The 115343-nt window shown below is 35.0% G+C and carries 85 protein-coding genes and 3 tRNA genes (1 of these 88 running past the window's edge); 54 read left to right on the top strand and 34 right to left on the bottom strand.

The window, feature by feature from the left end:
* Positions 1–67 precede the first annotated feature (67 nt).
* Positions 68–1939 carry an alpha-amylase family glycosyl hydrolase gene (locus tag ACSVH9_RS08235; protein ID WP_438063305.1) on the bottom strand — a complete coding sequence of 624 codons (1872 nt, stop codon included), beginning with the start codon at positions 1937–1939 and terminating at the stop codon, positions 68–70.
* A 283-nt stretch (positions 1940–2222) separates the two neighbouring features.
* Between ACSVH9_RS08235 and ACSVH9_RS08240 the strand changes: the two genes are divergently transcribed.
* The 8 genes from ACSVH9_RS08240 to hemN all read left to right on the top strand — a co-directional run bounded on the left by ACSVH9_RS08240 (position 2223) and on the right by hemN (position 12970).
* On the top strand, positions 2223–3866 hold the full coding sequence (locus ACSVH9_RS08240) for an OstA-like protein (RefSeq protein ID WP_438063306.1): 1644 nt from the start codon (positions 2223–2225) through the stop codon (positions 3864–3866).
* A 79-nt stretch (positions 3867–3945) separates the two neighbouring features.
* The gene (locus ACSVH9_RS08245) at positions 3946–5139 is read left to right on the top strand and encodes an aspartate aminotransferase family protein (RefSeq protein ID WP_438063307.1); all 1194 of its coding nucleotides are present in this window, start codon (positions 3946–3948) and stop codon (positions 5137–5139) included.
* A gap of 138 nt (positions 5140–5277) precedes the next feature.
* Positions 5278–6672: a tetratricopeptide repeat protein gene (locus ACSVH9_RS08250; RefSeq protein ID WP_438063308.1), complete on the top strand. Its 1395-nt coding sequence runs from the start codon at positions 5278–5280 to the stop codon at positions 6670–6672.
* Positions 6673–6674: 2 nt separating this feature from the next.
* Positions 6675–7424, top strand: coding sequence for a shikimate dehydrogenase family protein (locus tag ACSVH9_RS08255; protein ID WP_438063309.1), 750 nt, complete (start codon positions 6675–6677; stop codon positions 7422–7424).
* A 147-nt stretch (positions 7425–7571) separates the two neighbouring features.
* The gene (locus ACSVH9_RS08260) at positions 7572–8330 is read left to right on the top strand and encodes a lipid A phosphoethanolamine transferase (protein ID WP_438063310.1); all 759 of its coding nucleotides are present in this window, start codon (positions 7572–7574) and stop codon (positions 8328–8330) included.
* Between the two features lie 140 nt (positions 8331–8470).
* Positions 8471–10429 (top strand): DUF349 domain-containing protein, encoded by a 1959-nt coding sequence (locus tag ACSVH9_RS08265; protein ID WP_438063311.1) that lies wholly within the window; start codon positions 8471–8473, stop codon positions 10427–10429.
* Positions 10430–10994: 565 nt separating this feature from the next.
* On the top strand, positions 10995–11468 hold the full coding sequence (locus ACSVH9_RS08270) for a hypothetical protein (RefSeq protein ID WP_438063312.1): 474 nt from the start codon (positions 10995–10997) through the stop codon (positions 11466–11468).
* 137 nt (positions 11469–11605) lie between these two features.
* On the top strand, positions 11606–12970 hold the full coding sequence (hemN, locus tag ACSVH9_RS08275; protein WP_438063313.1) for an oxygen-independent coproporphyrinogen III oxidase: 1365 nt from the start codon (positions 11606–11608) through the stop codon (positions 12968–12970).
* Positions 12971–12980: 10 nt separating this feature from the next.
* On the opposite strand, the gene ACSVH9_RS08280 is transcribed toward hemN, so the two are convergent.
* From ACSVH9_RS08280 to ACSVH9_RS08315, 8 genes are all read right to left on the bottom strand, one after another.
* The gene (locus tag ACSVH9_RS08280) at positions 12981–13682 is read right to left on the bottom strand and encodes a sulfite exporter TauE/SafE family protein (RefSeq protein ID WP_438063314.1); all 702 of its coding nucleotides are present in this window, start codon (positions 13680–13682) and stop codon (positions 12981–12983) included.
* 27 nt (positions 13683–13709) lie between these two features.
* On the bottom strand, positions 13710–14165 hold the full coding sequence (locus tag ACSVH9_RS08285; protein WP_438063315.1) for a FixH family protein: 456 nt from the start codon (positions 14163–14165) through the stop codon (positions 13710–13712).
* A gap of 31 nt (positions 14166–14196) precedes the next feature.
* A complete protein-coding gene (gene ccoG, locus ACSVH9_RS08290; protein WP_438063316.1) occupies positions 14197–15615 on the bottom strand; it encodes a cytochrome c oxidase accessory protein CcoG in 1419 nt (472 codons plus the stop codon).
* 85 nt (positions 15616–15700) lie between these two features.
* Complete coding sequence (locus ACSVH9_RS08295; protein WP_438063317.1) at positions 15701–16645, bottom strand: cbb3-type cytochrome c oxidase N-terminal domain-containing protein; 945 nt, start codon at positions 16643–16645, stop codon at positions 15701–15703.
* 17 nt (positions 16646–16662) lie between these two features.
* The gene (locus ACSVH9_RS08300; protein ID WP_159686312.1) at positions 16663–16842 is read right to left on the bottom strand and encodes a CcoQ/FixQ family Cbb3-type cytochrome c oxidase assembly chaperone; all 180 of its coding nucleotides are present in this window, start codon (positions 16840–16842) and stop codon (positions 16663–16665) included.
* A gap of 8 nt (positions 16843–16850) precedes the next feature.
* Positions 16851–19034: a cytochrome-c oxidase, cbb3-type subunit I gene (ccoN, locus tag ACSVH9_RS08305; protein ID WP_438063318.1), complete on the bottom strand. Its 2184-nt coding sequence runs from the start codon at positions 19032–19034 to the stop codon at positions 16851–16853.
* A gap of 7 nt (positions 19035–19041) precedes the next feature.
* A complete protein-coding gene (gene ccoS, locus ACSVH9_RS08310; RefSeq protein WP_064715144.1) occupies positions 19042–19224 on the bottom strand; it encodes a cbb3-type cytochrome oxidase assembly protein CcoS in 183 nt (60 codons plus the stop codon).
* A 107-nt stretch (positions 19225–19331) separates the two neighbouring features.
* Positions 19332–21722, bottom strand: a complete 2391-nt coding sequence (locus tag ACSVH9_RS08315) for a heavy metal translocating P-type ATPase (protein WP_438063319.1) — start codon at positions 21720–21722, stop codon at positions 19332–19334.
* A gap of 109 nt (positions 21723–21831) precedes the next feature.
* Here ACSVH9_RS08315 and ACSVH9_RS08320 point away from each other — a divergent pair, with 109 nt between their 5' ends.
* Positions 21832–22512: a Crp/Fnr family transcriptional regulator gene (locus tag ACSVH9_RS08320; RefSeq protein ID WP_438063320.1), complete on the top strand. Its 681-nt coding sequence runs from the start codon at positions 21832–21834 to the stop codon at positions 22510–22512.
* Between the two features lie 5 nt (positions 22513–22517).
* Here ACSVH9_RS08320 and ACSVH9_RS08325 read toward each other — a convergent pair whose 3' ends face one another.
* The 4 genes from ACSVH9_RS08325 to def all read right to left on the bottom strand — a co-directional run bounded on the left by ACSVH9_RS08325 (position 22518) and on the right by def (position 25990).
* The gene (locus ACSVH9_RS08325) at positions 22518–23960 is read right to left on the bottom strand and encodes an APC family permease (RefSeq protein WP_438063321.1); all 1443 of its coding nucleotides are present in this window, start codon (positions 23958–23960) and stop codon (positions 22518–22520) included.
* A 38-nt stretch (positions 23961–23998) separates the two neighbouring features.
* Complete coding sequence (mazG, locus tag ACSVH9_RS08330) at positions 23999–24772, bottom strand: nucleoside triphosphate pyrophosphohydrolase (protein ID WP_438063322.1); 774 nt, start codon at positions 24770–24772, stop codon at positions 23999–24001.
* A gap of 78 nt (positions 24773–24850) precedes the next feature.
* Positions 24851–25324, bottom strand: coding sequence for a DUF5606 family protein (locus tag ACSVH9_RS08335; protein ID WP_438063323.1), 474 nt, complete (start codon positions 25322–25324; stop codon positions 24851–24853).
* A gap of 78 nt (positions 25325–25402) precedes the next feature.
* Positions 25403–25990, bottom strand: a complete 588-nt coding sequence (gene def, locus ACSVH9_RS08340; RefSeq protein WP_438063324.1) for a peptide deformylase — start codon at positions 25988–25990, stop codon at positions 25403–25405.
* Between the two features lie 194 nt (positions 25991–26184).
* Between def and ACSVH9_RS08345 the strand changes: the two genes are divergently transcribed.
* Entirely contained in the window at positions 26185–28398 is a 2214-nt protein-coding gene (locus tag ACSVH9_RS08345) for an FUSC family membrane protein (RefSeq protein ID WP_438063325.1), read from the top strand.
* 55 nt (positions 28399–28453) lie between these two features.
* On the opposite strand, the gene ACSVH9_RS08350 is transcribed toward ACSVH9_RS08345, so the two are convergent.
* The 3 genes from ACSVH9_RS08350 to ACSVH9_RS08360 all read right to left on the bottom strand — a co-directional run bounded on the left by ACSVH9_RS08350 (position 28454) and on the right by ACSVH9_RS08360 (position 31207).
* On the bottom strand, positions 28454–29944 hold the full coding sequence (locus tag ACSVH9_RS08350) for a malate:quinone oxidoreductase (protein ID WP_438063326.1): 1491 nt from the start codon (positions 29942–29944) through the stop codon (positions 28454–28456).
* Between the two features lie 130 nt (positions 29945–30074).
* Positions 30075–30485: a Holliday junction resolvase RuvX gene (gene ruvX, locus ACSVH9_RS08355; protein WP_438063327.1), complete on the bottom strand. Its 411-nt coding sequence runs from the start codon at positions 30483–30485 to the stop codon at positions 30075–30077.
* Positions 30486–30592: 107 nt separating this feature from the next.
* The gene (locus ACSVH9_RS08360; RefSeq protein WP_438063328.1) at positions 30593–31207 is read right to left on the bottom strand and encodes a PAS domain-containing protein; all 615 of its coding nucleotides are present in this window, start codon (positions 31205–31207) and stop codon (positions 30593–30595) included.
* Between the two features lie 267 nt (positions 31208–31474).
* Between ACSVH9_RS08360 and ACSVH9_RS08365 the strand changes: the two genes are divergently transcribed.
* The 4 genes from ACSVH9_RS08365 (at position 31475) to ACSVH9_RS08380 (ending at position 36394) form a co-directional block, all read left to right on the top strand.
* Complete coding sequence (locus ACSVH9_RS08365) at positions 31475–32290, top strand: 2,3,4,5-tetrahydropyridine-2,6-dicarboxylate N-succinyltransferase (RefSeq protein ID WP_159686265.1); 816 nt, start codon at positions 31475–31477, stop codon at positions 32288–32290.
* A 143-nt stretch (positions 32291–32433) separates the two neighbouring features.
* Positions 32434–34302 (top strand): LTA synthase family protein, encoded by a 1869-nt coding sequence (locus ACSVH9_RS08370; protein WP_438063329.1) that lies wholly within the window; start codon positions 32434–32436, stop codon positions 34300–34302.
* Positions 34303–34539: 237 nt separating this feature from the next.
* Positions 34540–35616, top strand: coding sequence for a glycosyltransferase family 9 protein (locus tag ACSVH9_RS08375; protein WP_438063330.1), 1077 nt, complete (start codon positions 34540–34542; stop codon positions 35614–35616).
* The gene (locus ACSVH9_RS08380; protein WP_438063331.1) at positions 35606–36394 is read left to right on the top strand and encodes a glycosyltransferase family 2 protein; all 789 of its coding nucleotides are present in this window, start codon (positions 35606–35608) and stop codon (positions 36392–36394) included. Before ACSVH9_RS08375 ends, ACSVH9_RS08380 begins: the two co-directional genes overlap by 11 nt.
* Here ACSVH9_RS08380 and ACSVH9_RS08385 read toward each other — a convergent pair.
* A complete protein-coding gene (locus ACSVH9_RS08385; RefSeq protein ID WP_438063332.1) occupies positions 36391–37155 on the bottom strand; it encodes a lipopolysaccharide kinase InaA family protein in 765 nt (254 codons plus the stop codon). The genes ACSVH9_RS08380 and ACSVH9_RS08385 overlap by 4 nt on opposite strands.
* A gap of 244 nt (positions 37156–37399) precedes the next feature.
* Between ACSVH9_RS08385 and ACSVH9_RS08390 the strand changes: the two genes are divergently transcribed.
* The 3 genes from ACSVH9_RS08390 (at position 37400) to ACSVH9_RS08400 (ending at position 43165) form a co-directional block, all read left to right on the top strand.
* Positions 37400–38299: a polysaccharide pyruvyl transferase family protein gene (locus tag ACSVH9_RS08390; protein ID WP_438063333.1), complete on the top strand. Its 900-nt coding sequence runs from the start codon at positions 37400–37402 to the stop codon at positions 38297–38299.
* Between the two features lie 492 nt (positions 38300–38791).
* On the top strand, positions 38792–41785 hold the full coding sequence (locus tag ACSVH9_RS08395; protein WP_438063334.1) for a SusC/RagA family TonB-linked outer membrane protein: 2994 nt from the start codon (positions 38792–38794) through the stop codon (positions 41783–41785).
* 12 nt (positions 41786–41797) lie between these two features.
* A complete protein-coding gene (locus ACSVH9_RS08400) occupies positions 41798–43165 on the top strand; it encodes a RagB/SusD family nutrient uptake outer membrane protein (protein WP_438063335.1) in 1368 nt (455 codons plus the stop codon).
* 425 nt (positions 43166–43590) lie between these two features.
* Here ACSVH9_RS08400 and ACSVH9_RS08405 read toward each other — a convergent pair whose 3' ends face one another.
* Positions 43591–44547, bottom strand: a complete 957-nt coding sequence (locus ACSVH9_RS08405) for an arginase (protein ID WP_438063336.1) — start codon at positions 44545–44547, stop codon at positions 43591–43593.
* 8 nt (positions 44548–44555) lie between these two features.
* The gene (gene rocD / locus ACSVH9_RS08410; RefSeq protein WP_438063337.1) at positions 44556–45839 is read right to left on the bottom strand and encodes an ornithine--oxo-acid transaminase; all 1284 of its coding nucleotides are present in this window, start codon (positions 45837–45839) and stop codon (positions 44556–44558) included.
* A gap of 244 nt (positions 45840–46083) precedes the next feature.
* Between rocD and ACSVH9_RS08415 the strand changes: the two genes are divergently transcribed.
* The 10 genes from ACSVH9_RS08415 to ACSVH9_RS08460 all read left to right on the top strand — a co-directional run bounded on the left by ACSVH9_RS08415 (position 46084) and on the right by ACSVH9_RS08460 (position 55607).
* Positions 46084–46536: an Lrp/AsnC family transcriptional regulator gene (locus ACSVH9_RS08415; protein ID WP_159686241.1), complete on the top strand. Its 453-nt coding sequence runs from the start codon at positions 46084–46086 to the stop codon at positions 46534–46536.
* 11 nt (positions 46537–46547) lie between these two features.
* Positions 46548–47642 (top strand): cyanophycinase, encoded by a 1095-nt coding sequence (locus ACSVH9_RS08420; RefSeq protein WP_438063338.1) that lies wholly within the window; start codon positions 46548–46550, stop codon positions 47640–47642.
* Positions 47643–47695: 53 nt separating this feature from the next.
* A complete protein-coding gene (locus ACSVH9_RS08425) occupies positions 47696–48550 on the top strand; it encodes a cyanophycinase (RefSeq protein WP_438063339.1) in 855 nt (284 codons plus the stop codon).
* A 1-nt stretch (position 48551) separates the two neighbouring features.
* The gene (locus tag ACSVH9_RS08430) at positions 48552–50753 is read left to right on the top strand and encodes a penicillin acylase family protein (protein ID WP_438063340.1); all 2202 of its coding nucleotides are present in this window, start codon (positions 48552–48554) and stop codon (positions 50751–50753) included.
* A 91-nt stretch (positions 50754–50844) separates the two neighbouring features.
* Entirely contained in the window at positions 50845–51618 is a 774-nt protein-coding gene (locus ACSVH9_RS08435; protein WP_438063341.1) for a dienelactone hydrolase family protein, read from the top strand.
* Between the two features lie 83 nt (positions 51619–51701).
* Positions 51702–52715 (top strand): M28 family metallopeptidase, encoded by a 1014-nt coding sequence (locus tag ACSVH9_RS08440; RefSeq protein ID WP_438063342.1) that lies wholly within the window; start codon positions 51702–51704, stop codon positions 52713–52715.
* Between the two features lie 254 nt (positions 52716–52969).
* A complete protein-coding gene (locus tag ACSVH9_RS08445; protein ID WP_438063343.1) occupies positions 52970–53971 on the top strand; it encodes an AlbA family DNA-binding domain-containing protein in 1002 nt (333 codons plus the stop codon).
* 206 nt (positions 53972–54177) lie between these two features.
* The gene (locus tag ACSVH9_RS08450) at positions 54178–54747 is read left to right on the top strand and encodes a Crp/Fnr family transcriptional regulator (protein ID WP_159686223.1); all 570 of its coding nucleotides are present in this window, start codon (positions 54178–54180) and stop codon (positions 54745–54747) included.
* A 78-nt stretch (positions 54748–54825) separates the two neighbouring features.
* Positions 54826–55179, top strand: a complete 354-nt coding sequence (locus ACSVH9_RS08455) for a YciI family protein (protein WP_438063344.1) — start codon at positions 54826–54828, stop codon at positions 55177–55179.
* A gap of 11 nt (positions 55180–55190) precedes the next feature.
* Positions 55191–55607 (top strand): hypothetical protein, encoded by a 417-nt coding sequence (locus ACSVH9_RS08460; protein WP_438063345.1) that lies wholly within the window; start codon positions 55191–55193, stop codon positions 55605–55607.
* Positions 55608–56010: 403 nt separating this feature from the next.
* Here ACSVH9_RS08460 and ACSVH9_RS08465 read toward each other — a convergent pair.
* The 5 genes from ACSVH9_RS08465 to ACSVH9_RS08485 form a co-directional block, all read right to left on the bottom strand.
* Positions 56011–56084, bottom strand: a tRNA-His gene (locus tag ACSVH9_RS08465).
* A gap of 76 nt (positions 56085–56160) precedes the next feature.
* Complete coding sequence (bshB1, locus tag ACSVH9_RS08470) at positions 56161–56877, bottom strand: bacillithiol biosynthesis deacetylase BshB1 (RefSeq protein WP_438063346.1); 717 nt, start codon at positions 56875–56877, stop codon at positions 56161–56163.
* 319 nt (positions 56878–57196) lie between these two features.
* A complete protein-coding gene (locus ACSVH9_RS08475) occupies positions 57197–58255 on the bottom strand; it encodes an isochorismate synthase (RefSeq protein ID WP_438063347.1) in 1059 nt (352 codons plus the stop codon).
* 31 nt (positions 58256–58286) lie between these two features.
* Positions 58287–60344 (bottom strand): M48 family metalloprotease, encoded by a 2058-nt coding sequence (locus ACSVH9_RS08480; protein WP_438063348.1) that lies wholly within the window; start codon positions 60342–60344, stop codon positions 58287–58289.
* Between the two features lie 29 nt (positions 60345–60373).
* A complete protein-coding gene (locus tag ACSVH9_RS08485) occupies positions 60374–60802 on the bottom strand; it encodes a PaaI family thioesterase (protein WP_438063349.1) in 429 nt (142 codons plus the stop codon).
* Between the two features lie 169 nt (positions 60803–60971).
* Here ACSVH9_RS08485 and ACSVH9_RS08490 point away from each other — a divergent pair, with 169 nt between their 5' ends.
* The 11 genes from ACSVH9_RS08490 to ACSVH9_RS08540 all read left to right on the top strand — a co-directional run bounded on the left by ACSVH9_RS08490 (position 60972) and on the right by ACSVH9_RS08540 (position 79895).
* A complete protein-coding gene (locus ACSVH9_RS08490; RefSeq protein WP_438063350.1) occupies positions 60972–62504 on the top strand; it encodes a hypothetical protein in 1533 nt (510 codons plus the stop codon).
* A gap of 292 nt (positions 62505–62796) precedes the next feature.
* Positions 62797–64638, top strand: coding sequence for an endonuclease (locus tag ACSVH9_RS08495; RefSeq protein WP_438063351.1), 1842 nt, complete (start codon positions 62797–62799; stop codon positions 64636–64638).
* A gap of 181 nt (positions 64639–64819) precedes the next feature.
* Positions 64820–66589 carry an endonuclease gene (locus ACSVH9_RS08500; RefSeq protein WP_438063352.1) on the top strand — a complete coding sequence of 590 codons (1770 nt, stop codon included), beginning with the start codon at positions 64820–64822 and terminating at the stop codon, positions 66587–66589.
* Positions 66590–66690: 101 nt separating this feature from the next.
* Positions 66691–70353 (top strand): phosphoribosylformylglycinamidine synthase, encoded by a 3663-nt coding sequence (gene purL, locus ACSVH9_RS08505; RefSeq protein ID WP_438063353.1) that lies wholly within the window; start codon positions 66691–66693, stop codon positions 70351–70353.
* A 281-nt stretch (positions 70354–70634) separates the two neighbouring features.
* Entirely contained in the window at positions 70635–71078 is a 444-nt protein-coding gene (locus ACSVH9_RS08510; protein WP_438063354.1) for a hypothetical protein, read from the top strand.
* Positions 71079–71286: 208 nt separating this feature from the next.
* Positions 71287–73068 carry an AMP-dependent synthetase/ligase gene (locus ACSVH9_RS08515; protein WP_438063355.1) on the top strand — a complete coding sequence of 594 codons (1782 nt, stop codon included), beginning with the start codon at positions 71287–71289 and terminating at the stop codon, positions 73066–73068.
* 295 nt (positions 73069–73363) lie between these two features.
* The gene (locus tag ACSVH9_RS08520) at positions 73364–73855 is read left to right on the top strand and encodes a MarR family winged helix-turn-helix transcriptional regulator (protein WP_438063356.1); all 492 of its coding nucleotides are present in this window, start codon (positions 73364–73366) and stop codon (positions 73853–73855) included.
* A 64-nt stretch (positions 73856–73919) separates the two neighbouring features.
* On the top strand, positions 73920–76310 hold the full coding sequence (locus ACSVH9_RS08525; protein WP_438063357.1) for a 3-hydroxyacyl-CoA dehydrogenase NAD-binding domain-containing protein: 2391 nt from the start codon (positions 73920–73922) through the stop codon (positions 76308–76310).
* Positions 76311–76355: 45 nt separating this feature from the next.
* Positions 76356–76718, top strand: a complete 363-nt coding sequence (locus tag ACSVH9_RS08530; protein WP_438063358.1) for a four helix bundle protein — start codon at positions 76356–76358, stop codon at positions 76716–76718.
* A 50-nt stretch (positions 76719–76768) separates the two neighbouring features.
* Positions 76769–77950 (top strand): thiolase family protein, encoded by a 1182-nt coding sequence (locus ACSVH9_RS08535; RefSeq protein ID WP_438063359.1) that lies wholly within the window; start codon positions 76769–76771, stop codon positions 77948–77950.
* Positions 77951–78104: 154 nt separating this feature from the next.
* Complete coding sequence (locus ACSVH9_RS08540) at positions 78105–79895, top strand: acyl-CoA dehydrogenase family protein (RefSeq protein ID WP_438063360.1); 1791 nt, start codon at positions 78105–78107, stop codon at positions 79893–79895.
* A gap of 143 nt (positions 79896–80038) precedes the next feature.
* Here the strand turns inward: ACSVH9_RS08540 and ACSVH9_RS08545 are convergent, their stop codons facing one another.
* A complete protein-coding gene (locus ACSVH9_RS08545) occupies positions 80039–81250 on the bottom strand; it encodes a TCR/Tet family MFS transporter (protein ID WP_438063361.1) in 1212 nt (403 codons plus the stop codon).
* Positions 81251–81285: 35 nt separating this feature from the next.
* Positions 81286–82350: a hypothetical protein gene (locus ACSVH9_RS08550; RefSeq protein ID WP_438063362.1), complete on the bottom strand. Its 1065-nt coding sequence runs from the start codon at positions 82348–82350 to the stop codon at positions 81286–81288.
* Between the two features lie 95 nt (positions 82351–82445).
* Here ACSVH9_RS08550 and ACSVH9_RS08555 point away from each other — a divergent pair, with 95 nt between their 5' ends.
* The 4 genes from ACSVH9_RS08555 (at position 82446) to ACSVH9_RS08570 (ending at position 91975) form a co-directional block, all read left to right on the top strand.
* Entirely contained in the window at positions 82446–83339 is an 894-nt protein-coding gene (locus ACSVH9_RS08555) for an ABC transporter ATP-binding protein (protein ID WP_438063363.1), read from the top strand.
* 36 nt (positions 83340–83375) lie between these two features.
* Complete coding sequence (locus tag ACSVH9_RS08560) at positions 83376–84212, top strand: ABC transporter permease (protein WP_438063364.1); 837 nt, start codon at positions 83376–83378, stop codon at positions 84210–84212.
* A gap of 15 nt (positions 84213–84227) precedes the next feature.
* Positions 84228–86552, top strand: coding sequence for a choice-of-anchor L domain-containing protein (locus tag ACSVH9_RS08565; RefSeq protein WP_438063365.1), 2325 nt, complete (start codon positions 84228–84230; stop codon positions 86550–86552).
* Between the two features lie 353 nt (positions 86553–86905).
* The gene (locus ACSVH9_RS08570; protein WP_438063366.1) at positions 86906–91975 is read left to right on the top strand and encodes a T9SS type B sorting domain-containing protein; all 5070 of its coding nucleotides are present in this window, start codon (positions 86906–86908) and stop codon (positions 91973–91975) included.
* A 1-nt stretch (position 91976) separates the two neighbouring features.
* On the opposite strand, the gene ACSVH9_RS08575 is transcribed toward ACSVH9_RS08570, so the two are convergent.
* A complete protein-coding gene (locus tag ACSVH9_RS08575; RefSeq protein WP_438063367.1) occupies positions 91977–92822 on the bottom strand; it encodes an AraC family transcriptional regulator in 846 nt (281 codons plus the stop codon).
* Positions 92823–92997: 175 nt separating this feature from the next.
* Here ACSVH9_RS08575 and ACSVH9_RS08580 point away from each other — a divergent pair, with 175 nt between their 5' ends.
* The 4 genes from ACSVH9_RS08580 to ACSVH9_RS08595 all read left to right on the top strand — a co-directional run bounded on the left by ACSVH9_RS08580 (position 92998) and on the right by ACSVH9_RS08595 (position 98189).
* Complete coding sequence (locus ACSVH9_RS08580) at positions 92998–94905, top strand: beta-L-arabinofuranosidase domain-containing protein (protein WP_438063368.1); 1908 nt, start codon at positions 92998–93000, stop codon at positions 94903–94905.
* Positions 94906–95004: 99 nt separating this feature from the next.
* A complete protein-coding gene (locus ACSVH9_RS08585) occupies positions 95005–96840 on the top strand; it encodes a glycoside hydrolase family 13 protein (protein WP_438063369.1) in 1836 nt (611 codons plus the stop codon).
* A gap of 7 nt (positions 96841–96847) precedes the next feature.
* Positions 96848–97765, top strand: coding sequence for an alpha/beta hydrolase (locus ACSVH9_RS08590; protein WP_438063370.1), 918 nt, complete (start codon positions 96848–96850; stop codon positions 97763–97765).
* A gap of 7 nt (positions 97766–97772) precedes the next feature.
* The gene (locus ACSVH9_RS08595; RefSeq protein WP_438063371.1) at positions 97773–98189 is read left to right on the top strand and encodes a DUF2141 domain-containing protein; all 417 of its coding nucleotides are present in this window, start codon (positions 97773–97775) and stop codon (positions 98187–98189) included.
* A gap of 184 nt (positions 98190–98373) precedes the next feature.
* On the opposite strand, the gene typA is transcribed toward ACSVH9_RS08595, so the two are convergent.
* A complete protein-coding gene (gene typA, locus ACSVH9_RS08600) occupies positions 98374–100170 on the bottom strand; it encodes a translational GTPase TypA (RefSeq protein ID WP_298299310.1) in 1797 nt (598 codons plus the stop codon).
* 171 nt (positions 100171–100341) lie between these two features.
* On the opposite strand from typA, the gene ACSVH9_RS08605 reads away from it, so the two are divergent.
* Both ACSVH9_RS08605 and ACSVH9_RS08610 read left to right on the top strand, forming a co-directional pair.
* On the top strand, positions 100342–102042 hold the full coding sequence (locus ACSVH9_RS08605; protein ID WP_438063372.1) for a PAS domain-containing protein: 1701 nt from the start codon (positions 100342–100344) through the stop codon (positions 102040–102042).
* Positions 102043–102052: 10 nt separating this feature from the next.
* Complete coding sequence (locus tag ACSVH9_RS08610) at positions 102053–102454, top strand: response regulator (RefSeq protein ID WP_315141768.1); 402 nt, start codon at positions 102053–102055, stop codon at positions 102452–102454.
* A gap of 64 nt (positions 102455–102518) precedes the next feature.
* Here ACSVH9_RS08610 and rpsT read toward each other — a convergent pair whose 3' ends face one another.
* The 4 genes from rpsT to proS all read right to left on the bottom strand — a co-directional run bounded on the left by rpsT (position 102519) and on the right by proS (position 104658).
* Positions 102519–102770: a 30S ribosomal protein S20 gene (rpsT, locus tag ACSVH9_RS08615; protein ID WP_159686122.1), complete on the bottom strand. Its 252-nt coding sequence runs from the start codon at positions 102768–102770 to the stop codon at positions 102519–102521.
* 140 nt (positions 102771–102910) lie between these two features.
* A tRNA-Glu gene (locus ACSVH9_RS08620) sits at positions 102911–102982 on the bottom strand.
* 47 nt (positions 102983–103029) lie between these two features.
* Positions 103030–103101 (bottom strand) — tRNA-Glu (locus ACSVH9_RS08625).
* A 78-nt stretch (positions 103102–103179) separates the two neighbouring features.
* A complete protein-coding gene (proS, locus tag ACSVH9_RS08630) occupies positions 103180–104658 on the bottom strand; it encodes a proline--tRNA ligase (RefSeq protein ID WP_438063373.1) in 1479 nt (492 codons plus the stop codon).
* Positions 104659–104760: 102 nt separating this feature from the next.
* On the opposite strand from proS, the gene ACSVH9_RS08635 reads away from it, so the two are divergent.
* The 5 genes from ACSVH9_RS08635 (at position 104761) to ACSVH9_RS08655 (ending at position 110336) form a co-directional block, all read left to right on the top strand.
* A complete protein-coding gene (locus ACSVH9_RS08635) occupies positions 104761–105750 on the top strand; it encodes a hypothetical protein (protein WP_438063374.1) in 990 nt (329 codons plus the stop codon).
* A 44-nt stretch (positions 105751–105794) separates the two neighbouring features.
* Positions 105795–107297, top strand: a complete 1503-nt coding sequence (locus ACSVH9_RS08640; RefSeq protein ID WP_438063375.1) for an OmpP1/FadL family transporter — start codon at positions 105795–105797, stop codon at positions 107295–107297.
* 321 nt (positions 107298–107618) lie between these two features.
* Positions 107619–108929: a 30S ribosomal protein S12 methylthiotransferase RimO gene (gene rimO, locus ACSVH9_RS08645; protein WP_438063376.1), complete on the top strand. Its 1311-nt coding sequence runs from the start codon at positions 107619–107621 to the stop codon at positions 108927–108929.
* Between the two features lie 31 nt (positions 108930–108960).
* A complete protein-coding gene (locus ACSVH9_RS08650; RefSeq protein ID WP_438063377.1) occupies positions 108961–109413 on the top strand; it encodes a hypothetical protein in 453 nt (150 codons plus the stop codon).
* Between the two features lie 20 nt (positions 109414–109433).
* Positions 109434–110336: an N-acetylmuramoyl-L-alanine amidase gene (locus ACSVH9_RS08655; protein WP_438063378.1), complete on the top strand. Its 903-nt coding sequence runs from the start codon at positions 109434–109436 to the stop codon at positions 110334–110336.
* Positions 110337–110392: 56 nt separating this feature from the next.
* Here the strand turns inward: ACSVH9_RS08655 and ACSVH9_RS08660 are convergent, their stop codons facing one another.
* Entirely contained in the window at positions 110393–111034 is a 642-nt protein-coding gene (locus ACSVH9_RS08660; RefSeq protein ID WP_438063379.1) for a hypothetical protein, read from the bottom strand.
* A gap of 102 nt (positions 111035–111136) precedes the next feature.
* The gene (locus tag ACSVH9_RS08665; RefSeq protein ID WP_438063380.1) at positions 111137–113665 is read right to left on the bottom strand and encodes a mechanosensitive ion channel family protein; all 2529 of its coding nucleotides are present in this window, start codon (positions 113663–113665) and stop codon (positions 111137–111139) included.
* A 276-nt stretch (positions 113666–113941) separates the two neighbouring features.
* Here ACSVH9_RS08665 and ACSVH9_RS08670 point away from each other — a divergent pair, with 276 nt between their 5' ends.
* Positions 113942–115343 carry the 5' portion of a protein adenylyltransferase SelO gene (locus ACSVH9_RS08670; protein WP_438063381.1) on the top strand. Its footprint extends 164 nt past the window's final position, so 1402 of the gene's 1566 nt are visible here — the first part of the coding sequence; the start codon lies at positions 113942–113944; its stop codon lies off the right edge, out of view.

A 115343-nucleotide genomic window follows, 5' to 3' on the forward strand; every position in this document is an offset into this window, starting at 1 on the left:
CCAAATTAAATTCCATAAAAAATGCTCCAATTACGGAGCATTTTTTTTATGAAACAAAACTAACTTTTTATTGCAATTTTAATATGAAAGATTCTGATGGAGCAATGGCTATTGAAGCCCTACCCTCTCCATTGGTGACTTTTAGTTCTGTTTTGTATCTACCATACAATTGATCTATAAGAGTATACGTCCCATCTTTGATATTCCATTTTTCAAGTAAATCTGCTGGAACTCTCATTTCATAATTACTGGCTATAGTCGAAGAAAAGTTGACAACTACAATCAATTGCTCCTCTTTTGACCAACGTGCAAAAGTGTATAAATCTTTATCATATCCTTGCACGATATTTCTGTTAGCGCCTTGAATTTCTTGATACCCTCCCATCAAAGCTGAACTTTTTAATGAAAAATTCAAAAGACGTTTATAAAAATCACGTAATTCTTTTTCACTTGAAGACAATTGACCTCCATCAAATTTACCATTATTCATCCAACGTTGATGATGGGGCACTCCGATATAATCAAAAATAGATGTTCTAGAATGCGTTCCGAAACCAGCGTCTTCTTTACCTGGCTCTCCTACTTCTTGACCAAAATAAATCATTGTAGGTGAAGAACTCAAAGTAGTAGAAACAACCATTAAAGGTTTTCCTCTTTCGCCACTACCGGCAAATTCAGGACTAGCAAGACGTTGTTCATCGTGATTATCCAAGAAATGAAGCATATGATGTTCTATATCCATCATATTATATTGAATTCCCGAAATTTCATCAGGCCATGATCTACCTTGAATTACGTCTTTTAATTTATCGTAAGTTTCAACTTTATCATACAAATAATCCATTTTACCCAAATGAATATAATTTCTGTATTCTCTTGGATTGTATACTTCTGCCATTAAAAAAGAATCTGGATTAGCCATTTTTATTGCTGAATTCATATAGCTCCAAAATTCGTAAGGCACCATCTCAGCCATATCGTAACGAAAGCCATCAACACCTTTTGCAGTCCAATACAAAGCAATATCTTTAAATTTTACCCAAGAATTTGGCACATTTTTATCTGACCAAAAAGCAAAATGCTCTTTATAATCCTTCTTGTCAAAACCAGCTGGAAGTTCAGGGAAATCTTTTCCTCCATCAGGACGAATACCATAATTTACTTTTACCGTTTCATACCAATCATTCTTATCGGGTTTTGCCATTCTTGAGCCGTTACCAGTCCATTTAGCTGGAAATTCATCAAACTTTCCATCTGCTAAAGTATGATTTTCTCCATTGAGTGGTTTCGGAGCATCTGGAACTTCAAAACGTGTATTAGGAATGTAATAAAAATTATTATCTCTTTTGTACTCAACGCTAACATCATCATCGGCACCAAAATCTTTAACCCCTTTTGGATTGCTTTTTCCTTCATATTTACGAGCGATATGATTCGGAACAATATCAATAATTACCTTCATCCCTGCTTTGTGAGTTCTTGCTATCAATGCTTCAAACTCGGCTAATCTATTGGCTGGATTGACTGCTAAATCAGGGTTTACATTATAATAATCCTTAACTGCATATGGTGACCCCGCTCTACCTTTCACTACATCTGGATCATCATTTGATATTCCAAAAGCAGTATAATCGCGAACCAAAGCATGATGTGGCACTCCTGTATACCAAATATGAGTCACCCCTAAATCTTTAATTTCATTCAAGGCTTTATCTGTAAAATCATTGAATTTACCTACTCCATTTTCTTCAATTGTACCCCAAGGTTTATTGGTCGTGTTGGTGTTTCCAAATAAACGAGTAAATACCTGATACACTACCTTTTTGTGTTCCGTTGTAGTTGCTTTTTTTTCTGAATTCATTTTTACATCTTTTGTTTTGCATCCTGTTGCTAGCAATAGAGCAGTTGCAAAGAAAATTAAGGCTATTTTTTTAATCATGATAGATAAATTTTACTATTTCTTCATAATTATGAAAAACGAAGAAATAACTATTCGAATTTATAAATTTACAAAAAAAGACCTGAAAATATGCCATTTTAATACATCCTTATGAAATACCTCACATGAATTCACACTACTACAACGTGAGAGTAAACAAAATTGTTAGTAATTTGAAGTAGACAAGAATTCTATTTTTAACAATAATTTTAACAGACACAAATAAATCATAATAAACCTATACTCCATTGGTTTTTTATAAATTTGACAAAAATTTTTCCCATTGAAGAAACTAGTATATATTATCCGTTTTTGTTTGATAATAAGCATTACTCCTCACTTATTGGCACAGGCTCCCAAGAAAATTGTTGTTGAACATTCAGATTTTTTTACTGTTAACCAAATTGAAGCACCAGATGCTGCATTGCTAACAGGAAACGTTCGTATGATTCATGATGGTGTAGTGATGACTTGTAACAAAGCCTACTATTTTGAAAAAGAAAATTACATCAAAGCCTTCGGAAATGTGCAGTTGGTCCAGGGAGACACACTATTCTTAAATAGTAAATATGCGGAATACAGTGGCAACGTAAAAAAAGCGTTCGCAACTGGAAATGCGGTTATGAGCTCACCAGATGCAACTTTGGCTACCGATACCATTAATTTTGATCGCAACACTCAAGAAGTATTTTATAATACTAACGGAACCATTGTCAACAAAGAAAATACACTCAAAAGTAAATCTGGAAGGTATTACGTAACACAAAAGAAGTTTCAATTTTTGACGGCAGTTACAATTACCAACCCAACTTATGTTATCAAATCCAATCATTTGGATTATTATAGTAACTCTGGACATTCCTATTTATTGGGTCCATCGACTATTACCAGCAAAGCCAACTATATTTACACTGAAAAAGGATTTTATGACACCAAGAAAAATTTAGCGCACTTTTTGAATAAATCCTATATCAAATATGACGACCGACTAATTAGAGGAGACAGTTTGTATTATGACCGAAATAAAGAATTTGCATCTGCAACGCGAAATGTAAAAATAACTGATTCTATCAATCGAGGTATCGTAAAAGGGCATTATGCAGAAGTTTACAAAAAGCAAGATTCTATGTTTGTGACCAAACGTGCCGTAGCGGTTAACTTTGTAGAAAATGACTCTGTCTATATTCACGGAAAAAAATTAATGGTCACAGGAAAAGAAGGCAATAGAATCATTAGAGCTTTCAACAATGTTCGTTTTTACAAAACGGATATGAGCGGCAAATGCGATTCTATCCATTCTAGCACCAAAACAGCATTGACAAAACTCATTGGTAATCCGATTTTATGGAATGCAGAAAATCAAATTACAGGCGACATAATGCATTTAATTGGAGATTCAAAAACAGAAAAATTAGATTCCTTAAAAGTCCTCAATAACACTTTTATCGTCTCGAAAGACACCTTGGGTACCGGTTTTAATCAAGTAAAGGGCCAGGATTTGTTTGGTAAATTCAAAGATGGAAAACTCCACGATGTCGATATTATAAAAAACACAGAAGTCATTTACTATATGCGGAATGACGACAAAGAACTCATAGGAATCAACAAAAATAAGAGTAGTAAAATCAATATTATTTTTGATAAAAATGCCATTGAAACCATCACTTTCTTTAAAGAAGTAGATGGTGATATTTTCCCAGAAAAAGATCTTCCGGAAAATGGCAGAAAACTAAAAGGGCTCATCTGGCGAGGAGACGAAAGAATAAAATCCAAAGATGACATTTTTCCTCCCGAAGAAAACATCGATAATGAAAAAATCATTAAGCAAACCAAGATAGCAAATGATCGAGCGGGTGTTCCTATAAAACCCCGGAAAGAAACATTGAATTACGACAAAAAGAAAACTGCAGCAAAAACAAAAAAATAGCTACAGTCAATTTGAAGTATTCAAACACAAGAATAATGAAGAGAATCTAACATCTTTATTTAACAACTTAGCATTCAAAATGAATACAGATTTCATCAAATACCAAGCACAGACCTCACCTTACCCATTAGGAATGGAAGTTTCGCATGCTATTGGTTCCTACATTTACGATACAAATAATAAGAAATATTTAGATTTTGTAGCTGGTGTATCCGCTTGTACTTTGGGACATCAAAACAAGCGCGTGAATGATGCTATCAAAAATCAATTAGATAAATATTCGCATGTTATGGTTTATGGCGAGTATTCTCAAAGTCCTTCTGTTGCTTTTTGCAAACTATTAGCGGAACAATTACCTGAACCATTAAAGAAAACTTATTTAGTCAATTCTGGTACAGAAGCTATTGAAGGTGCCTTAAAATTAGCAAGAAGAACCACCGGCAGAAGCCAATTAATCTCATGCCACAATGCCTATCACGGAAACACCATGGGTTCCATGAGTGTTATGGGCTTTGAGGAAAGAAAGCAAGTATTTCGTCCTTTAATTCCAGATGTGGATTTTATAACCTTTAATAACGAAGCCGATTTAGAAAAAATAACGACTAAAACCGCAGGTATCATCCTTGAAACCATTCAAGGTGGTGCTGGTTTTATTCAACCAGAAAATGATTTTCTACAAAAAGTAAGACAACGTTGCACAGAAGTAGGAGCTATGATGATTGTCGATGAAATTCAACCAGGATTTGGAAGAACAGGTAAATTATTTGGCTTTCAAAACTACGATGTAGTCCCAGACATAGTGGTTATGGGAAAAGGAATGGGCGGCGGAATGCCTGTTGGCGCATTTACAGCAGCGCCAGAAATGATGGATTTATTGAGCCATGATCCAAAATTAGGACACATTACGACCTTTGGAGGGCATCCTGTCATTGCGGCAGCTAGTTTGGCCACCTTGCAGGAAATTACCGAGACAAATCTTATGACAGCTGCTTTAGAGAAAGAAAAACTGTTTAGAAGTCTTTTGGTACATCCTTTGATAAAAGAAATTAGAGGTAAAGGATTGATGCTTGCGGCCATGACGGAACATGCAGAAATCACCAACGAAGTTATTTTAAAGTGTCAAGACAGAGGGTTAATTCTATTCTGGTTGCTTTTTGAAGGCTGCGCTATACGAATAACACCTCCGCTAACTATTTCAGAAGAGGAAATTAGAGAAGGTTGCGCCATCATTCTTGAGGTAATGAATGAAGTAGCATTTAGCAAAAACATATAGCTTCAAGTGGACACCGAAACAGGTCTACAAAATAAAAAAGGCTTGTTAATTAAATTGTTCACAACAATTTCAAAAAAACCTCACACTAACACTAAGGTTACCTAATTTTAAATTAGGCAAACTCAAAATAATTTAAGTATGCAATTAAGCAACGAAGAAGAAGACTACAGCTTGTCTTTATCCAAATTTGAGTCGATGTTGAAGACCAACAAAGTGTTCTTTTTTGACTCCGAGGAATTTGAAGAAATCATTCTTCATTACCTTGATATGGGAAAAGCCAATTTGGCAAAGAAAGCCTTAAAACTAGCATTGGATCAACATCCAAAATCTACCGGACTCAAACTAGTTCAAGTAGAAATGTTGGTATACGATGACAAATTAGACCTTGCCGAAAAAATGCTCAACGAATTGTATGCAATTGAGCCCACTAACGAAGAAATATATATCCAAAAAGCCAATATTTGGTCCAAAAGAGACCAGCATGACAAAGCAGTTGAACAACTCAAAATTGCCTTAAAATACACAGATGATTATGCTGATGTTTACAATTTAATCGGTATGGAATATTTGTTTATGGACAATTTAGAATTAGCCAAACAAAGCTTCATACAATGTTTAGAAGAAGACATTGAAGATCAATCTGCATTGTACAATGTAGTGTATTGCTTTGAGTTTTTAGACCAAAATCAAGAAGCGATAGCGTACCTCATTAAGTATATCGACAGAAATCCCTACAGCGAAATTGCATGGCATCAATTGGGCCGCTTGCATTATAGTGTTAAAGAATACGAAAATGCCATTCGCGCTTTTGATTATGCCACACTCATAGACGAAGAATTCTTGGGTGCTTTTATGGAAAAAGCAAAAGCTTTAGAGCGCCTAAAAAAATATGAAGAAGCGATTGTAAGCTATACTCGCACTATAGATTTAGACGATGCAACTTCATATGCTTTGCTCCGCATTGGAAAATGCCACGAAAAATTAGGCAATAAAGCATTGGCTCTTAAATTCTTTAACCAAACAGTGCATGAAGACCCCCTTTTAGATAAAGGTTGGATAGCCATTACTGATTTTTATATGCGTCAAAAAAACTTCCAAAAAGCGCTGTTTTTTGTGAATAAAGCTTTGGCAATTGATAATCAAAATCGTTTGTACTGGAAACGCTACGCTACTATCAATAAACAAATGAACTTCTATGAAGAAGCAGAATTTGGATACCGCAAAGCCGTTGAATATGGTGACTATCAATTAGACACTTGGTTGTTTTGGGTGGATATTTTACAATTTTTAGGAGAGTTTGAAACCGCAATTCAAACGTTGCTTCAAGCTGCAGAGTTTTTCCCTGATGAAAATGAAATCGAATATCGTTTAGCTGGATTGTACTTGATGATACAAGAGGAAACCAAGGGAAAATTGCATCTAGACAATGCTTTACGCCTTAATTTTGACAACTACATATTAATAGAAGACTTGTTCCCCGTAGTTTGGAACCGAAAAATGGTTCAAAACTATATTGCAAAACATAAAAAATAACAATGATTGATTCTCTGAAGATGCGTTTTGGATTACTCGGACGCAATATTAGCTATTCGTTCTCTAAAGGCCATTTCACAGATAAGTTCAAAGACCCTGTTTTTGAAGGCTATACTTATGAAAATTTTGATATTGAGGATATCAATTATTTTACCGAGTTAATCAAAAACAATCCCGATTTAAGAGGGCTAAATGTTACTATTCCGTACAAAGAAGCAATACTTCCGTTTTTGGATAAGCTTTCAAAAAAAGCAACTGCAATTGGCGCTGTAAACACTATTAAATTTACCAAAAAAGGAAAATTAAAAGGCTACAACACTGATTATTACGGATTCAAAAAATCATTAGAACCTTTATTGCAACCCCACCATACAAAAGCGCTGATTTTGGGCACGGGTGGTGCTGCCAAAGGCGTTGCTTTTGCTCTTGAGGAATTAGGAATTTTATACACTTTTGTTTCTAGAGAAAATAAAGAGAAAACCATTCGCTACGATTTACTCAATGAAACAGTGTTTGAAAACCACACGATTATCATCAACACCACACCATTAGGAACCAGTCCGAATACCGCTAATTTTCCAGACATTCCTTATGAGTTCTTTACAGAAAAACACATTGCTTATGATTTGATTTATAATCCTGCAGAAACTGTTTTTCTAAAGAAAGCTAAAAAACGTGGAGCACAAACTAAAAATGGATTAGAAATGCTCATTCTACAAGCCGAAAAAGCTTGGCGCATTTGGAATAAATAGCATCTTTTATTCTTCATAACAAAACATCAAATGACTCATTTGGTGTTTTTTTTTATTTTCAAAAGCTACTAAATCAAGAAATCAAAACACAAACACCTAACAATCAATTCATTTTACTAAATTAGCTTAACATAAATTCATCTTTTTATGAGAAAGCTGTTGCTACTTTTATGTATTATCCTATCCCCTTGGGGAATTATAAATGCTCAAGACAAGAAAACGATTCGAAGTGAACAAAACCCTTTTTCTGAAGCGAGGTTTACTTATTTCAAAGAAACCATCGTCTTGTTTAATGAGTATTTAGATACCAAAAATGGATCATTTAATACTACCAACTTTAGAATTTTAAAACCCATAGGCAACCGCGCTTGGACTATTCGTTTTGATGCTCCTTTAATCTCTACGAATTCAAACACCATCAATAAGTCAGGACTTGGCGACCTTAGTTTAGCTACTTCATTTATACCCTATTTAACAAAAAAATCAGGTATAGCAACACGATTAAAAATTGCTTCAAATTCTGCCAACAACCCTAACTTTGGTTCTGGAAAATGGGTAATCTCACCAGCGATTTTTTATGGAACATACATTGATACCAACAAAAAACTGTTGCTGATTTCAGATTTAGAATATCAATTTAGCGTTGCCGGTTCAAAAAATAGAGCAGATATCCGAACGACAGTTATCGAGAGTACTTTAATTTATTCTTTTGCCAAAAACTGGATTAGTTCAAACATTGCTTTTCGTTACAACGAGACTAGACAAGGGTTTCAGAACAGTACATTTGTAGAATTCGGCAGAAAATTAACACCAGATTCTTTATTCTATATCCATCCAAGTCTAGCCTTTGGAGACCAAAAAACATACAATTACGGTATAGAACTTGGCGTTGTTATTTTATACTAAAGGAAAATACATTAAATTTATAACAAAAAGAAGTTCTTTTTTTAAAGGATAATCGCTATAAACTAAGGAAAAATTTTGCAATTAGCCAATCCTTTAGTACCTTTCGCATTCTTAAAAATTAACCTTAAACATTTTATAAAATGTTAGAAGAAAAGCATGATAACCTGCCCGATGCAGATGGAAACCAATTATCAGAATCTATTGATAATCAAAACACTATTGAAAGTCAAATTGATAGTGATTCACTTCCTGCGTCAAGTTCAGAAGATTCTACTTCTGAAAATCAAACTATTTTGGATGCCATTGCTACTACCAATGCTGAAGAGAGTGAAGATGAAACCCTAAAAGAACGTCACGACATTCCTATGCTTGATTATGAAGCATTGGATATGGAAACACTAGTAAATGAACTAAAACAATTAGTCACTACTGAAAAGGTAATGTCTATCAAAGAACATGTTGAGGAGATAAAAAAAGCGTTCTTGGCTAAATATTACCATCTTTTAGAAGAGAAAAAAGAAGAATTTCAAGCAGAAAACACCGATCCCAACGAGACTTTTGAATACCATTTTCCCTTAAAAAGCAAGTTTGATCAATATTACACGCTATATAAAGAAAATAAAAATACCCATTTTAAGAGTCTTCAAACGAGTTTAAAAAGCAATCTAGAAACGAGATTAGCCATAGTTGAAGAATTGAGGAATTTAATTGATCCTCAAGCTAATATCAAAGATACGCTGAAACATTTTAACGACTTAAGAGAGCGTTGGAAAAATGCAGGACCAATTCCTAAAGACAAATACAACCACGTTTGGAACAACTATCATTTTCACGTAGAAAATTTTTATGATTATTTACATTTAGATCGTGAAGCTAGAGACATTGATTTCAAACACAATTTGGATTTAAAACTAAAGATAATTGCTCGAGTTGAAGAATTAGTTCTTGAAGAAGATGTAAACAAAGCCTTCCGCGAATTGCAAGATTTACACAAAATCTGGAAAGAAGATATTGGACCTGTTTCTAAAGAACATCGCGATGAAATCTGGAATAAGTTTAGTGAATTAACTAAACAAATGCACGACAAGCGCGAAAAGTTGTTTGAAAAACAAAGAGGATCAGAGCTTGAAAACTTAGCAGCTAAAAAAGAAATCATTGCCAAAATCGAACAATTAGCTACTGAAAAAGTTAATGCTCACGCTCAATGGTTGACGCAAATAGAAAAAGTAGAAGCTTTAAGAAATGCTTTTTTTAGCGCTGGAAAAGTACCATCTGATGTTAATGAAGCCACTTGGGCTGCTTTTAAAACAGCGGTTAGAAATTTTAATAGCTTCAAAAATTCGTTCTACAAAGACATCAAAAAAGACCAAACCGAGAATTTAAACAAAAAAATAGCTTTGGTAGCTAAAGCCAAAGAATTGCAAGAGAGTGAAGATTTTGCTACCACTACTCCAATAATGAAACAAATTCAAGAGGAATGGAAACAAATTGGTCATGTGCCTAGAAAATATTCTGATAAGATTTGGAATGAATTCAAAGAAGCTTGCAACCATTACTTTGCTAAACTAAAAGAGCAACGTAATGAGGAAAACTCCGAAGAAATGGCCGCTTTTGAAAACAAAAAAGCGTATCTAGAGACTATAAAAGAATTCCAGCTAGTTGGCGATCACAAAACCGATTTAGAAGCTATAAAAAAACATATCGAAACGTGGAAAAACTTTGGTAAGGTTCCTTTCCCAAGAAGACATATTGAAGGAAAATTTAATAAAATCTTAGATGCCTTATTCGACAAGTTGAGCCTTAGCAAAAAGGAGACCGATATGATGCGTTTTTCTAACCGTATGGAAAACTTATCCGAAAGTAATGATGTACGTAAACTAGATAACGAGAAGATATTCTTAATGCGTAAAATTGAAGAAGTTCAAAATGAAATCTTTCAATTAGAAAACAATATTCAATTTTTCACTAATACCAAAAATGCTAAGAAAGAAAATTCAATAGTACTTGAGGTGAGAAAAAATATTGCTATTCACAAGGAAAGTCTTGAAGTGTGGAAAGAAAAACTACAACAGCTTCGAAATCTTAATTTAGAACAATAACTACTTAAATCCTCAATCTTACAATTGAGGATTTTTTTTATCCATTATACTAAAGATTAACATTCATTTAAGTACATTAATTATCGATACCTATCAGAGAGTTGTAATTTTGCAAAATGACTTTTTTGCGTAAAATAGTACTTTTATCCGGAATTTTGTTTTTGTTTTGTCTTGCACAAAACGAAGACAAAAGGCAAAGTATTTCAATTTTAGAAACACAAAAAGACGCCAACTTACGCCAACAATTTGTCAACTCCTCGTTTTTTATTCAACCGACAACGGTTCATTTTACAGCAATAAGCAACCGCTTTCACTCTCCTAGCTTTGCCTTATTCACTGCACTTTTTTTTACTCTAAAACTTGCTACAAATGAAGAAGTTGTAGCTAAAGCATTTTCTTCAAAAAGCATTAACAGAGTACCAACAGTATCTTTTTTACTCTTTCCCGTCCATTATTTTTGGTGATTATATTGAAATAATTGCATTCAGATACGCTTGTGTCTAAATTACTGATTTTCAAAAATGAATCTCAGCATTTCACTATATCTCATCTAAAACAAAAAAATATGGATACCGCAGTAACAATCATTGGTTTTTTTATAACCCTTCTAATAGCAATTCCCCTGTACTTCGTTATAAGAGGAAACAGTATCAACAAAAAGAAAATTAAAGCAATACAAGCACTTTACAACCCTGAGAACACATTCGATTTTGAAGAAACCGAAAAACAAAACAAGAAAGTTTTTTCGATTGACAAAAAGAACAAAGCCTTTCTTTTTATTGATTTCAATCCAAAAGAAACACTCTCTAAATTCATCGATTTAAACCAAATCGTAGGCTGTCATATGCTCTACACCACTGATTCAGATAGTAATAAAACAGTAAAGATTGAATTTGAGTTGCTTTACAAACATATCAACCATAAAGAAGTTTTTACCGTTTATGATGCAACATTCGATCCTATGAATCAAATCTGCCTTTTCGAGGATGAAAAACTAGCCAAAAATTGGCGACAAAAGATTAATTCTTTATTAGTTTAAACAACATAATGCATACATAATTAACAACTGAGGAAAGATTTTTTTTATTCTTTTCTCAGTTTTTTAGTGTTTATGATAAATATCATTTCCTTAGGGAGCAATAACAGATATTTTTGTAGTCTAAATTTAAGTTAATTATGAAAAAAAATCTAATTCAAAAATACAACGTACCAGGACCTAGATATACTAGTTACCCAACGGTACCGTATTGGAATGAGTTGCTTTTTTCTAAAGACTTATGGGTAGAAACGCTAAAGCGCTCATTCAATGAAAGCAATTCAACTGAGGGTATTAGTTTATACATTCATTTGCCTTTTTGCGAAAGTCTTTGCACCTTTTGCGGATGCAACAAAAGAATCACAAAGAATCATAATGTTGAGCATCCCTACATCGAAGCTTTGCTAAAAGAATGGGACTTATATTGTGAGCTACTTGAAAAAAAACCTGTTATCAAAGAGATTCACTTAGGAGGAGGAACTCCTACTTTCTTTTCTTCGGAACATTTAGAGAAATTAATCCACGGAATTCTAAGTAAGGCCAAAAAAGCGCCTAAATATGAATTTAGCTTTGAGGGACATCCAAACAACACTACTAAATCACAACTTCAATCGCTTTATGGTTTAGGTTTTCGTAGAGTTAGTTTTGGCGTTCAAGATTATTCAGAAACAGTTCAAAACGCAATACATAGAATACAGCCTTTTCATAATGTAGCCAAAGTAACTTTTTGGGCAAAAGAAATTGGCTACACCTCAATAGGCCACGATATAATTTTTGGTCTACCGTTTCAAAAACTCGAAGATGTTGTTGACACCATCGAAAAAACAAAATCCTTACATCCCGATCGATTGGCATTTTATAGTTATGCCCACGTTCCTTGGATCAAAGGAAATGGTCAAAGAGGCTTTAAAGATTCTGATATTCCGAAGGATGAAGAAAAACGTCAACTCTATGAAGTTGGTAAAAATTTATTAAGTAAAAATGGTTACCACGAGATTGGAATGGATCATTTTGCTCTAGAAGAAGACAGTCTTTTTGAATCATTCAAAAACAAAACACTACATCGTAATTTTATGGGCTACAGCTCCTCTAAAACGCAACTAATGGTTGGTTTGGGTGTATCTTCAATAAGTGACAGTTGGTATAGTTTTGCTCAAAATGTAAAAACCATCGAAGAATACTACGAATGCATACAAAAAGAGGAATTACCAGTGTACCGTGGCCATATTTTAACCTCAGAAGATTTAATCATTAGACAACATATTCTTAATTTAATGTGTCAATTTCAAACTTCTTGGAAAAATGAAGACACTTATTTTGAAGAGCTCCCTGAAGTTATTGCACAGTTAGAGGAAATGCAAAAAGATGGATTAATCACCATCAAGAATCAAAAAATTACCGTTTTGGAAGCTGGAAAACCTTTTGTTCGTAACATTTGTATGGCCTTCGACTTACTACTAAAAAGAAAAGCACCTGAAACGGCGCTTTTTTCTATGACTGTATAAGAGTATTTTTTTAATGGCAATTTGGATTCTGTTGCACAAATAAACTTGTTGTATTGGGCGAAATATATGGAATCCCTAAGCCCAACCCTCTTAGAATAAACAATACGCCAATAAATACGGCAACATAAGGTATTATTTTTTGAATTTTATTTCGAGCCTTCAGCGTCAAGAAAGAGTTGATGTATACTACTATGCTCATCAAAGGAATCGTTCCTAATCCAAACAAAATCATATAAAGAACTCCCATTTCAGCACTTTGCATAGCAATAGCTCCAAACAAAGCTACATACACCATTCCGCAGGGTAGAAAACCATTAAACAAACCAATTGTAAATAATGATTTATACGTTTTTTGCTTGAATTGACTTCCTAGTTTTTGCTTCAAACTAGAAATTAATCGATAAATGGGTTTCGAAAAGTTGTACTTTGCAAAAATGTTTTCTGGGATTAAAACCACTACAATCATTACAATACCGATAACAATAGAAAGTTTTTGCTGAATTCCAGCCATAAAAAAACCTTTGCCTAGTAATCCAAAAAGTAGTCCCATACTTCCGTAAGCTGTGAGTCTTCCAATATGATACGTTAAAATCTGAGTTACCTTTTTAGCCTGATTCGTGCGATCTACCGGCAAAAGCATTGCTATAGGTCCGCACATCCCAACGCAGTGAAAGCTACTTATCAATCCGAATAAAAAAGCGGTATATAACATTTGGAGATAACTTTAAATGCTTATTACTTACTTGATGTAAATCGTTTCTTTGGTCAAATAGGCTTTGCCTTCATACTGCCATTCCATATTGATTTCCCAACTTCCTCCAACAAGGTTCGTTTTTGGAATATGCAAAACTGGTTCTGTCAAAGCTAATTTCACTTGAAAATCCAATTTCTTATTAGATGGACGGTACAAAGCTACATTACCAGTAATTTTTTTTGGATCAAAGTTCGCTGGAAAAGTAATCGTAACTTCATTTTCCAATTGAGAAACCAAAGGCTTATTAGGCAAATCTTGCGCATTTTGAATTCTTTGCATTTCTTCTTGATAATGAATATCGTGTTTATAATATTCCTCAACCACTAAGTCATTATCGTATTTAGAATCTGATTGTACTTTTACAACAAAGTAGAGGATAAACGTCATAAACAAAGCAAAAGCTACTACAATGTATGTCCCCCAATTTAACTTTAATTTCATCTTTTTATAATTTATTTATTTAAAAATAATACTAATCAAAACTACGTGGTCCTAAAAAATTGGTCGCTGTAGTTTGTATCAATTCATCGCCTTCGTACACTTCTATTTCAACTTTGGTTTTATCGCTTTCTAGCAAGTATTTATTGATTTCGATAAAAAGAGTTCCGCTACTCATACCTTGTCTTGGCACCACTAGATTTTGCTTTCCTACCACATTCAATGTTCCTTTAATGTCTTTTAATTTAAAATGAACATCTTTAATTTCATTGTTGGACTTATTGATGATCTTGAAGGTGTACACATTACTTATGTTATTTCCTTTGTGTTGAAACAATTGTCCTGGTAAACGCAAAATAGACGTTTCTATTTCGGCACGCAAAAATAATAATCCAGAAAGAATACCTACTAAAATAAAAAGTACCGCACTATAGCCTTTCATTCGAGTAGTGAACTTGAATTTCTCGTTTTTCTCAATTTCATCTTCTGAAGCATAACGAATCAATCCTTTTGGCAAGCCAACACTTTCCATAATCGTATCACACTCGTCAATACAAGCTGTACAATTGATGCATTCTAATTGCGTTCCGTTTCTGATATCAATTCCTGTAGGACACACATGAACACATTGTTTACAATCAATGCAATCTCCTTTTCCCGTTGTCGCTCTGTCTTCTTGTTTATTAAATTTTGCTCTTCCTTTTTCTTTTTCACCACGAACAAAATCATAAGCAACATTGATAGATTTATTATCAAGCAAAACACCTTGTAAACGACCATACGGGCAAGCAATAATACAAACTTGTTCTCTAAACCAAGCGAAGACAAAATAAAATACTCCTGTAAAAATCAAAAGTGAAATTAAAGTACTCAAATGTCCTTTAGGCCCATCTTTAATCATGTGAAGCAATACATCACTACCTATCAAATAAGCTAAAAACACGTTGGCAATAAAGAAAGAAATCAAAAGAAAGATAAACCATTTTGTTGCTTTCTTTCTTATTTTATTGGCATTCCATTCTTGCTTATCCAATCGGATTTGAGCTCCGCGATCACCTTCAATCCAATACTCTATTCTTCTAAAGACCATTTCTAAGAAGATGGTTTGTGGACAAATCCATCCACAAAAAATACGTCCAAAAATCACAGTAAATAGTATCACAAATACTACTCCCACGATCATAAATAATACAAAAAGGTAAAAGTCTTGAGGCCAAAATGGAAAACTAAAAATATTAAAACGACGCTCTAAAACATTGAACATCATGAATTGATTGCCATTAATTTTAATAAATGGATTGGCAACAAGAATGATCAACAAAAAATAACTTAACCATTTGCGATAGTCGTAAAATTTCCCAGAAGGTTTTTTGGGATAAATGTACTTTCTATTGCCTTCTTCATCGATAGTTGCAATACTATCACGAAAAGATTCATCAGGTAAAACTGCCATAGCTTTTGTTTTTATAAGACTTTTTAAAACGACTGTGTCAAAGCAAAACACTTTGACACAGAATATGAGTTATATATGAATTGCTTTATTTCACTTGAGTGCTATCTTTTGCTACAGCAACTGGAGCAGCAGCGGCATCTGCTTTTGGAGCGGCATCATCAACCCAAATTTCACCATCTGGTGCTTTTGGATCTTTAGGATTGCTACCTCTTAAAGATAATACATAACTAGCTACTTTTTGCATTTCTTTTGGTTTTAATGTTCCTTTCCAAGAAATCATCCCTTTTCCGTCACGACCACCATTCATAATGGTATGAAAAACGTTTTTTATACCTCCACCTAGAATCCAATGATCATCGGTTAAGTTTGGACCAATTTGACCACCACCATCAGCACGGTGACAAGCAGCACAATTAGTTGTAAATATTTCTTTACCAATGGCTAATTCAGCTGGATCTGTCAACAAAGTAACTGTTTTCTCATCCATCAAATCAGGAGCCGTTTTCATATACTCGGCCACTTCAATTTTAGCTTGGGCAATTTCATTTTTCAATTCAGTTTCTTGATCTGGAGCGCCTAATATTTCATAACGAATTAAATACACAGCGGCAAAAACAATACAGGTATAGAATAAATACACCCACCACGGTGGCAAGCTATTATCTAACTCACGAATTCCATCATAATCGTGATCCAAAAGCAACTCCCCTTCTTTTTCAATTGGAGCTGATTTGGTTAATTTTTTCATTAGATTTTTATACCAATCACTTTCTCCTAAACTTACAGAAGAAGCCTCTTCTAATTTGGCTTTTTGCTCATCTGTCAATAAGCTATACGTAATAGCATCAATAGCGCTTACCGTTATCTCAATGGCAATCAATAAGAAAAGAAAGACAAATAAGAATACAGAAACCATTGGGAATTTAATAAATGCAGGACGATCCCCTGAGTCGATAAAATACTCCATCGCACCAAACACGGCGAAGAAAATAAGGGGAACCCTAACGTATACTGGAATTAATTTTTTCATTTTTTTACGCTTTAAAATTATACAGAAGGATTGTCTTCAAGAGGAATATTACTCATTTCTTGAATGGTTTCTTTTTTATACGAAAACACCCAAAAAGCTAATCCTACAAAGAAGAAAAAGAAAATCAATAATGAAAGTACTGGATAGATTTCAATCCCTGCAATCGTCTCCATATTGTGTTTAATTTGTTCAAACATAGCCTTTCTTATTTATTGTCCTTCACTTTGATATCAGTACCTAAACGTTGCATATAAGCAATCAAAGCAACAATCTCTCTTTCGTTCATAGGAACAAATTTTTCTCCTCTTGCTTCTGCTTTCTTTTTACTCTCTTCGTAACTTTTTACGAAGTCAGGGTCATTTTTCAAACTCTCTTCAATTTTGATAGCTTGTGCTCTCAGGTCTTTTTGTCCGTTGGCAATTTGTGCCTCAGTATAAGGTACACCAAGAGTAGCCATTGCTTTCATTTTCTTTTCGGTCATAGAAACATCCATTGGCTTGTTATCAAACAACCATTTGTAACTTGGCATAATAGAACCTGCTGAAATACTTTGTGGGCTCCAGAAATGGTTAAAGTGCCAGTTATCATTGTATTTTTGACCTACACGTTGCAAATCTGGACCAGTTCGTTTTGACCCCCAAAGGAATGGATGGTCGTATACAAATTCCCCTGCTTTAGCCTGAGGACCGTAACGCTCTACCTCACTTCTGAATGGTCGAACGGATTGAGAGTGACAGCTAACACAACCTTCACGGATGTACAAATCACGTCCTTCTAATTCTAGAGGAGTATATGGTTTAACACTAGCAATAGTTGGAATATTAGATTTAACCATAATTGTCGGAACAATTTGAATAATACCTCCAATTAAAATAGCTACAGTAGCTAAAATTGCCATTTGTATCGGTCTTCTTTCTAACCAAGTATGGTATTTTTCACCTCTAAAACGTTTAGAGCTGATATCTTGAAGTGCAGGAGCTTCAGCCAATTCATCTTCAATTGCATCGCTGTTGCGAACTGTTTGCACGATGTTATAAACTAGCACCAACATTCCAGTTAAATACAAAGTTCCACCAACAGCTCTCATCCAATACATTGGCATAATTTGAGTCACTGTTTCTAAGAAGTTTCCATAGGTTAATGTTCCATCAGGATTGAACTGTTTCCACATTGATGCTTGTAAGAAACCTGCAACATACATTGGTAAAGCATAAAGTATAATCCCTAAAGTACCAATCCAGAAGTGGAAATTCGCCAATTTAGTAGAATATAAAGTTCCTTTTGACATTCTTGGGATTAACCAATAAATAATACCAAAGGCCATAAATCCGTTCCAAGCTAATGCTCCTACGTGAACGTGTGCAATAATCCAATCCGTATAGTGTGCAATAGCGTTAACATTTTTAAGAGACAACATTGGTCCTTCAAAAGTTGCCATACCATAACCCGTCATTGCCACTACGAAGAATTTCAAAACAGGCTCCACTCTAACTTTGTCCCAAACGCCTCTCAAAGTCAACAATCCATTAATCATACCTCCCCAAGATGGCGCAATCAACATCACTGAGAAAACTACTCCTAAGTTTTGTGCCCAAGTAGGCAATGCAGAATACAATAAGTGGTGTGGTCCAGCCCAAATGTATAAGAAAATCAGAGACCAAAAGTGAATGATTGATAAACGATAAGAATAAACAGGACGATTGGCTACTTTAGGCACAAAATAGTACATTAATCCTAAGAACGGTGTTGTTAAGAAAAATGCCACTGCGTTGTGACCATACCACCATTGTACTAAAGCATCTTGAACCCCAGCATAAACTGAGTAACTTTTCATTGCCGAAATCGGCAATTCCAAACTATTGAAAATATGTAAAACAGCTACAGTAATAAAAGTAGCTATGTAAAACCAAATCGCTACATACAAGTGACGCTCTCTTCTTTTGAGCATCGTTCCAATCATATTGATACCAAAAACAACCCAAATCAACGCAATAGCAATATCAATTGGCCATTCTAGCTCAGCATACTCTTTGGATGAAGTATATCCTAATGGTAATGAGACTGCTGCGGCAACAATGATTAACTGCCAGCCCCAAAAGTTAAGATTACTCAAGAAATCGCTAAACATTCTTGCTTTTAGTAATCGCTGCAAAGAGTAGTAAACCCCAGCAAACATTGCGTTTCCTACAAAGGCAAAAATAACAGCGTTAGTATGTAAAGGTCTCAATCTACCAAAACTTAACCAAGAAATCCCCTCGGTTACGTTTGGAAAAAGAAACATAAAAGCCAAAATAAGGCCCACAAGCATTCCCACAACACCAAATACGATGGTTGCGTAAATGAACTTCTTTACAATTTTGTTGTCGTAATAAAATTGTTGCATTTCCATAATTAAATTAGTTTTCTTTTGTTATTGTTGATTTTTGATTTTTTTTGGCTAACTCATCATCAAAGAGCATTCGCACAGAAGGGGTGTAATCGTCATCGTATTGTCCGGTTCTTACTGCAATAACAAAAGCAACAAAAAAGCCTATAGCGACAAAAATACTGATGGAGATTAAAAGATAAATGACACTCATACTATAAGTTTTATATGGACAAAAATACTTTTAAGAAAAATTTCAAAATATGACTTTTATCATATTTAATCTTGTTTTGTTAAAATTATGCAAAAAAAATAATATTTCTAACTAAAACTGTTAGTTTTTTTTCGCGCGTAGTAGTTGCTCATAATCGTCACAAAACTCACTATCGTAATGGTACTCAGAGGCATAATGATTGCTGCAACCAATGGCAAGAGGTTTCCAGTGATGGCAAACGAAAGCCCTACGACATTATACAATAAGGATAATGCAAAGCTCATTTTTATAGTTTTTATGGCATCTTTTGACAAGTTCAAAAAGTAGTTTAACTTGAAAAATTCTGATGCATCGAGAATCGCATCACAGGCTGGTGAAAACACATTTACATTCTCTGAAATTGAAATTCCAACATTACTTTGCGCCAAAGCTCCAGCATCGTTTAATCCATCACCCACCATCATCACATTTTTACCTTGCTCTTGCAATTGTTTGATAAAAGCCAATTTTTCATCTGGTTTTTGATTAAAAACCAATTCCACACCATTTGGAAGTAATTTTTCTAAAGTAGGTCTTTCTCCTTCGTTATCTCCCGATAAAATTTTTATTTCATACTTTTTATTCAATAGCTGAAATAAATCTTCTAAGCCTGTTCGATATTCATTATTAAAAATATAATGACCGCAGTACACCTCATCAATTTTGATATGAACCGCAGTTTGTTGCAAGCCTTCCTCTTTAATTTTACCTACAAAAGAAGCGGAACCTATTTGAATTTGCTTATCTAATACTGTGGCTTGCATTCCTTTACCTGGAATTTCATCAAAAATGGTTACTTTTTCTCTTTTGGTTTCAGGTAAAAAGTCGTACAACATTCTACTCAAAGGATGATTTGAAGCTCGTAAAACACTTTTAACGATGGCATATTCGTCCTCAGTAAATGGTCTCCCTTGATAGGATATATTCGATTTTTTATTGGTTGTTATAGTACCTGTTTTATCAAAAACTATAGTATCAACTTTTGCTAACTGTTCTATCACCAAAGCATTTTTGAGATAAAATTTTTGTTTTCCCATAATACGCAACACATTCCCCATAGTGAATGGAGCCGTCAAGGCCAATGCGCACGGACAAGCTACAATCAAAACTGCGGTGAAAACATTGAAAGCCGTATTGGCATCAAAAAATATCCAATATCCCCATCCTGCAAATGCAATCAATAACAAAATTGGGGTAAAATAACGGGAAATCGCATCGGTAATCGTTTTGTGTTTTTGCTCGACTTTCTTCTGAAAAACATCGTTACTCCACAACTGTGTCAAATAACTTTGAGAAACAGAATGCAATACTTCCATTTCGATTACTTTTCCAATTTGTTTTCCTCCTGCGAAGATTTTATCTCCCGATTGCTTCACAATTGGAATCGCTTCACCCGTAACAAAACTATAATCAATCTCTGATTTTTCGCTAATTAAAATACCATCAACAGGTATCAACTCTTGATTTCGAATCAATAAACGGTCTCCTTTTTGAATATCAAAAACAGGAATACTTTCTTCAGAAGCATCAGGATTAATTCGGGTAATAGCGATAGGAAAATAGGATTTAAAATCTCTCTCAAAACTCAAAAAACTATAGGTTTTTATTTGAAACATTTTTCCCAAAAGCATGAAAAAAATCAGTCCACATAAACTATCAAAAAATCCAGAACCGTAATCCATGATAATATCAAAGGTACTTCTGACAAACATCACCACTATTCCAAGCGCGATTGGAATATCAATGTTCAGCATTTTGGAACGAATGCTTTTATAAGCCGAGACATAATAACCACTAGCTGAGTAGAAGAAACTAGGTAAAGACAGCGCAAAAATCAGCCAACGAAAAAAACCACGATATTGATTCAACCAATATTCTTCCACTTCAAAATATTCAGGAAAAGAGAGCAACATAATATTTCCAAAACAAAAGAAAGCTACCCCTAATTTGTAGGTCAAACTTCTATCTATTTTTTCTTTCCCAGTCTCGTAGTTCTCAAGACTTATGTAGGGTTCATACCCGATAGAGCTCAAAAGATAAACGATATCTTTTACCGTTACTAAAGTTGGATTATAATTGATTCTAACTTTTTTCTCAGGAAAGTTAACCTGCGAAGTATTGATTCCAGGTTGCAATTTTTGCAGATTTTCTAAAATCCAAATACAAGAACTGCAATGAATATGAGGAATGCTTAAGGAAATAATTTCTGTGTTTTCTTCCTGAAAATCAAGAAGCTTGGCAACAATAGTTGGGTTATCTAAAAAGTCGTATTTCCCTGCAATGTCAAGAGGCGTTGCTCCGGGCGATTGTTCAAAGTCATAATAGCAAGAAAGGTCATTCGCACTAAATATTTCATAAACCGTTTTACAACCGTTACAGCAAAAAATCTTAGTATCAAAATGGATTTCATCAGCCTTCTCAATGTCTAAGCCGCAGTGAAAACAATTTTCTTTTTCCATAATTTATTTTTCCTATTAAAGTGCCGCAAAGGTTGCCAATTGATTCGCTTAAAAATATGATTTTTGTCATAAATTTGTTTATTTTTGCTCAAAATTATTCCAGACATTAATGAGCAAATGTGAGCAATGTATTGTACGTGAATTTAGTTCTTTAAAAGCACTAAACAAAGAAGAACTCTTAAAAGTTGCTAGTTGTAAAACTTCATACACCATTAAAAAAGGTGAGCCTCTCTTTGAAGAAGGCGAAGTGATTAACGGTGTGTATTGTGTTAAAGATGGTTTTTGCAAACTATCCAAACTCAGTACCAACGGAAAAGATCAAATTGTAAAATTGGTAAAAGCTGGTGAACTTCTTGGCCAGCGCTCAATGGTTAGTGACGAACCTGCAAATCTTTCAGCTATAGCGCTTGAAGATATGGAAGTGTGTTTTATTCCAAAATCTGAAATTTTGAATTTTTTCAATAAAAACAATCAGTTTTCATTAAGCATGATGAAATCTATTTGTGGCGATTTAAAAGAATCCGATTTACATGTTGTATCAATGGCACAAAAGACCGTGAAAAATAGATTAGCAGAGACCTTAATCTATTTACAAGAAACTTTTGGCAAAAACACCGACAACACACTCAAAGTACAACTTTCTAGAGAAGAATTAGCGGGAATGATTGGTACTGCTACTGAGAGCTGTATTCGTATTCTATCCGAATTCAATAAAACTGGCTTAATTGAATTAGTAGGCAAAAAAATTGCTATCAAAGACTTAAACAAATTGAAAAAAGTAGCGGAATAAACTCCTTACTCTTTCTTAAAAACGGCATAGTAAATAGGAATTCCCAAAGCAACAATTGCTAGTCCAATTCCTGTATTCACTGTTTCATACACTAAGAGTGTCAAACAAATACCTGTAGCAACTAGAATGTAAAGTGCAGGAACAATAGGATAACCCAATGCTTTGTATGGTCGCAAAGCATTGGGTTCTTTTTTTCTTAAAATAAAGACACCCAATATCGTTAAGATATAAAACAACAGGGAAGCAAAAGTGGCATAGGTCAATAAATCACCAAACTTTCCAGATACACAAAGTACAGATGCCCAAATACATTGTACCCAAAGCGCCTTCGCTGGTACTTGATGTTTGTTGAGTTCGGTAGCTTTTCTAAAAAACAATCCTTGATTAGCCATCGCGTAAAATAACCGACCACCAGATAAAATTAATCCACTATTACAACCAAAAGTAGAAATCATTATTAAAGCGGTCATCACGAAAACACCCGTATTTCCCATAATCATACTTGCAGCTGCAGCACCTACTCTATCATTGGAGGCGAACATAATTCCGTTTGCAACTACATCATTACTGTTTGGAGTTCCGTGCATTGGCAATAATGATAAATAAGCTAAATTGGCCAAAACATAAACCACGGTAACAATCAAAGTTCCTAAAAACAAACTTCTTGGAATATTTTTCTTGGGGTCTTTTATTTCACCTGCGATAAACGTGACGTTATTCCATGCATCACTGGAAAACAATGAATTTATCATCGTAGCAGTAGCTGCCCCTAAAATTGCTGTACCAACTAATTTTGTCACTGTAACAGAACCATCAGGATGTACAACTGTCTTACTAGCTTCCCACATATTGGTAAAATTAGCAGACAAAATATCTTTTTGTAACCCAACATAGATTCCTAAAATTATGAGCGCAAAAAGCGCCAATAATTTAGTAGCCGTTAATATCAATTGAATCCATTTTCCGTTCTCGATTCCTTTTGTATTGATATAGGTCAAAATAAAAATACTAAAAACGGCAAGTAGTTGCTTATTCGAAAAAACAAAACTTCCAGATTGAAATAAAACCGTATCCAAAACAGGAAAAAAAACAGCACTATAATTAGCAAATGTTACAGCAATAGCAGCAATTACGCCCGTTTGTATCACCGAAAAAACAGTCCAACCGTACAGAAAAGAAACCAAGCGACCATAAGCTCTTTGAATGTAAACAAACTGACCTCCGGCATTAGGCATCATTCCAGCTAACTCTCCGTAACTCAAAGCAGCAGCTACAGTAATTAAACCAGTAACAACCCAAATCAATAACAACCATGCAGCAGAACCAATATCTCTAGCCATCGCTGATGTAACAATAAATATCCCTGAACCAATCATAGAACCAGCTACTAAACTTGTTGCATCGAGTAAGCCTAATGATCGTTTTAATTCGGTTTTGTTTTCTGACATGTAAAGTAGAATTTTATAAAATGAGTGGTTGTTTTTCTTTAAAGCTTCTTGGCTTCATTCCAAAAAACATCCATTTCTGCCAAAGTCATATCCATAAGTGGTTTCCCTAGTTCTTCAGCTTTGCTTTCTAGGTATTGAAATCGCTTGATAAACTTTTTATTGGTTCGTTCCAAAGCGTCTTCTGGATTGATGTTTAAAAAACGGGCATAATTAATCATCGAAAATAAAACATCTCCAAACTCCGATTCCATTTTGTCTTGATTGCCCGCCGCTACTTCTTCTTGTAGCTCTTGCAATTCCTCTTGCACTTTGTCCCAAACTTGATGCGGTTCTTCCCAATCAAATCCTACTCCTTTAACTTTATCTTGAATTCGGCTAGCTTTCACCAAGGCTGGTAAACTTCTAGGAACGCCTTCTAAAACAGATTTTTTTCCTTCTTTTAGCTTGAGTTTTTCCCAGTTTTGCTTTACCTCTTCTTCATTCTCCACTACAGTATCTCCATAAATATGAGGATGACGGTGAATGAGTTTTTCACAAATTTCATTACAGACATCGGCAATATCAAAATCTTGTGTTTCGCTTCCGATTTTGGCATAAAAAACCAAATGAAGTAGCAAATCACCAAGCTCTTTTTTAACTTCATTTAAGTCATTATCTAAAATAGCATCCCCTAACTCATAGGTTTCTTCAATGGTTAAGTGACGTAATGATTGCAAGGTTTGTTTCTTGTCCCAAGGGCATTTTTCTCGCAATTCATCCATTATGGTTAACAATCGATCGAAGGCTGCTAACTGGTCGGCTCTAGAATTCATGATTTTGGTTTTTGGTAAAAATAAAAAAATCCTGTCAAGAAAACGACTTAACAGGATTTTATATTGATGTAATTACTACTACTCTTTTTTAGCTTTCGCTTTTTTTGGTTTTGCTTCAACAGCTACTTCTTCTGTAACTGATTCTTCATTTCCAACAGCTGCTGGTGCATCGTCAGTAACCAAACCTCTTTCTTGTAACATATTGTACCAGTTCAAGATTTTTTTTATATCTGATGCATATACTCTTTCTTCATCATATTCAGGAAGCACTTCTCTAAAATAAGCACTCAAAGTAGCATTATCTTCTTTATGAGAAATGGCTTTACCGTTGTTTTCTTTTTTAGCAATATTCGACATTACTTCAGCCAAAGGTTTCTCAGCATCATAGGTATAAACAGAGATTTCAGTCAACAAACTCACGTTACTTTTTAAACTTACAGTTACTTTTTTTCCATCTAATAAAGATTCTGCAACAAAACCTGTTCTTGTTTGTACTTTTAATGCAAATAAACCTGGTTTACCTGAAATCGCTAAAATTTTTTCTAAATTCATTGTATCTATTTTTATTGTTGGTTGTTAATAGTTTGGCTTGCATTATTTTGAAAATAAGCAGTAAAACTACACCCTAATTTATCTTCCTTTTTTGGCAAAAAATTTCATTCGGTACTCCTGAAATGTTTTTCCTTCCATGATATTTTTCAACTTCTTTTGAATCAATCTTTTTTTCAAAGATGATATTTTATCTGTGAACAAAATCCCTTCAATATGATCGTATTCGTGTTGAATAACTCTTGCTATCAAACCATCAAAAACTTCGGTTTTCATCACAAAATCCTCTTCACAGTATTCTATCGTCACAATCGGTTTTCTGTAAACGTCTTCACGCACATCTGGAATACTTAAACAACCTTCATTGAAAGCCCATTCTTCACCTTCTTCTTTGATGATTTTGGCATTAATAAATGTTCTTTTGAAACCTTTTAACTGATTTTGAGCCGCAGTTTCTAAATCGTCATCATCACTGAACGGTGTCGTATCAACTACAAACAAACGCAAAGGTAAACCTACTTGCTCTGCAGCCAAACCAACTCCAGAAGCATTGTACATGGTTTCATACATGTTTGCAATTACTTCTTTTAAGTTAGGATAATCTGGAGTAACTTCTTCTCCAACTTTTCTTAAAACAGGATCACCGTACCCTATAATTGGTAAAATCATTATTAATGTAATTAAGTTTATGCCACAAAAGGGATTCTTTCCTTTTTTATTGGTTGGCAAAAATAGTAAAATTTCAACAATGCCGAATTCGTAATGGAGAATAAGTTTCGTTTTTCCTTAATTAACCAAATTCGAAGCACAATTGTACACCTTAAGAAGCATACAATTCTTACCTTTGAAATGAAATTACCACTATGTTTGAAGAAATACGAAAATTTACCGATAGCACGCATTTCACCAATGCTTTGAAAGTCACTATAGCTACAGTAACTCCAGTATTGGTTTTTGCTTATTTGGGACATTTTGAAATGGGTTTCACTATTGCTTTAGGTGCTTTTTTCACCTATCCAAGTGATATACCAAGTAGCTTGAAGCATAAAATTAATGGGCTTATCGTAGCTGCTATTTTGGTTGCTTTTGCCAATTTATTGGTCAATCTGGCGTATCCTTACGGAATTATTTTTTATCCATTATTTGGCCTGCTCATTTTCCTGTTTTCGATGATTTCGGTGTATGGACAAAGAGCAACAGCGGTTTCATTTTCGTGCCTATTAGCTATTTGCTTATCATTTGCTCATTTGCATTCGGGTTGGGAAATGCTGCAATATTCTGGATTAATGTTTGCTGGAGGATTGTTTTATCTCTTGATTTCGTTGGTTTTTTATTACCTAAATCCGTATCGTTTTGTTGAATTGCAATTGGCTTCTTGTATTGACTTGACTGCAAAATATTTAAAACTTAGAGCCGATTTATGGAAAATTGATGCCGATAAAAAAACGATAATCGAAAAACAACTGGCTTTACAAGTCGAAATCAACACCAATCACGAGAACATTCGAAAAGTATTAATAGGCAACCAATCATTGTCTTCGGATTCGGCTCAAAATCGAAAACTCTTGATAGTATTTGTCAATCTAGTCGAAATATTAGAATTGGCATTGGCAACCGCTTTTGACCACAAAACACTACACGAAAAATTTGACGCCCATCCTCAAATCATCAAAAGCTACTCTACAATTGCTACCAATTTAAAAAAGACCTTGAAGCAATTGAGTAAAAATATTGAGAGCAGAACAACCTATCGCTCCAAGCATTCTTTAGTGGAAGATTTGAAAAAATTTGAAGCTACTATTTTAGCATACGAAAAAACATTAGGCAGTGACGATGCAAAAGAAGGCGTAATTATGTTGACTACTATGTTGCACTATGCCGAAAGTCAGGTTGAAAAAATAAAGATTATTGAGCGCGCGTTTAATCTAAAAATAAAAGAGGAAGATGTGAAAGTACATCGAAAAGAGTTAGAAAAGTTCCTTACGCCTCAATATTATCCTTTGTCTACCTTCATCAATAATTTGAGTTTCTCCTCTACTCTTTTTAGACATTCCCTTCGATTATCGATTACACTTTTGTTTGGCTTTTTGATTGGCACCTTTTTACCTTTTCAAAATGTATTTTGGATTTTACTCACCATCATTGTAATCATGCGTCCTGGATACGGACTAACCAAAGAGCGTTCGTTTCAGCGAACTTTTGGAACTTTCCTTGGAGGCTTTATTGCTTTTGGTTGTATCTATTTCATTGACAATAATGTCGTTTTGAGTTTGATGGCTATTTTATGTGTGCTTTTGGGTATGTCTTTTACCAACATTAGTTATAAAATCAGCGCTACTTTTGTAACGATGTATGTAGTTTTCTTGTACAGTATACTTACACCCAACATTGCCAATGTGATTGAATTTCGAATTATTGACACCATAGTTGGAGCTGTTTTGGCCTATACTTTCAATCATTTTGTTTGGCCTTCTTGGGAATTTATAAATACTCCTAATCATATAGAAAAAGTAATCCTCGCCAATAGAAAATACCTGAATGAAATTGCACTTTTCTACAACAAAAAAGGTAGTGTTACAACGGTTTATAAGGTCGCTAGAAAAAATGCCTTTATTGAGATTGGAAACCTTATGGCATCGTTTCAACGTATGAGTCAAGAACCAAAGTCAAAACAAAAAAAGATTGCTCAAGTATACAAATTGACTGTTTTGAATCATACCTTACTTTCTTCCATTGCATCTATGGGAACATACATTCAATCACACAAAACAACGGCTGCTTCTAACGCCTTCAATCGTGTGATGGCAACTGTCTTACAAAACTTAGACGATGCATTACTGGTTTTAAATCCCTCCTATTCCTCTGAAACCAATCCGATTTCAACTTCTGAAAAAGCAAAAGGATTTACGGAACTTATGGCTATCCGATTAAAAGAAATCACTGAGAAGAACCCTTCAGACACCGCTAATAAAGTTCAAATGCAAGAAGCGCAACTTATTATTGAACAATTGGTTTGGTTGATTAATCTTTCTGAAAATATTTTAAAAAACACTAAAATATTAGTAGAAAAGGAATAAAAAAAAGCCTCAAATTTCTGATTGAAAAAGAGGCTTTCTAAACACTATTGTTATTTTACAATTTCAAAACTTCAGCGGTGTTTTCTCTAACTTCCGCCAACAATGTTGGGTTTTCATTTAAAGCTTGTCCGTAAGATGGAATCATTTTTCTGATTTTCTCTTGCCATTCCGCAGATTGCATTTCTTGCTCGAAACATTTTCCAATCAACTCTAGCATTATACTTACAGCAGTAGATGCACCAGGAGACGCTCCAAGTAAAACTGCCAAGCTTCCGTCTTGAGTATTGATTACTTCTGTTCCAAATTCTAAAACACCGCCTTCTAACTCATCTCTTTTGATTACTTGTACACGTTGTCCGGCTTTCTCTAAATGCCAATCTTCAGATGAAGCATTTGGGAAATATTCTCTTAAAGCCTCAATACGTTCTTCTTGAGTAAGACGTACTTGTTCTATTAAATATTTCGTTAATGGCCAATTCTTCAATCCAGCTGAAATCATTGGATAAATATTATCTAACTGAATAGATTTAGGCAAATCAGTATAAGAACCATTCTTTAAAAATCGAGTAGAAAATCCAGCAAAAGGGCCAAACAACAAGGCTTTTTGTCCATCAATCATTCGAGTATCTAAGTGAGGAACCGACATAGGAGGCGCACCTACACTAGCTTTACCATAAACTTTAGCAGCATGCTGTGCGATAACTTCTGGGTTGGTACACTTTAACCATTGTCCGCTTACTGGGAAACCACCATATCCTTTTCCTTCTTCTATTTTTGCTTTTTCTAACAAAGGCAAAGAACCACCACCAGCACCAATAAATACGAACTTAGTATAGGCTTTTCTTTTTTGTCCAGTGGCTAAATCTGTGATTTTGATTCTCCAACGTTTGTCTTCTGTTTGTTTTAGTTTTCTAACTTCGTGGTCAAAGTAGATAGTCACACCTTCCAATTGAGTGAGGTAATGCAACATTTTTTTTGTCAACTCACCAAAGTTTACATCGGTACCAATATCCATTTTGGTAGCTGCTACCTTTTCAGATGCTTCTCTACCATTCATAACCAATGGCATCCATTTTTTTAATGCTTCAAAATCTGTAGCATACTCCATATCCTTAAATAATGGACTTTTTTGAAGTAATTCGAATCTATTTTTCAAGAACTCGACATTTTTTTCTCCCCAAACAAAGCTCAAGTGAGGTACTTTGCTAATGAATTCTTCTGGAGTAGTTATTTTATTTTGTTGGATAAGATACGCCCAGAATTGTTTAGAAACCTCATACGATTCGGCAATAGCAATGGCTTTTTTATCTGAAATAGTGCCCGCTTGGTCTTCAGGAGTATAATTCAGCTCACAAAAAGCAGAGTGTCCTGTACCAGCATTATTCCATGCATCAGTGCTCTCAAGAGCTGCTGCATCTAATCGTTCAAAAATTTCAATTTGTAAATCGGGTTGTAACTCTTTAAGTATCAAACCTAGAGTGGCACTCATAATTCCTGCACCAATTAAAACCACATCACTATTGGTACGTATTGTTGTATCTGGCATAATCATTATTTTTTTAAAGGTGCAAAAGTAGTCTTTAAAAAATCAAAATAAAACCAAATTTGTAAAGAGTTAATTTACAAAACCAACAATAAAAATAAAGTATGTTATAAGTTGTACTAAAGCAAGGTAATTACTTTCTATTCAAATAATCTTGCAGCATAATTGTAGCTGAAATTTCATCGATAAGCGCTTTATTTTGGCGCTGTTTTTTGTTTAATCCACTATCAATCATCGTTTGAAAAGCCATTTTAGAAGTAAATCTTTCATCGACACGAATGACTTTCATTTCAGGAAAATGATTGGTAAAATGCGTCACAAATCCTTTGATGATAGAGGCGCTTTGAGAAGGCTCTCCGTTCATTTGTTTGGGTTCTCCAATCAATACCGCTTCGACTTTTTCTTTGGAAAAATACTCTTTCAAGAAATCAATTGCAGTAGCTGATGGGATAGTTGTTAAGCCTGAGGCTATAATTTGCAACTCATCAGTAACTGCTATTCCAGTTCGTTTTTGTCCGTAATCTATGGCGAGAATTCTTGGCATTTGTAACTTTTTTATTGGAGCAAAGATACACAAAGAAATCTATTGAGTAAAAAACACAAACCGCTACAAAGTAGTGGAGCGGTTTGTGTGTAATACAATTTCAAAAACTAAAGAATACCAAAAAAACGTTTAAAGAACCCTCTTTCCTCTTCTACCGCAATTGGAGAATCAGGTTGTTGTGAACGCTCGTACTCCGTAAATAAGTCATTAATATACTCAACGTAGGAACGGTTTTTTTCTTCTAAAAAACCAATCAAATACTTTTCACTGTATTCTACTCCGCTTGCTTTCTCAATTTGTAGCAACTTTTTATACAAAGGTTCAATATGATTAGAGATGATTTCTTGAGGAACGGCTCTTCTTCTTCCAAAATAATTGGTGATTTCTCCATTTTCATTTTTGGTTGATTCAAAATCAGTAACTACCCAATAGTACCTTCCTGATTTTGCTAAATTTTTCACAACTGCATGAAAGTTCACACCTTGTTTTAAATTTTCCCAAAGCACCTTAAAAAGTACTTTTGGCATGTCTGGATGTCTGATAATACTATGAGGTTGTCCCATAAGTTCGTAATCTTCGTATCCGCAAACATCAACAAAAACCTCATTTGCATATTCGATGATTCCTCGATGGTCTGTTTTACTCATAATAACCCTCGACTTGTCCCAAACTACCTCTTTGTCAATGATAGTCGGCTGTTTAAATAACTGATTTGATTCCATTTTTCTGGTTTAAGGTTGGTTTTACTTTTGTATTGCTTATCGTACAATAAGATAATGGGCAAAAATATATATTACACATTTTTTAAAATATGATTTTTATCATTTGCCTTTCGATATCGATATCGGAAATGGAATTTTCTTTTGTTTTACGCTTATAGATTCGTTTTACTAATTATTTTTCACAAAAAGATTAAAAATGTTACTATTAATTGAACAAAGTTAGATTTACAAAAAATCGAATTATCTTTGTAAAAAAATATTTTTAACATGAACGAATTACAAACTATTATAGAGCAAGCTTGGGAAAACAGAGCTTTATTACAAGAAACCACTACAACCGATGCAATAAGAGAAGTAATTGAATTACTTGATGCAGGTAAACTTCGCGTTGCAGAACCTGTTGGTGATGGATGGCAAGTAAATGAATGGGTTAAAAAAGCAGTGGTAATGTACTTCCCTATTCAAAAAATGGAAACTTGGGAATCTGGAATTTTTGAGTATCATGACAAAATGTTATTAAAAAGAGGATATGCCGAAAAAGGAATTCGTGTGGTTCCCAATGCTGTAGCACGTTATGGAGCTTATATCTCAAGTGGTGTGATTTTAATGCCTAGTTATGTGAATATTGGTGCATACGTAGACGAAGGAACTATGGTAGATACTTGGGCTACTGTTGGAAGTTGTGCGCAAATTGGTAAAAACGTACATTTAAGTGGTGGTGTTGGTATTGGTGGTGTTTTAGAACCTTTACAAGCGGCTCCAGTAATTATTGAAGACGGTGCTTTCATTGGTTCTCGTTGTATTGTTGTTGAAGGTGTTCACGTAGGAAAAGAAGCGGTGCTTGGAGCTAACGTTTGCTTGACTGCCTCAACAAAAATTATTGATGTAACTGGTGATGAACCTGTCGAAATGAAAGGCTTTGTTCCTGCACGTTCTGTAGTAATTCCTGGAAGTTATACTAAAAAATTCGCTGCAGGTGAATTCCAAGTTCCTTGTGCTTTAATTATTGGAACTCGTAAACCTTCAACAGACTTAAAAACCTCACTAAACAATGCACTTCGCGAATATGATGTTGCGGTTTAAGCTTTTATTTTAAGTAAATATAGAAATCCAATTTATACTAAATTAGCTATAAATTGGATTTTTTTTAACAAACAAAAATTTACAATGTAAATTAATTGTTAAGTAAAAAAATTTTTCTAATATTTGTCGAATAAATTATTCGCATGTCAGATTACTTCAAAAGTGTAGCGCTTTTTTTTAAGCGCTTTTTCATTGTTCTTTGCATTTATCAAATTTGCAGATTTTTATTTTATTTCTTTAATAAAAATTCTTTTGAAAACGTTTCATCAAATGCTTTTTTAGCAGGAATTCGTTTTGACTTATCAGCAATTGCTTATATCAATTTGATACTAGCAATTTTCCATTTTATTCCAGGCGCGTTTAAGTTCAACTCTAAATTTCAAAAAACACTAAAGGTTTGTTTCTACACGATAAATTTAGTTTTCATCTTAACCAATTTTGTTGATTTTGAATACTATAAATTTACAGGAAGAAGAAGTACTTTTGGAATGATTACAGCTAGTGGAATGGAAAATGAAATTGGTGGCTTAATCATTTCTTTTGTAACAGAATTTTGGTACTTACCCATTATTGCTTTGATTTTAGGAATACTATTTTGGAAAGTAATCCCTAATTTAAAATATGAAAAACAGCAAAATGGCAACTGGAAACAAATCACAATACAATCTGCTTTTTTCTTGATTTTAATGGGATTTACTTTCTTACTAGGTCGAGGTGGTTTTCAGAAAAAACCATTACGAATTGTAGATGGAATAAGTTATGGTGCTTTAAATCAATCTGCAATTGTACTAAATACTCCTTTTTGCATCCTCAAAACCATTTCAAAAAAGGAAACCATAGAATCCTCTAATTATTATTCCGATAAAGAAAAATTAAATAGCGTTTTCAATCCTGTTACAACAATAGCTTCTAACAAAAAAACAATAAAAAAAAATGTAGTCATCATTATTTTAGAAAGTTTTGGAAGAGAAAATATTCAACACGGACAAACCCCTTTCTTTGACCAACTAATAACAAAGTCACTATTCTTTGAAAACGGATTTGCTAATGGTAAACTTTCCATAGACGCTGTACCTTCAACCCTTTCGAGTATTCCAAGTTTAATGAATAATTCACTAATTACATCAAGTTATTCAATCAACGAAGTCTATGGTTTGCCTAAAATTTTAAAAGAAAACGGTTATCAAACTGCTTTTTTTCATGGTGCATTTAATGGAAGTCAAAATTTTGACCAATATTGTAAAGTTGCTGGTTTTGATAAGTATTTCGGTAAAGACGAATATGTTGGTCCAAATGCTTTTGATGGAAGGTGGGGGATTTTTGATGAAGAATTTATGCAGTTTTTTTCAACTAAAATAAACGAGTTCAAACAACCTTTCTTTAGTACAATCTTCACAATTTCATCACATAACCCTTATATTATTCCAAAAAAATACACAGGAAAATTCCCAAAAGGAACTACTAAAATTCAAGAAAGTATTGCCTATACAGACTATGCTCTAAAACACTTTTTTGAAACTGCTTCAAAACAAAGTTGGTACAATAACACATTATTTGTAATCACGGCAGATCATACTTCCTCAGAGCCTACTGAAAGTAAATTTAAAACCAATATTGGTAAATTTAGAATTCCTATTCTCTTTTTTGACCCTTCAAATCCTTCTATTGTAGGAAAAAATGAAAAAAACATACAGCAGATTGATATTATGCCATCTATTATTGATTATTTAAATATCAAAAGCAAAATGATTACATACGGTAAATCCTATAAATCAAAAAAAGATTTTGTTGTTTATTATTTAGACAATACTTACCATTACATTTCAGGGGATTACTATTTAGCTTTTGACGGTAAAGAAACATTAGCGCTTTATAACTTTAAAAAAGATGAACTGCTTAAGACTAACTTAATGAATTCTGAAAAAGAAAAAAGACAGAAAATGGAAGCTTTCATAAAGGCATACATACAATCATTTAAAGAAAGAATGATCAAAAACAAATTAACAATTTAATGGTTCTCGCCTTTTTTTAAAAAGACAATCAAACTTCATAACACATTAGAAGAAAAAGCATAAAAGATACTCTAGATTAAAAAAAAATCAATTGATTCTTTTTGTCATTAATTTAAGCTGACCAGAAAAAATTAAAACCAATTAAATTTTGTCTTGAAAGTTAGCCATGAAAAACAAATTAGCAAAATTTGTTTTTTTTGCTTCAATTTGTATCTGTAAAAAAGATGCCAAAATAAAATGAAAATACTTGTTATACAACAAAAAATGATTGGTGATGTACTTATCAGTTCTATCATTTGTAATAATCTAAGAAAAGCCTACCCGAAAGCGCAAATTGATTATTTGGTTTACGAAGCTACAACTCCAGTATTGGAAGGAAATACAAATATTGACAATATCATTTTATTTCAAGAAAAACATCGTAAAAGTAAGAGCGCTTTACTACAATTAGCACTTACCATCAGAGCCACAAAATACGATGTATTGATTGATGCTTATTCGAAACTAGAAAGCTGGTTGCTCGTAGCACTTAGCGGTGCCAAAAGAAAAATTTCTTATAAGAAACCGGGACGCACTTTTTTATACACAGACAATGTTCCATTTGAAGCTTATCCAGAGACCAATCTTGGTCTAGCTATCGAAAGACGCCTTTCGTTAATTAAACCTCTTGGATTATCAATATCCATTGATCCTTTACCTAAATTATTCGTTACAGAGGAAGAAACCAGTAAAGCCAAGACACTTTTAGAAGAGCATCAAGTAAAAAGCGACAAAAAAAAGATCATGATTAGTCTTTTGGGTAGCGAGAATCTAAAAACCTATCCGCTTCATTATATGGCAAAGGTAGTTGACAGCATAGCAAGCAAAAGCGATATAGCGATTCTTTTTAACTATTTCCCGAAACAACTAGAAGCTGCCAAAACTGTTTATGATGCTTGCCAAAAAGAAACCCAACAAAAGATTTATTTTGAGGTATTGGGAGGAGATTTGCGTTCTTATATAGCACTTATGAACGAATGCGATGTGATTATAGGCAACGATGGAGGCGCCATCAATATGGCAAAAGCCTTAAACAAACCTTCTTTTATCATCTTTTCTCCATGGATAGAAAAGAAAATTTGGGCTACTTTTGAAGACGGTATTCAGCATTGTTCAGTCCATCTACAAGATTTTAAACCCGAATTATTTGTTTCAAAATCCGAAAAAGAACTTAAGAAAGAGGCGCTTGCATTGTATCAAGAGTTCAAACCTGAATTTTTCTTAGAGCAGTTAAATCAATTTCTAGATCAAAATGTAACTAATTTTGGAAAATAGTAGTAGCAATTCTGCAAAATTAGAAAAGGGATTAAGTGCCTTAATAATCACTTTCAATGAAGAAAGCAATATAAAAAGCGCCATCGAAAACTTGGCTTTTGCTGATGAAATCATTATTATAGATTCTTACAGCACAGATGCTACGGTAAGCATCGCTTCAAGTTTTGAAAATGTAAAAATCATACAAAACAATTTCATCAACTATGCGGACCAACGCAATTTTGCAATTAGTTTGGCTTCCTTCTCTTGGATTCTTTTTATTGATGCCGATGAAAGAATTAATCCTGCTCTAGAAGAAGAAATCAAAACTATCATTCAAAAAGAAAACTCAATTGTGGCCTATGAATTCAATCGAACTTTCTTGTTCAATAAGGAACCATTACATTTTAGTGGATGGCAAACCGATAAAATTTATCGCCTTTTCCGAAAAGAAAACTGCTTTTACGACATTAATAAAATAGTTCACGAAAAACTCATTGTCAATGGAAAATCAGCCGTGGTGAAGCACAAACTCATGCATTATTCGTATACTGATTTTTCGCCTTACAAACGCAAAATGATACAATATGGAAAAATGAAAGCCATTGAAGAATTGAACAAAGGAACGGTTCCAAATATTTTTCATTTTTATATTCGACCCGTATATCAATTTCTCTATCAATACATCATTCGATTAGGAATTTTTGATGGTAAAAAGGGTATCATAATCTGTTTCTTAAATGCCTACAGTGTCTACATTCGCTTTCAAGAATTAAAAAAACTACGTTCGAACAACTAAGCCTTCCAAAATTTTAGTCGTTTCTTTAATCGTTTCTTTTTGGTAAATTTTTGTTGAAAATCTTGCGTAAAAAACCACATTTTTTCAAAGACAATTTCTTTAGATTGAGGATAAAACTTTGCATATTCTTCACTCATAATAGCAATCATTTCCTTTTTTGGCGTCAATCTACTTAGGTTTTTCATTCTCATATCAAAATCCATAGTTGTATGGAAATTCATTCTATTTAAATCTACCAAATAAAAAGCATATTTCTGGTCTCCAACTTTTTTAATCAAAGTATTCCCTGGCGAATGGTCTAAAAACTCAATTCCTTTCTCATGTAAATCAAAACAGAATTGTGTAAACTGTCGTAAGATGATTTCATTTTCAGGATATTCCGGAATTTCAACTAATTCTCGAAAGGTTAATTCGGTTACCAAATGTTCACTTACGTAAAAACTACTCGTCAAACCAAGCCAATTATAATTTTCTAAATAAGCAATAGGCTGCGGAGTACCAATCCCTTTTTCTAGCAAAGTGGTTGCATATTCAAAAGAACGTCTTGCTTTTGATTTCCTAAAATAACGATAAGCGATTTTATTGATTAGATTCGGAATTTTAAATGATTTAATATTAATAGTTTTATCATCCCATTCAAACAACTTGATTTTATTTCGTTGTCCATTTCCAAAAAGAATTCCTGATGATTGAAAAGTTAAGATACACTCTTGAATTTTCGCATCAAAAGCACTAAACAATGGACTTACAACATACTTCATAGACTAAATAAATTAAAATGAGGATTTTAGAATGAAGTTACCACTAAAAGCATTAGTCTCTTTCATTTAAAACTTTAGTGCAAAGGTAAGTTTTGCTGAGCGTTTTACAAATTGTTTCGATTTTAAAGTAAATAGAATCCTTTACATTACATATACGGTCTTATATAAAATTTGGTTATAAAAACACAAAGCATGTATCTTTACGCACTGAAATTTCCGAACTAATACAACTAAATCCATCCTAATGGCGATATCTTCTATCTTTTCATCATTACAAAAAACAATCTCTTCTAAAATTGTTCTTAACACTATTGCTCGTAATTCACAAGAGAACAATGGAATTGTAAACATCCACAGGATTGATGAAAAAAATATAGGAGATTATTATTGTGCTCCTCATCACTATTTTGATCAATTAAAAGAATCATTAGATATCTTTGATTACAAAAGTTTAAATCCAGCTATAAAACAAAACTATATCGATTCAATTTCCCAAAATTCCTTAGTTATAGGTGGTGGAGGATTACTTAATCGAGGAAGCTTTGATAAACAAATGCATTTATTTGAAAAATTAAGTCAAAAAAATAAAAAAATGGTTTTGTGGGGCTTAGGACATAACGAAAAAAATCCTAAAGCTTTTGGCAAAGTAACTAAATACAATATTGATACACAAAAATTTGGTTTAGTAGGTGTACGCGATTATGATATGAAAGAAGAGTGGGTTCCTTGTGCGAGTTGTTTACATCCTATATTAGACACTAAATCAGAAGTAATTAATGAGATTGGATTAATCTTTCACAAAAAAACGCTCAATAACCCCAAAGTTTTAGGAAAATTCAAGAATTACCCTTCTACTTCAAATACTACAAGTTTAGAGGATATTATTTCATTTATAGCCAAAACAGACACAGTAGTAACCGATAGTTATCATGCTATGTATTGGAGTATGTTAATGAATAAAAAAGTAGTCGTTTTCCCTAATTCTTCTAAATTTTTCACTTTTAAATACCAACCTGTTTTTTCATCAATTGACACCTTCAAATTGGATTGCAAAAAAGCACAAAATTATTCTGGTATTTTGGAAGAGTGTAGAGATATCAATTTAAAATTCTCCGAAAAAGCATTTGATTACCTAGGGTACTAAAGACAAATGTTATAACGAATTCTACTTCTTTTATAAAAGTCTGTCATAACTATTGTTCTTTTATAATGCTTAAAGTTATTCAAGCCTATCCATTTAATTCCTGTTGTAAATTCAACAGTATTTTATAACTTTCTTTATGAATACAACAAAAAAAATCTTCACTTTTTTTTAGATGCAAAAAAATAGTTAATAAAAATAGCAAAACCGTTCACTAAGTCAAATATTCACTCGAAAAGACCTTTTAAAAGATAAATTTTACTTAACAAAAGGCAAAAATCAGTCAAATATTATTTTTAACAAGCTAAATCTCATTACTTGAAAATGAAAATTTATCAAAAAACACATATAAATTACATAAATTAAACATATTTTTAAGTTTAAAAGTCAATTATTCACAAAAAGAATATCGATAAAGACATTTATGTAAAATTAATTTTTTTCATTAACATTATATTATGATATTTGGCTCAACTAATCTTAAATAATTTTAACATGAGAATCAATTTTAAGCATTTCTTAAGTTTGCTTTTTGCATTGTTTGTGCAAATAGCAATAGCTCAAGAAATAACAGTATCTGGAGTTGTTACAGATCAAGCTGGAATACCAATTCCAGGAGCTAACGTACTTGTTAAGGGTACAAAATCAAGCACACAAACAGATTTTTCTGGAAATTTTGCAATTAAAGCTTCCTCAAATGATGTTTTAGTAGTAAGTTTTGTAGGTATGTCAACAGTTGAAGTAAAAGCCTCAGGAAGAGTTGCTGTTAAACTGAAAGATGCTTCAAATTTACTAGAGAATGTTGTAGTAGTAGGTTACGGTACTCAATCAAAAAAGAAGTCTACTGATGCAATCGCAAGAGTAACTGCAAAAGACATTCAACAAATTCCTGTTTCAAACGTTCAGAATGCTTTGGTTGGTAAATTAGCTGGGGTTCAAATTACACAAACTAACGGTAAAGTCGAAGGTGGGGTAAGTGTACGTGTAAGAGGTTCAGCAAGTATTAGTGCTGGTAAGGAACCACTTTATGTATTAGACGGAATTCCTTTGATTACAACTAATGAATCAAATAATGGTGCTCCAACAAATCCATTGTTGACATTAAGTACAAACGAAATCGAATCGATTGACGTGTTAAAAGACGCTTCATCAGCTGCAATTTATGGAGCTAGAGGAGCAAACGGAGTTGTAATTATAACAACAAAAAAAGGTAAAGAAGGTAAAGGAACTTTTTCTATCAATTTATCTCAAGGAGTAAGTGAGGCTACACATAAAAGAAAATGGTTGAACGCTGCTCAATATGTAGAGTTATTTACTGAAGCTTCTATAAACGGTACTGGTGATGCAGCTGAAGCTGAATCTTATTTTGATGCTTATGCTGCGGGTACTGACTGGAGAAATTTAGAAGTAGATACTGATTGGCAAGATTTAGCATTTAGAAACGGATTTTCAACAGATGCAGATTTTTCTGTTTCTGGTGGTGATGCCAAAACAAAATATTTTTTCTCTGGAGCTTATAACAATACTTCAGGAATTATAGTTAATAACGATTTAGAAAGAGTTACAGCTAGAACGAATATTTCACATAAACTAACTGATCGTTTTACAGCAGGTATGAACTTGAGTTTCTCAAGATCTCAAATCAATAGAGTTCAAGATGACAATTCATTTACTACACCTTTACAAATGGTTGCTCAATCACCTTTGGCTCCTGCACGTTTAGCTGATGGTTCTCCAAACCAAAACACAGAATATATAAATTATTTTCAAGCAGCAGACAACTCTTTCTACAAAACTATAGTTAGAAGAGTTATTGGTAAGGTATATGGAGAATTTAAAATTCTTTCATTTTTAAAAGCTAATAGCGATTTTTCATATGATTTGATGTCACAAACTGAAGATGCATGGTATGGAAAAAACTATCCTGGAATAGGTACTGATGGTGAGGTTTTTGCTAGTTCAGTAAATAACGAAACTTATATCACAAGTAACTACTTAACTTTTGATAAAACATTTGCAGAAAAGCATGACGTAAATATCGTAGCAGGTATGGAATTTAATAAATTCAATAGAAGATACCAAGATGTTACAAGTATCTACTTCCCTAATGATACTTTTACAACTATTGATGGTGGTGCTGAAGTTAATGCAGGTTCAGGAAATGAAACAGATTACACTTTTGTTTCTCAATTTGGAAGATTAAGCTACTCTTTTGCAAACAAATACTTAGTAAAAGCAAGTATCCGTCGTGATGGCTCTTCAAGATTTGGAGTAAACAACAGATTCGGTATCTTTCCAGCTGTATCTGCAGGATGGGTAGTATCAGAAGAAAACTTCTTAAAAGACAATTCTATTTTATCTTACTTAAAACTTAAAGGTAGCTGGGGTAAACTTGGAAATGCAGAATTAGGAAACTTTGCCTCTAGACAATTCTATGGACCTAACTCATACAATCTTAAATCAGGATTAACTTTTAATCAAGCTGGAAACCCAGACTTGACTTGGGAGAAATCATCTCAAATTGACTTTGGAGCTGAAGTAGGATTCTTAAACAGAATCAATCTTGAAGCGGATTACTACAAAAAAACAACCGATGGCTTATTGTTTAGTGTACCTCTTTCTTTAAGTTCTGGTGCAACCTCAATTAACCAAAACATTGGAGAAATCGAAAGTAAAGGGATTGAATTTGTATTGAATACTAAAAACATTGATACAGAAAATTTCAAATGGAGTACAAATTTTAATGTAACAACTAACAAAACAAAAGTCCTTTCATTACCTAATGGTAACAAAGATATAGTTGGTGCATTTACAATTAACCGTGTTGGAGATAATGTTTCTTCTTTCTATTTAAAAGAATATGCTGGAGTAGACCCTGCAAATGGTGATGCTTTGTATTATGATGGAACTCTAACAGTAAATACAGATGGAACTGTAGAAAGAAATACTACAAATGATTATGCTGCTGCACCAAGAGTAATTGCTGGGAATCCTTTCCCTACTTTGATGGCAGGTTTAACTAATACTATCAATTACAAAGGTTTAGATTTTTCTTTCACATTCCAAGGAGAATGGGGAGCAAGCATCTACAATTCAGCAGGTATATTCCAATCTGTATCAGGAGATTATCTTGATAACCAAACAGTTGATCAATTAAACCGTTGGAGAAACCCAGGGGACATTACTAATGTACCACAAGCTAGACTTTATGGAAGCAATGGAACTGGTCATTCTACTAGATTCTTAGACAAAGCAGACTTTGTTCGTCTTAGAAACTTAACCATTGGTTTTACACTACCTAGTAGTGTTGTAAAAGATTTAGGAATGAGTAGTGTTCGTTTTTATGGCACTGGAGTAAATTTACTTACTTTTACTAACTATTCTGGCTATGATCCAGAAGCAAGAAGAGATGATTCAGGTATTGGTGAAGAATTTTATTCTGCTCCTCCAGCTAGAACAATTGCATTAGGTGTAAATATTAATTTCTAATTATAATAAAAAATGAAAGTCAATAAACTAATTATATATTCATTACTTGCAGCTATTTTTGTTAGTTGTGAGAGCGAATTAGAAGTAGATCCTAGACAAAGAGAGGATGCTACAGTAACTTTAAGCACAGAAAGCGGAATAACCAATATACTTACAGGTACCTATGCTATTGCCGCTACTGGTGATCTTTATGGAGGTACAGTTCAAGTTTCTGGTGACTTACTTGCTCAAACAGGAGTTACAGGTACTACAGATTTAAGATGGAGAGGTACTTTTGTTCCTTTTAGACAGATGTACACTAAAACAATGCTTGTAGATAATGGTTTTGCTCAAAACATTTGGGCAAGAGGTTATGAGATAATCAACGCTTCAAATATTGTAATCGAAAACATCGATAAAGTTGCAGATCCTGCTAAACAAACAAGAATGATAGCTGAGGCTAATTTCTTAAAATCTTTAGCTTATTTCGATTTAGTTCGCTTTTTTGCAAAACCATACGAAGCTGGCAAAACAAATAGTCAATTAGGAGTTATAATCAGAGACAAAGCAATCTATGATTATACTAAAGATTATTCTAAAGAAAGAAGCACTGTTGAAGAAGTTTATGCACTAGTTATAGCAGGTTTAAACAAAGCCTATACCGATCTTCCTGCAGACAACAGTTTTTACGCAAATAAATACGCAGCAAAAGCGCTTTTAGCTAGAGTATATTTACAAATGCAAAACTACCCAGCAGCAAGAGATGCAGCTAATGATGTAATTACTAACAGTAGCGCAAAATTGATGGCAACTTATAAAGAAGCATTTAACCACGATGTTAATCAAGCTGAAGATATTTTTGCAATTCAAATTACAAATCAAACTGGAACAAATAACATGATTACTTTTTATGCTTCAGGTATAAATGGTGGACGTGGTGGTGATATTGAATTAAGAACTACTTATTTAAACAAATTTGACGATGTTAATGACGAAAGAAGAAACTTCAATTACATTAACTCAGTAAATGGTCGTAGACTTTCTTCAAAATACACCAATCAGTTTGGTGATGTTCCACTAATTCGTTTAGCAGAAATGTATTTGATTCGTGCTGAAGCAAATTTACAAGCCGGAACAACTGTTGGAGACACTCCTCTTAATGATATTAATAGATTAAGAACTAGAGCAAAAGCAACATTGTTTACCACTGTTACCCTAGCAAATATTCTTCGTGAAAGAGAGCTAGAATTAGGCATGGAAGGTTTCAGAATTCATGATATCAAAAGAACTAAAGGCTCTATAAGTTCTTCTTATGCATGGGATTCAGATTTACTAGTTTTCCCTATACCTCTTAGAGAGACAAACGTAAACACTCTAATCACTCAAAATCCTGGATACTAATAATTTCTTGATTTAGTTAAATGAAACCACTCCAAATTTGGAGTGGTTTTTTTATTGCTTAAATTTAATGCCAACTTAGTGAGATTATAAAAACTCTAAGAATCATTCATTCCTTCCATCTAAAAAAATTAAGTTACACATCGCTGGTTACATTCAAATTTGGAACAGAGAAAACAATATATAATGGTTCCGATTTACAAAAATGAATTGCGATAAATTTCCAATTAACTTTGAGTTTAAATATAATCTATAGTTCTTTACAGCTTTTTTACCAACTATTTTAAACTATACTATCTTAAATACTTTACTTCTTTTATTCAATATTTTTACCATTTAAGATTTGAGTTTAAACCAAAAAAAAAGACTTAAAATCAAAACGATTTTAAGCCTTTTCAACTAAATCAACATATATAAAAAAAACCTACTTACTCAATGGGTAAAACTAATGTGGAAGTAACAGCCTCCAACACCTGAAATGCCGTCTCTGCCATTTTATTCCCTTTGGTATCCAATAAAGGATTCACCTCAACTACTTCAATACAAACTACTTTTTTGGTTTTAATAATTTGATCTATTATTGCAATTACTTCATATTGATCAAATCCTTTGGCTACTGGTGTTCCGGTTCCATACGAAATCAAGTCACAATCCATAGAATCAACATCAAAGGATATATATAAAACTTCACAATGAGACAGCTTTACCAAAGCTTCTGCCACACAAGTTTCTAAACCTCTATAACGTACTTCGTCTACTTTATAATTGCGAATAGACAGTCGTTCCATTTGTTGATCTTCTGCTTCTTCGGTATCGCGAACTCCAAAATACACCAAATTTTCTGGCTGAATTTTAGGTCCTTTGTACCCTATCCTCTTCATTTCTTCCCAATACTTTTGAGTATCAGGGTCGACAGCATTTGTTTTGGATTCTAAATTATCATTTGCCAATGCTGCCGCCAAAGGCATTCCGTGAATATTCCCAGAAGGTGACGTATAAGGCGAATGCAAATCGGCGTGGGCATCAATCCAAATCACCCCAACATTTTGCTCTGGAAATGCAGATTTTATCCCACTAATGGTACCTAAAGCCGAAGAGTGGTCTCCTGAAAGCACAATAGGAAAATAATCCTTTAAGTTTTTCTGAATCGAGTTGTTCAAACGAATACACTGCTCCACTACGTGTTCAATACGCTTGGCTACTGTACTTCTATCTTTATCATAAATTGACTCGTTGTGCGTTTTAATATCTTCAAAAGGAAACTGGTTAAAATAATCACTTCCTTGATTGATGGCTGCAATTTCAATAGCGTCTACCCCTAAATCAGAGCCACGAGTACCCGCTCCGATATCGGATCTATTTTTAATTAATTTAATAGGCTTCATACAACTTCCTAGATAAAGTCATTTAACGCTTTTTCAATAATCGCTAAACACTCTTGAATTTGCTCTTCGGTAATAACCAAAGGTGGTGCAAAACGAATTTTGTTCCCGTGAGTTGGTTTGGCCAACAAACCATAATCTCTAAATCGTAAACAAATATCCCAAGCCAAATCAGAATCTTCATCGCTGTTGATGACAATAGCATTCAACAAACCTTTTCCTCTCACCAAAGCAATCAAAGGATTTTTGGCAGCTATATCATTTAAACCTTGTCTAAGTATGTTTCCTAAACGATCTGCGTTAGCAGCCAAATTCTCATCTTTTATCACTTCCAAAGCAGCAATAGCCACGGCAGCAGCCACTGGATTTCCACCAAAAGTAGACCCGTGTTGCCCTGGTTTAATCACATTCATAATCTCATTATTGGCCAAAACTGCCGATACTGGATACACTCCGCCAGAAATGGCTTTTCCTAGAATAAGAATATCTGGTTTTATCTCAGGTGTTTTTTCACACCCTTTTTCACAAGAACAATTTCCGCAAGTAGCCAATAAACGACCTGTACGAGCGATTCCTGTTTGTACTTCATCGGCAATGAAAAGAGCATTATGCGCTTCACAAAGTGCTTTAGCTTTAGCCAAATACCCTTCAGAAGGCACATATACTCCTGCTTCACCTTGGATAGGCTCCACTAAAAAACCAGCAATATTAGGTGAAGATTGCAACGCTTTTTCTAATGCATCGATATCATCATAAGGTATTCTGATAAAACCTTCGGTGAATGGACCAAAACTTTTACGCGCTCCTTCATCATTAGAAAAAGAGATAATAGTAGTAGTTCTTCCGTGGAAATTATTTTCGCAAACAATCACTTGTGCTTGATTTTCAGGAATACCTTTCACTTCATACGCCCATTTACGACATAATTTTAAAGCCGTCTCTACTGCTTCAGCTCCTGTGTTCATTGGTAAAACTTTGTCAAAGCCGAAATAATCCGTAATATATTCTTCGAATACGCCTAATTTATCATTGTGAAAAGCACGAGAAGTTAAGGTCAACTTTTGAGCTTGCTCTACCATTGCTCCAACAATTTTTGGATGACAATGTCCTTGATTCACGGCTGAATAAGCAGAAAGAAAATCAAAGTATTTTTTCCCATCAACATCCCAGACATAAACTCCTTCCCCTCGCTCTAAAACTACCGGTAACGGATGATAATTATGTGCGCCGTATTGGTCTTCTTTTGCAATCAAAACTTCAGATTTTGAAGAGAGAATTTGTTCTGTATGTATCATTTTATAGGTCTTTAATTAATATTTATGAGACAAAAGTAATATAATTAATTTAAATATTTCTAAAAAAAGTAAATTTTGACTCATTTTTTTCTTTAAAAAAATATTTTTTTGTTTTTTTTGCACTTATTAAAGTCATTTTGTTATTTTTGAAATCGAATTAACGCTTTCATTTTGAAATGAAATAAAAATAATTACTTTTATAAATGAAATAAAAAGTGATTTTAACTTAAAAATACATTTAAAAATGGAAGTATTAGACGAATTTGACATCAATATTATTAAGGAATTAGAGAAAGATGGTAGAATGGCTTTTTCTGCTATTGCCACTAGTCTCAAAATTTCGAATACGATGGTGCATCAACGAATCAACCGATTAATTGACCAAGGAGTAATTACTGGAATCAAACCCGTAATTAACGAGAAAAAAATTGGTTATGACTGGGGTGCTTTTACCGGTATTACCTTAAATAAAGATGCCGATTCAAAAAGAGTTATTGACGAATTGAAAGAAATTCCAGAGATAACCGAATGTTATTTTATTACTGGCTCCTTCACCTTATATATAAAGTTGATTGCAAAAGATCACGAACATATGAGAAAATTGCTGTATGAAAAAATAGATAACATTCCAGGTATAGCCAAAACCGATTCTATAATCGAGTTAGGTTGTGCCTTTAAGCGCAATGTAACCTTATAAACCACTCAATAATGTTCCCTGATTTTCTAACCAAACCAACCAAAAATGGCGTTTTACTAGCTTCTTCTTTTCTTTTATCATTCAGTTTACTGGCTTGTAGTAGTGATTCTAACGAATCCGAAAAACCAACTCCAACCCCTACTACCTACACTCCTATCCCCTCTTCAATAGGAATCGTGGGAGACCCGAAAGATGTTACAGTAACGACTAGTGCTGGGACAGTTTTAATGGGAGGTTCTACTGATGTAGACAGTGCAATGAAATGGATGATTAACAAAAGTATCGGAGGAGATGTAGTAATCATTAGAGCATCAGGGGCAACAGGTTACAATCAATACTTATACGATTTAGTAAAAGTAAATGGCATCCGCCAAGTAAATTCTGTTGAAACCTTACTTATAAATAGTGTAGAACTTGCCAACAATCCAAAAGTAGCGGAACGCATCAAAGAAGCTGAAATGCTATTCATTGCTGGCGGAGACCAAGCCAATTATATTCGATTTTGGAGAAATACTCCTGTAGAAGAAGCACTGAATTACCTAATTAATGTAAAAAAAGTACCCGTTGGCGGAACTAGTGCAGGTTGCGCTATTCTTGGTGAAGCTGTATTTACCGCCGAAAACAACACCATAACTTCCGAGGAAGCGCTTTTAAATCCTTTCAATTCAAAAATTACTTTAGCAAAAAGTGATTTTATCAACAATCCTTTTCTTAAAAATACAATTACCGACACCCATTATAACAACCCTGATAGAAAAGGTAGACAAATCACTTTTCTAGCACGTTTAGCTACTGAATTTAACTGGCAACAACCCAAAGGAATTGGGGTGCAAGAAGAAACAGCCGTTTGTATTGACGAAAACGGTAAAGCGGTAGTTTATGGAACTGGTTTTGCTTATTTTTTGAAAGCCAGTAGCGAAAAACCTGAAAAATGTGTAGCAGGAAGCAAGCTCAATTGGATAAATAACAAGAAAGCCATTCAAGCCTACCTAATTGGAGGAAAAGAAACTGGAAATGGTTCTTTTGATTTGACCAATTGGACCACTGTTTCTGGTGGAATTTATCAAAACATGTACGTTACTGACGGTATTCTTTCTATAGAATAGCCCTACCACTCTATTCCTTCTTGAATATTTTTTTACTATTAATACCATTTATTATGCAATTGCCAAAAGTAAGACTAAACCAACTTTTTATTACCCTACTTTTACTATCAACCACTATAGTTGAAGCTCAAAAAAACAAAGGAAAATTATTCATCATCGGCGGCGGAAAACGCTCTGATGTATTGATGAATCAGATGCTAAAAGTAGCTGATTTAAAAACCAAAGATTTTATTGTAGTGCTTCCAATGTCGAGTGAAGAACCTGATAGTGCCTATATTTATTTCAAAAAACAGTTAAGCAAATTAACCCCACATCCTATCGTGATGCTCAATTTTGACAAAACCAGTAGTCAAAATAAAGTTCTTACCGATTCGCTTCAAAAAGCCAAACTCATTTTCATAAGCGGTGGCGACCAAACCCGTTTTATGGGAGTCGTTCGAGGAACTCCAATATTTGATGCCATTCACAAAGCGCATCAAAACGGCAGTACGATTGCAGGAACTAGCGCTGGTGCAGCTGTGATGTGCGAAAATATGATTACTGGCAACCAAAAATTAGAAACCAAATACACCGAGACCTTTGACAACATCCGTTATGATAATCTTGAAATCAACTCAGGTTTAGGCTTAGTAAAAAACGTTATTATTGACCAACATTTTCTAAAAAGAAGTCGTTATAATCGTTTACTGACAGGCTTAGTTGATTTTCCAAATCACATTGGTATTGGAATTGACGAAAGTACTGCCATTGTCGTGAGAGACAAAAACATAGAAGTGGTAGGTGAAAGCGAAGTCATCGTGGTTAAAAATCCTAAAGAAATCAAGAAAGCGCCAAAGAATCATCTCGTGAGCATCAAATCTTTAGAAATGAGCGTTTTGATTGAAGGTCAAAAATTTAATATTCAATAAAATGAAAACACAACACTATTGGGCGATTGTTTGGTTGCTACTATTGAGTCCAATGACTTCGATTTGGGCACAACAATTAACGGCTTCAGAAGTAAAACGAATGGAGCAACAGGCCAAACAAGTCACCATCATCAGAGACAATTGGGGCATTGCCCACGTGTACGGAAAAACCGATGCTGATGCTGTTTTTGGTATGCTGTATGCGCAATGTGAGGACGACTTTAAGCGTGTCGAGATGAACTATATTGATAAGTTAGGTCGCTTGGCAGAAATAAAAGGAGAAGGCGTTTTGTACAACGATTTGGAAACCCGCTTGCTTATTGACGCAGAAGAAGCCAAAGCCGATTACAAAAAAGCGGCACCTTGGCTCAAAAAATTAATGAATAGTTATGCCGATGCCATCAACTATTACTTGTACAAGCATCCTGAAGTGAAACCATTATTACTAACTCGTTTTGAACCTTGGTTTCCTTTACTTTGGACCGATGGCAGTATTGGCGCAATCAGCACCGCCGATTTAAGCACGGGCGAACTGAAAGCTTTTTACTCTGGCAACAACGACAAAGTAGCTTACATTGAAAGAGATGTAAATGTGCAAACAGGCTCTAATGGATTTGCTATTGCTCCTTCAAAATCGGTGACGGGTAATGCGCTTTTGTACATCAATCCACACACTACTTTTTATTTCAGACCCGAAATCCAAATCAGTAGCCAAGAGGGATTGAACGCTTACGGAGCGGTGACTTGGGGACAGTTTTTTATTTACCAAGGTTTTAATGAAAACTGTGGCTGGATGCATACTTCTTCAAATGTAGACGTGGCCGATATGTATGCAGAAAAAATAGTCGACCAAAAAGGAAAATTATTTTATGAATACGATGGTAAATTATTGCCAGTAAAAGAAAAAAATATCATTCTTAAGTATTTGGATAAAGGACAAATGGCTTCCAAAACCATCAAGACCTATTTTACGATTCACGGTCCGATTATGGGTAAGCGAGACGGAAAATGGATTAGTTTAAAATCCAAAAACCGCAATATGGAAAGTTTGGTGCAAAGTTGGGTGAGAACCAAATCCAAAGATTTCAACGACTACCAAAAAGCGATGGATTTAAAAGCCAATACGTCTAACAATACGGTCTATGCCGACAACAAAGGAAACATTGCTTATTGGCACGGGAACTTTATTCCGATGCGCGACAAAAGTCTCAATTGGGCAAAAGTAGTCGATGGCACCACCTCCAAAACCCAATGGAAAGGTTTGCATCCAGTGTCTGAAACCGTGCATTTGTACAACCCAAGTAACGGGTGGCTCCAAAATTGCAACTCTACACCCTATTCTGTAGCTGGCAATAATAGCCCGAAAGAATCCAACTATTTGCCATATATGGCTCCTGACGGGGAAAACTTTAGAGGAATCAATGCCGTTCGTATTTTTAGCCAAGACAAAAAATACACCTTAGACAATTTGATTGCGGATGGCTACGACACCAAATTGTCAGCTTTTGAAGTGTTACTTCCTGCTTTGATTGCCAATTTTCAAAAAGACGCTCAAGCTCAAGAACCCAAATTCAAAGATTTGGAAGCTCCTATTCAAGTGTTGAAAAATTGGAATTATTACTCCAATATAAATTCTGTGGCGACTACCTTGGCCAATGAATGGGCGTTCAAACTGAATCCAATTTTACAAAAAGTCTACATCGACGAAGGCGAAAAAGACCAAGTAGAAAATATGACCGAGTTTGCCAAAACTGCTGGCATTAATGATATGCTACCACAATTGCGAGAAGTTATACAAGAACTACAAACTAAATTTGGAAAATGGGAAATTCCGTGGGGCGACATTAACCGTTTTCAACGTCCATCGGGAGACATAGACTTAACTTATGACGACAACCAAGAAAGTTTAGCAATGGGCACCGCTTCTGTATTGTGGGGAAGTTTACCTGCTTTCAAAAGTTCGTACCAAAACAACAGCAAAAAACGATATGGTTACAACGGCAACAGCTTTATTTGTGCGGTTGAATTTGGCTCAAAGATAAAAGCAAAATCTTTATTGGCAGGAGGAAATTCGGGCGACCCTAACTCGAAACACTTTTTTGACCAAGCCAAAATGTATCAAAACGCCCAATTCAAAGACGTTTTCTTTTACAAAGAAGACGTTCAAAAAAATGCTGAAAAAACCTATCATCCTGGTGAGTAATCCCAATCGATACTTCAAATGCCCTCGTAAATTTTTCACGAGGGTATTTTTTTTTGAGTAATATTACTGATATTTGTTAAAAACTAACCCTATGAGAAATATTACAGCCCTATTCTTGACGCTACTATTTTGTAGTCTATCAAGTAATGCTCAACTAAAAGCCATTTCCTATCAAGATGGCAATCAAAAACTAAACGGCTTTGCTATTCAACCCAAGAAAAAAAGCAGCCAAAAACCAGGAATTCTAATCCTTCCCGCGTGGAAAGGCATCGATGACCATTCCAAACAAACCGCTATCGAATTGTCAAATCTAGGGTATCACGCCTTTATTGCCGATATTTATGGAGAAGGAAATTATCCAAAAGACAATGCCGAAGCTGGAAAAAATGCGGGTTATTACAAAAAAAACACCGACTTGTACCAGAAAAGAATTAGCCTAGCCTTGGCGCAACTCATTCAATCTGGCGCCAATCCCGATAATATTGCAGTGATAGGTTTTTGCTTTGGTGGAACAGGCGCTTTGGAAGTTGCACGAGGCAATATGAACATCAAAGGAGTGGTATCCTTTCACGGCGGCTTAGGTAAAGATGCGACCCGCGCCACTACTCCAATCCAAGCTAAAGTTTTGGCTTGTCACGGTGCAGATGATCCTTTTGTTCCCAAAGAAGAAATTGCAGCCTTTCAACAAGAAATGCGCGATGCCAAAGCCGATTGGGAAATGATTTATTATGCCAATGCCGTGCACTCCTTTACCGATCCAAACGCAGGAAACGATAACTCCAGAGGAGCCGCTTACAATGAAAAAGCAGCAAAACGTTCCTTCGAACACATGCAACTTTTCTTAAACGAAATTTTAAAAAAATAAAACTTTTTACCGCAAATTCGCAAATTGAAACTATACCAACGAAAAAATAATTTGCGAATCTGCGTTAAATAAAATCCATAAAAATGATCCAAAAAGCACTAGTATGTGCTGTACTTGTTAGCCTTTCCTGTACAGCGCAAAACAAAACCAAAGCAGCACCCATTGAAAAATACCTGGCCACCATTACCCAAACCGACCTAAAAAAACACCTCACAATCGTTGCTTCCGACGAAATGGAAGGACGTGACACAGGAACCGAAGGCCAAAAAAAAGCCGGTCGCTATCTCATCGAACAATACAAGAAAAATGGTATTTCGTTTCCTGATGGTGCTACCGACTATTACCAAAAAGTACCCGCCGCCTTTATGAACACTCGTTACGGATCAAAACTCAATGACTCCGAAAACATTTGGGCCTTCATCAAAGGAACTGAAAAACCGGACGAAATCTTGGTCATTTCTGCCCATTACGACCATGTTGGCGTTAAAAATGGCGACGTTTACAACGGTGCCGACGACGATGGCTCAGGAACTGTGGCGCTTTTAGAAATCGCGCAAGCCTTTCAAATGGCAAAAAAACAAGGTCACGGTCCAAAACGTTCCATCTTAATTTTGCATGTTACAGGCGAAGAACACGGCTTACACGGCTCTCGTTTTTATGCCAAAAACCCATTATTTCCGTTAAAAAACACCATCGCCGACATCAATATTGACATGATTGGGCGTCGCGATTTTGACCATCCCAAAACCAACAATTACGTTTATGTCATTGGCGCCGATAGATTGTCGAGTCAACTGCACGACATCACTGTGGCAGCCAACGAAAAATACACCAAATTGGACTTGGATTTCAAATACAACGACAAGAAGGACCCCAATCATTTTTATGAGCGTTCCGACCATTATAACTTCGCTAAAAATGGCATCCCGTCGGTATTTTTGTTCAATGGCGTACACGAAGACTACCATAAAAAAACCGATGAAGTCAGCAAAATCGAGTTTGATGCCCTAGCCAAAAGAACCCAATTGGCCTTTGCTATGGCTTGGGAATTGGCCAACAGACCCGAACGCATCGTGGTAGACAAACCTTTACAATAGTTGCCTTCTAAGGAGCAGGAAAAACAGGCTCTTTTGCCAACATAGGTCCCGCCATCCGCTGTATCTTTGCTTTTTTAAAGAAAAAAAGCAAAGGATGCCGCTGCTGTCGGGGCTAAAAGGAAACATTTTTGATGATTTAAAAACAAAAAAATAAAGCGAAACGAACTTTCTTTTACCAAGCAATTAGGTTGCAATTAGAGAAAGTTTGTTTTGTCTATATAATAGTTGGCTATAATTTTAAAAAAAACAAGATTATGCAAAAAGTTATCGAAATAATTGAATATGAAAACGAAAGTCACAAAGTAGATTTCAAAAAAACAGAGTATATTTTAGGGAAAGATGCTAAAAAGAATGAAATTCTTAAAGACTTTTCTGCATTTACAAATCACTTATCTGATGAAGAAAAGTACATAATCATTGGTATAAAAGAAAATCAGGATAAAACAAAAGATGTTTTTGGAATTGAAAATCCAACTGATGAAGCTACATATCGTCAGTTTATCAATGAAAATATTGAACCTCAAGTAAATTTTGAATACAATAATTTTACCTACAAGGATAAAACTATTTCCTTTTTTAAGCTATTTGACAACAAAAACCGACCATACTTGTTTAAAAAAGAATGTAAAAATCCAATTAATACCAAAACCGAATTTAAGTATGGAGACGGATTTATTAGAGTTGGAACTTCAACCAACAAAATTGGAAGAAAAGAATTAGATGACATAATCGAGAGTAAAAAGAAATATAAAAATCGACAAGAAGACATCGATATTATTACACACATTGGAAAACCTTCTAGTAAAGAAATGGATAAATGGAATGTAAATTATCTTGATTTAAAATTGATTAATAAATCAAACAAATCAATTGATTTAGATATTGAAATATTTATTAAAAAATCAGAAGAATACACAATTTTATTAGAAGAAGATTTTTTACAGGAAATAAATAAAACTGAAAATAGCCAAGAACAAAAAAGCAATTTTTCACCAATAAACTATTCAGATAATTTTGTTTTTGGCAACCTTCATATTAACGCAGAAGAAAATAAAACTGAATTTATTTTTCAACGTAATCAATTAAAAAATAAGTTTGCTATATCTCTAAAACAAAATTCAGTTTGCGAAAATGTTTTCGATAAATCCATTATTGTCTTAGAAAAAAAATCTAATATAATAGAAGCTAAAGTTATAATTAGAAGTGATGATTTTACAAATGGAGCTTTAATCAAAAACATAACATTTAAAACGTAAAAAACATCATAAAACTAGCACCCACTCCACAAAGACTACCTAATTCGTCGCCCAAGCTGCGAATATCCCCGACTTTGCATAATTGTAGTTTAGTTTTTTTATCCAGACTAGAAAAAATAATTTAAAAAAAAAACGAAGTCCTTAGACTTAGAAGAGCACAGCCAATGCAACTAACTACCTTTCAAACATAAAAAGAAAAATAAGAAATGATAGAAGTTTTACGCAACCATATAACTAGCAGGCTTGGAAATGACATTGCCAATTTAGACAAGGTTCTTTCTTCTTTCAAACACATTAAAACGAAAAGAAACGAGCAACTTTTACAACAAGGCGAACCTTGTCAATACGTTTACTTTATTGCCAAAGGATGTTTGCAGATTTATGTTTACGACAAAGACTTCAACGAAACCACTAGGGACATTGTAATTGAAGACAATTGGTGTTCTGAACTTTTAAGTTTTGGAAGCGGCAAGCCAGCAACAGAAAATATTAGAACAGTTGAACCCTGTGAACTTTTTGCAATTGACAGACAATCTTTTCAAACAATGATGGAGACCGTTCCGCAGTTTGACAAAGTTTACAAACAAATCCTTGAAGCATCTTATGCGAACTCCGTTTATCGCATTAACACTTTTGTTGCTTTGACAGCATTGGAAAGGATAAAGTGGTTAATGGAATACCGCCCTTTGCTAATGACAAGACTTTCAAGCAAACTAATTGCTTCCTATTTAGGCATCAACAAAGACGTTTTTAGCCGACTTAAAACCAAATTATAAAACATCGACTTTTGTCATCATTCAAGGAAGTTTAATTGCTGAAATTTGAATCATTATTAACAATTAAACTTTCAAAAAATGACAGAGTATTTATTATTGTTTCGAAACGCAAGTGCCGACAATGGGTACTTAACAACTTCACAAGATATGGCTGAAGATATGCCCAAATGGCAATCTTGGATTGGCAGTATCGCAATGCAAGGAAAATTGGTTCATACAGCACCAGTCCATTATGACGCCTCAATCGTAACTAACAATCGCGTTGAAGTTGGTCCTCACAAAGAATCTGATAGTGTTTTAGTTTCAGGTTTTTTAATCTGTAAATCTGATAATTTAGAAGAAGTGCAAGAATGGAGCAAGACTTGCCCAATTTTTAAATATCCAAACAGTTCGGTAGAAATAAGACCACTTATACCTTTTCCAACAAATTAAACCTCATTACAATGGACAAGATTTTAAATTTAGGAAAATACATTTTTCCGCTCTCTTTTTTACTTTACGTGGGCTTGCACCTTGGCAAACCTGATGTTGGGGCTTCATTTGTGCCTGACTACATTCCATTTCCACTTTTTTGGAACTACTTCACTTTGGTGTGCATTCTACTATTTATCATAAGTGCTGTTATTGGTAAATACGACAAATTAGCTTATTCTCTAATGGCTTTGTATGTTATTTTAATGGCTATTTTGGTTCACTTACCTCGAGCAATGGGAAATGAATTAGGAACTGAAAATATGACTGCTGATTTAGCAAGGGAAAAAGAATTAGAAATGGTAAACTTTTTCAGAAATATAATGATAACAGGGGCGTTATTAGCTTTTGCTAAATTTGTTGCAAAAGACAAAAGAGTAATTGGATAATTAAAACGATATTTTGATTACCCACTTCACAAAGACTAACTAATTCGTTGAACCAGTTGTTAGAATATCTCGGACTCCCCGCGATTGTAGTTTAGATTTGTAATTCTTTAGGGTCAAAAGTCTCCCTACTATTTATTTGAAATTTTTCAATAGGAATGGGCTTTAGCCCATTCATTAAAATGTGTTTCTTATTCGGCTAAAGCCAATTTGGAGCAAATGCTAATTTAATTCCTCCAGATAAATCTGGAGGCAATTAAAAATGAAAAAACACTGTCCCAAGCTAAATTCCTTTCAGAAAGATTTTCTACTATAAAAAACACTTCACTCAAAAACATAGAAAAAGTATAGCCTTCACTACAAACCACAAAAAAAGCCTTGAATTTCTTCAAGGCTTTTTATTCTGGGTGGCTGACCGGGTTCGAACCGGCGACCCGCGGCACCACAAACCGCTACTCTAACCAGCTGAGCTACAACCACCATTTTGCTTAGCGGTTGCAAATATAGAACAATTGTTTGCTTCTGCAAAGATTTTTTCAAAAAAAATACTAGAATTTTACTTCAAATCACTTAAGCTATTGACAGCCAAATACCTTTCGGCAGTAAAACCTTCGGCGTGTTCGAGTCCTGTTAAACGTCCTAAATCACGGGAACGATAATTCAAGCTTTCCAAGAAGTTTTTACTCGAAATCGGTGATTCGGGTTCTTTGGAATTGGGGTCGTAAAACTGAGAACTATAGGCCAAAATAGCGGCTGTTTTTTGTTCTACATAACCTGTAATATCGACTACAAAATCTGGGACAATGTTTTTCCATTGCATATAATGGTATACTACTTTGGGACGCCACGCTTTTTGTTCTTCGCTATCTAAACTGGTCGCAATCCGAATCAATCCCGATAAAAAACAAGCATCTGAAACCAATTGGCTTCCTTTTGGATGGTCGATATGGCGGTCATCAACGGCGTTACACAACACGATTTCGGGTTGGTATTTGCGAATCATTTTTATGATTTCGAGTTGGTGTGCTTCGTCATTTACAAAAAAGCCATCTCGAAACGCTAGATTCTCTCGCACCGAAACGCCTAAAATAGCAGCGGCAGCGGCAGCTTCTTTGTCTCTAATCTCGGCTGAACCACGTGTACCCAACTCCCCTCTTGTCAAATCTACGATTCCAACTTTTTTCCCTAAAGCAACTTCTTTTAAAATTGTACCTGCGCAGCCCAACTCTACGTCGTCTGGATGCGCGCCAAAGGCTAATATATCTAGTTTCATATATGTAAAATTTATTTGTCAGTGGTCATATATGTTATCGCCTTATATTTATCTGTATTTACTTCAGCAAACTTATTACTAATGGCGATTTCATAAATTATTATTTAAACAGCTAAGACTGTTGTTGACTTTGTATGATTAAAATTTTCTCTTTTACCCAAATAACGACTCACAAAGCAGAATCCAAAAAATCACTTTGTTGCTCTCTAGCCCCGATGGTAGTGGCATCCTTTGTCTTTTTCCTTTAAAAAGGCAAAGATATAACGGACAGCGGGACTATTGTTGGCCAAGAAGCCTTTTGTTGCTGCTCCTCATCAAGCTACTTTTCCATTTTGCCTAAGACCCTTTTCATTGTCATCGATTTGTTGACAGTTTCCTGCCACTCGCTTTCGGGCACACTGTCTTTGGTAATCCCGCAACCCATATACAAGTGCACTTCTTGGTCCTCAACTTGCATACAACGCAAATTTACAAACAAATCGGAACTTGAATCGCTATTTAATTCGCCTAAAAAACCGGTGTAAAAACTGCGATTATAGGACTCGTTTTGTAGAATAAAATCTTTAGCAACTGCTGTTGGAAACCCACAAACTGCGGGAGTTGGATGCAATAAATGGATGATTTGCTGCAAGGTGTTTTCTTTTTTCCAACTGCCTTTGATATCGGTTCGGATATGGCAAATGGCGCCGGCTTGAATGGTATAAGGTTCCGAAATCTGCAAGTCATCGGTGTACGGTTGCAACTGCGAAACAATATAATCGGTTACCAATTGCTGCTCTTCTTTTTCTTTGGTAGGCCAAATCACGGTTTCGATATCTGATGCTTTTTGGGTTCCTGCCAAAGCAATCGTTTGGAAAGTACTACCGAAAGCCTTGAGTAATTGCTCGGGTGTAGCGCCTAACCAAAGACCAATCTCGGGGTGAAAAAAGCAATAAACAAAAGCCGTGGGATAGGTTTGAAGCAAACGCTCAAAAACGATATTTATGTCAAAATCTTGAATTTTCACTACTTCTTCTCGAGAAAGGACGACTTTTTGAAAAGCACCATTTTGAATAGCGGCAACTCCTGAAGCAACCAATTGTTCATACTGTCTCTGCTCCTTCTCCGTTGGATGACTAATTTCGGGTAATGGAATGGCTATGTCTTTCTTATCAAAAGAAAAGGAAAGGATTTCGGAGGCTGCTTTGGGGATGATGTAGTTTTTGTCACCATCAAAAGACGCAAAAACAAAACCTTCCTCTGTACAATCGTTTACTTCATACAATGTATCATCGGATTGAAAAAGACCTTTGAGTTGCGAAGTATTGGGTTTACGATAGACCACAAAAGGCAAACGCAATTGGTGGTGTTCGTTTATTTTGGAATATAGGATGTGCATAATAATTGCGCTGTTTTTTGCTATTTATATCTTATGCTACTAATGTAGATTTGAAATCTAAAAACTCTTTTTTGGCTTTAAAAAATGATTTAGACAAAACATCGTTATAATCGTGTATTGCTTTGAACAAAATTTCTAACTTACTATCGTGATATTCTTGACCAATGAAGTAAACCAAATCCTCTGCAGCATATTTTGAAAAATTATCTTGCATTTCTGGACTTAAAGCATCAGCATAATTATCATTTGCCAATACATCTTGAATCTGAATTTTGAATTCTTTTTCGATGACTTTTAATGCGGCTAAATTCTTCTCTATAACTTCAAATGGTGTTGTCTCATATAAAAACGCCGTATTATTAATCATCTTTACGTAAGTATCAAACTTGTTATCAAAATCTTTATCAATATTGGTAAAACTTGTATATAATTTTCTAAACTCCTCTTTCTTGCCTCTACTCTTTGCCACATCAAGAAAAAAGCTAAAAATCTTTTGATCATTTATGACAATCTCTTCTTTTATTTTGGTAAGCTCTTGTTCCAATTTATTTACTATTTCTCCACTTTCAGAGGCCAAAAATTGCTCTCCATCATAATCAAACCTTTTTACCACGATTTCCTTTTTCTCGATTTGCAAAAGCGTATTCTTATCATTTTCGAGTGCAAAAGCAGTATACACTAAATCTACTTTTTTATCATCAAACAAATCCTGATAACGAATATCAGAAGCTAAATCATTTATTTCCTCATCATTATCTTCAAAAGACACCGGCTGTTTGTTATCATAATAACCATTAAAAACCTCCGCAAAAGAATTAGAATGATAGTTTTTAGTAAAATCTTCTACAAAAGACTCCTTATCTTTTTTTACAACTGTGGTCTCATAATTCACCATTCCGAATAATTTGTCGGTAAACTTGGCTTCTAACTGATAAGAATCTGAGAATAAATTTCTTGCTGGTAGTATAGGTTTTCCCTCTTTAACAATATTGAGATGGTTTAATTGAGCTACTCTATCCTCTGTACTTGGATGTGTAGACAATTGATTGTTAAGTTTTAATTTACTTTTATTATATCTACTCAAATGATCAATATTTACCAATGGCAAATTGTTATCTATAGGTAGTTTGCTTTTTTGTGCTAAAAAATTCATTACAAATTGCTGCTGAGGATACAAATTATCAGTTACAATAGCATCAGGAACTTTTGTAGTATAATAGTCTAAAACTGCATTGTAAGAATGACTAGCCAAATCCAATCGCAACAAGGAAGTTATTAAGGGAGATGAACCTGTAACATTTGCAGCCACTTCATCTGCATGAAACTCCATCTCTCTTGACATTTTCAAATAATTGGTATTAACCACTTCATATACTTGCTTCAAAACCCACTGAATTCCCTCAACAATTTTTACGGCTAGAGAAACAAAAAAAGTAAAATAGGCGTTTACCCCTCCCCAACTTTTAATAAGTGTATTATACGAATCGTTTTCATAAAGCATATTGAAAATGATTTGGTTCACATTATACACATAACTTCCAACCTTCATGCTTCTCTGAGAAAAATGACCAAACTCGTGGGCTAAAATTGCTTTAAACTCAATATCTGAAACACTATTTACAAGTCCCATTCCTATTTGAAGATTCTTCTTTACAGGCAAAAACATACTCCAAAAACTAGAATCATAAAATACACAGGCATTCACCTCTGATGACAAATAAACTTTTTTAGGAAATTGAGTATCTACTTCTTGAACAATCTCATGAATTAGTTTAAAAAGCTTTGGCTCTTCGTTTTCTGTAATTTCAACCAAATGGGAACGATCAACTTCTTTCTTTGAGAATAAAAATTTAAACAGAAAAATCAAGATTAAAATTCCCATACTAAGTAAACCAGCACCAATCATAAATGTAATTAAGGCTGGCTTAACAATTATAATTTGAAACCCTGCATATGCAGCCAAAATAGTGATAGAAATACCTAAAACAATTAATAGAACATAAACAATTAGAAAAAAAACAATTGATAAAATGGCTTGAGTAGTCATTTTTTGAAAAGCTGATGAAACAGCAATAACTTTCTGGGACATAAAAAATTATAATAATTTAGTGGTAAAACTTACTTTTTCTCTTTCGACAAAACCATATTTGTCAATTTACATAAGGAAATCAAATTTCCGGCTTCGTCGGTAATTCTTATTTCCCATAAATGTACGGTTTTACCTTTATGAATAATTTTGGCGGTGCCGAAAACTACACCTTCGCGTATGCTTTTTAGATGATTGGCCGAGATTTCAATGCCACGAACTTCTTGTTCCTTAGGATTGATAAAAAAGTGAGAAGCCGCACTCCCAACACTCTCTGCCAAAGCCACTGAAGCTCCGCCGTGCAACAATCCCATAGGCTGATGTACTCTGGAATTGACTGGCATTTTGGCTACCAAAAAACCTTCGCCAGCATCAATGTATTCTATATTTAAGGTCTCCATCAACGTATTCTTCGAAAAGTCATTGCAAAATTGGAGCATTTTTTCTTTGTCTATTTCCATTGTCATTATATTTCCCGTAAAAATAAGCGAACTAATTGGTCAGTACAAACCTATCTCTGTTTTTTAATATAATTGACTAGATTTAAACGCAACAGCCATCACCATCAAATTTGTGGGATTTGCGATGGCATATTCTAATTAATCGCTATTTTTACCAAAAAAATAAGAAATGCGCTCCATTGCTACTGTTTTTATTCTTGGAATTATACTGCTGCTGGGTTCTTGCCGAGCTGATTTTGAAACTGTGGCTAGCACGGGCGATTTGAAATTTTCTAAGGATACGGTGTATTTGGACACGGTTTTTACCAATACTGGTTCGAGTACGTACCAACTAAAAGTCTATAATAAAAGTAAAAACGACATCAACATTCCGATTATTCAATTCGAGAAAGGACTCAATTCGAAATACCGAATGACCGTAGATGGACAGCAAGGAACTGCGGGTAAGATTTTCAAAGACATTACGTTGTTGGCCAAAGACAGCTTGTATATTTTCATCGAAACCACAGCAAGTATCGCTGATGCTAACCCTACTGATTTTTTGTATACCGATAAAATTCAATTTGATAGTGGCGCCAATTTACAAACGGTTGAATTGGTTACGCTAATTCAAAATGCTATTTTTCTTTATCCACAGCGATTCGCGGATGGCACAACCGAAACACTGCCAATTGGCAATGAAAAAATAGAAGGTTTTTATTTGGACGAAAATGATGCAATCAACGGTAATGAGTTGCATTTTACCAAAACAAAGCCCTATGTTATTTATGGTTATGCCGCAGTTCCTTCGGGAAAAACAGCTGTTTTTGATGCAGGTGCTCGAGTGCATTTTCACGCCAATTCTGGATTGATTGTTGCCAATCAAGGAAGCCTTCAAATCAACGGAACTACCTCAACCACGAATGCTTTAGAAAATGAAGTCATTTTTGAAGGCAATCGCTTAGAGCCCGGATTTTCGAATGTAGCAGGACAATGGGGAGCGTTATGGCTAACCAACGGAAGCACCAATAACCGCATCAACCATTTGACTATAAAAAATTCAACCATCGGACTTTTGATTCAAAATAACGATGGAACTACAGTACAACTAAAAAATACTCAAATCTATAATTCAAGTAACTACGGCATTCTGGCTCAAACGGGAAAAATCGTAGGCGAAAATGTTGTAATAAATAATGCAGGTGTAGCGAGTTTGGCTTGTTTGTATGGCGGAGAATATCATTTTACGCATTCTACTTTCAATAACAATTGGAACAGTTCTTCACAAGTTGCAGTTTTGGTCAGCAACTTTATTACTGGCGCCGTTCCTGAATCTAAAGATTTGACGCAAGCTACTTTTAATAACTGTATCATTTACGGCTCTTACTCTAATGAAATGCTGTTGAATAAAAAAGCTACTTCAGTTTTCAATTATCAATTCAATCATTGTTTGCTTAAATTCAACAATAGCAGTAATTCATTTACAAATGACCCTTTGTACCAATTTGAGACGGATGCCACTCACTACAGTGGGATAATTTTAAACAAAGACCCTAAATTTTTCAAAGTAAATCAGAACCAACTCAACATTGACAATACTTCGGCGGCTTTTGCCAAAGGGAATACTAGTTATTTAATTCCATTGGACATTTTAGGAACAAGCAGAACCCTGCCACCTGATTTGGGTGCTTATCAAAATAAAGCGTTTCCGAAAACCAATTAATTCTACCATTTTTTAAGGTATCTCGTCATCAGCATGTAGTTATGCAGATGATGCAACTACTTATGCTTTTACGTCAGCACTTTTTTTGAGGATATATTGATAGCTATCCAATTACTCAAAAATTAACTTTATATCATACTTCATTAAAAAATAAGAAAAACCATATTTATATTACTATTTCTTAACATAATGTATAACAAAAAAAGCTATTTTTGTTATTAAACCTAGATTATAATATTGAAAACCAAACACATAAAACCCTAATCTATTAACTTAACTAAAACTTTCACTTATGAAAAAACTCTACGTTTTACTTCTTATTCTTTCGTCTTCGATTGGATTTGGACAAATTCCATCTGGTTATTACAACACTGCGACTGGTACTGGCTATACGCTAAAAACGCAACTGTACAACATCATCAAAGGCCACACCGACAATGGTTACGCTGGACTGTACACCACTTATCAAACCTCTGACATCGATTCTTTTTATGAAAATGATGGAACTATTTTAGATATGTATTCCGAAAAACCTTCTGGTACAGACCCTTACAATTACAGTTCGGGATCGACGCAAAGATGTGGTACTTACTCAGTTGAAGGCGATTGCTACAATAGAGAACATATTATCCCACAATCTACCTTTAACTCTGCTGCACCAATGGTTTCTGATGCACATTTCATTACTCCTACTGACGGAAAAGTAAACGGACAACGTTCCAATTACCCACACGGTAATGTAGCAACTGCAACTTGGACTTCTTTGAACGGAGGGAAATTGGGTTCGAGTGGTGTATCTGGGTATAGCGGAACTGTTTTTGAGCCAATAAATGATTTCAAAGGTGATATTGCAAGAATGTATTTCTACTTTGCCACTCGATACGAAAATACCGTAGCGGGCTATTCCTTTGCAATGTTTGATGGTTCTAGCAACAAAGTTTTTACTACCGCCTTTTTAAATCAACTATTAGCTTGGCACAATCAAGACCCAGTAAGCGCGAGAGAAATAGCCCGAAACAACGCTATTTATGCTAGACAAAATAACCGTAACCCCTATATAGACCATCCTGAATATGTACAAGCTATTTGGGGATCCGCTCCTTCTTCTGATACGCAAGCACCAACTATTCCAACCAATTTAACAGCCTCTGCTATTACAGCTACTTCTGTTTCATTAAATTGGACTGCTTCAACAGACAATGTGGGAGTAACTGGGTATGCTATTTATATGAACAACACTCTCAAAACTACTGTTACTGGCACAACTGCCTCTATAACAGGATTGACTGCTTCTACCGCTTACTCTTTTTATGTAGTTGCAAAAGACGCTGCAGGAAATAGTTCAACAAAAAGTACTACCATTACAGCAACAACTAGTAGCGGCGGAACAGTAGCAACCGATTTACTTTTTTCTGAATATATAGAAGGTTCATCGAACAACAAAGCATTAGAAATTGCCAATAACACTGGAGCGGCAGTAAACTTATCGAGCTATACCATCAAAAAACAAACCAATGGTGCCGGAGCTTGGAGCACGGGACTAACTTTGTCAGGAACATTAACAAGTGGTAGTAAATTTACCATAGTGAATAGTTCTATCACATCCACTTGCTATCCTAAAACATCTGCCAATATTTCAACAGCCGCAACCGAATTGACCTTTAACGGAAATGATGCTGTAGGTTTGTTCAAAAATGGAGTATTGATAGATATCATTGGGACTTTTAATGGAGGAACGGCTAATTTCGCTGCCGATGTAACCTTGAGAAGAAAAGCAACTGTAACATCACCCAGCACAACCTTTAATCTTTCAAGCCAATGGGATTCATTCACAACAGACACTTGCAACAACCTTGGTAGCAAAACAAGCACTAAAGTGAACAAAGAAGAAGTAACTGATATCGATGCAATTTCAATTTACCCCAATCCTTCTCACGGTGATTTTACGATTAATTACAACAATTCTAACAAAAATTATTCTGTTCAGCTTATCTCATTGTTGGGACAAATCATTTTTGAAAAAGAAAACATTACGCAACCTTCGGTGACCCTAAACACTATTCCAAAAGGATTTTATTTGGTCAAAATAGAAGACGCTACACAAACTATCTACAAAAAGATAATTATCAACTAATTACAACCAGTTCCAATATGAAAAACGACACAATTGTGTCGTTTTTTTTTGCTGTCTGAATTGTTTGTACCTATGAATAATATGTAAAACATATCTCATTAACTTAAATATTTCTTAACCTAGGTTCCATTTGTAAAGAATAGCTTTACAAACTTTTAAACATTTTATCCCATTTCACATTATGAAACAAATCTACTCCCTACTTTTTTTAGTCCTCTTTTCAGCGAGTTTTGCCCAAGCTCCAGCTGGATATTATTCCACCGCAACAGGTACAGGCTACACGCTAAAAACCCAATTGTACAACATTATTAAAGACCATACTGTTATTGATTATGCAGGGTTATATGTCACCTATCAAACTTCTGACATTGACAATTTTTTCGAAAAGGATGGTTCCGTTTTAGATATGTATTCGGAGAATCCTGCAGGAACAGACCCTTATAACTACAGCATTGCAGCCACTCAAAGATGTGGTAATTATACTAACGAAGGTGATTGTTATAACAGAGAACACATTATTCCGCAATCCGTTTTTAATGAACTTTCACCAATGGTTTCTGATGCACATTTTATTACGCCAACCGATGGAAAAGTAAACGGAATCCGTTCTAACTATCCGCATTCAGTTGTAGTAACGCCTTCGCAAACTACCTTAAATGGAAGCAAACTGGGAACAAGCACAACAGCCGGTTACAGCGGATTGGTTTTTGAACCCATCGATGAATTCAAAGGAGATATTGCTAGAATGTATTTCTACTTTGCTACTCGATATGAAAATACCGTAGCAGGTTACAACTATGCGATGTTCAACAATACCAGCAATCAAGTTTTTACCACTGCTTTTTTAAATCAATTATTAGCTTGGCATAATCAAGACCCCGTAAGCGCAAGGGAAATTGCAAGAAACAACGCCATTTATGCCAGACAAAACAATAGAAATCCATTTATTGATAACCCAAACTATGTAACCGAAATTTGGAAAGCAGGCACTGTTGATACTGAAGCTCCAACTGCCCCAACCAATCTAGTAGTAACGGAAACTACGACCAATTCTGCAACTTTAACTTGGACTGCTTCAACAGATAATGTGGGAGTTACAGGCTATGATGTATATGTAAATGGTACTTTAAAAACTTCAGTAACTGGGGCAACCACAACCATCACTGGCCTAGCAGCGGAAACAACCTATACCTTTTATTTAATTGCTAGAGATGCTGATAGAAATGCTTCTGTGGCGAGTGCTTCGGTAACTGGAACTACGAAAGCGCCTGCCGCTGGAACAACCACTTGTGCTTCTGAAAATTTCGAAAATATGCCTGCTAATGCTACTTCTTATGCTGTAAGAACTTGGACAAATGGCGGAATCACTTGGACGGCAACCGATGCAAGAACCGACCAACCATTAAACAATAGAGCAATAATCATTAGAAACGGTTCCCTCACTTCCTCTACAGTAGCCAATGGAATCAAAGATTTGACAGTTACAACCAAACTAATTTACACAGGGACTGCTGGAACATTTAAACTCAATGTAAATGGTACCGAAGTAGGTACGATACCTTACAGCGCTACTGCTACAACTACAACAATTCCAAATATTAATATAACCGGAGATGTCGTAATCAGCATAACTGGAAACAGTACTACTTCAAACAGAGTACTATTTGATGACCTCTCTTGGAGTTGCAACACAATACTTGCAGTGGATGAATTAGAAAAAGAAAGTTTTGCGATTTATCCTAATCCTTCTAATGGAACGGTAAAAATCAATTTTGAAAATGCTAACGACAAACGCGACGTTATCATATTTTCAGTTTCGGGACAAAAAGTTTTTGAAAAAGAATACAACAACACAGCTGCTGCAACTGTAAATAATCTTCAAAAAGGGATTTATTTGGTCAAAGTCACAAAAGAAGGAAAATCAACAACCAAAAAGCTAATTGTAAATTAGATAACGATAAAATAATTTTATTTGAAGCGGCAGCAATTGCCGCTTTTTTTTTAGGCCTTAATTAACTAAATTTGCACCGCAATACAACAAACCCTACAACAATGATTCATTTCTTTGAAAACCAAAGTAACACTGTTTTTGCCGTACACACGCAGAACGAAATTTCGGCTCAAGACATCTCAAAACTCAACTGGCTATTTGCTGATGCCACTAAAATAGAAAAATCCGTCTTGTCAGATTTTTTTGTTGGACCACGCGCCACTATGATTACGCCTTGGAGTACCAACGCGGTTGAAATTACTCAAAATATGGGTATTTCTGGCATCATCAGAATAGAGGAATTTCAACGTGTTACCGAAGATTTTTCGGATTTTGACCCTATGCTTTCGCAAAAGTTTAGCGAACTCAATCAAGATATTTTTACCATCAATATCCAACCAGAACCTATATTGGAAATCGATGATATTGAAGGATACAACCAATCCGAAGGTTTGGCTTTGAGTCCAGAAGAAGTGGAGTACCTTTCTGATTTAGCAACCAAATTAGGTCGAAAATTAACCGACTCTGAGATTTTTGCGTTCTCGCAAGCAAATTCAGAGCACTGTCGTCACAAAATTTTCAACGGAACTTTTGTAATTGATGGTGAAGAAAAACCGACTTCTCTTTTCAAATTAATTAAGAAAACCTCAGAAACGAATCCAAACGATATTGTTTCTGCCTATAAAGATAATGTGGCTTTTGTAAAAGGACCAAAAGTGACACAATTTGCACCAAAAAGTGCCGATAAACCAGATTTTTACGAAGAAAAAGAATTTGACGCCGTACTTTCCTTAAAAGCTGAAACGCACAACTTCCCTACTACTGTGGAGCCTTTCAACGGAGCTGCTACAGGTTCAGGTGGAGAAATTCGTGACCGTTTGGCAGGAGGACAAGGTTCGTTGCCATTAGCAGGAACAGCGGTTTATATGACTGCGTATTCTCGATTAAACAATGAACATTCTTGGGAAAAAGGAATGGCAGAAAGACCTTGGTTGTACCAAACGCCAATGGATATTTTAATCAAAGCTTCGAATGGAGCTTCTGATTTTGGAAACAAATTTGGACAACCGTTGATTACGGGTTCTGTTTTGACTTTCGAACACCAAGAAAACAACCGTAAAATTGGCTACGACAAAGTCATTATGCAAGCGGGTGGAATTGGTTACGGAAAATTAGACCAAGCGATAAAAAAGAAACCTACAGCTGGCGATAAAATCGTTATTTTAGGTGGAGAAAACTATAGAATTGGAATGGGTGGTGCAGCGGTTTCTTCAGCTGACACAGGTGCTTTTGGCTCTGGAATTGAGTTGAACGCCGTACAACGTTCTAATCCAGAAATGCAAAAACGTGCCGCGAATGCCATTCGTGGACTGGTAGAAAGCGACCATAACCCTATCGTGTCAATTCACGACCACGGAGCAGGTGGACACCTCAACTGTCTTTCGGAATTAGTAGAAGAGACTGGTGGATTGATTGATTTGGATAAATTACCAGTAGGCGACCCAACGCTTTCTGCTAAGGAAATCATTGGTAACGAATCGCAAGAGCGTATGGGATTAGTGATTGGCGAAAAAGACATTGACACCTTACAGCGTATTGCCGATAGAGAACGTTCTCCAATGTACCAAGTTGGTGACGTAACGAACGACCATCGTTTTACTTTTGAATCCAAAACTACAGGAGTAAAACCTATGGATTATGCTTTGGAAGATTTCTTTGGAAGTTCTCCAAAAACGATAATGACAGACAAAAAAGTAGCTGTAAATTATACAGAACTAAATTATACTACTGAAAATATCCCGAACTATCTTAATCAAGTACTGCAATTAGAAGCGGTTGCTTGTAAAGACTGGTTAACGAATAAAGTAGACCGTTGTGTGGGAGGTCGCGTGGCCAAACAACAATGTGCTGGTCCATTGCAATTACCACTGAACAATGTGGGAGTTATGGCTTTGGATTTTAAAGGCAAAGAAGGAATTGCGACCACTGTAGGTCACTCGCCAGTAGCTTCGTTGATTGACCCTGTAGCAGGAACAAGAACTGCTATTGCAGAAGCACTTTCTAATATCGTTTGGGCTCCTTTAAAAGACGGTTTACAATCGGTTTCTTTATCGGCCAACTGGATGTGGGCTTGTAAAAACGAAGGTGAAGATGCTCGTTTGTACGAAGCAGTGCAAGCGTGTTCTGATTTCGCCATCGAATTAGGAATCAATATCCCAACGGGTAAAGATTCACTTTCAATGAAACAAAAATATCCTAACGACGAAGTTATTGCTCCAGGAACAGTGATTATTTCGGCAGCAGGAAATTGTACCAATATTACCAAAGTTGTTGAACCTGTTTTACAACGCAATGGTGGCAACATTTACTATTTGAACTTATCTCAAGATAGTTTCAAATTGGGAGGTTCTTCGTTTGCTCAAATTTTGAACAAAGTAGGAACCGATGTGCCAAGCATTACTAACGCAGCTTATTTTAAAACAGCTTTCAACACCTTACAAGACGCCATCAAAAACCGCCAAATCAAAGCGGGTCACGACGTGGGTAGCGGTGGTTTGATTACTACTTTATTAGAACTTTCGTTTGCCGAAGTAGACTTAGGTGCTACGTATGACTTGAGCGTTCTTGGTGAAGCGGATACAGTAAAAACATTATTTAATGAAAATATTGCAGTGGTTTTCCAAGCCGATGCAGCCATTGAAGCTCTTTTTGCCGCTCAAAAGGTTGAGATTTTCAAAATTGGAACGGTTACCGAAGGAGATTTAGTTACTATTCAAAATAATGCAGATACGTTTACTTTTAACGTAAATGAAACAAGAGATACTTGGTTTAAAACATCGTATTTGTTAGACGCCAAACAATCTCGCAACGGAATGGCTGAAGCGCGTTATGCCAATTACAAAAACCAACCGTTAGACTATCAATTCCCAGCGCATTTTACAGGTAAAGCAGCTGTCATTTCGAGCGCAGTCGAGAGACCAAAAGCGGCAATTATCCGTGAAAAAGGAAGTAATTCCGAGCGTGAAATGGCAAACGCTATGTTCTTGGCTGGTTTTGATGTGAAAGATGTACATATGACCGATTTGATTTCGGGACGTGAGACATTGGAAGACATTCAGTTTATTGGTGCCGTGGGTGGTTTCTCTAACTCGGACGTTTTAGGCTCTGCCAAAGGTTGGGCGGGAGCTTTCTTGTACAACGAAAAAGCCAATACTGCATTGAAAAATTTCTTCAAACGTGAGGACACTTTATCTGTGGGGATTTGCAACGGTTGTCAGTTGTGGATGGAATTAGAATTAATCAATCCAGAACATAAAGTACACGGAAAAATGCACCACAATACTTCGAACAAACACGAAAGTATTTTTACCTCGGTAAAAGTGCAAAAAAACAACTCGGTGATGCTTTCTAGCTTAGAAGGTGCTACACTTGGGGTTTGGGTGTCACACGGTGAAGGAAAATTCCATTTACCAGAACAAGAAGCAAATTATAATATCGTAGCAAAATATGGTTACGAAGGCTATCCTTCTAACCCAAATGGTTCGGATTACAACACAGCTATGTTATGTGATGCTACCGGTCGTCACTTGGTGATGATGCCACATATTGAGCGTTCTATTTTCCCTTGGAACTGGGCACATTACCCAGACAACGGGCAAAAAGATGAAGTTTCGCCTTGGTTAGAAGCTTTTGTGAACGCAAGAAAATGGATTGAAAAACAATAAAACATTTTTTACTTTCTGTAAAAAGCTCATTCTAACTAGGAATGAGCTTTTTTTATCAAAAGTTGAAATGATAATGACAACAAAAAAGAAACCATAATTCCTCATAGCCCCGATGGCAGTGGCATCCTTTGCCGACGGGGTTCAGCGGGAAAGATATAACGAACAGCGGGACCCGTGACAACAAGAACCCCTTTTGTTGCTGCTCCTAATACATAAAAAAAATACTTTAACCCGAGCACGCCCTCGCTCATAATCTACCCTAAAACTAAACTAACCTACTTATGAAAAAAAAATCTTTATGGCTTATGGCGCTTTTGATGAGTGCTAGTGCCACTTTTGCTCAAATTAAAACGACAAAAATCAAGAATCAAAACACTGAACATTTCATTACTACCATTATCAATTATCCTATTGCGGGACTTTATGCGGTGCAAAAACAAGTTGAACCTATAACCGTTCTCAATGCCGACGGGACGGGAATGATGCAAAACGAGGATTTGGTAAAAGAACCGATTGTTTGGGGAATTGAATGTTCTGAATCTGGAATTCCGATTTTTAAAGAAGGATTTGACAGTGCAGCCTATTCGTTTTGGTACAAAAAAGCGAAGGCTACGGAGGGAGAAGAATGGACTTACCAGTCCTTTACGATTCATTTTAATAAAATGAAGATGTTTATTGCGGGTGAGCGCTTTAAGGAGTTTACAGAAGAAGAGTTAAAAAGGTAAAAAGTCAACTACTTGAAGGTCTTTTGTTTGAGGATTTGTTTTCAGCATAAAGAGCCTGAGTAATCGTTTTTAACACAAATTTTTCAATTTCAAGAAATCGATTTCGCTGAATACCAACTAATTAGTATTCAGAATAATAATTAGTTTTTAAAAACCTAAAAATGTTAGCATTTTTTATTTAATTTGCGAAAATTTCAATTCATTTATAATGGTAAATATCACACGCCTATTTGATTTTCCTTACTATCAATTAGAGAAATTCAACTCAATTCCCGATGCTTTAGTAACTAAGCAAAATGGAGTTTGGAACAAAACTTCAACCGAAGAGTACATTGCAAAAGCAAACACCATTTCTAGGGCTTTGATTAGAATGGGCATTCAAAAAAACGACAAAATTGCCATTATATCTTCCAATAATAGAACTGAATGGCATATTATGGATATTGGTGTACTCCAAACCGGAGCCCAAACCGTGCCTATTTATCCAACTATTGGCGAAGAAGACTACGAATACATTTTGAACCACTCTGGTTCTATATTGTGTTTTGTTTCGGATATTGAAGTCTACAATAAACTAAAAAACATTCAAGCGAACGTTCCGGCTTTGAAAGGAGTGTATTCTTTTAATGAGATTGAAGGTTGTGAAAATTGGTCTTCGCTATTGACTCTTGGTGCTGATTCAAGCAATCAAGATGTGGTAGAAGACCGCAAAAACAATGTGACCACTCAAGATTTGGCTACCATCATTTATACTTCTGGAACTACTGGAAAACCAAAAGGTGTAATGCTTTCGCACCAAAATATTGTTTCTAATGTATTGAACAGTGCGCCAAGAATTCCGTTTGAACCAGGAAAAAATACGGCTTTAAGCTTCTTACCTATTTGCCATATTTTTGAACGTATGATTTTGTACTTGTACCAATATTATGGTGTTTCGGTTTATTTTGGAGAATCGATTGAAAAAATTAGCGATAACATCAAAGAAGTACGTCCAAACGTAATTACAGCAGTTCCGCGTTTGCTAGAAAAAGTATACGATAAAATTTATGCCAAAGGAGCTGAACTAACTGGCATCAAAAAAGCTTTGTTCTTTTGGGCTATCAATTTAGGATTGCGTTACGAACCTTATGGAGCGAACGGATTCTGGTATGAATTCCAATTAAAAATAGCTCGAAAACTTATTTTCAGTAAATGGAAAGAAGGTTTGGGTGGTAATCTAGATTTAATGGTTTCAGGAAGTGCTGCTTTGCAACCGCGTTTGACAAGAGTGTTTGCTGCTGCCGAAATCCCAGTAATGGAAGGTTACGGATTAACAGAAACTTCGCCTGTAATCTCAGTAAACGATATGAGAAACAAAGGGTTTAAAATTGGCACAGTAGGTAAACTAATCGACGGTGTTGAAGTAAAAATTGCTGAAGATGGCGAAATTCTTTGCAAAGGTCCAAACGTAATGATGGGCTACTACAAAGATGAAGAAAAAACAAACGAAGCTTTAGCTAATGGCTATTTCCACACGGGAGACATTGGTAATATTGATGCTGAAGGTTTCTTGAAAATTACGGACCGTAAAAAAGAAATGTTCAAAACTTCTGGTGGAAAATACATTGCTCCACAATTGATTGAAAACACGATGAAACAATCTCGTTTTATTGAGCAAATAATGGTGATTGGCGATGGCGAAAAAATGCCAGCTGCTTTCATTCAGCCAAGTTTTGAATTCATCAAAGAATGGGAAAAACTACACGGAATTGAAGTAGGTAAAACCAATCAAGAAATCATCTCTAATCCAAAAGTAATTGCGCGTATTCAAGAAGAAGTAGACCACTTGAATGCTAAATTTGGAAATTGGGAAAAAATCAAACGCTTTGAGTTAACACCAGACGTTTGGTCTATTGATGGCGGTCAACTTACCCCTACCCTAAAACTTAGACGTAAAATTGTACTAGAAATGTACAAACCACTTTATGAGAAGATTTATGGTCAATCATAAAAATACGATTTGATAAAAAACGAAAAGTCCTGAATTAGTAATTCAGGACTTTTTTTTGGGCAATAGTTTTGGGATATTTTTCGAAAACATTTTTGTAGATTTCTCTCTCTTTTACTATTTTTCAATTGCTTTTCTTTTTGTTAGCAAAATCATAATGTATTGGCAAAAAAAATAATTTAACAACACCATAAACTCCTGAAAAACAAAGGAGTTTTTTTATTTTTATAAAAAAATTTAAAAAATAATATGCATGCATAGTATTTTTTATATATATTTGAAATCGATATAGTAAACTATGAAAGACAAAACAATTGATTATGTTTTAAGAGCAACATGGCAAGCAGTTTCTAGAATGTATAACGAAGAAGCTGCCAAATATGATGCAACAATGGCAACGGGATTTGCCTTATTGAGTATTGACAAAGAAGACGGAACACCATCGACAGCTTTAGGTCCTAGAATGGGAATGGAAGCAACGAGTTTGACCCGAACTTTGAAAACTATGGAAGAAAAGGGACTAATCTTCAGAAAGAAAAATCCAGACGACGGCAGAGGGGTTTTACTATATCTAACTCCTTTTGGAAAAGAAAAAAGAGAGCTTTCAAAAAATACAGTGCTAAAGTTTAATGAAACAGTTAAACAACATGTTTCGGAAGAAAAATTAGCCCACTTTATGGAGGTCGCCGAAATCATCAACGAATTGATTCATGAGAAAAGCATTTTCACAACTACTGAAAATGAATCCAATGAAGGCACAACAGTGATGAATGAAAACACACAACAGTAACTTACTGCTTAAAAAGCGACACCACAATCAAAAAATAAAATAAAAAAATAAATAGTAACTAAGTATGAAACGCACAATTAAAAAAGTCGCAGTAATCGGATCTGGAATTATGGGTTCTGGAATTGCTTGCCATTTTGCCAACATTGGTGTTGAAGTCTTGCTTTTGGATATTGTTCCAAGAGAATTGACGGATGCAGAAGCCAAAAAAGGATTAACTCTCGAAAGCAAAATCGTGAGAAACCGATTGGTAAATGATAGTTTAGCTACCGCTTTAAAATCAAAGCCCTCTCCTATTTACAATCAAAAATTCGCAAACCGTATCAGTACTGGAAACACTACAGATGATATGGCGAAAATTGCAGGTGTAGATTGGATTATCGAGGTAGTTGTTGAGCGTTTAGACATCAAAAAATTGGTTTTTGAACAAATTGAAAAATTCAGAAAACCAGGTACTTTGGTAACCTCAAACACTTCTGGTATTCCGATTCACTTCATGAGTGAAGGTCGTAGTGAAGATTTCCAAAAGCACTTCTGCGGAACTCACTTTTTTAACCCTGCGCGTTACTTGAAATTATTCGAAATCATTCCAGGTCCACAAACTTCAACAGAAGTTCTGGATTTCTTAACTGGATACGGTGAGAAATTCTTAGGAAAAACATCGGTTGTAGCCAAGGATACTCCAGCTTTTATCGGAAACAGAATTGGAATCTACGGAATCCAAAGTTTGTTTCACTTGGTAAAAGAATTGGGATTAACTATTGAAGAAGTTGATAAATTGACAGGACCAGTTATTGGTCGTCCAAAATCGGCTACCTTCAGAACGGTTGATGTTGTAGGACTAGATACTTTGGTACATGTGGCCAACGGAATCTACGAAAACTGCCCAACTGATGAGCAACATGAGTTGTTCAAACTACCAGATTTCGTCAACAAAATGATGGAAAACAAATGGTTGGGAAGTAAAACAGGGCAAGGTTTCTACAAAAAAGAAGGCAAAGAAATTTTATCTTTAGACTTAGACACTTTAGAATATCGTGCGGCAAAAAGAGCTTCTTTCGCAACTTTGGAATTGACAAAAACAATTGACAAGCCAATCAATAGATTTAAAGTTTTAGTAAAAGGAAAAGACAAAGCGGGTGAATTTTATAGAAAAAGTTTCGCTGGAATGTTTGCTTATGTTTCGAATAGAATTCCTGAAATATCAGATGAATTATACAAAATTGACGACGCTATGAAAGCTGGTTTTGGATGGGAAAATGGACCATTCGAAATTTGGGATGCCATAGGTGTTGAAAAAGGAATTGAAATCATGAAAGCTGAAGGTTTAGCACCTGCTGCTTGGGTTACCGAAATGATTGCTGCTGGAAATACTAGTTTTTATACTGTGAAAGAAGGGGCTACTTATTTTTACAATGTTCCAACAAAATCACAAACAAAAGTTCCTGGTCAGGATGCATTCATCATCTTGAACAACATACGCGAAACCAAAAAAGTATGGAGCAACAGTGGCGCCATTATTCAAGATTTGGGAGATGGTATCTTAAACTTAGAATTCCAATCTAAAATGAATACTATTGGTGGCGATGTATTGCAAGGAATCAACAAAGCAATCGATCTAGCCGAGAAAGAATACCAAGGTTTAGTAATTGGAAATCAAGCAGCAAACTTTTCTGTTGGAGCCAATATTGGAATGATCTTCATGATGGCTGTAGAGCAAGAATACGACGAATTAAACATGGCTATCAAAATGTTCCAAGATACTATGATGCGTGTACGTTACTCTGGAATTCCAGTAGTAGTTGCACCACACGGTATGACATTAGGTGGTGGTTGCGAAATGAGCTTACATGCTGACAAAGTTGTAGCTGCAGCTGAATCGTACATTGGATTAGTAGAATTTGGTGTAGGTGTAATTCCTGGTGGTGGTGGATCAAAAGAAATGGCGTTGAGAGCGTCTGATTTGTTCCGTAAAAACGACGTAGAATTGAACGTACTTCAAGAGTATTTCTTAACAGTGGCTATGGCCAAAGTATCTACATCTGCTTATGAAGCTTTTGATTTAGGTATTTTACAAAATGGCAAAGACATAGTGGTAGTCAACAAAGATCGTCAGATTGCTGAAGCTAAAAAACATGCTTTATTGATGGCCGAAGCTGGTTACACTCAACCTATTCGCAGAAAAGATGTAAAAGTATTAGGAAAACAAGCCTTGGGAATGTTCTTAGTTGGAACTGATCAAATGCAAGCTGGTAAATACATCTCTGAACACGATAAGAAAATTGCCAACAAACTGGCTTATGTAATGGCCGGTGGTGACTTATCTGAAGCGACCTTAGTATCTGAACAATACTTATTGGATATCGAAAGAGAAGCTTTCTTATCTCTTTGTACAGAAAGAAAGACATTGGAGAGAATTCAATTTATGTTAACTAAAGGGAAACCGTTGAGAAACTAGATTGAAGTACAAAGAATTAAGTATTAAGTATCAAGACCTTGAAATATGCATCAATTTGAGAAATTAAAGATTTGGCAAAAAGCAATGGATATAGCTGTAGATGTTTACAAAGTCACTTCAGAATTACCTTCTGATGAGAAATTTAACTTAACACATCAAATTAAAAAATGTGCCGTTTCTATTCCATCAAATATTGCTGAGGGCTCAGGAAGAAATTCAAATAATGAGTTTGTGCATTTTCTTGGTATTGCAAATGGTTCTACTTATGAATTAATAACTCAATTAATGATTTCAAAACGCTTAGAATTAATTGAAGAAGAAAAAATTACTCCAATCATCCATAATTTAGTTGAAGTGAGTAACATGAATTTTGCTCTTCAAAAATCTCTAAAAACTAATAACAAATAACGATTGGAAAATCTTAATACTTAATTCTCCAATCTTAATACTTTATAACAATGAAAACAGCATATATAGTAAAAGCTTATCGTACAGCCGTAGGAAAAGCACCAAAGGGAGTTTTTAGATTCAAACGCCCTGATGAATTAGCAGCAGAAACCATTCAGTACATGATGAATGAGTTGCCTGATTTTGACAAAACACGTATTGATGACGTAATGGTTGGAAATGCTATGCCAGAAGCTGAACAAGGTCTAAATGTCGGACGTTTGATTTCTTTAATGGGATTAAAAGTGAATGATGTACCAGGTGTAACCGTAAACAGATACTGTGCCTCTGGATTAGAAACTATCGGGATGGCAACAGCCAAAATTCAATCTGGAATGGCGCATTGCATCATTGCAGGTGGAGCTGAAAGTATGAGTTATATTCCAATGGGAGGTTACAAACCAACACCAGATTACAAAGTGGCTGCAGCTGGTCACGAAGATTACTACTGGGGAATGGGATTAACATCAGAAGCGGTGGCGAAACAATTCAACATTTCTCGTGCTGACCAAGATGAGTTTGCTTTTCAATCGCACAATAAAGCCTTAAAAGCTCAAGCAGAAGGAAAATTTGACAACCAAATTGTACCTATTACAGTTGAGCAAACTTTTATCAATGAAAATGGTAAAAAAGAAACCAAATCGTATATAGTCACTAAAGATGAAGGACCTAGAGCTGGTACTTCATTGGAAGCCTTGGCAGGTTTACGTCCTGTTTTTGCTGCCGATGGAAGTGTAACTGCTGGTAACTCTTCTCAAATGAGTGATGGTGCTGCTTTCGTTTTGGTGATGAGCGAAGAAATGGTAAAAGAATTAAACATTCAGCCGATTGCCCGTTTGGTAAACTTTGCTTCTGCAGGTGTAGAACCAAGAATTATGGGTATTGGTCCAGTAAAAGCCATTCCAAAAGCCTTAAAACAAGCAGGATTGACACTAAATGACATCGATTTGATTGAGCTAAATGAGGCTTTTGCTTCTCAAGCTTTAGCAGTAACTAGAGAACTCAATTTAAATCCTGAAATCATCAACGTGAATGGTGGAGCTATTGCTTTAGGTCACCCTCTAGGTTGTACAGGTGCTAAACTTTCGGTTCAATTATTCGACGAAATGAAACGCAGAGGCAACAAATACGGAATTGTTTCTATGTGCGTAGGTACAGGACAAGGAAGTGCAGGGATTTTTGAGTTGGTGTAAAAGCCCTCTATCCCTTCCTCTATGTAGGAATTAATATAATGCATTCAATTAAAAAAAAATAGTTTAACAATTTATACCCTACTTACCCCTAGTAGGAATTCCCATATAGCTTACTCCACCTTCGTGGTTTGGGTGCTTGGGTTAGGGGGCTACTATGAGCAATAAAACAAGAGGTGGTCAATTCATCGTAAAAGAAACAAAATGTGAAGATATTTTCACACCAGAAGATTTTAATGAAGAGCAGTTAATGATGCGTGACTCTGTAAAAGAGTTCGTAGACAAAGAATTATGGGCGCACAAAGATCGCTTTGAGAAAAAAGATTACGCTTACACCGAAGAAACTATGCGTAAAGCAGGTGAACTAGGTTTACTTGGCGTAGCTGTTCCAGAAGCTTACGGTGGTTTAGGAATGGGATTCGTATCGACTATGTTGGTTTGTGACTATATCTCTGGAGCTACTGGTTCATTTTCAACTGCATTTGGAGCACACACAGGTATTGGAACTATGCCAATAACATTGTATGGAACTGAAGAACAAAAATTAAAGTATGTTCCAAAGTTGGCTTCAGGTGAGTGGTTTGGTGCGTATTGTTTGACTGAGCCAGGAGCTGGATCAGATGCAAACTCAGGAAAAACAAAAGCAGTTTTATCTGAAGACGGAAAATATTATTCTATCACAGGACAAAAAATGTGGATTTCAAACGCAGGATTTTGTTCACTTTTCATTGTTTTCGCTAGAATTGGCGATGACAAAAACATTACAGGTTTCATCGTAGAAAACGATCCTGCTAACGGAATTTCTATGAATGAAGAAGAGCATAAATTAGGAATTCGTGCTTCTTCTACTCGTCAGGTGTTCTTTAATGAAACCAAAGTTCCTGTAGAAAACATGTTGTCTGAAAGAGGAAACGGATTCAAAATTGCAATGAACGCCTTGAACGTAGGACGTATCAAATTGGCAGCAGCTTGTTTGGATGCCCAAAGAAGAGTAATCTCTGGAGCTGTTAACTATTCTAATGAAAGAATTCAATTCAACACTCCTATTTCTCAATTTGGAGCTATCCGCTCTAAATTAGCTGAAATGGCAACTTCATGCTACGCTGGTGAAAGTGCATCATACCGAGCTGCTAAAGATATCGAAGACAGAATCGCAGAACGCGAAGCTGCTGGTTCTTCACACCAAGAAGCAGAATTAAAAGGAGTTGAAGAATATGCTATCGAGTGCTCTATCTTGAAAGTAGCGGTTTCTGAAGACGTTCAAAACTGTTCTGATGAAGGAATTCAAATTTTTGGTGGAATGGGATTCTCTGAAGACACTCCTATGGAAAGCGCTTGGAGAGATGCTCGTATCGCTCGTATCTATGAAGGTACTAACGAAATCAACCGTATGTTATCAGTAGGTATGTTGGTTAAAAAAGCAATGAAAGGACACGTGGATTTGTTAGGACCAGCTTCTGAAGTGCAAGCAGAATTAATGGGAATTCCGTCTTTCGAAACACCTGATTATTCTGAATTATTTGCTGAAGAAAAAGAAATGATTGGCAAATTGAAAAAAGCGTTCTTGATGGTTGCTGGTGGAGCGGTTCAAAAATACGGTCCAGACTTAGACGGTCACCAACAATTGCTAATGGCTGCTGCAGATATCCTTATCGAAATCTACATGGCTGAAAGTACCATTTTGAGAACAGAAAAATTAGCTAAGACTAAAGGTGAAGCTGCTGTAAAAGAACAAATCGCTATGGCACAACTGTACTTATACAAAGCAGTAGACATCATTACTCAAAAAGGAAAAGAAGGAATCGTATCTTTTGCTGAAGGTGATGAACAACGCATGATGTTAATGGGACTTCGTCGTTATACTAAATATACAAACATGCCAAATGTGGTAGGTTTAAGAGAAATTATTACTTCAAAACTAGTAGCTGAAAACGCTTACTGTTTCTAAGATTTTTTTTAGTTTTTATTTGTTTAAAAAAGTCGGCTTGTGTGGTACAAGTCGGCTTTTTTATTGCTACAAAAACCACAAATCTACAAATTAACCATTTAAAAAAGGGTAACAATTTCCAAATTTACGGTACTGTTTCTAAACTAATGTTTCTTAGATAATGTACGATAGGAAAGATAAAAGCTAACCAAAGTCAAGCATGAAGCCAAGAAAAAAGGAGCACCTGGCACATGAAACGTACTGTTTTTGGCGGTAGCAAAAGCAAACAAATTAGTCATTAATAAAGGTCCAAACACTCCACACAAACTCATTAAACTCGTAAGGGCACCTTGTAACTCTCCTTGCTCATTGGCGGGGACTTGGCTCGAAATAACACCTTGTATACTTGGTCCAGCAATTCCTCCCAAACAATAAGGAATCAGGAAAGCAAACATCATCCAGCTTTCTGATGCTAATCCAAAAAGCAATAATCCAAGCGCTGAAAATGACATTCCTAAGTAAATGGATTTGACTTGCCCTAAACGTGGAATAATTTTTCGAATCAAAAATCCTTGAACAAAAGCGACTAAAACTCCAACAACAGCAAGCGAATATCCTACGATTTCAGCGGTCCAATTGAATTTATACATAGTGTAAAATGACCAATTGGATTGTACGGCATGCGAAGCAATAAAAGTGAGTACTAAGGAAATTACCAAACCTGAAACCACAGGATACTTTCTTAAATTTTTCAAAGAACTAATAGGATTCGCACGTTTCCATTCAAAAGCCCTACGATTGTCTTTTGACAAAGATTCAGGCAAAACAAAATAACCATAAATTACATTCAATAGTGTAAGTCCAGCAGCAATCAAAAAAGGAACATTAGTTCCCCATTTGCTACTTATACCTCCAATTACAGGACCTATAATAAATCCCAAACCAAAAGCTGCTCCAATTAGTCCAAAATTCTGTGCTCTTTTTTCTGGCGAGCTAATATCGGCAATATAAGCAGTAGCCGTGCTAAAACTCGCGCCCATAATTCCAGCTATAATTCTCCCAACAAAAAGCCAAGCAATAGAAGGCGCAAAGGCATGAAAAATATAATCTAAACCCAATCCAAAAAGCGAAAGTAATAAGATAGGACGTCTCCCAAATCGATCACTTAGTCCTCCTAAAATTGGAGAGAAAATAAATTGCATGATAGCAAAAGAAAACAACAACCACCCTCCATATTTAGAAGCTTCATTGATGCCAAGACCCGTTAAATTTTCAATTAGTTTTGGTACAATTGGAATAATAATTCCAAGACCAATAACATCGACTAAAACAGTAATAAAAATAAACAGCAAGGCATTATTGGGTGTGGTCTTCATAAAAAAAGATAGAATTAAAAAGGTAAAAATAGCATTTAAAAGCCAGCTCGCATACTGTTCATGTTTTTAAAATTGCGAGTAATAAAATCAAAGGCTGCCGTCATAATACCTCCCATTGATTTTGCATTTTTGAAGTTCAAATCATGTGTATAATTGTACAACTCCATTTTCAATTGGTTTAAATGCTCAACTGGAGCTAAAGTTTCACCAGACATAATTTGCACTAATCTTTTTATTCTATTTTCAGAAGATTGGATTCTCTTGGCCATTGCTGAGCGCTCTTCCTTTTTATATTGTTCTATAGAACTTTCTTGAAGCTTGTCTTTGACCAACAAAATCATTGGATAATTTTCTTTAAAGAACTGAGGACGGTAGACTTTAAAATTTCCTTCGTAACACTGTTGATCAAAATCTATAGCGCGAATCTTATACACTACTTGATCAAAATCATGCGTAGGTACAATTACATAATTGTAGGCTCGCATATCCCCTAACAATCGAATCATGCATCGTTCATTAAACTTAACAAACTCTTTAGCAATTTGAGCTTTGGCAGTTTCCGTACAATCTTTTAACAGATTTTTCATGAATACATCCCCGGGAATCCCCATAATATGTTCTTCGATTAACGTATCCTTATAAACCAAAAAATTGATTTTATCAGGAGATAAAATATGTTCAAATTCAAGACCATAGACTCTAGAAGCATCCGCTTTTTTAATATAAAAATGGGTATAGTTATCATTAAGAATATTACGCACTTTCACACGAAAGGGTTTAGAATTTCCAAAAGTGCAATAATCTATACAATCGACTGTTAGAAACTTTATGATATTCAAATTACCATCAGAATGCAGTAAAGAATAGATTTTCATCAAAGTCAAATCGATTTCATTGCGTTCAAATTCGTTATAATACACTCGTATCCAAAGCGTATCATTGTTGTTTTTATCATACACATTTATTGAACCCGAAAAACGCAACAAATCATCATAAAAAATAGGCACTTTAGAAATACGTTCAAAACGCTCTAAATATTCCATTAAAGGTTTGTTGATGGGATAAGTTGGTTTTTTAAAAACCATTAATGGCTCGCTCATAAATCTGTCTTTTCTACAAATTTACAGTATTTTCTATTTTAAAAGTAACAAATATTAAATTGGCTCGTCCTACATAAAACTAAATAACTAAAAACTTGGAAACGATACTAACCATCAAAAACCTCAACAAACGCTACGGAAGAATCCAAGCGTTAAAAAACGTTTCTTTTGAAATTAAAAAAGGCAATGTTTACGGAATCTTAGGCCCCAACGGAAGTGGTAAATCAACCACATTAGGTATTACACTCAACGTAGTAAATGCTACTTCAGGAGAATACCAATGGTTTGATGGAGCGCTAGAAACACATGAAGCTTTAAAAAAAGTAGGAGCTATTATCGAGCGTCCTAATTTTTATCCCTATATGACAGCATACGAAAATCTCAAACTTGTATGCAAAATTAAAAACATCAATTATTCCAAAATACAAGAAAAATTAGAACTGGTAGGACTTATCGAGAGAAAAGACAGTAAATTCAGTACGTTTTCTTTAGGGATGAAACAGCGCTTGGCCATTGCCTCTGCTTTACTCAACGATCCCGAAATTTTAATTCTAGACGAACCCACTAATGGTCTCGACCCACAAGGAATTCACCAAATTCGTGACATCATTAAAAAAGTTGCTAGTTTAGGGACCACTATCCTTTTGGCCTCGCATCTTTTGGACGAAGTAGAAAAAGTATGCTCACATGTAGTGGTTTTGAGAAAAGGAGAAATTTTGTACGCTGGTTTGGTAGACGGAATGGCTGCCAATGAAGGTTTTTTTGAACTTGAAGCAGATGACAATAGTACACTTAAAACTGTACTTGCTACACATCCAGCAGTGGATAAAATTGTAGCAGACGATACCAAAATATTGGTGTATCTCAAAAGTGATTTAAAAGCTTCGGATTTGAATCAGTATTTGTTCCAAAATGGTATTGCTGTAAACCATTTAGTCAAACGAAAAAACAGTTTGGAGGAGCAATTCTTAGCATTAACCAAAAAATAGTTTTTTTTATCTCTTAACCTTCCCAAAAAATACATTATGAAACGATTACTCTCTATAGAATTACAAAAAATCTGGCTCAACAAAGCCAGTAGAGTCCTTACACTTACTTATTTCATATTACTTTCCTTCATTGCCTTGATTGCATCAATCAAATTTGATTTGGGTGTATTCAAGTTTCATTTGGCCGAAATGGGGATTTTCAACTTTCCGTTTATTTGGCATTTTAATACCTATATCGCGGCCATCTTAAAATTCTTTTTGGCAATTGTCATTGTATCGATGATGGCCAATGAGTACAGTTATGGCACACTAAAACAAAACCTCATCGACGGAATGAGCAAAAAAGAACTAGTACTTTCTAAATTTTTGACGGTAGTTGCTTTTGCCTTAGCTTCAACTGTATTTGTTTTTGTAATGAGTTTAATTTTGGGATTGTGTTTCTCTTCCTACACTGAGGTGAGCATCATTTTCTCTGATTTAGAATACGTCCTTGCCTTTTTTGTGAAACTAACAGGATTCTTTTCTTTGTGTTTATTCCTCGGAATTTTAGTCAAACGTTCGGCTTTTGCCATAGGTTTTTTATTGGTTTTATCCATAGCTGAAGGAATCGCAAAAGGTGTTTTAACTTTTAAAATCTTTCCTGATAGCCCAATTGCGGGATATATTACCCAATTTTTCCCATTGGAAGCCATGTCGAATTTGATTGTAGAACCTTTTTCAAGATTATCGTTAGTAAAAACCATTGGAAGTCAAATTGGCGTTGAAAACACCAAAGACTATGGCGTAGCTTTTACAACTATTATCATTGTGTTGGCTTGGGTTTGTATTCTTAATTTAATGTCTTACAAAATCTTAAAAAAGCGTGATTTATAGTATATTTGCTATACTATGAAGATTAAATCCTTACTTTTTTTACTAGCTGTTTTTTGTTTTTTTCAAAAAGCAAAGGCACAATATATAAAAGTTGATGATACGTTTAGCACCCAATATTTAGTTGAAAAAGTATTAGTCAATAGTTCTTGTGCCCAAGTTTCGGATTTTAGTGAATCGGGCGACAACTTTACGCCTAGTAGAAAAAGTTTAGGTTTTTTTGATTTTAATGGCACTTCTTTCCCTTTTAAACAAGGAATCTTCTTGAGTACTTGGAGCAGTAGCAACACTCCTGGCCCCTTTTTTGAAAAACAAGGAGGCGGAGGCTCAAATAATTGGGGAGGCGATGCAGACCTAGATACTGCGCTTGGTATAACTAGTATTAACGCTTCGGTTATAGAATTTGACTTTGTGCCTTTGACCGATTATGTTAGTTTTAATTATTTGTTTGCTTCTAATGAATACCAATTCAATTTCCCTTGCGAATTCTCAGATGGATTTGCTTTTTTGATTAAAGAAAAAGGAAGTACGACTCAATATAAAAATCTTGCTGTTTTACCTGGAACGACCACGCCTGTCTCTTCCAAAATTGTCCATCCGTTCATTAATCCTGTCACCACAAGCAACGGCGTGAGGCCAGGCTGTCCGGCCATCAATGAGAAATATTTTAATGGATTTAATTCTTCTAGCAGCCCAATTAATTATGCAGGACAAACTAAAGTATTGACGGCTGAAACCAAGGTTACTGCTGGTAAAACCTATCACATTAAATTAGTTGTTGCCGATGATCGCGAAGTAGTTTGGGACTCGGCAGTTTTTATCGAAGCAGGTAGCTTTAGCTCTAAAATCGATTTGGGACCTGATCGTTTGTTGGCCACCAATAACCCTGTTTGTTTTGGTGAATCATTCCTTTTAAACACTAATTTACCAGCAACAAATTCTTTTGAATGGTTTAGAAACGGAGTAAAAATTATAGGCGAAAACCAACCGACCTATCAAGTTACCTCAGCAGGAACCTACAGAGTAGATGTGGCTTTTTCACCAACTTGTATTATCTCTGAAGAAATTAAAATAGAATACGCCCCAGACTTGATTTTGAATAACAGCAGTTTGGTTCAATGTGATATTGATGCTGATGGTTTAACCATTTATGATTTAAGTACCACTGATGCCAATTTTAAAAGTAATGACACCAATATTACAAAAACAACTTGGCATCTCAGCCTAACAGACGCTCAGAATTCGACCAATGCAATAACTAATCTAACGAGTTTCAGTAATACAAGTCCAAATCAAGTGCTTTATGTGAAGGCTAGCTCCAAGTATGCTTGTTCTAAAATTGCAACAGTTACCTTGAGTACCGCTACCACAGTTGTTCCAAGTCCTAGTCCAATTGCTATTTGTGATGAAGATGCGATACAAGATGGACTACATACGTTTAATTTAGGAACACTTGTAACACCACAGCTATTAAATGGTTTGCCCTCAGGTTTGGCAGCAGATTACTACCTTTCCTTTGCCGATGCCTTGGTAGAAAAGAACAAAATAGGACCTATTTTTACGAATACCCAAGCTTTTCAACAAACGATTTACACTCGAATTAAAAATGGTTTGGATTGTTACGGAATAACACCAGTTACCTTGGTGGTCAACACTTTTGACCCTGTCAATTTTGAAGAAGAAACTACCTTTTTATGTTCGGGAAGTAACCTAAATCTGAGTGTAGATTCGGGTTTTTCTAGTTATCTGTGGAATACTGGCGCTACTACTGCTGCGATTACCGTGCAACAAGTAGGAAGTTATGCGGTAACGGTGACTAACGATAAAGGCTGCAAAAAAACAAAAACATTCATCGTGAAAGCTTCTGAAAAAGCAACTTATGAGAATGCTACAGTAAAAGATTTTGCCGGGAATAAAAATACCATTACAATAGATTATAAAGGGATAGGAAACTATGAATTTTCGTTAGATGGTTCAAGCTATCAAGAAAACGCTACTTTTACCAATGTAGCTCCGGGTACTTACACCATTAGTATCCGAGATAAAAATGGCTGTGGTATCACTACTAGTGATTTGATTTATGTATTGGACTATCCTCGTTTTTTTACCCCAAATGGTGATGGTTTTAATGATACTTGGAAAATCAATAATTTAGGTTCTCTTCCTCAATCGAGAATAGTGATTTTTGACCGATATGGAAAACTACTTAAGGAATTAACTACTGCAGGCGATTCCTGGAACGGTACCTTTACTGGTGCACCTATGCCTTCGGATGATTATTGGTTTCAACTTATCTTTGCAGATGGTAAAATCATCAAAGGACATTTTAGTTTAAAACGATAATTTCTTCACTCTTTTATAAAAAAATTGCTTTTCGTGCAAAAAACACAAAAAAAGAGGCCTTGAGTTTGCATAAAAACTTATAAATAATTCTTTTTACTACTCTTTTTTAATCCACTTATTAAACCTATTTTTGGTTTTAGAATCTAGTAATCAATTGAATTGGTTGTAACCAAGTAATCGATGTCTTAGCTTTTAGCCCCGGTAGTAGCGGCATCCTTTTCCTTTTTTCTTTAAAAAGGAAAAGATACAGCGGATAACGGGACGATGTTGCCTGATAAAGCCTATTGTGACTGCTCCTAAAAAAAGATATTTTACAATTTGGCGAACCATAAATTATTGTTTTTAACTACCCTATGAAGAACCTTTTTTCCTTTATTTTTCTATTTTTTGTTGTGACTTCGCAAGCACAGTTTAGTAAAACGCATTACTTACCTCCCATCACAGCTCAGTCAAGTGTGGTGGAAGACCATTACATTTATATTTCTACTCCAAATACTACAAATGTTCCTTTTAAAATCATTGAGAATGGTGGTAATGTGATTGCAGGTGTGGTGAATAATTTGAATCCATATCGCTATTTTATTGGGACAGGAGATTTTACGCAATTGTTTACTCCAAAAAATAGCATTGGAATTGTAAAAAACAAAGGGTATGTAATTGAAGCTGAAGATTTGGTGTATGCTAATATTCGTGTGAATGCGGCAAGAAATGGTAATAATGGCTATAACCATGCAGGCGGATTGGTCTCGAAAGGGAACAGTGCTTTGGGGAAAACATTCCGTTTAGGAGCAATGTTAAATCCTTTATATGATACTACACTATTGAATTTTGCGTCTATTTTAGCGACTGAAAACGGAACTAAAGTTACGATTTCGAATTTGCCTATTGGAACTATTTTGACCAATGGTACCGTAATCAATGGACCAATAACGGTGACGCTTAACAAAAATGACAGCTATGTTTTGGCTCTAGAAAACAATAATGCTGGTGGTACCCCATCAAATAGTGCTAAAATGATTGGTGCCTTGGTAGAATCAGATAAAGCGGTGGCAGTTAACGCGGGTTCATTTTGTGGAAGTAATAGTACCGTTTTAAGTATGAATCAAAATGGCCAACTTGTCCCTGTGGGTAGAGATGTAGGATTTGATCAAATTGTACCTATTGAACGCACGGGAACCGAATACATTTTTGCCAAAGGGTTAGGAACAGATGAATTGGAACGAGTTTTATTGGTAGCACACACAGACCAAACCCAAGTATTTTTAAATGGTAGTGTAACACCTTATGTTACTTTAAATAAAGGAGGATATGTAGCGATTGATGGAACCAATTTCATCAATGGTAGTATGTATGTTGCCACTTCAGAAAAAGTATTTGCTTATCAAAGTATCGGGGGGCTAGCTCAAGGCTTTTTACCAAATGGAGATCCTAATAATCCCCCTGCTAATCAAAATATGTTTTTTGTACCGCCTTTGAATTGTTCTACACCAAACGTGGTGGATAACATTCCAAATATTCAGGAAATTGGTAATATTGCTTATACTGGTGGATTGAATATCATTACTGAAACTGGGGCGAAGGTTTTAATTAATAACAGTCCTATTGGAAGCAGTCCTCAAACTATCGCTGGAAATCCAAACTTTGTAAAATACACTGTTTCTGGACTAAATGGAAATATAGCCGTAAAATCAACCAAACAAGTGTATGTTTCTTATTTTGCGACTAACGGAGCGGCAACCTATGGCGGTTACTATTCTGGTTTTGATTTAAAACCAGAAATTGTTTCGGACAAACTTGCTATTGGAACATCATCTTGTATTCCTAATGTTGTTTTAAAAATTAGTAGTTTATCGGCTTATGATACCTTTCAATGGTACAAAGATGATGTAGCAATTCCGTTGGCTACTACCAACACCTATACACCTACTACACCAGGTTATTATCAAGTTAGGGGAAGTATTTCTGGATGTTTGAGCGATGTTTTTTCAGATAAAATCCCTGTGAGTGATTGTGCCAAAGACGATGATAATGATGGCACAAACAACAACATTGATATTGACTGGGACAATGATGGATTGCTTAACACCGTAGAGAGTAGCTCTACCTTTTTTAACCAAAGTAACACGCTTTCGGATAGTAACTTTAACGCGACAGTAACTGGCTCCGGAACTATAACAGGCTATCCTGTTTATGGTTTTGTTTCGGATGTTCCAGCGGGTAAAAACAATCCTACTACTTATGCAATCAACTTTACAAAACCTGAAACTGTTGATTTTCGTTATATAGCTGATGGCAACGTTCAAGCCACTCCTACTGGAGATTTTGCTAATGGAGATGGAGATTTTGTGGTAAGTGCACCTACTAATCAAACTTTAACGATTAAAGATCCCTTTGGTGATTTGCTGATTGATACCAATTATGATGGTATTTACGAAAGTGGCGTAAAAGAATTTACCTCTTTTGAAATTCGTTTCCGATTTAAAAGTACAACAGCAGTTCCTGCAGGGGGTGCTCGTTTTACCATTCAAGGTTATAAAGTTAATAGTTTAACTTTTAAGCATTTCAACCTTTCAGAAACAGTAGCTAACCGAGCCGCTTTTTATATAGGACAAACTGTAGACCAAGATTCGGATTTAGACACTATTCCTGATGCTGTAGATATCGATAGTGACAATGATGGAATTCCTGATAGTATTGAAGCACAAGGAAAAGGATTCAAATCATTCTCTGGTGTAGATACCAATAAAGACGGTTTAGATGATGCCTTTGAACCTGGATTAGTTGCTATTAATTCTGATTCAGATGTGAATGGAACATTCTATTTTGTAAAAGATGTACTCGATTTAGATAGTGACAATGACGGTATTTATGATTTGGATGAAGCTGGTCATAATGCAAACGATGCCAATAAAGATGGAAAAGTAGACGGAAATGTGGGTTTAAATGGTTTATTAGACAGTTTAGAAACCACTCCAGATAGCGGAAAATTAAAATACACCATAGCTGATTCTGATGCGGACGGTAACTTTAATTATTTTGAATTAGATAGTGATGATGATGGTTGCAAAGACGTCATCGAAGCTGGCTTCCTAGATGGTGACGCAGATGGATTATTAGGAAATAGTCCTGTGACAGTAAATGACAAAGGAGTTGTTACATCCGGTACTGGATATACCACTCCAAATGCCAATTATACTATTGGAGCACCCATTGCCATTACTACGCAACCTAGCAACAAATCTCAATGTTTATTGCAAAGCACTACTTTTGAAGTGGTATCTAATGCAGACAGTTTCCAATGGGAATTGAGTACCGACGGCACAACTTGGACTACACTAACCAATAACGCAAATTATTCAGGCGTTACAACCAAAACACTACAAGTTAATACTATTGCAGCGAGTATGAATGGCTACAGCTATCGAGTGAAATTAAACAGAGTTGGAAACTCCTGTGGTTTAACCTCTACAGCGGCAACATTAACCACATTAGCGCTCCCTACAGTAGTAACAAGTGTAACGCTTAAACAGTGTGACGACGACAATGATGGAATTACTGCCATTAACTTAACCGAAAAAAATAGTTTCATTAGTGCAAACTATTTAAATGAAACTTTTACCTATTTCAAAACTGCTGCTGGAGCTACAGCCAATGATGTGGCAACAAAAATTGCAGACCCAACCAAATATACCAGTGGTATAGGAAGTGTTTGGACAAGAGTAGAAAACGCCAATGGATGCTTTAGTACAAGCGAGATACAATTAATTGTTTCGGCTACACAAATTCCAGCAACTTTTAAACGTAACTTTACAGTTTGCGATGATTATGTAGATACTACGAACGACGACACAGATGGAATCGCCACCTTTAATTTTAGCACTGTAACAAGTGATATCCAAGCAATACTTCCCTCCCCAGCTTCAGCGTACACCATAAAATATTTCCCAACACAAGCTGATGCTTTGGCTGAAACTAATGAAATCACAAATACCACTTCCTACAGAAATACCATAGCAAATCAACATCCTATTTTTGTGCGCGTCGATTCTAATTTAGACAACGCTTGTTTTGGATTAGGAAATTATGTGACATTAACTGTTGAAAAATTACCTATTGCAAATCCAATTATAGATTACAAAGAATGTGATGAAATTAGCAATGATGGTATTTTCACATTTAATACGGCTACCTTACAAACCGATTTGTTAAAAGGACAAACCAATGTGGCAGTTACCTATTTTGACGAAAATAACAATCCGTTACCTAGTCCATTTCCTTCCAATTTTACCACAAAATCACAAACCATAAAAGCTCGAGTGACCAATACCATTACTAACACCAACAATGGCATTCCGTGTTATGACGAAACTACAATCAAATTTATCGTAGACGTTCATCCCATAGCCAATGCAGTAACTATTCCTGCTGCTTGTGATGATGCCAACCCTAGCGATACCGATGGGCTAAATGCTTTTGATACCAGCACTATAGAAAGCCAATTATTAAATGGTCAAACTGGAATGGTGGTTCGTTATTTTGATGCTAACAATACTCCATTACCAAGTCCTTTACCTAATCCTTTTATCACCGCTACGCAAAATGTTAGAGCAACGGTTGAAAATCCAAAGAACACCACTTGCATAGAAGAAACCCTGTTATCTTTTGTAGTTAATCCATTACCCAATATTAATTTGAATTCCGATGGGTCTGAAGATGCCTTGGTATGTACAAATTTACCGACCTTCTCGGTACAACTCAACGCTGGAATTAATGATGGAAGCCCAATAACTAATTATACCTATGTTTGGAAAAAAGACGGAACTTTACTATCAGGGCAAACAAATTATACTTTGAATGTTAATAGCGAAGGGCGCTACACAGTCGATGTTACTAATGCACAAGGATGTAGCAGAACTAGAACTATAAAAGTAACCGCATCGGACATTGCTAAAATTGAATCAGTAGAGGTAGTTGATTTGACTGATGTAAACAAAGTTACAATCAATGTTAGTGGCCAAGGAGATTATGAATACAGTTTAGATGACGCCTCAGGTCCATTTATTTCATCAAATGTGTTTGAGAACATCCCTTCTGGAATTCACACAATTTATGTAAATGATAAAAACGGATGTGGAATTGTAAGTAAAGAAGTGGCCGTGGTTGGAGCACCCAAATACTTCACTCCAAACGGAGATGGATACAATGATTATTGGAACGTAAAAGGAACTAATACCGCCGCCAACTCGAAATCTGTGATTCGTATTTTTGACCGATACGGTAAATTGCTCACACAAATTTTCCCGAACAGTAATGGTTGGGACGGAACCTTTAATGGTCAGCCCTTACCTTCAGATGACTATTGGTACACAGTGGTACTCGAAGATGGTCGAGAAATTAAAGGCCATTTTGCACTGAAACGCTAGTTTATAAAAGGTTTGACTGTCTGAATTGTCTCGGCGTCAAACCTTTTTTCTTTAAAAATATTCGGTTGAAATAACTCAAAGACTCATAGCCACACTGCATAGCAATCTGATTGATATCCAAATCTGTTTTCAATAAAATTTGACAGCTTTCTTGTATTCGAATATCATTCAAATAATCTGAAAAGGTTTTACCCGTAGCTTTTTTAAAAAACTTACAAAAATTACTTTCCGAAAGTGAAATCAAGCTTGCCACCTCACCCAATGTAATTTTAGTGGTAAAGTTTTGTTCCAAATAACCACAAACTTTATTAATTCTTTTTTCTGTTTCTAAAGACTGTAAGGACACAACATTTTCTGTGGCCAATGGAAGTGATTCCGCAGCACTCAATTGATTCAATAATGCCAAAAAAGAAAGAATACGATCAAAACCCGTGGTCTCTGTAAGTTGAATCATCAAACTCTTGACTTCTTCGTTCGCTAAATTAAAAAAAAGGCCTTTTTGAGCAGTGTCCAATAATTTTTGCAAAGCTGCACTCTCTTCAAAACCTAAAAAAGAAGCTATAAATGAAGAGGAAAACTGTAATACAACAGCTTCAAACAGTGCATCATCTTTAGATTTTCCTACCCAAGTATGCGGTAAATTAGGACCTATCAAAACCAAATCCCCATCCGTAAAAGACGCATAGCTATTCCCAACTAATCGAAAACCATTGCCTTTGACAATATAGGTCAATTCATATTCGGGATGATAATGCCATTTGAATTCAAAAAAAGGAACTTCAAAACGATAGCTATAAAAAGTAGCATTGGGTTGCTGTAATCTAATTTGTTCTAAAATCGGCTTCATAATACAATACTATTCAGATATACATCAAATATAATTACATAAATTCAATATAGTATTACAATTGAATAAAATAGGATTAATTACAACCCTTTTATTCCACTAATTTTGATACATCCAGTAAATTTTATTTGAAAAAAGTAAAATTTACTATTGCAACAACATCAAATTCATTACTATGAAAAGCTATTATATTCTTTTTGCCTTATTATTTTTTAACGCTATGAATGCACAACAAAAAAAACAGGAACAGTACACAACACTTCCCTTTGGAAGTATTACACCTTCAGGCTGGATAAAAAATCAAATGGAAAAAGACATGCAAGGTTTCGTTGGTCATCTTGATGAATTAGTACCCGATTTGATTAATGATCCCATATACGGAAAAGGGAGATTGCAAAAACACAGCAAGGCAAAAGATTTGGGCAATCAAAAAGAAGGTGATGCCGAAGGAGATGATCAATACAAATGGTGGAATAGTGAGACGCAATCCAATTGGTGGGATGGTTACCTTAGAAATGCCATTTTACTGAATGACGCCAAGGCTTTACAAAAAGTAAAAAAATATATCAACGAAATCTTAGCCACACAAGATGCTGATGGCTATCTTGGAATCTACGATCCTGAACTACGTTACAAATTCAATTCAGAAAACGGAGAATTATGGGCAAAAGCCACTTTGTATCGCGGTTTATTAGCCTATTATGACTATTCAAAAGATCCTAAAGTTTGGAAATCTTTGGTAAAAGCTGTCGATAACGTAATGCAAAATTATCCCATAAACGCGTCAAGTCCGTTTAGTTCAGGGGAAAAATTCAATGGTGGAGTCTCTCACGGCTTAACATTTACAGATGTTTTAGACAAGATGTACCAAATCACCAAAGAACAAAAATACCTAGACTATGCCTTGTTCTTGTACTTGGATTACTCAAAAACGTATCAATCTGAAAAAGATGCGCAATTACAAAACATTTTAAATCCAAATTACAAACTGCAGTCGCACGGCGTTCATACATTTGAACATTTACGTCCACTTATTGTGGCTACTTATGCCAAAAATAATCCTGAAATGGAACAAGCCCTTGCTTTGTTTTTACAACGCATCAGAGAAGTAACCACAATCACAGGAGGACCAATAGGTGATGAATGGATAGCTGAAAGAAAAGCCAATGCAACACATACAGGTTATGAATATTGCTCAATTCACGAGCTTTTGGACAGTTACAGCGTACTGCTTCAAAAAAATGGAGAAGCAAAACTCGCAGATGACATCGAAACGATATTTTATAATGCTGCACAAGGGAGTCGAAATCCAAATCATTCGTGCATAGCCTATCTAAAAACAGATAATTCTTTTGAAATGATGGGAACCAAAAATGGTGAAATAGAACCCGACAGAAAACAAACCCGATACAAATACTCTGCTACGCATCAAGATGTAGCCGTTTGTTGTAATCCAAATGCTGGTAGAATTACACCTTATTTCTTAGAAAAATCGTGGTTATTGGAAGATAACAATACACTTGTTGCCAGCTTACTTGGTCCTTCAACTGTAAAAACAACCATAGAAAGCAAACCCGTTCAAATTGAAGAAATCACCCAATATCCATTTGAAAATCGTTTCACATTTAGAATAAATAATCCTAAAAAGGCAAAATTTAATCTAAAAGTCAGAAAACCGAATTGGGCTACTAAAATAATCGCATCGAAACCATACAAAGAGATTGACGGATTTTTACTTTTTGAAGAAAATAGTTTAGAAAAAGAGGCAATTACACTAGAGTTTGAAGCAGCAATCGTTGTCAAAAAGGATGCCAACAACGAAAAATATTTCACCTATGGTGCTCAGGTTTTTGCGCTACCCTTTCAAGCTGAAGAAATAAAAGGGAGACTTTACAAAACTGGCTTTTATGATATAGAATATGCTCCTAAAGAAAAGTTAAGTTACTCCTTTATTGAGGAAAATAATGCTAAATTTAAAGATGGTAAAATAGAGGTAACTTTAAAAAACAACAGTACCCAAACCACTGAAAAAGTGACTCTTATTCCATTTGGAAAAACCATTTTAAGACAAGTTTCCTTTTAAAATATTGCATTTATGAAATAAGCATGACCGAAAATTAATCGCAAACACTAATGAAGATATGCGAATTATATATGACCTTAAAAAAAATATTATCTACATATGAAAAAAATCACCATCCTTTTACTAGTAATCACCACTTCAATTCAAGCACAAATCCAACGCATTGAGCCAGCCAATTGGTGGGTGGGAATGAAACTCAATCAAATCACTTTATTGGTCTACGGAAACAATATTCAAGATTTAGAACCTACAACAAAATACGAAGGAGTAAGTATCGTAAAAACAGAAAAAGTTGAGAATCCAAACTATCTTTTTGTGACAATCAACATTGCTCCCGATACTAAAGTTGGAAAAGCTAAAATTGACTTCAAGAAAAAGGGGAAAACTATCATTACTAAAGATTTTCCTTTATTAGCTAGAGAAAACAACAGCGCCAACAGAGAAAGTTTCTCTAACAAAGATGTAATTCTCTTAATAATGCCTGATCGCTTTGCTAATGGTAATCCCAAAAACGATAACCTGCCCGGTAGTTTAGAAAAAGCCAATCGCGCTGACGAAAGCGGAAGGCACGGTGGTGACATTCAAGGAATTATTAACAACTTAGATTACATTCAATCGCTTGGGTATACTCAAATTTGGAATACACCGCTTGCAGAAAACAATATGCCAAAGTATTCCTATCACGGTTATGCTGCTACCGATTTTTATAAAATTGACCCTCGCTACGGCACCAATGAAGATTTTAAAAGACTAGTACAAGAAGCTAAAAAAAGAAACATAGGCTTGATTTGGGATGTTGTTTTAAATCATTGTGGGTTAGAATATTATTTTATCAAAGATATGCCAATGAAAGATTGGGTTAATGTTCCAGATACCAAAACAAGAACCAATCACTTGAAATCGACACTTTTGGACCCTTATGCCACAGAACAAGATAAAAAAGGGTATACCGATGGATGGTTTGATTCCACTATGCCCGATTTAAACCAAAAAAATCCATTGATGGCGAGTTATTTAATTCAAAACACCATTTGGTGGGTTGAATATGCTGGGCTTTCTGGTTTTAGAGAAGACACTTTTTCGTATGCTGACAAAGATTTCTTGGCCAAATGGACCAAAACCATTCTAGAAGAGTATCCCAACTTTAATATCGTGGGTGAAGAGATGACCCATGTCACAGAAATCGCTGCCTATTGGCAAAAAGACAAAAAAAATGTAGACGGATACCAATGCTACTTGCCATCCTTAATGGATTTTGCTCTAACCGATAATTTGGTAAAAGCCTTGAACAATAAAAATGATTGGGAATCAACATGGAAAGAAATATACAGAGGTTTGGGGCAAGATTACCAATTTCCGAACCCCAATAATTTGCTGATTTTTCCAGACAATCACGATATGGACCGTATTTATACAAGATTACAACACAATCTGGACCATTGGAAATTAGCCATGACCTTATATGCAACTATGCGAGGAATTCCGCAAATGTATTATGGGACTGAATTATTGTACAGACAAGAAAAACCAGGTAATGATGGATTCAGAAGGGTCGATTTTTATGGTGGTTGGGAAGGTGATTCCAAGAATGCTGTTACTGGAAAAGGATTAACTAATGAAGAAGTAGAGGCACAAAAATTCTTTACACAGCTTTTCAATTGGAGAAAAACAGCCACCGCTATTCACAATGGAAAATTCAAACATTATGCTCCCGAAAAAAATGATGCTTACGTCTATTTCCGATACAACGACACTCAAAAAATAATGGTGATTTTGAATAAAAACGATAAAAAAATCACATTGGATATGAAAACCTATCAAGACATGATTCCTTCCAACTTCAATGCAAAAGATGCGCTAAGTGGTAAAGAAATAAATGTCAATGGAACACTAGAAGTTGCCCCAAAATCGGCTTTAATTTTAGAAATTAAATAGCATAACAATGAAAAAACAGCTCACCATTTTCTTGGTTCTCTTTTTGATTTTCGCCACAACAGCACAAGTACAAGTCACTTCAGGAAAAGTACAACGTTTTGAAAATTTCAAATCAAAACTAATTGATGCCCGAAACATTGATGTTTGGCTACCCGATGGTTATTCTGAGCAAGGAAAATATGCCGTTTTGTACATGCACGACGGTCAAGCGTTATACGATGCACAAAGCACTTGGAATAAACAAGCTTGGGAGATAGATGAAGTGGCTGGGAAATTAATAGCAGAAGGAAAAACTCAAAAATTTATAGTCGTAGGCATTTGGAACAACGGCCCAAAACGCCACCCCGAATATTTTCCTCAAAAACCTTATGAAAGTTTGACTCAAATTCAAAGAGACACAGTCACAGCTCAATTGCAGAAAGCTGGTAGAACCAAGGAAATCTTCAAACCGTATTCTGATTTGTATCTTCAGTTTTTGGTTACTGAGGTAAAACCTTTTATCGACAAGACATTCTCAACAAAAAAGGACCAAAAAAATACTTTTGTTGCTGGTTCCAGTATGGGAGGACTTATTTCGATGTATGCTATTTGTGAATATCCAAAAGTTTTTGGAGGTGCTGCTTGTTTATCTACGCATTGGCCAGGTACTTTTTCTTCAGATAATAATCCAATTCCTAATGCCTTTGTAGCGTACTTAAAAAAGAAACTTCCCAATCCAAAAGACCATAAAATCTACTTTGATTATGGCGACCAAACCTTGGATGCCATGTACAAACCATTACAAGAAAAAGTAGATGTTGTGATGAAAGCCAAAGGTTTTACCAACAAAAACTGGGAAACCAAATTCTTCCCTGGAGAAAACCATTCGGAAGTAGCGTGGGCGAAGCGATTGGATATTCCACTATTGTTTCTGTTAAAAAATTAAATATAAGATGTTAAAACTTTTATCACTATTATTTGGAATAAGCAGCCTAGCTTTTTCTCAAAACACAAGCCTTACTGTTACTGTCACAGGAATAAAAAATAACACCGGAAAACTTACCGTAGAAGTCTACAACTCGAAAGGAAAGTTTTTAAAAAGTGCTTTTAAAACCACTTCATCTACTATCAAATCCAACACAGCAACAGTAACTTTTAGTGATTTACCCAAATCCGAATACACTGTTATGGTATATCACGACGAAAACAACAATGGAAAATTGGACAAAAACTTCATCGGAATGCCAAAAGAGGCTGTAGCTTGTTCGAACAATGCTAAAGGATTTATGGGACCACCAAAATATGAGGATGCGAAGTTTTCTCTTGTTGCTGACTCAAAAATTACAATTAAAATGAATGATAAGCTATAATTTCTAATGGTAGCAATATTGTGTTAGGGATAGCAGCGGCATCCTTTTTGGGGCTTTTTTCTAGCCCCAAAAAGATATAGCTGATAGCCCGGCCCGCCTTTTTCTGGCGGGGAACACCATAAAAAAAATCCCAAACTCCATTGACTCTGGAATTTGGGATTTTAAGTATTGTATTTGAAGAGAATTAGATTTTATATCTTTTTCTATCTGTTTCAGACAAGTAAATCTTACGTAAACGTAATGATTTTGGAGTTACCTCAACATATTCATCTTTTTGGATGTACTCCAAAGCTTCTTCTAAAGAGAATTTAATAGCTGGGATAATTCTTGCTTTATCATCTGCACCTGAAGAACGTACGTTAGATAACTTTTTAGTTTTAGTAACGTTAACTGTCATATCATCGCTACGAGTGTTTTCACCAATTACCTGACCTTCGTAGATATCCTCGTTAGGGTCAACAAAGAATTTACCTCTGTCTTGTAATTTATCGATAGAATAAGGAATTGCTTTTCCGTTTTCCATAGAAATCAATGAACCGTTGTTACGTCCTGGAATTTCACCTTTGAAAGGTTCATAACCAATAAAACGGTGTGACATAATAGCTTCACCAGCAGTTGCAGTCAACAATTGGTTACGTAAACCTATGATACCACGAGAAGGAATGTTGAATTTTACAATCATACGCTCTCCTTTTCCTTCCATAGATAACATTTCACCTTTACGGATAGAAACAAACTCTACAGCTCTACCTGAAAGATTTTCTGGTAAATCGATAGTTAATTCTTCAACTGGTTCACATTTTACACCATCAATTTCTTTAATGATAACTTGTGGTTGACCAATTTGTAATTCGTATCCTTCTCTTCTCATCGTTTCGATTAACACTGACAAGTGCAATACACCACGACCAAAAACCATAAATTTATCTGCAGAATCAGTCTCACCTACTTTCATAGCCAAGTTTTTCTCTAATTCTTTTGTCAAACGTTCTCTAATGTGTCTTGAAGTAACAAATTTTCCTTCTTTACCAAAGAATGGAGAATCGTTAATCGTAAACAACATACTCATTGTTGGCTCATCAATTGCGATGGTTTGTAAAGCTTCTGGATTTTCAAAATCAGCGATAGTATCTCCAATTTCAAATCCTTCTACTCCAACAATAGCACAAATATCACCTGCAACAACTTGAGCCACTTTTTTACGTCCAAGACCTTCAAAAGTATGTAATTCTTTAATTCTTGATTTGATTACTTTACCATCTCTTTTTACCAAAGAAATAGGCATTCCTTCGTTCAAAACACCTCTTTCAAGACGACCAATCGCAATACGACCAGTAAATGAAGAGAAATCTAATGAAGTAATCAACATTTGTGGTGTTCCTTCAGACACTTTTGGTGCAGGAACATTCTCAATTACCATATCCAACAAAGGCTCGATATTTTCTGTTTGATTTTTCCAATCATCAGACATCCAGTTGTTTTTTGCAGAACCGTAAACCGTTGGGAAGTCTAATTGCCATTCTTGTGCACCCAATTCAAACATCAAGTCAAAAACTTTTTCGTGAACTTCTTCTGGAGTACAGTTTTCTTTATCAACTTTATTGATAACTACACATGGTTTTAATCCCAAATCGATTGCTTTTTGCAAAACGAAACGAGTTTGAGGCATTGGTCCCTCAAAAGCATCTACTAGTAAACAAACACCGTCTGCCATGTTCAATACACGTTCTACTTCACCACCAAAATCCGCGTGACCAGGAGTATCAATAATATTGATTTTAGTTCCTTTATATTCAACTGATACGTTTTTTGATGTAATAGTAATCCCTCTTTCACGCTCTAAGTCGTTATTATCAAGAATTAAATCACCTGTGTTTTCGTTGTCACGAAATAATTGACAGTGATACATAATTTTATCAACCAAAGTGGTTTTACCGTGATCGACGTGGGCAATAATTGCAATGTTTCTAATAGATTCCATCTGTGATTTTTTGTGGGTGCAAATGTACACTTTATTTTCATATAAAAAACTTTCGAACACGGTTTCCTAAAACAATGAATAACAAGCAGTTCATTATTTGTCATTTTTAAGAAACAAAGTTTTGTAACAGAAATTTAAAATTCTAACAAATAAATTATTTATATTTGATTAATGAGAAGTAAAACCAACCAAATAATTAGCATTTTCATTCTTTTCTCCATATTTATGGCCATAATTTGGCATAAATTCTCAAACAATCTTCAACTTGAAAATCCTTACTATTACAACCTTATCAAAGATGTTATTTTCATCTTATTTGTAGGTTTATTATTTCGATATATTTTATCCAAAAACGAAAAACGCAATAGTAGAATTTTAGAAAAAATAAAATCCAACAATAACGAAATAAAAGAATCTAACGAGAAATACGATATTGTATCAAAAGCCACTAGTGATACGATTTGGGATTGGAAAATACAAGAGGATACTATAACTTGGAATAAAGGAATTGAAACTATTTTTGGCTACACCCAGGAACAAGTTGGCAATAACTCTGCATGGTGGTTTGACAAGATTCACCCTGAAGACAGTATAAAAATGTCGGTAAAACTCTACTCCTTTATTGAGCAAAAATCTGAAAAATGGCAAGACCAATACCGTTTTAGATGTGCTGACAACACCTATAAATATGTACTAGATAGAGGCTTTCTTTTAAAAGACAAAAAAGGGAGAGCTCATCGAATGATTGGAGCCATTCAAGACATAACCAAACAAAAAAAGGAAGAGGAAAATCTTAAATTATTAGAAACTGTTGTAACCCAAACCAAAGATGCCATTGTAATTACCAAATCAGACTCCAACAGCGCAAGATTTCCTAACATCATATATGTGAACAATGCTTTTTGCGCTATGACTGGGTACAAATCAAAAAAAGTACTATCAAAACCATTCAATCCATTCAATACTGAAGAGCTAGATAGCCATGAATATGAAAAATTCATTGCTGCAATTGCAGAAAAAAGAGAATGCCAAATTGAAACTTTAACCAAAAAGAAAAACAAAGAAGAATATTGGGTACGCTTTTCTATGATTCCAATTTACAACTCAGACAACGAACTCTCCCATTGGATTTCTATTCAAAAAGACGTAACTGAGGAAAGAAAACAAGAAAAGGAAAAAGAACAACTAATTCGAGAATTGACTCAAAACAATAAAGACCTAAAACAATTTTCATACATAACCTCACACAATCTTAGGGCGCCATTATCAAATTTAATTGGACTATTAAATTTAATAGAAGACATCCCAATAAACAACTCTGAACTATCAGAAATAATTAATGGTTTTAAAAAATCAACGCATCTTTTAAATGAAACGATAAATGATTTAGTAAAAATCATCGTAATCAAAGACAAAATATCCATTCAAAAAGAAAACGTAACAATCAATGAAGTTGTAGAACATGTTTTTAGTCAACTCAAATTTCAAATTGAGCAATCAAAACCGATACTCAAACTAAATTTTGATGAAGCAGATACAATTTACACCAATAAAGCGTACCTTGAAAGCATTTTAATCAACTTGTTAACGAATTCTATTAAATACAAATCGGAAACAAAAAAGTTAAAAATTTCAATTACAATTAAAAAAACAAACAATTCGACCATACTAAAATTTAAAGACAACGGCATAGGAATTGACCTTAAACGAAATTCAGAACACATTTTTGGTTTGTATCAAAGATTCCATGATTATCCTGATAGCAAAGGATTAGGCCTCTATTTAGTAAAATCTCAAATAGAATCATTAGGCGGTACAATATCCATTGAAAGCGAAGTAAACAAAGGGACAGAGTTCACCTTAACCTTTTAAACAAAAGAAAATGTATAACACCATTTTTTGCATAGATGACGACCCAATTTCGTTAATGATTAGTAAAAAAATCATAACGAAAACCTCTTTCGCAAAAGAGATTTTAACAGCATCGAATGGAGAAGAGGCGTTAAAAATCTACGATGAACTCAATAAAAATCAATTATTAAGTGCAAAACCTGAATTTATTTTTTTAGACCTAAATATGCCAGTAATGGGAGGTTGGAAATTCTTAGAACTTTTTACCCAACCAGAATATGCTGCCTTTAACAATACGAAAGTAATTATTCTATCCTCCACTATCGACCCACAAGATTTAGCTAAAGCAAAAACCTATAAAATAGTAGCTGATTTTTTACCCAAACCAATTACGGTGGGAATGTTAGAATACCTTACAGAAAAATTCAGATAAATACAAAACAAAAAAAAGCTCCTTTTTAGGAGCTTTTTTTAATATATCAAACACTAAATGTGTATTACAATTTAGCAACGTGTTTAGTTAATTTAGATTTTAAATTAGAAGCTTTATTATCGTGAATGATATTTTTCTTAGCTAATTTATCAATCATAGATATAACAGCAGACAATTTAGCTGAAGCATCAACTTTATCTGTAGCAATTCTTAACGCCTTGATAGCATTACGAGTAGTTTTGTGTTGGTATCTATTTAACACTCTTTTCTTTTCGTTACTTCTAATTCTCTTTAAAGCTGACTTATGATTTGCCATTGTACTATTTTTTTATCTTTATTATTTTATTTTGAAGTCTATAAAGAAGCTAATACTTATTTTGGCCAAAACCGGCTTTACTATTAAAAAAACAAAATAAATGTCTTTTTACATCTTAGTACTACTTCAATAAAAATTTGTAGTCCGTGGGGGAATCGAACCCCCCTTACCAGGATGAAAACCTGGCGTCCTAACCGATAGACGAACGGACCAATCTCCTGATTAAAGTCCAGGAAAACTATATTAAAAACAAAATTTGTAGTCCGTGGGGGAATCGAACCCCCCTTACCAGGATGAAAACCTGGCGTCCTAACCGATAGACGAACGGACCCTGCTTCTGTATTGCGGATGCAAAAATACAACTATTTTTGAGAAGCACAATAGCTGATGCAAAAAAAATTAATTTTTTTTAATATGCCTTTGCAAAAAGCACTCTTCCAACCGAAGGATTCCCAGTAAATACACAGCTTCCCGCCTCCTCTACTCTATCCAAAGGAATACATCTTATGGTTGCTTTTGTTAACTCTTTTATCTTTTCTTCAGTAGCAGCAGTACCATCCCAATGAGCCGAAATGAACCCTCCTTTTCCTTCCAAAACAGACTTAAATTCCTCAAAACTATTTACTTCTGTAATATGACTCTCTCTATAGGATAGCGCATTATTAAATAAATCCGCTTGAATTTGAGAAAGTAAATTAACAATATAATTTTCTATTCCATCTGCAGCAACCACCTCTTTAGACAAATTATCTCGTCGAGCTACTTCAAAAGTTCCGTTTTCTAAATCTTTTGGACCTACTGCAATTCGAACAGGGACACCTTTTAATTCCCACTCTGCAAATTTAAATCCTGGTTTCTGTGTAGTTCTATCATCATACTTAACACTAATATTAAGTTTGCGTAGCGCAGCTGAAATAATAGCAACAGCAGCTGAAATAGCTTGCAATTGTTCTTCTGACTTATATATAGGTACAATAACAACTTGTATTGGTGCCAAATTAGGAGGTAAAACCAATCCTTTATCATCAGAGTGCGTCATAACTAAAGCGCCCATCAATCGAGTTGAAACTCCCCAAGAAGTCCCCCAAACATATTCCTGCTTCCCTTCTGCATTGGCAAACTTAACATCAAAAGCTTTAGCAAAATTTTGTCCTAAGAAATGTGATGTCCCAGCTTGCAATGCTTTTCCATCTTGCATCAAAGCTTCGATACAATACGTTTCCTCAGCACCTGCGAATCGTTCTGTTTCGGTTTTCAAGCCTTTTACAACGGGTATAGCCATAAAATTCTGAACGAAATCAGCATAAACATTCATCATTTTTTCCGATTCTTCAATCGCTTCTTTTTTGGTTGCGTGAGCAGTATGTCCTTCTTGCCACAAAAACTCAGCAGTCCTTAAGAACAATCGCGTTCTCATCTCCCATCTCACCACATTAGCCCATTGATTAATCAGCAATGGCAAATCTCTATACGACTGAACCCAACCTTTATAAGTTGACCAAATGATTGCCTCACTAGTTGGACGTACAATTAACTCCTCTTCTAATTTAGCATTTGGATCCACCATTAATTTCCCAGGCTTATCAGGATCATTTTTTAATCTATAATGAGTTACTATCGCACATTCTTTCGCAAATCCTTCAGCATTCTTTTCTTCAGCTTCAAACATACTTTTCGGCACAAACAAAGGAAAATAAGCATTTTGATGTCCCGTTTCTTTAAACATACGATCTAATTCTGCTTGCATTTTTTCCCAGATAGCATATCCGTATGGCTTGATTACCATACAGCCTCTAACACCTGAATTCTCGGCTAAATCAGCTTTTACAACTAGCTCATTATACCATTTCGAATAATCTTCTTCTCTTGTAGTAAGGTTCTTGCTCATATCAAATAGTTTGGCACAAATTTTGTTTTATTTTTTTTAACTTATTAGTTAGGCAAAACTAACTATTTTTGTATTGTTCAACAATAAAAAATCCCATAGAATATGAAAACTACTGTTTTTTACCAAAGAAATATACCCCAATTTGCATTTATTGGATTTTTATGTTTACTAATTTCATCGTGTGGCTCTTACCAAAACAGCTCCTATTACGAAACAGACGGTGTTTACGGCTCAAATTCTTCAAGAGTTGTTTACAATGAATCACAAAACACCTCTGGCAATCAATATCAAGAATATTTTAGATCATTGCAAAACACCAATTCATCTTCAGAAATTTTTACAGACGTAGAAAGCTACAATAATTATGAAGATAGCAATGATAGTATACAAGCTCCAAATACTGGCTACGCAAGTTGGGGAAGCAATCCACAAAGCACTACCATATATATTAATGACAATGGTTGGAACAACTGGTATGGTGCCGGATGGGGATGGAACAACCCTTGGGGTTGGAATGGCGGCTGGGGATGGAATACTGGTTGGGGATGGAATACTGGCTGGGGTTGGAATGCTGGCTGGGGTCTTGGTTGGGGATGGGGTTATCCTGCAGGAGGTTGGTGGGGCTACCCTGGTGGATACTGGGGATATCCAAGTTACAGATACAACAATTATGCCTACAATGCTAGCAGAAGAGGCTCTGGATACTCCAATGGGAACTACATTAACAGAAGCTACAATAGCCGTAACAGTCAAAACATGACTACCTATAGAAGAAGCAGTACAGATTTCAGAAGAGGCACTACTGATTTTAGAAGAAATAGCAACTCTAGCTACACCAGTACCAATTCTTTCAACAGAAGAAATAACAGTTCTAACTCAAACAATTCATCCTATACTACTACAAGAACCAGTAGAGAGAGCAGCAATTATAACACAAATTCTAATAGTTCTTCACGATCAAGAAGCAATAGCTACACTCCTAGTCGATCCTATTCTCCAAGTTCTTCAAGTGGAAGTATGCGTTCCTCAGGTGGTAGTAGCGGAGGCGGAACGAGATCTTCAGGCGGAGGCGGAAGAGGTGGAAGAGGTTAATACCTTTCTATAAACAACTATTCAATCAAACATACATAACCATTATGAAGAAGACCTATATAGTAATCGCTATTGCTTTTTTGTGCACTTCAGTAAAAGCTCAAGAAATATCAGATGCTTTACGTTATTCTGTAGACAACCTCAACGGTACAGCTAGATACCGGTCGATGAGCGGCGCTTTTGGAGCATTGGGCGGTGATTTATCCTCTATCAATGTAAATCCAGCAGGCTCTGCTGTGTTCAACAACAATCAATTAGGGCTAACTATAAGCAACTATAGCACTAAAAATAATTCCAACTATTTTGGAACTCAAACTAGCGATAGTGAAAATTCTTTTGACTTGAATCAAGCTGGAGGTGTTTTTGTATTTAAAAACCACAACAGAAATGCTGATTGGACTAAAATTGCCTTTGCGGTTAACTATGAAAACACCAACAATTTTGACAATGCTAAATTTTCTGCAGGAGTAAATCCAACCAATTCTATTGCTAATTATTTTTTGAGTTATGCCAATGGAATTTCTTTAAACACAATTGAATTCGGAAACTATCCTGAATTAAACTACAGACAACAACAAGCTTTCTTTGGTTTTCACGGATATATTATCAATCCTGTTTCAAATGCAACTAATAATACAGCCTATACATCAAATGTTCGCGAAGGAGGCAATTACTACCAAGAAAACGCCATTTACTCCAATGGGTACAACGGAAAGTTATCCTTTAACTTTTCCTCTTCCTACAAGGACAAACTTTATATAGGTATTAACCTTAATTCGCATTTTTCTAACTATACTCAATCTTCAAGATTTTACGAAGACAATGATAACACTTTAACAAATGAAGACCGAATTACAAGAATGCGTTTCAGTAATGATTTATACACTAACGGAACAGGATTTTCATTTCAAATAGGTACTATTGCAAAAATTACAGATGGATTGAGACTAGGTGCGGCCTATGAATCTCCAACTTGGATGAATTTGAGTGATGAATTGACACAACGATTAAGTTCTGTTAGAAGCAATACTTCTGGTGAGCTACCAACTGATGTAATTGACCCACGTATTACTAACTATTATGCTCCTTATCGATTACAAACTCCAAGTAAATTTACTGGAAGTGCGGCTTATGTATTTGGCAAAAAAGGATTAATTAGTGTTGATTACTCTATAAAAGATTATAATAATGTCAAATTTAGACCTACAAGTGACGATTATTATAGAGATTTAAACGCTGAAATGGATGCAACTCTTAAAACTTCTGGAGAATTACGAATTGGTGCTGAATATAAAATTAAAGCGTTGAGTTTGAGAGGTGGCTACCGAATGGAAAAAAGTCCTTATAAGAACAAAACTACCATTGGAGACTTAACTGGCTATTCTGGAGGTTTGGGATATAATTTTGGAGCAACACGAGTTGACCTTGCTTATTCTTATGCTAAACGAAATTACCAACAAGGTTTTTTTAGCACGGGACTTACGAATGCAGCAAGCATAGACGCCATTAACAATAACGTTTCTCTGACGGTGCTGTTTGAATTATAAAAAGAAATAGAAAAAGAAGCCCAATTCGGCTTCTTTTTTTTGCTGTTACTTTAAGCCTTCTTTTAAATGACAACAAAAAAGCCCTATCTTCCTTATAGCCCCGGTAGGAGCGGCATCCTTTACCTTTTTGTTTCAAAAGGCAAAGATATAGCGGATGACGGGTCTTTGATACCAAGAAAACCTTTTCCTTCCTGCTTTTAATTCTATCCAAAACTCCATATAAAATCCAATGCATATTGGGATGTGAAGTGTAATAAATGCTTTTTCAGAAGAAAAAAAAGCGTATTTTTGCCAATTCCTAGAAGAAGGGGAATCTATACTATGAGAACAAAGTCAACAAAAAAGAATAAAATCAACGTCATCACTTTAGGGTGTTCAAAAAATATTTACGATAGCGAGGTTTTGATGGGACAACTTCGTGCAAGCGGAAAAGAAGTTACCCATGAAGCAAAGGCAGATGAAGGTAACATTATCGTAATCAATACGTGTGGTTTTATTGATAATGCCAAGGCCGAATCTGTGAATATGATTTTGGAATATGCTGATAAAAAAGAAAAAGGATTGGTTGACAAAGTTTTTGTAACAGGCTGCCTTTCTGAAAGATACCGTCCGGATTTAGAAAAAGAAATTCCGAATGTAGACCAATACTTTGGAACCACTGAATTGCCTGGTTTATTAAAGGCTTTAGGCGCAGATTACAAGCATGAATTATTAGGTGAGCGCTTAACTACAACACCTAAAAACTATGCTTATTTGAAAATTTCTGAAGGTTGTGACCGACCTTGCAGTTTTTGTGCAATCCCTTTAATGAGAGGAAAAAATGTGTCTCAAACCATCGAAAAATTGGTTAAAGAAGCAGAAGGGTTGGCCAAAGATGGGGTAAAAGAATTGATTTTGATTGCTCAAGACTTGACATATTATGGTCTTGATTTATATAAAAAACGTGCACTTGGAGATTTACTAGAAGCGTTGGTAAAAGTGGAAGGTATTGAATGGATTCGTTTGCATTATGCATTCCCTACTGGTTTCCCAATGGATGTGTTGGAGATTATGAAGCGCGAACCAAAAATATGTAACTATATTGATATTCCGTTGCAACACATTTCGGACAGCATTTTGAAATCGATGCGTCGTGGTACTACAGAAGCTAAAACCACTCAACTTTTGCGTGATTTTAGAGCGGCTGTTCCAGGAATTGCAATTCGTACGACGCTAATTGTAGGTTATCCTGGTGAAACCCAAGAAGATTTTGAAACCTTGAAAAACTTTGTTCAAGAAATGAAATTTGACAGAATGGGTTGTTTTGCTTATTCACACGAAGAAAACACGCACGCTTATTTACTAGAAGACAATGTTCCTGACGAGGTAAAACAGGCTCGTGTAAACGAATTAATGGAACTACAATCTCAAATTTCATGGGATTTGAACCAAGAAAAAATAGGTAAAACGTTCAAATGTATTATCGACCGTAAAGAAGGAGCACACTTTATTGGAAGAACTGAATTTGATAGTCCAGATGTTGACAATGAAGTATTAATTGATGCTTCAAAACATTATGTAAAAACTGGGGAGTTTGTTATGATCAAAATTACAGATGCAACAGAATTTGACTTGTACGGAGAACCTGTTTAATTAGTATATTTGAATTCATAAATAGTTTACGATGCAAAAATTTCAATATTTATTGTTTTTAGGTTTTACGTTATTTTTTACTCAAACTAATTGGGCACAATATAATAACGGTTATGGCAATAATGGCTATGGTGGAGGTTATAATGGTAGAATGAATCAAATGGGAATGGGTTCTGGACCAACACAAAGTGCTCCTAAACCACCCTCAAATGAAGAAACCGCTGCAAGAGTAATGGAAAGTTTAAAAACCGAACTCAACTTTGATGCTTTGCAAGAAATTGCTATCAAAAATTTATTAATTGAAAGTTTAAATGCACAAGGCGTAATCATAAAAAAAGAGGGTTCGAACGAAAGTAAAAGCGAAGACCTTAGAGTAATCTCTGAGAATACCGACCGAAAAATACTTGAACTTTTGAATCCAGACCAGAAAGAGATTTATAAAAAAATTGTTGCTGGAGGATTTAAAAAGAAGAAAAAGAAATAAAAAACTAAAACCAACTACCAATGTTTAAACAACTACTACTTACTATTGGATTGGGTTTACTTATTAGTTCGTGCGGAACAAATCCATACAAAGAGAGTAATAAAGTATACGAACAACAATTAAAGGTGTTGCAGCAAAAATTAGCTGAAAAAGAAGCTATTGCACTAAAAAAAGTAGAGACTACTTCCACCTCTCATGATACGCTTTACACAAAACAAATCAATACACTAAAAGATTCAATTTCTAAATTTAATCCGACAGCATTAGAAAATGTTACAACCGAATGGATTGGAACGGTAAACTTCAACTTAAGAAAACCTAATTTTGTAATCATACACCATACCGCACAGGATTCCTTAAAACAAACCTTAAAAACATTTACACTAGCCAGCACAAAAGTGAGTGCACATTATGTCATCGCCGAAGATGGAAAAGTAGTACAAATGTTAAATGACTATTTGAGAGGTTGGCACGCTGGTAATGGAACTTGGGGAAGAAACAGCGATATCAACTCTGCTTCAATAGGGATTGAACTTGACAATAACGGCTCAGAGCCCTTTTCTGAAGCACAAATTAATAGTTTGCTTGCTCTTTTAACAAAACTGAAAAAAGACTACAACATTCCTACTCAAAATTTTATTGGACACTCAGATATTGCTCCTACTAGAAAAGTAGACCCTAGCGCCTTGTTTCCATGGCAATTATTGGCTGAAAAAGGTTTTGGTCTTTGGCCAGAAGCGCAATTGGAAACAGCTCCTACAGATTTTAATGCTGAAATGGCGTTGCGAATAATTGGGTATGACACAAAAAACCTGAATGCCGCTATCAAAGCCTTTAAATTGCATTATATCAAGACAGAAATTGACTCAATTATAGACCAAAAAACATTAAATGTTATTTATGCTATTTATAAAAAGCAATAACAATGTTATCTGAATAAAAAAAGGGCTTTTGAATATCAAAAGCCCTTTTTTATTACTTAAAACTTAAACCAAGCATAAGGTTCATGTTCAAAATCCAATGCTCTTGGTAAACCATCACCAGGTATAACTTTTAACTCTGGCAATATTGATGGATTAGATGGGTAAGTCTTTCCGTTAAACTTTACGATACGGTATTTACTTCCACTGTATATAAACAAGTCTTTCCATCCGTTGGTTTTATTCGTATCGATTACAACCGGATTACCTGATACCGAAAATTGCGTAATTACATTTCCTTGATTATCCAACAGCAACTGAGTACAACCACCAGTACCACAAAAATAACCTCCAGTTAATCCGACTAGAATTTCTTTTTTTCCATCATCGTTTAAATCATATTCGAAGAAAATAAACTTTTTACTGTAGTCATCTATAAAGTTCTTTGCCAAATCATCTTTGTACAAATCTTTAATAGTTAAACGGATTAAATCTGCTGTTTTCAAATTAGAAGAATTAATTCCATAACTTCCAGCTGGAATGGTATCTGTTGGGTCTGGATCTACCATTGCTTCCGTTTTAACAGTATGAACAACTAATGTGGTAGAATCAATTGGTGTTTCTTCTTGTTTAGCTTCTTTTTTACAAGAAGTCAAACCAAAAAGAGCTATTAATGATAAAGTTACGATTGCTTTTTTCATTTCGTCTTAATTTTAAATTGGTTACTAAAATTCTATATTGCTCTTATTAATAATCAACAATTATACCTTTTACTAAAAGAAGTCTTTTGTGAAAAACTAGAATTATTCCTTATCTAAATTTTCATCATTGTTAGCAGAAACATTGGAACGAATATGCAAATCTTGCTGTGGAAATGGAATTTCTATACCATTTGCTTTAAAAGCTACGTCAATCGCTATAATTAAATCATTTCGCACATCATTCCCAAAATTAAAATGAGGCACCCAATATTTTATAGCAAAATCTATAGAACTATCGTTGAATTTAGTCACCCAAACCATCGGAGCTGGATTTTTCAATACCAATTCATGTTGCATTAACACCTCTATCAAAATAGTTTTTACTTCATTCAAATCTGAGCCATAAGCGACGCCCAAATCAATCTCAAATCTACGACGATTACTACCCATAGTCCAATTCACCAAATGTTGACTCAACAAATCGCCATTAGGAATAATGACATCGGCTCCATCCCAAGTTGTAATAACACTACTTCGAATTCCGATGGATTTCATCTTACCGGTTTGCCCACCAACCTCAACAATATCATCCAAATTGATAGGTTTTTCGAAAGCAATAATCAATCCACTGACTAAGTTGTTAATTACATTTTGCAAACCAAAACCAATACCCACACTCAAAGCACTAATCATTAAAGCAATCTTATCCATAGGGATTCCAACAGAGATAAAGGCAATTAAAACTCCAAGTGTAATTATCGCAATTCGAATGAGTAGCAACCAACTTCCTAAACCTGATTTGGCGGCTCCATTTGCTGTAGTTTTACTTTCTGTTGTTAAAAACGAAACTATTTTGGCACTTAAACCAGACATAAATAAGATAAAGAAAAACAAGAAGATTGAGTTGAATGAAAACTTAAATTCCCCAAATTGTTTTTCTTCATAAAAGGCTTGTGCTATAGGCTCAATAAAGCTTTGAAAACCATACGAATTTCTATTAATCAATACAAACCAAGCCAAACCAAATAAGACATAAATAAAAGCCGGTACTTTGAATTGAGTTTCTTCCTTTTCAGCAGACAGCAATTCTTCTTCTTCAGTTTGCGTTAAATACTTTGAGAAATTTAAAATATCTAAACTCAAGCCAAAGGCCCAAATTAATTGATAAGCAATTAAAATCGTAAAATACCCATAGGTCATTAAAACCTTTGAAAGGTTATAGGAGTTTGAAAATGAAAAAATTATAGCAAAAAACTCTAAAACTATGAAAACTACCAAGGCTACGGCAAAACTTTTTTCTTCAATTTCTCTACCTTTCTTATTCCTATTGAATAACACATATATACCCAATGCTAATCCTATCAAGCTCAAAAAGAGTACAAATCTGAATTCTGATGGAGAATAAAGCAACAATAAATTATCCTGAAAAGCCAAAAAGTTTAATAAAAGAAAAGCCACACCAATTAAAAACCAATACCTATTCGATGATTTATAAATGATTAAGATCAAAGCTATCCCACTAATAGTCCATAAAAAAGCACTAAACACAAAAGGAGGCGAAGGCAAGAAAAACTGAAAGATTGAAATCATAATCAATACCGACGCCGCAAATGGATAATTCAAAACGTGTCCTGGATATTTTAAATTCTCATAGAGATCTGCTTTTTTATACTTACTTCGAATGACTCTAAGATAAAGGGTGAGCCCAATAATAAAGAAGAACAATAACCCTAAAATACCAGACTGATTCGCATAATAAAAAATAAACAACAAAGAACCTTTCCCAAAAGAGTGAACAAAATTTTCAACAAAAGAAAGTGGCTTATCGTTCCCCACAACAATATCAGATGCCCCTGAATTTACTTTTTTACTTAAAACCTTTCTTGCATTGTTTACAATAGCCAAATCAGATTCTAAACTATACTTAAATAATTTTCCGTTAATTTCTAGCTTTTGTATGCTGTCAATAGCATTTTTTAAACTTTTATTAGCTTCATTTAAATCTTTCGTTAGTGAGAACATACGTTGATAGTAGTTCTTTTTAGCAACTTCCTGATTGGGTATTTTATAAAAAATAGGGTCCGTTGCCAATGAATCCATTCTACGTTGAATACCGCTGAGTTCTCTATTATTTACTGCAATTTTATCTAACTGATAATCGGTTCTTTTTATTAGCTCATTCAAAAGAATAGACGTTGTGGTCAAATCACGTATGGTTTGCATCTTATTTACGTCTTTTACAATTCCTTTTAATGATTTTTCTTTCCAATCTACCAACAAGGCCAACTCCGTTGTAAAACCTTTATAATCAATACCTTCCTTAAGAACAGTACTGGCTTTTTGAATTTCTTCGTTAAGCGAATTAAAACTACTATTTTGCTTATTGGTCAACACATTAAACTCGTAGTTTGTTTTATTCTCTTTTAAACTCTCTGCATTTAATTGTTGCATAAGTACATCCAATTGTTTGTTCTCTTTGGCTAAAGTATCCTTATTGACAGCTTGTTTTGTTTGACCAAAAGCAATTGAATTCAAAATAAAAAAGAATACAACATAAGTACTTTTAAAATTGAAGTAGAAAAAATCGGTAAAGGCTCTTTTTTTGCTGTTTTTCATAAAAAATTGCATCATAGTATAAGATTAAATAAAAACATAAGTAATATCAAAAAAACACCTCTCATAGTATCTTCTGAGATATAAATTACAAAATTTATCATAAAAATAGTTAAAAAAACAAAACTACAACTATATAATAATGAATAAAATACAAAGAACATAATGATTACAATCGTTAATAAAAATCAAAAAACAAAAGAGATTATAGTAGATTGATTTAATTTTACTAGCTAATTCAGTATTTCAAAATCGTATCCAATTTAGAGAAATACTATTATTGCATTCAAAAATATGGTCTTAAAACTCAACAACCTATTTACCAAAGAATTACCTGCCGACACTGACACCAACAATGTTCCTAGACAGGTGTACAATGCTTGCTTTTCGTATGTATCACCAAAAATCCCTTCAAATCCATCGATAATTCACGTTGTGCATCAAATGGCTGAAGAAATAGGTTTGAATAAAAATGATATTGAAGATGAGGATTTTGTAGCTTTTTTTTCAGGAGCAAAAATTTACCCAAACACCCAACCGTTTGCCTTATGCTATGCAGGTCATCAATTTGGGAATTGGGCAGGTCAATTAGGCGATGGAAGAGCCATAAATTTAATGGAAGTGTCGCATCTTGAAAAAAACTTTACCTTACAATTAAAAGGTGCTGGTCCAACCCCCTATTCTAGAACAGCAGACGGATTAGCAGTTTTACGCTCCTCCATTCGGGAATACTTATGCGCAGAAGCTATGCATCATCTTGGAGTACCTACCACCCGATCACTTTCATTGGTTTTAACTGGAGACGAAGTGCTTAGAGACATTATGTACAATGGGAACCCCGCTTATGAAAAAGGAGCCATCGTATGCCGAGTTGCTCCTAGTTTTATTCGCTTTGGAAATTTTGAAATTTTCGCTGCTAGACAAGATCATACGAATCTTAAACTATTGGCTGATTTTACCATACAGCATTACTTCCCATCGATAAAAGTAACAGGAAAAGAAAAATACATCCAATTTTTTGAAGCGGTTTCTAAAAGCACATTGGAGATGATTCTTCACTGGCAAAGAGTGGGTTTTGTTCACGGAGTTATGAATACAGATAATATGTCAATTCACGGCATTACCATTGACTATGGTCCTTATGGATGGCTGGAAGACTATAATCCCACTTGGACACCTAACACCACTGACAATCAACACAAAAGATATCGTTTTGAAAATCAACCCCAAATTGGTTTATGGAATTTGTATCAATTGGCCAATGCCTTATATCCTTTAATTGAAGAAACTCAACCGCTGGAAGCTATTTTGGATGCTTACACCAAAGCGTATGATTTAAAATACCTCCAAATGATGCAATCAAAATTGGGATTGCAAATAAACGATAAAGAAGATCGCGACTTAATTCAAGAACTTATTGACGTACTTCAAGCCATAGAAACAGATATGACTATTTTCTTTAGAAACTTGAGTTTAGTACTTAAAAATGATACTCCAGAAACTGCTTTAACAAAAATTGAATTTGCCTTTTATAATGCTAATGATTGTAATGAAAGCATAACTCTAAAATGGCAGAATTGGTTCACTAAATATAGCAACAGACTTCAACTAGAAACATTCTCTGATGCAGAAAGAAGTTCCGCTATGAATCAAGTTAACCCAAAATATGTCCTTCGCAATTATATGGCGCAATTGT

This window comes from Flavobacterium sp. RSSB_23 (genome assembly GCF_051547145.1).
Classification (GTDB): Bacteria; Bacteroidota; Bacteroidia; order Flavobacteriales; family Flavobacteriaceae; genus Flavobacterium.

Excerpts from the sequence above, each read along its gene's own strand:
- bshB1 (WP_438063346.1), bottom strand. The coding sequence starts at position 56,877 with ATGAAACTAGATATATTAGCCTTTGGCGCGCATCCAGACGACGTAGAG.
- ACSVH9_RS08585 (WP_438063369.1), top strand. The coding sequence starts at position 95,005 with ATGAAAAAAATCACCATCCTTTTACTAGTAATCACCACTTCAATTCAA.
- ACSVH9_RS08350 (WP_438063326.1), bottom strand. The coding sequence starts at position 29,944 with ATGCCAGATACAACAATACGTACCAATAGTGATGTGGTTTTAATTGGT.
- ACSVH9_RS08530 (WP_438063358.1), top strand. The coding sequence starts at position 76,356 with ATGCATCAATTTGAGAAATTAAAGATTTGGCAAAAAGCAATGGATATA.
- hemN (WP_438063313.1), top strand. The coding sequence starts at position 11,606 with ATGAAAAAAAATCTAATTCAAAAATACAACGTACCAGGACCTAGATAT.
- ACSVH9_RS08590 (WP_438063370.1), top strand. The coding sequence starts at position 96,848 with ATGAAAAAACAGCTCACCATTTTCTTGGTTCTCTTTTTGATTTTCGCC.
- ACSVH9_RS08580 (WP_438063368.1), top strand. The coding sequence starts at position 92,998 with ATGAAAAGCTATTATATTCTTTTTGCCTTATTATTTTTTAACGCTATG.
- ACSVH9_RS08425 (WP_438063339.1), top strand. The coding sequence starts at position 47,696 with ATGCAATTGCCAAAAGTAAGACTAAACCAACTTTTTATTACCCTACTT.
- ACSVH9_RS08525 (WP_438063357.1), top strand. The coding sequence starts at position 73,920 with ATGAAACGCACAATTAAAAAAGTCGCAGTAATCGGATCTGGAATTATG.
- ACSVH9_RS08420 (WP_438063338.1), top strand. The coding sequence starts at position 46,548 with ATGTTCCCTGATTTTCTAACCAAACCAACCAAAAATGGCGTTTTACTA.
- ACSVH9_RS08385 (WP_438063332.1), bottom strand. The coding sequence starts at position 37,155 with ATGAAGTATGTTGTAAGTCCATTGTTTAGTGCTTTTGATGCGAAAATT.
- ACSVH9_RS08325 (WP_438063321.1), bottom strand. The coding sequence starts at position 23,960 with ATGTCAGAAAACAAAACCGAATTAAAACGATCATTAGGCTTACTCGAT.
- ACSVH9_RS08435 (WP_438063341.1), top strand. The coding sequence starts at position 50,845 with ATGAGAAATATTACAGCCCTATTCTTGACGCTACTATTTTGTAGTCTA.
- ACSVH9_RS08515 (WP_438063355.1), top strand. The coding sequence starts at position 71,287 with ATGGTAAATATCACACGCCTATTTGATTTTCCTTACTATCAATTAGAG.
- ACSVH9_RS08565 (WP_438063365.1), top strand. The coding sequence starts at position 84,228 with ATGAAGATTAAATCCTTACTTTTTTTACTAGCTGTTTTTTGTTTTTTT.
- ACSVH9_RS08640 (WP_438063375.1), top strand. The coding sequence starts at position 105,795 with ATGAAGAAGACCTATATAGTAATCGCTATTGCTTTTTTGTGCACTTCA.
- ACSVH9_RS08575 (WP_438063367.1), bottom strand. The coding sequence starts at position 92,822 with ATGAAGCCGATTTTAGAACAAATTAGATTACAGCAACCCAATGCTACT.
- rpsT (WP_159686122.1), bottom strand. The coding sequence starts at position 102,770 with ATGGCAAATCATAAGTCAGCTTTAAAGAGAATTAGAAGTAACGAAAAG.
- ACSVH9_RS08480 (WP_438063348.1), bottom strand. The coding sequence starts at position 60,344 with ATGTCCCAGAAAGTTATTGCTGTTTCATCAGCTTTTCAAAAAATGACT.
- ACSVH9_RS08450 (WP_159686223.1), top strand. The coding sequence starts at position 54,178 with ATGATAGAAGTTTTACGCAACCATATAACTAGCAGGCTTGGAAATGAC.
- ACSVH9_RS08605 (WP_438063372.1), top strand. The coding sequence starts at position 100,342 with ATGAGAAGTAAAACCAACCAAATAATTAGCATTTTCATTCTTTTCTCC.
- ACSVH9_RS08460 (WP_438063345.1), top strand. The coding sequence starts at position 55,191 with ATGGACAAGATTTTAAATTTAGGAAAATACATTTTTCCGCTCTCTTTT.
- ACSVH9_RS08495 (WP_438063351.1), top strand. The coding sequence starts at position 62,797 with ATGAAAAAACTCTACGTTTTACTTCTTATTCTTTCGTCTTCGATTGGA.
- ACSVH9_RS08315 (WP_438063319.1), bottom strand. The coding sequence starts at position 21,722 with ATGGAAAAAGAAAATTGTTTTCACTGCGGCTTAGACATTGAGAAGGCT.
- proS (WP_438063373.1), bottom strand. The coding sequence starts at position 104,658 with ATGAGCAAGAACCTTACTACAAGAGAAGAAGATTATTCGAAATGGTAT.
- rocD (WP_438063337.1), bottom strand. The coding sequence starts at position 45,839 with ATGATACATACAGAACAAATTCTCTCTTCAAAATCTGAAGTTTTGATT.
- ACSVH9_RS08265 (WP_438063311.1), top strand. The coding sequence starts at position 8,471 with ATGTTAGAAGAAAAGCATGATAACCTGCCCGATGCAGATGGAAACCAA.
- ACSVH9_RS08280 (WP_438063314.1), bottom strand. The coding sequence starts at position 13,682 with ATGTTATATACCGCTTTTTTATTCGGATTGATAAGTAGCTTTCACTGC.
- ACSVH9_RS08660 (WP_438063379.1), bottom strand. The coding sequence starts at position 111,034 with ATGAAAAAAGCAATCGTAACTTTATCATTAATAGCTCTTTTTGGTTTG.
- ACSVH9_RS08370 (WP_438063329.1), top strand. The coding sequence starts at position 32,434 with ATGTCAGATTACTTCAAAAGTGTAGCGCTTTTTTTTAAGCGCTTTTTC.
- ACSVH9_RS08510 (WP_438063354.1), top strand. The coding sequence starts at position 70,635 with ATGAAAAAAAAATCTTTATGGCTTATGGCGCTTTTGATGAGTGCTAGT.
- ACSVH9_RS08345 (WP_438063325.1), top strand. The coding sequence starts at position 26,185 with ATGTTTGAAGAAATACGAAAATTTACCGATAGCACGCATTTCACCAAT.
- ccoG (WP_438063316.1), bottom strand. The coding sequence starts at position 15,615 with ATGGCAGTTTTACCTGATGAATCTTTTCGTGATAGTATTGCAACTATC.
- ACSVH9_RS08595 (WP_438063371.1), top strand. The coding sequence starts at position 97,773 with ATGTTAAAACTTTTATCACTATTATTTGGAATAAGCAGCCTAGCTTTT.
- ACSVH9_RS08635 (WP_438063374.1), top strand. The coding sequence starts at position 104,761 with ATGAAAACTACTGTTTTTTACCAAAGAAATATACCCCAATTTGCATTT.
- ACSVH9_RS08535 (WP_438063359.1), top strand. The coding sequence starts at position 76,769 with ATGAAAACAGCATATATAGTAAAAGCTTATCGTACAGCCGTAGGAAAA.
- ACSVH9_RS08375 (WP_438063330.1), top strand. The coding sequence starts at position 34,540 with ATGAAAATACTTGTTATACAACAAAAAATGATTGGTGATGTACTTATC.
- ACSVH9_RS08235 (WP_438063305.1), bottom strand. The coding sequence starts at position 1,939 with ATGATTAAAAAAATAGCCTTAATTTTCTTTGCAACTGCTCTATTGCTA.
- ccoN (WP_438063318.1), bottom strand. The coding sequence starts at position 19,034 with ATGGAAATGCAACAATTTTATTACGACAACAAAATTGTAAAGAAGTTC.
- ACSVH9_RS08570 (WP_438063366.1), top strand. The coding sequence starts at position 86,906 with ATGAAGAACCTTTTTTCCTTTATTTTTCTATTTTTTGTTGTGACTTCG.
- ACSVH9_RS08270 (WP_438063312.1), top strand. The coding sequence starts at position 10,995 with ATGGATACCGCAGTAACAATCATTGGTTTTTTTATAACCCTTCTAATA.
- ACSVH9_RS08300 (WP_159686312.1), bottom strand. The coding sequence starts at position 16,842 with ATGTTTGAACAAATTAAACACAATATGGAGACGATTGCAGGGATTGAA.
- ACSVH9_RS08665 (WP_438063380.1), bottom strand. The coding sequence starts at position 113,665 with ATGATGCAATTTTTTATGAAAAACAGCAAAAAAAGAGCCTTTACCGAT.
- ACSVH9_RS08560 (WP_438063364.1), top strand. The coding sequence starts at position 83,376 with ATGAAACGATTACTCTCTATAGAATTACAAAAAATCTGGCTCAACAAA.
- purL (WP_438063353.1), top strand. The coding sequence starts at position 66,691 with ATGATTCATTTCTTTGAAAACCAAAGTAACACTGTTTTTGCCGTACAC.
- ACSVH9_RS08250 (WP_438063308.1), top strand. The coding sequence starts at position 5,278 with ATGCAATTAAGCAACGAAGAAGAAGACTACAGCTTGTCTTTATCCAAA.
- ACSVH9_RS08610 (WP_315141768.1), top strand. The coding sequence starts at position 102,053 with ATGTATAACACCATTTTTTGCATAGATGACGACCCAATTTCGTTAATG.
- ACSVH9_RS08485 (WP_438063349.1), bottom strand. The coding sequence starts at position 60,802 with ATGGAAATAGACAAAGAAAAAATGCTCCAATTTTGCAATGACTTTTCG.
- def (WP_438063324.1), bottom strand. The coding sequence starts at position 25,990 with ATGATTTTACCAATTATAGGGTACGGTGATCCTGTTTTAAGAAAAGTT.
- ACSVH9_RS08255 (WP_438063309.1), top strand. The coding sequence starts at position 6,675 with ATGATTGATTCTCTGAAGATGCGTTTTGGATTACTCGGACGCAATATT.
- typA (WP_298299310.1), bottom strand. The coding sequence starts at position 100,170 with ATGGAATCTATTAGAAACATTGCAATTATTGCCCACGTCGATCACGGT.
- ACSVH9_RS08650 (WP_438063377.1), top strand. The coding sequence starts at position 108,961 with ATGCAAAAATTTCAATATTTATTGTTTTTAGGTTTTACGTTATTTTTT.
- ccoS (WP_064715144.1), bottom strand. The coding sequence starts at position 19,224 with ATGAGTGTCATTTATCTTTTAATCTCCATCAGTATTTTTGTCGCTATA.
- ACSVH9_RS08295 (WP_438063317.1), bottom strand. The coding sequence starts at position 16,645 with ATGAAAAAATTAATTCCAGTATACGTTAGGGTTCCCCTTATTTTCTTC.
- rimO (WP_438063376.1), top strand. The coding sequence starts at position 107,619 with ATGAGAACAAAGTCAACAAAAAAGAATAAAATCAACGTCATCACTTTA.
- ACSVH9_RS08415 (WP_159686241.1), top strand. The coding sequence starts at position 46,084 with ATGGAAGTATTAGACGAATTTGACATCAATATTATTAAGGAATTAGAG.
- ACSVH9_RS08440 (WP_438063342.1), top strand. The coding sequence starts at position 51,702 with ATGATCCAAAAAGCACTAGTATGTGCTGTACTTGTTAGCCTTTCCTGT.
- ACSVH9_RS08550 (WP_438063362.1), bottom strand. The coding sequence starts at position 82,350 with ATGAGCGAGCCATTAATGGTTTTTAAAAAACCAACTTATCCCATCAAC.
- ACSVH9_RS08540 (WP_438063360.1), top strand. The coding sequence starts at position 78,105 with ATGAGCAATAAAACAAGAGGTGGTCAATTCATCGTAAAAGAAACAAAA.
- ACSVH9_RS08285 (WP_438063315.1), bottom strand. The coding sequence starts at position 14,165 with ATGAAATTAAAGTTAAATTGGGGGACATACATTGTAGTAGCTTTTGCT.
- ACSVH9_RS08545 (WP_438063361.1), bottom strand. The coding sequence starts at position 81,250 with ATGAAGACCACACCCAATAATGCCTTGCTGTTTATTTTTATTACTGTT.
- ruvX (WP_438063327.1), bottom strand. The coding sequence starts at position 30,485 with ATGCCAAGAATTCTCGCCATAGATTACGGACAAAAACGAACTGGAATA.
- ACSVH9_RS08390 (WP_438063333.1), top strand. The coding sequence starts at position 37,400 with ATGGCGATATCTTCTATCTTTTCATCATTACAAAAAACAATCTCTTCT.
- ACSVH9_RS08320 (WP_438063320.1), top strand. The coding sequence starts at position 21,832 with ATGAGCAAATGTGAGCAATGTATTGTACGTGAATTTAGTTCTTTAAAA.
- ACSVH9_RS08445 (WP_438063343.1), top strand. The coding sequence starts at position 52,970 with ATGCAAAAAGTTATCGAAATAATTGAATATGAAAACGAAAGTCACAAA.
- ACSVH9_RS08400 (WP_438063335.1), top strand. The coding sequence starts at position 41,798 with ATGAAAGTCAATAAACTAATTATATATTCATTACTTGCAGCTATTTTT.
- ACSVH9_RS08655 (WP_438063378.1), top strand. The coding sequence starts at position 109,434 with ATGTTTAAACAACTACTACTTACTATTGGATTGGGTTTACTTATTAGT.
- ACSVH9_RS08335 (WP_438063323.1), bottom strand. The coding sequence starts at position 25,324 with ATGAATTTAGAAAAAATTTTAGCGATTTCAGGTAAACCAGGTTTATTT.
- ACSVH9_RS08260 (WP_438063310.1), top strand. The coding sequence starts at position 7,572 with ATGAGAAAGCTGTTGCTACTTTTATGTATTATCCTATCCCCTTGGGGA.
- ACSVH9_RS08395 (WP_438063334.1), top strand. The coding sequence starts at position 38,792 with ATGAGAATCAATTTTAAGCATTTCTTAAGTTTGCTTTTTGCATTGTTT.
- ACSVH9_RS08490 (WP_438063350.1), top strand. The coding sequence starts at position 60,972 with ATGCGCTCCATTGCTACTGTTTTTATTCTTGGAATTATACTGCTGCTG.
- mazG (WP_438063322.1), bottom strand. The coding sequence starts at position 24,772 with ATGAATTCTAGAGCCGACCAGTTAGCAGCCTTCGATCGATTGTTAACC.
- ACSVH9_RS08245 (WP_438063307.1), top strand. The coding sequence starts at position 3,946 with ATGAATACAGATTTCATCAAATACCAAGCACAGACCTCACCTTACCCA.
- ACSVH9_RS08500 (WP_438063352.1), top strand. The coding sequence starts at position 64,820 with ATGAAACAAATCTACTCCCTACTTTTTTTAGTCCTCTTTTCAGCGAGT.
- ACSVH9_RS08360 (WP_438063328.1), bottom strand. The coding sequence starts at position 31,207 with ATGGAATCAAATCAGTTATTTAAACAGCCGACTATCATTGACAAAGAG.
- ACSVH9_RS08365 (WP_159686265.1), top strand. The coding sequence starts at position 31,475 with ATGAACGAATTACAAACTATTATAGAGCAAGCTTGGGAAAACAGAGCT.
- ACSVH9_RS08475 (WP_438063347.1), bottom strand. The coding sequence starts at position 58,255 with ATGCACATCCTATATTCCAAAATAAACGAACACCACCAATTGCGTTTG.
- ACSVH9_RS08405 (WP_438063336.1), bottom strand. The coding sequence starts at position 44,547 with ATGAAGCCTATTAAATTAATTAAAAATAGATCCGATATCGGAGCGGGT.
- ACSVH9_RS08455 (WP_438063344.1), top strand. The coding sequence starts at position 54,826 with ATGACAGAGTATTTATTATTGTTTCGAAACGCAAGTGCCGACAATGGG.
- ACSVH9_RS08430 (WP_438063340.1), top strand. The coding sequence starts at position 48,552 with ATGAAAACACAACACTATTGGGCGATTGTTTGGTTGCTACTATTGAGT.
- ACSVH9_RS08520 (WP_438063356.1), top strand. The coding sequence starts at position 73,364 with ATGAAAGACAAAACAATTGATTATGTTTTAAGAGCAACATGGCAAGCA.